This window comes from Kocuria marina (assembly GCA_014652975.1).
Taxonomy (GTDB): domain Bacteria; phylum Actinomycetota; class Actinomycetes; order Actinomycetales; family Micrococcaceae; genus Kocuria; species Kocuria marina.
Genome location: BMZV01000002.1, coordinates 228,927 through 344,269, shown reverse-complemented (window position 1 = coordinate 344,269; position 115,343 = coordinate 228,927). Strand labels below are relative to the sequence as shown.

The window sequence follows — 115,343 nt, the reverse complement described above, 5'->3', positions numbered from 1 at the left end:
ACGTGCGCCACGGACAGCATGCGGGTGAACTCGCCGTAGGCGAGCGGCTCGGTCACGACCACATTGGGCTTGTCCTCGATGGCCGGCAGCACCGCCTCGCGCACCACCGGGTTGCGGTGGGCGGGCAGCACAATGGTCAGCTCGGGTTCCGCGTCCGCGATCCGGGCCAGGGCGCGTCCGACGCCGCGCATCGCCTCGCCCTGGTTCTCACGACGGTGCGTGGTCACCAACAGCACGCGCTTGCCGGAGGACGCGATCTCCTCGAGCTGGGGGTCCGTGAAGGGCAGCTGCTGCTCCACGGTGTGCAGCAGAGCGTCGATCACGGTGTTGCCCGTGACCACGATGTCCTCCTCCGTGATGGCCTCGCGCAGGAGATTCTCCTTGGACGTGGCCGTGGGGGCCAGGTGCAGGGACGTGATCTGCGAGGTGATCTTGCGGTTGGCCTCCTCCGGGAACGGGGAGAACAGGTTGAAGGAGCGCAGCCCGGCCTCGGCGTGGATCACGGGGATCCCGCGGTAGAACGCGGCGATCGCCGCAGCGGTGGAGGTGGTGGTGTCACCCTGGACCACCACGGCGTCCGGGGGAGTGTCCTCGAAGATCCGGTCCAGACCCTCGACCGTGCGGGTCAGCACACCGTTGAGGGTTTGGCGGGGCTGGATGATGTTCAGATCGTGGTCCGGCGTGATCCCGAAGATCTCGTTGACCTGGTCCAGCATCTCGCGGTGCTGGCCGGTCACGGTGACCACGCACTCGAACTGATCGCTGTTCTGCAGGGCGGTGACGATGGGAGCCATCTTGATGGCTTCCGGACGGGTGCCGTAAATCGGCATGATCGTGAACACGCAATTCATCCTTACCTCGGCCAATGACGCGTTACGTGAGCCGCGGATCACCCAGCCCGGCCCCACACGCCCTGTACGGCCACAGTCTAAGGGAATACCAGGGTTCACGCGGACAGGCTCGGATGATTGTGTCCACCATAGTGGCTACAAAAGTACCGGGGAGTAGGGGCGATGGTTCTCCCCAGGGTGTCCTACACTGTGTGCATATGAATGCAGGTGTGACGTCGGCGAATACCCCCTAGGAAAACGGCGTTATTGCCGGGAAATGTTCCCCCGAACACCCGGACCTCGGTGACCTGCATTACGGAGAAATGTCTCTGCGAGCTCGATGAAAGGCACCGTGGCACGCAACTATCTGGGCACCGTCCCCCCCAAGGCCCGTGTGACCGTCGCCGTCACCTACCGGGATGGCGACGGGCGACAGCTGGCCTTGCCGCAGTCACCGTTGCGCGAGAGCTTCACGGGTTTGCAATTGCTGACCCAGCAGTTGCTCGGGGACGCCAGGGGGATCATCTCTGGGTGGGACCAGGACTTCTCTATCGGCCAGCTGGGCCCATCAGCGTTCGAGATTGAGGTTCGGGCCGAGGCCCCGAAGCGTGTCAGTCTGCGCAGGCCGGCAACCATGACGAAGCACGTCATGGTCCTGGGTCTGTTGGAGCACCTCACGGATGTCTTGATCGACCTCGGGGATGTTGCGTGTTTCATGGCTGGTCATCCGACGGCCCGCCTGCGGTACATAGACGGGTACCACGGGCCCTATTACGAGTTCATCCAGGACGGCCAGGCGGTCAAGACGATCGATGCACGCTTGCTGGAGCTGTTGGTGGCCCCGGGGTCCGTGGCCGGAATCCGCGCGGTGGTCGCGAACCTCAAACAACCTGGGGTCGCTTATGCGACAGTAGCCAAGCGCGTTCCTGGCCTGGACTACGTGAGCCACGTCCAAGTCCCTGCCAACGAGCACTTACGGGACTTCGCGAACGGAGGGTCGCTTCCGTTCAGTCAAGCGTGCCTGGATGCGGCGCGAGCCCAGGCCCTGTCGGAGCAAACGGCTGACTCATCCTCGTCGAGGGCATATGACGGGCGGGAGCAGGACTGACCGCCCGGTGGAGCCTCGTGGACCACGTCCGTGCTCAACGCACGGTGCGCTTGGACTTGTTCCCGCGCAGCACCCGCGCCACGTGGCGGACGCGTTCCGTGTTGGAGGACACGGCCAGGTAGCCGCCGAGCGCTGCCACCGTGGACATCCCACCCACGATCAACGGCGTGTGGTACTTCTTCCACCGCTCGGGGTCCGAGGCGATGATGTGTGCGGTGCCGTTGATGGTCGCGGCGATCACGCCGCCGGCCACGACCTGGTGGCCGATCTTGGCGCCGCTCTTGACCAGGGGATCCAGCTCGTCCGTGCGCAGGTGGACGTCGAAGCCGCCGCGTTCGAGCACCACCAGGAAGCGGCGCACGTACTCGGGCACGTCCACGCCCATCTGCACGGCTTCTTCGATCGTGGAACGCAACCGGTTGAACAGCATGTCCGGGGAGAGCCGGTTGATGATGAACCGCTCCGCGTAGGGCTGCACGGCCGAGACCAGGTCGAAGCCGGGGTCCAGGCCGGTACCCATGGACTCGGCGGTGACGAGCATGCGCAGCAGCAAGGCGGACTCGCGCGGGAGCTGCAGCTTGTGGTGGCGCAGTACGGAGATCAGATCCGCCATGAGCTCGCCCACCCGCACCTCTTCGAGCGGTTTGTTGGCGTAGCGGCGCATCATCACGGAGACGTCGCGTTCCAGGTCCCTCTTGGAGATGTCGTGCTGGCCGCTGTCGGTCAAGCCCAGCAGTCCGGTCGCGGCGCGGCGCGGGTTGTTCTGCACGACGCCGAGCAGCAGGGTGATCAGGTGGTCCCGGAACTCCTCACTGAGGTTGCCGACCATCCCGAAGTCGATGACCGCGATCCGCCCGTCCGGCTCCACGAACAAGTTGCCGGGGTGAGGATCCGCGTGGAAGAACCCGTCCTCGAACACCATCTTGCAGATCGCGTCCGTGGCCTCCTTGGCCAGCAGGTGACGGTTGACGCCCTCGGCCTCGAGAGCGTCGTAGTCGTTGATCTTGACCCCGAACATCCGCTCCATGGTCAGCACACGGGAGGTCGTGGCCTCCCAATAGATCTCGGGGATGTGGATCTGCGGGTGGCCGATGAAGTTCTCGGCCATGCGCTGGGAGTTGCGGGCCTCCTGGATGAAGTCCAGTTCGTCCCGCAGGGAGGCGCTGAACTCCTCCACGAGCCCCTCGAGGTCGTAGTCCTGGGCGGCGGTCCAGTAGCGGGCCACCCACGAGGACATGTCCTGCAGAATCTCCAGGTCGCGATTGACCTCGTCGGTCACGCCGGGGCGGCGGACCTTGACGATGACTTCATGTCCCCGGAACACGGCGGCGTGGGCCTGACCGATCGATCCGGTGGCCACGGGCTCGGGGTCCATGTGCGTGAGGATCTCCTCCGCCTGGGAATCCGGTTCGGCCTCGATCATGGCCCGGATCTGCTCCACGGGGATCGGTGGGGTGTCGTCCTGGAGCTTGAGCAGTTCGTCCGCGTAGCCGGAGGGCAGCACGTCCGGGCGGGTCGAGACGAGCTGGCCTAGCTTGATGAACGTGGGTCCCAGTTCCTCCAGGGCCATGCGCAGGTGTTCGGGCTGGGAGTGGATGGTCTGCGGATCGATGAGTTTCACGCGCGCCAGGGGGGCCCGCCACTGCGGTTTCAACCCACCGAGAGCGAAACCGAAACCGTGCTTGGTGAGCACTTCGATGATCTGGAGGAACCGTTCGCGGCGAGAAATCATACGGGTGAAAGAACCCCTTACAGCGTTCTGTGCAGGTAGAAGGCCATGAATCCGGTGGCCACGGCCACGATCAACACGAGCGTCGTGGCCAATGGTTCCACACCCAGCAGGATGATGCTCACGAGTACCAGGATCACGGTGAGCGCGGCGAGCGCGGCGACCAGGGGCTTCAGCCCGCTCGTGAGTCCGCCCACCAGCCGGGCCGCACTGGACCCGCCGGTCGCGCGGCGGGGTTCACGCGCGGGGGCGGGTGCCGCGGGTCGGGTCTGGGCGCCGGGGCGGTTGCGAGCGGCGTCGTCGTCGGTGTGGGCGGCGCTGAAACCGCGGCGCCATTTCTTGGCGTTGCGCCCGCGGTCCGATTCCACGGGCACGTAGGCCGGGGGCACCTCGAAATCCCCGGCGTCCGGCAGCAGCTCGGGGACGTCGTTGGGCAGGTCCGTGAACCACTGCTGGGGGACCTCGGAGGCGCGGGCGGCCTGCAAGGTCATGGACACCTCGAACGAGGAACCACGAATCGTCCCCCACACGGCGGTGAGCAGATCCTGTTCGAACGCGTAGTGGATGATCGGGATGAACTGCTGGGACATCTGGGTAGAGAGCCGACCCACCTGTTTGCGTTCGTAGAGCACGTCCACGGTGTCGACGGTGAGCCCGTGGGAGTTCTTGACCTTGTTGACCTCGAGGGTGAGGATCACGCGGCCCTCACCGGAGGCTGGCACGATCGAGTGCAGATACTCGGCGAACTCCTGTTCGTCCAAAACCTTGATCGAGGAGCCCTGGGGCAGCACGGCCGATTGCGCGGGCGCGGTGTTGAGGGGGAACAGCAGGTCCGGGGGAGCGATGCCGATCGTCGCGCGCGCGGCGACCTCCGCCTGCCCGTCCTGGCGCTGCAACTCGGCCTCCAGGTGCAGCGGGACCACGGGGGTGTAGCCGGAGGCGATCACGCGTGAGAGGGGGTGCCAGTAACGGTGTGCGTCCCCGGAACTGAGGTGGGCCACCTTGTTCCCGCCCACGCGCACGGACACGGTGCGCGGGTCGAAGGGGTTGTCCGGTTCCAGGACCAGCGCGGCCGTCCCGGTCCACGTCTGCGCCCGGCCCACGGAGAGGCCCCCGAACACCCGCATGATCTCGGTGTCGTAGAAGTTCTCGGTGACGACGTCCAAGGACCCTCGGTCGTTGAGCGCGTAATCCCTCATGGTCTCCCTCGCAATAGCGCCGACGCGTGCTCCGCCGCGGCATCACACCACATGCTAACCGTTGATCCCAACGCATCGATGTTCATCCGCTCGGTGGAAAGCGGACCCCCAGGGTTCACCGGGACAGGCACGCCACCTGCAGTTCCACGGCCCTTTCGGCGTCCGCCGCGAGTTCCATGATGATGCGTCGCAGGGCCCCCGGGGCGTCCCGGTGGGCGTCCAACCACGCGTGGGTCTCCCGCACCACGGGGTGTTCCTTCGGGTCAGACAACGCCGCCCGCACCTCGATCGCGCGCGGGTACAGCCCGCGCACCATGCGGGTCGCGATCTCCATGGAGTGGGTGTCCCACCATTCGGCGAAGTGGGCGAAGTACTCGGACTCGTAGCGATGCAGCACGGCAGGGGCCGCCAACTGGAAGCCGGAGATCGTGGCGCTCAGCTCATCGTTGGACAGCTCCCCGGCCACGATCCGCTGCCACGCCTCGTCCTTGGCCCGGTCCGAACGGATGGCGGCCACGGCCCGGGTGTAGCCCAGCCGGCCGTCGCGGGTGGGATCCTGCGCGTGTTCGGTCTCCAGCTCGGAGACCGTGGCGTGACCCGTGGCGGTGAGCGCGGTGAGAAGAGACCAGCGCAGCTCGGAGGACAGGAGCAGACCGGCCACCGTGCCCTCGTCCCCGAGCCACTCCTGCACCTGACGGGCGTAGCTGCCGTCCCGAGCCGCTTCGCGGGCGAAAGCGCGCGCGAGTACCAGCTGCTCACCGGAACCCGCCTCCGCGGCCAGCAGGGCATTGCGCAGGGCCTCGAGGAATTCACGCCGCGAGGCAGTGCGGTACTGGTAGGGCACGTACTCGCCCAGGGCCTGACCCGCGTGGTCAAGCACGGTCGTGAGGATCGCCGCGTGACGCTCCGCACCGCACTCACGCGCCGCCATGGACACGTACTCCCGAGGGGACAGCCGGGCGTCGCGCACCGCGGCCCACACCTGCGAGTGCGCCACCGCTCGCGCGAGCGGGTCCTCGATCGCCCCCACCAGGCGGGTGATGGCCGCAAGCGATTCCGGGTCCGGATGGGCCAGGCAGTACGTGAGGTCAGTGTCGTTGACCAGCAGGAACGACTCGCCGTCCTGGGCCTCGCTGCTCGGGGCGTCGCCTAGACCCGTGACGGGAACGGGCGTGTCCGAGGCCGGCACCCGTACCTCGGTGCGCGCCGTGTTCACCACGGCATCGCCATCCCGCGTGTACCGGCCCACGGTCAGCCCGTGCGGACGCAACCACGCCGCTCGCTGGGTCAGCGTGGCGCTCGCCGCCGCGGTGCCGTCCACTGCGGCGGGGTCGGCGGGGTCACCGGACCCCGCGCCGTCGTGCGTGGCGTGTGCACCCGGCGCCGCGGCGTCGTCGTCCACCGAGCCCGGGAGGCGGGCCTCCAGGACGGGGACACCCGTAGTGTGCAACCACTGCTGGGCCCACGCGCGGACGTCGTGATCGCTGGCCTCGTCCAGGACCTCCAGGAAGTCGTCCAGGCTCGTGTTCTCGAACGCGAACCGGCGGAAGTACGCACGGCACGCGTCCATGAACGCTTCCTCACCCACGAACGCCACGAGCTGCTTCAGTACGGAGGCGCCCTTGGCGTAGGTGATGCCGTCGAAGTTCTGCCGTGCGGCCTCCAGGTCCGGGATGTCCGCGACGATCGGATGCGTGGTGGGCAACTGGTCCTGGCGGTATGCCCACTCCTTACGGGCGAGCGCGAACGTGACCCACGCGTCCGTGTACTCGGTCGCGTGCACGGACGCGTACGCGCCCATGAACTCCGCGAAGGACTCCTTCAACCACAGGTCGTCCCACCACCGCATGGTCACCAGGTCCCCGAACCACATGTGGGACATCTCGTGCAACAGCGTGTTCGCCCGCCCCGCCAACTGCGCCCGCGTGGCACCCGACGGGAACAGGTACGCCTCCGTGAACGTCACGAGCCCCGGGTTCTCCATGGCCCCCAGGTTGTACTCCGGCACGAACGCCTGCTCGTACTTCCCGAACGGGTACGCGAACGCGAACAACCGCGGGAAGAAATCCAGACCCTGCTTGGTGAGCATGAACAGCTCCTGGGTGTCCATGTACTCAGCGAGCGCCCGCCGGCAGTACAGCGTGAGGGGGATCGTCACGGCCTCGCCCTGGGGGTCGGTGCCGGACCACTCGTCGGTGAACCGGGCGTAGGGCCCCGCCAGGATGGCGGTGATGTAGCTCGAGATCCGCTGGGTGGGGGCGAAGTCGTGGGCCACCGCACCGGGGACGTCGCAGTCGTCGGTGGTGTTCTGCCCCGTGGGGTCCCCGTTGGACGCCGCGAGCCACTCCGGGGGCGTGATCACGGTGAAGTGGTAGACGGCCTTGAGGTCAGGCTGCTCGAACACGGGGAACACCCGGCGGCAATCGGCGGGCTCGTACTGGGTGTAAAGGTAAACGGAGTCGTCCTGGGGGTCCACATAGCGGTGCATGCCCTCCCCGGAACGGGAGTACAGCGCGCGACCCACCACGTGCAGCTCATTGGCCGTGCCCAGCTCCGGCAACCGGATCCGCGAGCCCTCCACGACGTCGTCCACGTCCAACGACTCGCCGTTGAGTTCCACGGCGCTCACGGTGTCGTGGATGAAGTCGATGAACGTCTCCGCACCGGCCTCCGCGGTGAAGCGCACCGTGACCTCGGTACCGAATGTCGTGGCGCCCGGCTCCCGTGCTCCCGAGAGATCCACTGTGACCCGGTAGTCCTCCACCCGGATCTGCTCCGCGCGCGTCATGGCATCTTCTCTGGTCAGTGAGCTGGCTCCCATGACCCCAGTGTAGGCATCCGCCCGCCCGCGCCCGCTTGCGGCCCGCTGGGCGTGCCGGGCAGACGACGACGCTGCCGTCGGCAACGGCGCGGTGCGGCGTCGTCATCCCCGCCCGGGCTCCCGACCGCGCCCTCGTCCGCGCCTACGACGGCGGCCCCGCTCGCGTGAGCGGGGCCGCCGAGTGGGTGTCACGGAACGAGAACCGGACTCAGTTCTGGAAGCGGTAGTTCTTGGGCGCGATCGTCAACCCCGAATCCGTGACCGTGAGCCCGCGGGCGAGGTCGCGCTCGCGGTCCAGGCCCACCGTGAACCCGGGCGGGACGATCACGTTCTTGTCCAGGATGGTGCGGTGCACGGTGGCCCCGGCGCCGATCTGCACGTTCTGCATGAGCACCGATTCGGTCACGCGGGCGTCGTGCTCCACCTTGACCTTGGGGGAGAGCACCGAGGAGCCCACGTGCCCGCCGGTGATCAGCACACCGGGGGAGACGATCGAGTCGAAGGCCACGCCGGCCTGACCGTTGGGCCCGCGCACCGTCCTGGCCGGCGGGGCCATGATCTGGTGGGTGTAGATGGGCCAGTCGTAGTTGTAGAGGTTGAACACCGGCAGCGGACGGATCAGGTCCATGTGAGAGTCGTAGTAGGAATCCAGGGTGCCCACGTCCCGCCAGTACTGGCGGTCGCGGTCGGTGGAACCCGGGACGTCGTTGTGGGTGAAGTCGTAGACCATGGCCTCACCGCGGTCCGCGAAGTGGGGCATGATGTCCCCGCCCATGTCGTGGTTGGTGTCCCCGCGCTCGTTGTCCGCGCGCAGCGCCTCCACGAGGGCGTCCCGGTCGAAGACGTAGTTGCCCATAGACGCGAGGAACGCGTTCGGGTCGTCCGGCAGGGGAGCGGTGGAGTCCGGCTTCTCCACGAACCGGGAGATCCGGGTGGGGTCCTGCGGGTCGGTCTCGATCACACCGAAGGACTTGACCATGTCCATGGGCTGACGCACCCCGGCCACGGTCGCCTTGGCCCCGGACTCGATGTGCTTGCGCACCATGTCCGAGAAGTCCATCCGGTACACGTGGTCTGCGCCCACGACCACCACGATGTCCGGATCGGCGTCGTCGATCAGGTTCATGGACTGGAAGATCGCGTTGGCCGAGCCCAGGAACCATTCCTTGCCGCGGCGCTGCTGCGCGGGCACCGAGGTCACGTAGTTGCCCAGCTGCGTGGACAACCGCCACGTCTCGGACAGGTGCCGGTCCAGGGAGTGGGACTTGTACTGGGTGAGCACCACGATCTGCAGGTACCCCGAGTTCACCAGGTTGGACAGCGCGAAGTCGATCAACCGGTACCCGCCCGCGAACGGCACGGCGGGCTTGGCCCGGTCCTCCGTCAACGGCATCAGGCGCTTGCCCTCCCCACCGGCCAGAACGATGGCAAGGACTTTCTTGTGTCGTGACATTCGTACCCCTCACTTCCCGAGCCAGTCAGAGCCCTCGCGGACCACAACACGGCGTCGTCTTTGACTGGTCTTCCCCGTCATTGTGTCCCACTCGGCAAGGCGGAACACCGTGTCGCCGGAAGTTTCGCGAACTTTTGCGCACCTGTGTGCGAGCACCCCCGTGCAGTACGCTCGCAGTGTGCGAGTAGACATCCTGAGCAAAGAGTTCCCGCCGACCATCTACGGGGGAGCGGGGGTGCACGTGGCCGAGTTGTCCCGCGTGCTCGCACCGCTTGTGGACCTCAACATCCGCTGCTTCGGCGAACCCCGGGACCCGGACTTCCATGGCGCCCAGGTGCAAGCGTATCCCGTGCCGGGTGAACTGGCCGATGCCAACGCCGCCGTGCAGACCCTCGGGGTGGACCTCACCATGATCGGGGACATCCAGGGCGCGGATCTGGTGCACTCCCACACGTGGTACGCCAACATGGGTGGGCACCTGTCCTCCCTCATGTACGACATCCCCCACGTGCTCTCCGCCCACTCCCTGGAACCCCTGCGCCCGTGGAAGGCCGAACAGCTCGGCGGCGGGTACCGGGTGTCCAGCTTCGCGGAGAAGACCGCCTACGAGGCCGCTGCCGCGATCATCGCCGTGTCCGACGGCATGCGCCGCGACATCCTCGCCTCCTACCCGGACGTGGACCCCCAGCGTGTACGCACCGTGCACAACGGGATCGACGTCAGCCAGTGGGACCGAGACGAGAACACCGACGTCCTGGACGAGTACGGCATCGACCCCACCAAGCCCTCCGTGGTCTTCGTGGGCCGCGTGACCCGCCAGAAGGGCGTGCCCTACCTCCTGCGCGCCGCTCTGCAGCTGCCGCCCGAGGTGCAACTGGTCCTGTGCGCCGGCGCCGCTGACACACCCGAGCTCGGCGCCGAGGTCAACGCCCTCATCGACCAGCTCAAGACCGAGCGCGAGGGCGTGGTGCTCATCGAGAAGATGCTGCCCCGCCGCGCCGTGATCCAGATCCTCTCCCACGCCACCGCCTTCGCGTGCCCCTCCGTCTACGAACCGCTGGGCATCGTCAACCTCGAAGCCATGGCCTGCGGCGCCGCCGTGGTCGCCACTGCCACCGGGGGCATCCCCGAAGTCGTCGTCGACGGCGAGACCGGCCGCCTGGTCCCCATCGAACAGGTCACCGACGGCACCGGCACACCCTTGGACCCCCAGAAGTTCGTGGACGACTTCGCCACAGCCCTCACCGACGTGGTCTCCGACCCCGACCGCGCTCACCGCATGGGGCAGGCGGGACGCACGCGCGCGGAGGAACACTTCTCGTGGGAGTCCATCGCGCAGCAGACCCTGGAGGTCTACCGCTCGGTGCTGTGAGCTCTAGATGCCGTGAGCCCGGTTGATATGGTGGAAGCGGGGCGTTTGCATCATACATACCAATTGTGAGGGGAATCATGGCCTACGAGATCCAGACCGCTGCCGCTAAATACGAGACGATCGCCCGCTTCCCCGATTACGCCGAGGCCCAGGCCGTCGTGGACACGCTCTCCGACCGCGAGTTCGATGTCTCCACCGTCAAGATCGTGGGCGAGGGCCTGCGCTCCGAGGAATACGTCACCGGTCGCCTGACCAAGGGCCGCGCCGCGCTCGCCGGCCTGGGTTCCGGCGCGTGGCTGGGCCTGTTCATCGGCATCCTGTTCGGCCTGTTCGCCCCGGCGTTCGGCTGGCTGTCCATCATCCTGTGGTCCGTGGTGATCGGTGCCGTGTGGGGCGTGATCTTCGGTTTCGTGGCGCACCTGGCCACCGGCGGGAAGCGAGACTTCAAGTCCGTGCGCACCACGGCCGCGGACACCTACCTGGTGCAGGTCCGAGCCGAGCGCGCCCACGAGGCCATCACGGTCCTCAACCGCTGACTCCCTGCCGGTCCGCGCCCTCCGGCGCCCTCTCGACCGGTTTGAATAATTGACGACGACGGGCGGTCACCCTTCCGGGGTGGCCGCCCGTGGTCGTGCGCGTTCCGGCACGTCGACTCCGTCGCCGCGCGGGCGGGGCCGCTTCGGCTGCAGAGTATGCGGGTTCGGATCGTCGTTCGCGCAGCAGGGCCCCGGTACAACGGTCAGGCCCGGCCGTCGGAGACGGACCATGGTCCCCAGCCCGTGGTCAGCCGTCGGCCGGGGCCGCAAGCACCCCGGAGAGTAGCGACTCGACGGCGACTGCGAACGCGTCGTGTGTCTCCTGCAGGGAGCGCGAGCGCACGCGGGGGATGGGGGAGCGGGCGACGTGTGTGTCGTTCTTCTCGCTTTCGCATGGCCCACGGCCACGTCCCGGGTGGAGAACCTGCCCGGGGCGGTAGTCGGTTCGCAGGAGCAGGTCGATGCTGTTACCCAGAAGATGCCCGAGCACCTGCTCGAGCTGCACCCGATGGCCAACAGTGAGGACGCGGTCAACGGGATCACGTCGCGGGAGGTGTGCGGCGGGATCGTGCTGGGGGAGCAGCCCGAGATCCTCACGGCGAGTGCGGCCAGCCCGGTGGCGTCCCAGATGCTCACGGGCGTGGAGACGAACATGCAGCGCTGGATCGACCAGCAAGTGATCGCGGGGATGCAACAGGCGCCGCAGAAGATGGCGTCGGGCGGCGGCGCGGCCCCGGTGGCCCTGGGGCTCCGGGACAAAGTGGGGGCGCTGCCTCCGGGGGTTTCGTGCAGGCCCAGCGTGGCTCGGGTGCGGGGCAGACGCCGGGAGCCACGGGGGCGACTCCGCCCACCGTGAGGGTCACGGACGTGGTGCCCCTGTCCGACGACGACCCGCGGGGGAGATCTGGGCACCGATCGGATGGCCGGCGCTGGGAATCATCCTGACGGTGCTGGGGCACCACAAGAAGGAGTGGGCGCTGCGGTCGGCCGAGGGCTGAGGGTGCCGGCGGGAGAGGCCCAGGGACCGTTCCGGCCACTCCACTTTCGGACTACTTTACATAATGTACATTATCGGTCATGGGGGTACGTTAGTAACGACGCGATATGGGGCGAACCCGATTCAGCCTCTGGGAGGCCTCAGATGGCCGTGAGCTCAGGCGGCGACTCGGCCCCTCGTCCCATGGGTCACCGGCTGAGCGACTCCATGCAAAGCTACGGGACGGCGCGTTGCGTGACGCTTTTGCTCAACGCGTCTAGATACACATCTCGGGTTTCTGCTCGTGTATGTACTCAGTCCGGCGACCTGCGTCATGATGAGGGCACACGCGCTCTGCCAGTACCGACCGTTCGACGTCGCCGCGCGGCTCGAATCCCTCGGCAGGATGCTTCTGGTTCCACCATGACGCGATGTTTCGGACGCAACGAAGCCCATTCTTCTCAAGACTCCAGCGCGGAATAGATTCCACAATACGAAAAGATGCCACCATGGCACGGTTCATGATCTCCGTCTTCCACGATCCGGGCATCCAGTCGTCGGGTAAGGCGTGTCAGTCCGAGGACGACATGCAGCGCGCCTTCGAAGCGGTTGCCACCTTCAACCAGGATCTGCAGGACGCCGGGCAACTGGTCCTCGCCGGCGGCCTCACCCCGCCCGAGGCCACCCATACCGTCGATGCCACGGGTGCAGCTGGCGATCCCCCGCGGTGTTCCCCGGCCCGCGGGTGAGTTCGGGGCCCGCTCTGGGCGGCTGCTGGATCGTGGAGGTCGCCAGTGAGGCCGGCGCTCTGAAACTTGCAGCCAAAGCATCCGCGGCATGTGGGCAGCCCCTGGAGGTCCGTGCTCTCGCGGGGTGAAGACCCCCCGCTGCGGCGACCTCAGCTGGCCCAGTCCATGAGAGCGTCATAGCGCCTTGGGCCGGTTCTTAAAGTTATAGGTGGAACTCGAACTAAATCCTGCGATTCTCACTTTGAAATTCATCCGTTCGGAAGCTTCCAGAACCCGCCATAAACTGGAGACATGAGCTCACAACCCCGTCCCGGATCGGACTCCCGCACGTCAGTGGCCTCTCCCCCGCAATCGCCTCGATCAGCTCCTTCCGCCGAGCGAACCACGAGAGCCTGGCCCGTTTTCCTGGCCGTGGACCTGGGTCTGGTGATCGTCTTCGCCGCCATCGGGCGCTCAGCCCACGGTGAGGACGTCCTGGGCATGCTCACCACCGCGTGGCCCTTCCTAGCGGGGACGCTCATCGGGTGGCTCATGGCACGGGGAGCGCGTCGTCCGGCGGCTGTGGTGCCCACTGGCGTGGTCGTATGGCTGAGCACCGAACTCGTCGGGATGCTCCTACGTGTTCTCACAGGCGATGGCACGGCGTGGTCGTTCGTCCTGGTCAGCCTGGTGGTGCTGGGAGTCTTCCTGGTGGGCTACCGCCTCGTCCTGGCGGGCGTGGCCCGAGTTCGTCGTCGCTGATACGGCCACGACTCCCCTGCCACCGGCCGTTCCGAGACGCCCGCCGCGCCATCGACCCACCGATACAGTGGAGTGACACCGTGGAAAGGAACCCCATGTTCACCGCCATTGTTTTGATCAAGACCTCGTCGGACAGGATTCCCGAGGTCGCCCAGGAGGTCTCGGACATCCGCGGCGTGACCGAGGTCTATTCGGTGACTGGTGAGTGGGACCTGATCGCCGTGGTTCGGGTGCACCAGCACGAACGGCTCGCGGACGTGATCGCCGATCAGCTGTCCAAGGTTGAGGGCGTGGAGTCCACGAACACCAACATCGCCTTCCGCACGTACAGCACGCACGATCTGGATGCGGCCTTCTCCCTGGGGATCGACGACTGACTCCCCGGCCGTAGCACGAACGACGCCGCTCCTCCGGAAACCGGGCGAGCGGCGTCGTCGTCAGATTGTGCGGTACCGCACGGACGGGCCGAGCGGGAGCGACGACCGGGTGGTCACCGCGCGGCGAACTCGACCCACCGGGTGAGGACGTCTCGCGCCGCACCCGAGTCGATGGACTCGGCCGCACGCCCAACGGCGGCCTCGAAACGTTCGGCGAAGGGAGCATCGGCGCTCTCGTCGATGGCGACGAGCCCGGCGGCGGCATTGAGCAGCACCGCGTTACGCACGTGCCCCTGCAATCCGTCGAGGATGTCGCGCACCACGCCGGCGTTGTAGGCAGCGTCCTGGCCGCGCAGATCCTCGATCGTGGCGCGCCGCATGTCCAGGTCCAGGGGCTCGAGCGTGTGCTCGGTGGTCCGGCCATCCCGCACCTCCCAGATCCGGGACGGCGCCGTGACGGTCAACTCGTCGAGCCCGTCACCGCCGCGGAAGACGAGCGCGCGGTCGCCACGGTTCTGGAACACGCCGGCCATCAGCGGCGCCAGGGCCTCGTCCGCGACACCGATCGCCGATGCCTTGACCTTGGCCGGATTGGTGATCGGGCCCAGGAAGTTGAATGCAGTGGCGACCCCGAGGGCCTTGCGTGCGGCGGCCGCGAAGCGCATGGACGGGTGGAAGGTCTGCGCGAACAGGAAGGTGATCCCCACCTCGCGCGCGGCGCGCTGGACGCGCTCGACGGGCATGTCCAGCTGCACGCCCAGGGCCTCCAGGACGTCCGCCGATCCCGATTTGGACGACGACGCCCGGTTGCCGTGCTTCACGACCCGCACCCCCGCCCCCGCGCACACCAGGGCGGACATCGTGGAGATGTTGACGCTCGAGAGGCGGTCCCCGCCGGTGCCCACGATGTCCAGCGCCGGGGCGGGAACGGAGATGGGGCGGGCGTGAGCGACCATGGCGTCCGCGAGACCGTTGAGCTCGGCCACGCTCTCCCCCTTGGTGCGCAGTGCCATGAGGAAGCCCGCGACCACGGTGTCGGGGACCTCGCCCGCCATGATGTTGTCCATGGCCCAGTAGGACTGGTCCCATGACAGGTCCTCGCCGCGGGACAAGCTCGTCAACACGTCTGGCCAGTGGTTGTTCGTGCGGGAGGCGTTCGAGGTAGTCACGGCTTCGACTCTATCGCGCCGTCACTCCGCGTGACGCAGTGCGGTGGCAGGCGGGGGCCGGCGGACGGGAGGGTTGTCCAGATCACACCTCGAGGACGCGACACGATGCGCTGCGGAGGCCGTGGTGGTTGGTTCGCCAGGAGTTTTGGCGACATAATGTCTCTGTGACAACTGCGACTCATACCCCAGCCAAACCGGTGGGCGCGACCATCACTCGCCCCAACCTCACATCCGTGGGCACCATCGTGTGGTTGTCCTCCGAAGTGATGTTCTTCGCCGGACTTTTCGCCATGTACTTCACTCTGCGCGCCACCTCCCCGGAGGTCTGGCACGAGAACACACAGCTGCTCAACGTGCCCATGGCGTTGGCCAACACCATCGTCCTGGTGCTGAGCTCCGTCACGTGCCAGTTCGGCGTCTTCGCCGCCGAGCGGCTCCAGCCCCGGCGCACCGGCGGCATCCTCCAGTTCACCAAGTGGGGCATGACCGAGTGGTTCGCCCTGACCTTCCTCATGGGCGCCGTGTTCGTGTCCGTGCAGGTCTACGAGTACGTCGCTCTCGTTTCCGAAGGCGTCACGATCGCTGCGAACGCCTACGGCTCCGCCTTCTACATCACCACCGGTTTCCACGCCCTGCACGTGACCGGTGGCCTGATCGCATTCCTCTTCATCATGGGCCGCGCCTTCGTTGCCAAGCGCTTCGGTCACTACGAGGCCACCTCGGCCATCGTGGTGTCCTACTACTGGCACTTCGTCGACGTGGTCTGGATCGTCCTGTTCGTGCTGGTCTACTTCATCAAGTAGGCCCCCAGGACCGTTCGCCCATCCAAGTTCTAGAACCGAGTAAAAGGAACGTTTGACGTGAAGGCACTCTCACAAAAGCGCCGCCATCCCATGGCAGCCCTCGCGCTGTTGGTCATGGCTTTGCTTCTGACCGGTGGACTCTACGCAGTTGCCACAACCACCAATGAAGCCAAGGCCGACACCACCACGTACTCGGCTCAGGACGTCGAGGAGGGGCAGAAGCTCTTCATGTCCAACTGCTCCACGTGCCACGGCATGCAGGCCCAGGGCACCAACACCGGTCCCTCCCTGATCGGCGTGGGCGCTTCCTCCGTCGACTTCCAGGTGGGGACCGGCCGTATGCCCATGCAGATGCAGGGCCCCCAGGCGCAGGTCAAGCCGCAGCAGTTCAACGACGAACAGACCAAGCAGCTCTCCGCGTACGTGGCTTCCCTGGGTGCCGGCCCCGCCGTCCCCGAGGAGGAGTACCTCGACATCAGCGAGGGCAACTCCGCCAACGGCGCCAAGGTGTTCCTGGCCAACTGCGCCATGTGCCACAACGCCGCTGGCCAGGGCGGTGCCCTGACCCGCGGCAAGTTCGCCCCCTCCCTCATGGGCGTGAGCGAAAAGCACATCTACGAGGCCATGCAGACCGGCCCGCAGAACATGCCGGTGTTCAACGACGCCAACATCACCCCCGAGGAGAAGCGGGACGTCATCACGTATCTGAAGACCCTCGACAACAACACCAACGTGGGTGGCTTCAGCCTCGGCTCCCTGGGCCCCGTGGCCGAGGGCCTGTTCATCTGGACCATCGGCCTGGTGATCGTCATCGGCTTCACCGTGTGGCTGACCTCGCGCTCCGCCTGAGAGCGCCCCGCCGGTACCCACCGGCACCCGAAACAGTATTCACAGCACCAAGAGAAGAATGAGGGACCACATGGGCGACCATCGTGACGGCACTCCCCACAAGAGCGGGGCGGTTGTCACCTCGGACGGAACGGGCACGGAAAACTTCCCCAACCCGGGGCTTCCACCGCACCGCCCCCGCGTGACGGACGTAGATCCCAAGGCCGCGAAGCGAGCTGAACACCAGGTGGTCCTGCTGTTCCTGCTCTCCATCATTGGATCCATCCTGTTCTTCGTGGCGTACTTCGGTATCCGCGTGGACGGTCCTCTGTACGACGCCGTCAACACCGAGCCCACCGCGCAGCTGCGGCTGCAGAACCTGCTGTTGGGCCTCGGCATCGCCCTCGGCATGTTCGGCATCGGTATCGGGGTGGTCCACTGGGCCCGTACCCTCATGCCGGACCACGAGATCGTGGAGATGCGCCACGACCTGCGCCCGGAAGAGGACCGCGCCGAGGCGCAGGGCATCCTGAACACCATCTACGACGAGTCCGGTGTGCGGCGCCGCCCGCTGCTGCGCAACACGCTGATCGGCGCCGCAGTGCTCATGCCCCTCCCCTTCGTGGGTCTGCTCAAGGACCTCGGTCCCACCGACCTCAAGGTCCTGCGCCACACCATGTGGGACGAGGGCGTGCGCCTGGTACGCGACCCCTCCGGTACCCCCATCAAGGCGTCCGACGTGACTCTTGGTTCCGCGTTCCACGTGGTCCCGGAGAACCTCAGCAGCCTGAGCCACGAAGAGGGCTACCTGGACGAGAAGGCTAAGGCCGTGGTCCTGCTCATGCGACTGGCCCCGGAGGACGTCAACGTCTCCCCCGAGCGCAGTGACTGGAACGTGGACGGCATCTTCGCCTACTCCAAGGTCTGCACGCACGTGGGTTGCCCGATCGCCCTGTACGAGCAGCACACGCACCACCTGCTGTGCCCGTGCCACCAGTCCACGTTCGACCTCACGAACGAGTGCGAGGTCATCTTCGGCCCGGCATCCCGCCCCCTGCCGCAGCTGCCCATTACCGTTGATTCCGACGGCTACCTCGTTGCCCGTAGCGACTTCCACGAGCCCGTGGGACCGACCTACTCGCAGCGCGATCTCGCCGTCCAAGACATGCAGGATGAGGCGAACTAATGTCCACATCAACAGACTTCGAATACCGCCCCACGACCACCACGGGCCGGATCGCCAACTTCGTGGACACGCGCGTGGGCGCCTCCGCGATGGTCAAGGAGTTCGGCCGTAAGGTCTTCCCCGACCACTGGTCCTTCATGTTCGGTGAGGTCGCCCTCTACAGCTTCATCATCCTGTTGCTGTCCGGCACCTTCCTGGCGTTCTGGTTCGACCCCACCATGACGTCCTTGCCCTACAACGGCAGCTACGTCCCCATGCAGGGTGTCGAGATGTCCGGGGCGTACGCCTCCACCCTGCACATCTCGTTCGACATCCGCGGCGGCCTCTTCCTGCGGCAGCTGCACCACTGGTCCGCGCTGCTGTTCGTCATGGCGCTGTCCGTGCACATGCTGCGTGTGTTCTTCACCGGCGCGTTCCGCCGCCCGCGTGAGCTGAACTGGGTCGTGGGTTGCGTGCTCTTCATCTTGGCGATCGTGGCCGGCTTCTCCGGCTACTCGCTCCCCGACGACGTGCTCTCCGGTAACGGTCTGCGCATCGCGGACGCGATCGCCAAGGCCGTCCCGATCGTGGGTACCTACATCTCCATGTTCATGTTCGGTGGCGAGTTCCCCGGCCATGCGATCATCGGTCGCCTCTACATCGTGCACGTGCTGATCATCCCCGCGTTGATCCTCATGATGATCGTGATCCACCTGTTCATGGTCGTGGTCCACAAGCACACCCAGTTCCCCGGTCCGGGTCGCACCGAGGACAACGTGGTGGGCTTCCCCGTGGGTCCCATTTACGCCGCGAAAGCGGGTGGATTCTTCTTCATCGTGTTCGGCATCCTGGCCGCCATCGCCGCGACCACCACGATCAACGCGATCTGGAACTACGGTCCCTACGATCCCTCCCCCGTGCAGGCTGGCTCCCAGCCCGACTGGTATATGGGCTTCTCCGACGGCGGTCTGCGCCTGATGCCCGGTCACTGGCCCTTCTCGTGGGAGGTCAACATCTTCGGTCTGGCGGTTCCGCTGGCCATTCTGTTGCCGCTGATCCCCATGGCCCTGATGTTCGGTGTCATGTTCGCGTGGCCGTGGATCGAGCGTTGGGTGACCCGCGACAACCGCGTGCACAACATCCTGGACCGTCCGCGTAACGCGCCGTTCCGCACCGCCGTGGGCGCCGCCGGCGTCACCTTCTACGCCATCCAGATGATCGCGGCCAGCGGTGACCTCATCGCCACCCACTTCCACGTGGCCGTGAACGACGTCATCTACTGGCTGCGAGCCCTGTACTTCCTGGGCCCGATCCTGGCGTTCATCATCACCCGCCGCTTCTGCCTGTCCCTGCAGCGCAAGGACCGGGAGATCGTGCTCCACGGCCGCGAGTCGGGCCGCATCCAGGCCCTGCCGCACGGTGAGTTCGTGGAGGTCCACGAGCCCCTGGATGAATACCGTCGCTACAAGCTCGTGAACTTCGAGGACCGCGAGGTCCAACCCGCTCGTGCCAATGCCAAGGGCAAGGTCACGGCGAGTGAGAAGATGCGCGGCAGTCTGAGCCGGATCTTCTTCGAGGACCGTGTGGCCCCCGTGACGCCCGCCGAGCTGGAAGCGGCTCACGGTCATCACCACGCCGAGCCCGCCAGCGTCGGCGCCGGCTCGCACAGCGCACAGATCGAGAAGTAGGCCCCGGGCCCAGCTGACTCGATCGCTGATCGGGAGGGCCCGTTCGGATCACATAATCCGAACGGGCCCTTTCCTATGCCTCCAGCCCGGAGCCGGCTGGTCACTGTTCTATGCGCTGGGTTCTATGCGCTGGCCTCGGCCTCCGTACGCGGCGTTCCGGAGCTGACGGGCACGGCAAGGGTGACGCTCCCGTCCCCATGGATGGTCTGACGATACGGTCCCACGGCGGTGAGCCCCTTGCCTCGAAGTGCCGTGTCCACCATGAGCCATGCGTCCCCGGTATTGACCGGCCGCTCCCCGAACCGAATGACAGCTGCCGTTCCGGCCCCCGGTAAGGTCACGGGGCGAGTACCCGTCATCGGCTCTCCGACGGCCACTGTGACCCGAATCAGCGTCCTGTCGTTCGTTCCGTCATAGCAGAGATGCACATCCCGCGATTCGATGGCGCCCTGGCCGTTCAACCGCTCGAGAAGGCGAGCCACGGCCCCCGGGATCTCGGTTTCGTCCCGTACCGCTTCCGACATGCCGTGCAAGTCGAGATCCGGCAGGCCTACCAACGCGAGCCCGTGGTCCATCGGTGCCCCTTCCCCTGCAAGTTTCCACATGGGTTCCATGGAACCATTTAACCCATGACACGGTGTCAGCCGAAGCGTCAGCCTCATCCCCGCTCGATGGTGGCCGCCGCCACTGTGGGCAAGAGAGCCCCCGTGACCTTCTTCGCGGCCCTTTCGTCCAGCAGGATGGAGGGGTGCTGACCGGTCGGCCAGCATGCTCGTGCAGCAGCGGAGGAGAAGGGACCCCGCCCTCTCAGAGCAACCACAACCGGCGGTGTTCCTCGGCCTCGACGTCGGCGAGTCCGACCACCACGCCGTGACCGCGGCCGGGAAGACGGTCTACGTCAAGGCACTGCCCAACGACGAGGCCCGGCTGCGCGCGATCCTGGATGACCTGGCCGCCCAGATCACCGCCACCATCAACCGGCTGCGCGGGATGCTCCCCCAGATCCACCCGGCCCTGGAACGGGTCTTGGGGCCGCGGGTCACCCACCCGGCGGTAGCCGACCTGCTCAGCCACTACCCGACCCCGGCCAAACTGGCCGCGGGCACGTGCGGGCCAGGCTCAAGAAGCAGGCCCCCAGGCTGGCCGAGCCCCTCAGGATGAGATCTTCGATGCACTGAGCCGGCAGACCGCGGTGGTGGCCGGGACCGAGGCAGCTGCCCGCTCGGCCCGGCGCATCCACCGTCACCTGCTGGATCTCGGGCACCAGATGCACCTGCGCACCGTGGGTCGGTGGCTGGCCCGCCTGGGGATTCCCCGCCCGCGCGACCTCGCCCCGGACGGGGACGACCTGCGGCGGCCGCCGCGACGGATCCGTGCAGCATAGCCCGGGCACATGGCCCATCTCGATGTCGTCATGAATTCACCTCTGCTTCCGCGCGGTATCCAGCACATCGGCGTCACCGCGCCCGATCTCGACGCCGTTACCCGGTTCATCGTCGACAGACTCGGTGCCGGGGTCGTGTACGACGGCCTGACCGCGGACGACGAACCACGCCGAGGGCAAAGGGCCGATCCACGTCAAGGCACCGTGGGGAATGCTCGTCGAGCTCCAGAGCATCCCCGCCGGCCATTACTACCTTGAGGGCTCCACGACGCGCGTATCGATGCCGGACCCCCGCCCACAAAGCTCGGGGCTGATCACGAACCTTGCCCCGGTTGGGAGATATGACGAGGCCCGCACCATCCCATGATGGTGCGGGCCTCGTCGTATGGTCAGCGGATGCTGATCAGTGAGCGTGCTCCCCGCGGGAGTGCTCGAAGACCAGGCCCAGCAGGCCGAGAGCGGCCACCGGGACCGCCAGGCCGATGATCCACCAGCCGACCGCCAGCGCGGTCACGAACAGCGCGGAGCCGATGCCGAGCAGCAGGGGCCACCAGCTCCACGGGGAGAAGGCCCCGTAGTCACCGGACATCTCCACGATCTCACCGTCCTCCCGGTCCTCCGGGAGCGTGCCCCCGGTGGACCGCTGCACGAGCCAGAGGTAGACCACGAGCATGAAGCTCATCGCGGCCACGGCCAACAGTGCGGGGAACCCGGCGAGTTCCTGGAACTCGGTGACGAATCCGTAGACCAGGCCCACCACGGTGCAGAACACACCAAGCAGCAGGAACGTCTTGATAGTTGCGCTCATCGTCCGTTCCTTCCGGTGCCGCCCACCAGGGGGGTCTCGGCCTCATATTGCTGGCTGGAGAACGCCGAGAGCTCCGGGTGGTGGAGATCCAGCGCGGGGCGCTCGGAACGGATCCGAGGCAACGAGGTGAAGTTGTGACGCGGGGGCGGGCAGGAGGTGGCCCACTCGAGGGAACCACCGAAGCCCCACGGGTCGTCCACTTCCACCTTCTTGGCGTTGCGGTGGGTGGTGTACACGTTCCAGAAGAACGGGATCATGGACACGCCCAGCAGCATGGAGCCGATGGTCGAGAACTGGTTCATCCAGGTGAACCCGTCCTCGGGCAGGTAGTCGGCGTAACGACGCGGCATGCCGTCCACACCCAGCCAGTGCTGGATCAGGAACGTCATGTGGAAGCCCACGAACAGCAGCCAGAAGTGGATCTTGCCGATCCGCTCGTTGAGCATCTTGCCGGTGAACTTGGGCCACCAGAAGTAGAAGCCCGCGAACATGCCGAACACGATGGTTCCGAAGATCACGTAGTGGAAGTGCGCCACCACGAAGTAGGTGTCGGAGACGTGGAAGTCGAGCGGCGGCGTCGCCAGGATAATGCCCGTGAGACCACCGAACAGGAAGGTGAAGAGGAAGCCGAGCACCCACAGGATGGGCGTCTCGAACGTCAGCGACCCCTGCCACATGGTGCCAATCCAGTTGAAGAACTTCACGCCGGTGGGCACCGCGATCATCATGGTCATGAAGGAGAAAAAGCCCAGGGCCACCGCGCCGGTCACGTACATGTGGTGCGCCCACACGGTCACGGACAGCGCCGCGATTGCGATGGTCGCGAAGACGAGACCCTTGTACCCGAAGATCGGCTTGCGGGAGAACACCGGGACGATCTCCGAAACGATGCCGAAGAACGGCAGGGCCAACACGTAGACCTCGGGGTGACCGAAGAACCAGAACAGGTGCTGCCACAGGATCGCGCCACCGTTCTCGGCGTCGAACACGTGGCCGCCGAGTCGCCGGTCCATACCCAGCGCGAACAGGGCGGAGGCCAGCGGCGGGAAGATCATGATGATCAGCATGGAGGTGATCAGCGTGGTCCAGGTGAAGATGGACATGCGCCACATGGTCATACCCGGCGCACGCATGCACACGATGGTCGTGATGAAGTTCACGCCACCCATGATGGTGCCGAAGCCCTGCAGTCCCAGGCCGAAGACCCATAGGTCACCACCAACGCCCGGACTAAATGTCGTGCTGTTCAGTGGCGCGTAGGCGAACCATCCGAAGGAGGCCGCGCCCTGCGGGGAGATGAACCCGGATACCGCGATGAGCGAGCCGAAGAGGAAGAACCAGAACGCGAGGGCGTTCAGACGGGGGAAGGCCACGTCCGGCGCACCGAGCTGCAGGGGCACGATCACGTTGGCGAAACCGATGAACAGCGGGGTGCCGAACATCAGCAGCATGATGGTGCCGTGCATGGTGAACAGCTGGTTGTACTGTTCCTTGGTCTCGAGGATCTGCATGCCCGGCTGGAAGAGCTCGGCGCGGATCAGCAGAGCCATCACGCCACCGGCGCAGAAGAAGATGAAGGACGAGATCAGGTACATGTACCCGATGGTCTTGTGGTCGGTCGAGGTGAGCCAGTTGACGATCACCCGGCCCTTGGACCGTGGGACAACGCGGGGTGCGGTCGTGGCCGCGTCGTCCCGCGAATATTCGAGCGTAGACATTGCCTATCCCCTAGTTGTTGGACGTTTCGTTGAGGTTCGGGTTGCGGTTGTACTCGTCCCCGAGGATGCCCGTGTTGCCTTCGTCGCGCAGGCGCTGCATCTGGGCGTCGTACTCCTGCTGGCTCACGACGGCCACGTTGAAGAGCATCTCGGAGTGGTACTCACCGCACAGCTCGGCGCACTTGCCGGCGAAGGTACCCTCGCGGCCGGTGGTGAAGCTCATGTAGTTGGTGCGATCCGGGATCATGTCGATCTTCTCAAGGAAGGCGGGCACCCAGAACGAGTGGATGACGTCGCGGGACGTGATCTCCAGCTCGACCTTGCTGTCGGCCGGCAGGTACAGGGTGGGCAGGGTCTCCTCGACGCCGGGCTCCCCCGTGAGGTGCGCCTGGATGCCCTGGTAGTGGACGTTGTCGTCCAGGTAGTTGAAGTCCCACGCCCACTGCTTGCCGTACACCTGGATCTTGACGTCCGGGTTCTCGAAGCGGTCCGTGATGGCCGTTTGTGCGCGGAACGAGAAGAAGAAGAGGGTCACGATCAGGGCGATCGGGACGATCGTGTAGAAGATCTCCAGCGGGGCGTTGTACGCGAGCTGGCGGGGGTAGCCGGTCTCGTTCTTACGACGCCGGTAGGCGACCATGCACCAGAGCATCAGACCCCACACCACGAGACCCACGCCGAGCGCCGCGATCCACGATCCGATCCACAAGTCGATGACCTGATCGGCGTTGTCGGTGGTGCCCCGTTCGGTGGGCAAGAAGCCCAGCTTCGATTGCTCCGAGCAAGCGGTGAGCGAGATCGTCGCCAGGACTGCCACTGCCGAGGCCTTGAGCGCTCGGCCGCGGCGGCTGCCGGTTCGAGTTTGCGAACTCACAGACGGCCCTTCCTCTTTGTGTGTGTGGGTTCCGCATCGGTCCTGCGCGTGGGCACAATGGACGCGTTGCCCGTGGATGGTTCTCCCTAGGAAGCTTACCCCTCCGCCCCCGGATCCGCTGACACTGTGTCAGCACGCCGTGTCGCGAGCGGGGCCGTCCGCAGACCCCGCCGATCCCCTCCCCTACGTGCACCGATGAGCCCCTCGAGCGGGCACGGAAAAGGGGTGCGCACGGACCCTCTGAGGATCCGAACGCACCCCTGTTCGGTGCGGTCGATCAGTGGAAGGAGTCACCGCACGCGCAGGAGCCCTGCGCGTTGGGGTTGTCGATCGAGAAGCCCTGCTTAGAGATGGAGTCCTCGAAGTCCACGGTGGACCCGCTCAGGTACGGGACGCTCATCTTGTCCACGATGACCTCCACGCCGTCGAAGCTGCGGACGTGGTCGCCGTCGAGGACGCGCTCGTCGAAATACAGCTGGTAGATCAGCCCGGAGCAGCCGCCCGGCTGCACGGCGACGCGCAACCGCAGGTCGGTGCGCCCCTCCTGCTCGAGCAGGTCGCGGACCTTCTGGGCCGCGGTGTCCGTGAGCAGGACCTCGTGGGTGGGCGTGTCCTGGGTGGTCTCGTTGTCGGTGGTGACGCTCATGGTGCTCACTTTCTGTGCGACGCGGGGTTGCGACCCCGGGTTCGGTGGATCCCTTCTGCCTGGTGAAACGCGCCGGCGCGGGGAATCATTCCGCGCTGCGCTCTCCCTGTTGGGCCAGCGCCGCGAGCACGAGGGCCTCGGCGGTGACGGCGTGCAGGAAGTCACCGATGTGCAGGGATTCGTTGGCGCTGTGGGCCCGGGTGTCCGGGTCCTCAATACCGGTGATCAGGATCTGTGCCTCAGGATACGCCCGGGTGAGGGTCGCGGTGAAGGGGATGGATCCGCCCATCCCCGCCGTGACGGCCGGACGTCCCCACGCCTGTTCGAAAGCCCACAGGGCGATCTGCGAGCTCACGGCGCCGGTGTCCGCACGGAAGGCGGGGCCGGTCTCCTCGAGCGCGAAGCTCACGTGCGCGCCGAACGGGGCGTTGTCCTCCACGTGCTTGCGCAGTGCCTCCCCCGCTTCCCGTTCGTCCTGGCCAGGAGCGATCCGCAGGCTCAGCTTGGCGCGCGCGGTGGCCGCGATGGTATTGGAGGCGGTCGCGACATCGGTGACGTCGATCCCCGTAACGGACAGCGCCGGCTGGGTCCACAGCCGCGACGAGATCGAGCCGCGCCCGGCAAGTTGCACACTGTCCAACACGCCGGCGTCCTCGCGGAAGCGGTCCTCGTCGTAGTCCACGTCCGTGTCGTCCTCGCTCAGCAGCCCCGCGACGGCCACGGCGCCGTCGTCGTCGTGCAGGGTCGCGATCAGTCGCGACAGCAGCGTGGGTGCGTCCAGAACGGGCCCGCCGAACATGCCGGAGTGCACCGAGTGGTCCAGCACGCTGACCTCCACGATCCCTCCGACGACGCCGCGCAGGCTCGTCGTGAGTGCCGGGACGCCCACTTCCCAGTTCGCGGAGTCCGCGATCACGATGACGTCCGCGGCGAGCTTGTCCCGGTGCGCGGCCAGAAAGTCCTCGAAGCCGGGCGAACCGGCCTCCTCCTCGCCCTCGATAAACACGGTCACACCCAGGCCCGGATGCTCGCCGATGCGCTCGAAGAACGCGCGCAGCGCGCCCACGTGCACCATAACGCCGGCCTTGTCGTCGGCCGCGCCGCGACCCCAGAGCCGACCGTCCTTCTCCACGGCCTCGAACGGCTCGGTGTTCCACAGTTCGCGCTTGCCCGGGGGTTGGACGTCGTGATGGGCGTACAACAGGATCGTGGGGTACCCGGGTGCCGCGGCCTTGCGAGCGACGACGGCGGGGTGCCCCGGAGCGTCCCCGCGGGGCTCGCGCAGGATCTCCACGCTGTCGAAAGGCAGGCCCCGGAGCAGACCGGCCACGGCCTCGGCACTGCGCTCGAGGTCGGCGGCGTCGAACGAGTCCCACGCGATGCCGGGGATTGCCACGAGGGAGCCGAGTTCTTCCAGCAGGATGTCCCGGGAACCGTCCACGCTCGCCCGGAGGGCGTCGACGGTGTCGGAGCTGGGACGTGTGAAGTCAGTAGCCATGGGCCCAGCCTAACGGCGGGAGCTCGGCGCGCACCGTGGCAAGCCCGTTCGGTTGCCTCCTGTCACGCGCGCGGTGACGTCGTGGCACTCCGGTAGGCTTGTCGGGTGTTTCGACGCAAGAAGTCAGCTGAATCCTCGGGATCCACCGCCGTGGGCGCGCGCGCCACGGCCGATCCCGCCGTCCCCACCGACCGCGGTGGGCAGCCCGGTGGCGGGAGGACGCCCGAGGGCAAGAAGGGCCGCCCCACCCCCACCCGCAAGGAACAGGAGGCCGCGCGTCGCCGACCCCTGATCCCGGAGGACCGCAAGGCCGCCAAAGCCGAGTCCAGGATCGCGGAACGGGAACGGCGCGCCCAGGCACAGGCCGGCATGGCCGCCGGAGACGAACGCTACCTGGGCCCGCGGGACGCCGGGCCCCAGCGCCGTTTCGCCCGGGACTGGGTGGACTCCCGGTTCAACATCGGCGAGTACGTGCTGATCTTCCTGCTGCTGATCCTGGTCCTGATGTTCCTGCCGGTGCAGTCCGTGGCCATCACACTGATCTGGATCGTGTACGGCTACATCATCCTGTGCGTGATCGACGCGATCATCATGTCCAACCGACTGCACGCGGCACTGCGCCGCACGTTCGGCACCGTCCAGCCCGGCACCCGCTGGTACGCCGCGATGCGTACCTTTACGATGCGCCGCATGCGTCTGCCCAAGCCGCAGGTGCGCCGGGGCGAGCGTCCCGAGTAACACCCGCAGAACCCGCGAGGGGTCGGCCCACCATAGTGGGCCGGCCCCTCGTTCCATCACTTCCGTGGGTCCTCAGTGCGAGGTGCGCCGTGCGGCCCGGCGCAGGCCGCGGTTGATCCGCGCCGCCCAGAACGGCCCCTCGTACAGGAACGCGGTGTAGCCCTGCACCAGGGAAGCACCGGCGTCCAGTCGCTCGATCACGTCCCGGGCACTCGTGGCCCCTCCCACGGAGATGAGCACGAGGTCCTCCCCCACGTGACCTCGCAGCAGCTTGAGCACCTCGATGGAACGACGCCGCAGGGGCGCCCCCGAGAGTCCGCCGGCTCCACACGCGACCACGTCCTGTGCGTCGCTGCGCAGGCCGAGCCCCTCGCGGGCGATCGTGGTGTTTGTCGCGACGATGCCGTCCAGCCCCAGGTCCCGGGCCAGGTCCGCGACCGCGAGGACGTCCTGGTCCGCGAGGTCCGGAGCGATCTTGACGAGCAGCGGCACGTGCCACGACGTGACCCGGTCCGCTTCCTCCCGCACGGCTCGCAACAGCGGTCGCAGCGCGTCGAGCTCCTGGAGTTGGCGTAGTCCGGGGGTGTTCGGGGAGGAAACGTTGACCACGAGGTAGTCCGCATACGGGGCGAGCACGCGGGTGCTGCGCACGTAGTCGTCCGTGGCGTCCTCGAGACCCACGGCCTTGGTCTTGCCGATGTTGACGCCCACCACGGGGCGCGCACGATGCGTACGGGCGGCGTCCTGGGCGAGGCTCTGCAGTGCCGAGGCCACTCGCGGGGCCACGGCCTCCGCGCCGTCGTTGTTGAAGCCCATACGATTGATCACGGCGCGATCCTCGACCAGGCGGAACAGCCGCGGACGGGGATTGCCCGGCTGACCCTGGCCCGTGACCGTGCCGATCTCCACGTGGCCGAAGCCGAGGTTCGTCAACGCGTGGGTACCGGTAGCGCCCTTGTCGAAACCCGCGGCCAGACCGAATGGGGACGGGAAGGTGAGCCCCATGACATGGACCTCGTTGCCCGGATCCGGGCGTGTGAGGCGGTGCAGCACCCGCCCCAGGCCCACACGGCGGGCCAGCTTGATCCCCGCGAACCCCACGGTGTGGGCGAGTTCCGGGTCCATCCAGGAGAAAACGAGATTGAAGAAAGCGGGGTACACGCGCATGGGGCCAGTTTTTCACACGGGATGCCCGCTCCCGGACCACCTCGGGAGCTTTACCGGCGGGTACGCCAGGTGATCGCTGATACGACGCGAAGGCGAGTTCAGGTTAGATACAGTCTCAATATCAACTCGAATTATAGGTATCAATATTCAGTTGAAACTCTAGATACTGTGGACCCAATTCGGTGGTTACTCCCCCGTGGCCGGGGCCGTCTGATCCATCGCTCCGCCGTATCGTCGGTTGCGGTGAGCGTAATCCTCTACCGCGCGCCACAGCACACGGCGGTCCATGTCCGGCCACAGGATATCCAGGAACATCATTTCCGCGTATGCGGACTGCCACAGCATGAAATTGGACAGCCGCTGTTCTCCCGAGGACCGCAGGAACAGGTCCACGTCCGGTAACTGGGGCTCATCCAGGTACCGCTGGACCATGTCCTCGGTAATCGACCCGGGCGTGAGCCGCCCCTCCTGGACGTCCCGAGCCATCGCGACCGCGGCGTCGGCGATCTCCGCGCGACCGCCGTAGTTCACGCACATGGTCAGCGTGATGACATCGTTGTCCTGGGTCTCGCGCTCCGCGGTCTCCAGTCGGTTGATCACGGACTTCCACAGGCGGGGGCGCCGCCCTGCCCACCGCACCTTGATCCCCCATTCCTTGAACGTGGGCAGCTGGCGGGACATCACGTCCCCCGTGAAGTTCATGAGGAACGCGACCTCGGCCGGGGACCGTTTCCAGTTCTCCGTGGAGAACGCGTACGCGGACACGTACGGGATCCCCAGGTCGATGGCTCCCGCGACGACCTCCATGAGGGCTCGCTCACCCTCCCGATGCCCCTCGGTACGCGGCAGTCCGCGGTCGTTGGCCCAGCGCCCGTTGCCGTCCATCACGAGGGCCAGATGTCGGGGAATGGCATCGCGATCCAGGGCGGGCACCGTGGCGCCGCTGGGATGGGGCGGCGGCGGGGCGAAGCGGCTCATGCGGGGATCCTTTCGAGAAGCGACGGGGTGGTCCTCCCCCACCCTAGAACTTCCCACCGAGTAGCGGGCACTCCCCGCCTCAGCCGTCCCCGCGATCCACGAGGGCCAGGGAACGCACCGTGCGCTCCATGTGCCATTGGATGTACGCCGCCACGAACCCGGCAGCTGCGCGCGCGGTCTTGGTGTCGGCGGCGTCGATCGTGGACCAGTCCCCGCGCAGCAGCCCGTCCAGCAGCACGAACGTGGCCGCACTGGGCGCGGCGGATCCCGGCGGACGGCACTGAGGACACACCGCACCGCCGAGGGCCGCGGAGAACGAGCGATGGGGCCCGGGAGCCCCGCACCGTGCGCAGTCCACGAAACTGGGCGTCCAACCGGCCAGGGCGACGGCGCGTAGCAGGTAAGAGTCCAGGATGCGCCCCGGCTCGTGCAGACCACGCGCGAGGGCGGACAGCGCTCCCACGAGCAACTGGTAGTGCTGGACTGCGGTGTCGTAGTCGTCCGCGGTGAGTTTCTCCGCGGTCTCGACCATGGCCGCCGCGGCGGTGTATTTTTCGTAGTCGGCCACGATGCTCTGCCCGTATGCCCGTTTGCCGATGGCCTGCGACACGATGTCCAGGTTCCGTCCGTGCACGAGCTGCACCTGGGCCACGTGGAAGGGTTCCAGGCGCGCACCGAACCGCGACTTGGTGCGCCGCACCCCCTTGGCCACCGCCCGGACCTGGCCGTTCTCGGCCGTCAGCAGGATCACGATCCGGTCCGCTTCACCGAGGTCGTAGGTGCGCAGCACCACGGCGTCGTCCCGATAGCTGCGCGATGCGAAGGTTGAACCGGCCATCGGGTCATTGTGTCACCTACCCCGGACACGACTCCGCTGCGGGCACCCGGGTGCCCGCAGCGGAGTCGCCGGAGAAGGGAAGGAGCGCGCTCAATCCTGCTGGGCCAACTGCGCGTCACGCACGGCGCGGTTGACCGCGGAGATCACGGCCTTCAGGGACGCTCGCGTGGTGTTGTTGTCCATCCCCGCACCCCACAGCACGCGGTCACCCACGGCGAGCTCCACGTAGCTCGCGGCCTGCGCGTTCGCGGACGCGGACAGCGTGTGCTCGGTGTAGTCAAGCAGGCGCACGTCCACGCCCTCCGCGTTGAACAGCTGAATCAGCGCGTCGATGGGCCCGGTGCCGTGCGCGGTGCGCTCGTGGTGCTCGCCGCCCACGTCCAGGCCGATCTCCAGGACCGTGTTGCCCTCGTCCTCGGCATGGGTGGAGATGGACGTGATGCGGTAGTGACCCCACAGCTCGCCGCCGCCGTCCTTGGCGGGCAGGTACTCGTCGGTGAAGATCTTCCACAATTGCTGCGCGGTGACCTCCGAGCCCGAGGTTTCGGTGTACTTCTGCACGACCCCGGAGAACTCGATCTGGGCCCGGCGGGGCAGGTCGATGCCGTACTCGCTCTTGAGCAGATAGGCCACGCCACCCTTGCCGGACTGGGAGTTCACGCGGATCACGGCCTCGTAGCTGCGGCCCACGTCCTTGGGGTCGACCGGCAGGTACGGGACGGCCCATTCCATGTCATCGATGTCCACGCCCCGCTCCTGCGAGTCCCGCTGCATGGCCTCGAAGCCCTTCTTGATCGCGTCCTGGTGCGAACCGGAGAACGCGGTGAAGACCAGGTCACCGCCGTACGGGCTGCGCTCGGGCACGGGCAACTGGTTGCAGTACTCCACCGTGCGGCGGATCTCCTCGATGTCCGAGAAGTCGATCTGCGGGTCCACGCCCTGGGTCAACAGGTTCAACCCCAGGGTCACCAGGTCCACGTTGCCGGTGCGCTCGCCATTGCCGAACAGGCACCCCTCGATCCGGTCCGCCCCGGCCAGGTAGCCCAGCTCGGCGGCGGCCACACCGGTCCCGCGGTCGTTGTGGGGGTGCAGCGACAGGATGATGTCGTCGCGGTGGTACAGGTGCCGGCCCATCCACTCGATCGAGTCCGCGTAGATGTTGGGAGTGGCCATCTCCACGGTCGCGGGCAGGTTGATGATCATCTTGCGACCGTCACCCACCTCGAAGGTCTCGGCGACCTCGTTGCAGATCCGCGCGGCGAACTCGAGCTCGGTGCCCGTGTAGGACTCCGGGGAGTACTCGTACGTGACGTTGGTGTGCTTGAGCTGTTCCTCGTACTTGCGGCACAACCTGGCACCGGTCAGGGCGATGTCCACGATGCCGTCCATGTCGCGGTCGAAGACCACGCGTCGCTGCAGGGTGGACGTGGAGTTGTACAGGTGCACGATCGCGTGCGGTGCGCCCTCGATCGCCTCGTACGTGCGCTCGATCAGGTGCTCGCGGGACTGCGTGAGCACCTGGATGGAGACGTCCTCCGGGATCAGGTCGTCCTCGACCAGGGTGCGCACGAAGTCGAAATCGGTCTGCGAGGCGGACGGGAAGCCCACCTCGATCTCCTTGTAGCCCATCTTCACCAGCAACTGGAACATCTTCAGTTTGCGCTCGGAGTCCATGGGGTCGATCAACGCCTGGTTGCCGTCCCGCAGGTCCACGGCGCACCAGCGCGGGGCCGTGGTGGCCACCTTGTCCGGCCACGTGCGGTCGGACATGTCGAACGGGAAGTTGTGGTGGTACGGGGTGTACTTGTGGACGGGCATTCCGGAGGGACGCTGCAAATTCTTCATGGGAAGGGGGCCTTTCGATCAGAAGCTTGTGGGCCGGCACCACGGAACTCCGCAGCGGGTGGTCGGCCGTGAGGATCGGTTCAGGCCCCGCTGCGGCACGTAAGCAGGAGTAGCGTCATCCCTTGCCGCATGTGATCCAACGTACCACTAGGTCGCCGGCACACCGGATCGTTACCCCGCCGCGGTCTCCTGGCACGTGAACTGCTCCGCGGTCTGGCCCTGCAGGTCGTCGGGCAGGGCGGCGTTGCGGTCCATCGTGTCACCGCTACGGAAGTCCTGGCCCACCGCGACCTCGATCCCGGGCACGTCGTAGCTCGCCACGAGTTGGCTCGGTGAGACGTTCAGGACAGCGGCGACGTCGTCCGCGGCCAGCGCCCAGTTGGGGTTGTAGAACATCTGCGTGGCCGCAAGCTGCGTGCCGGAGGACGCGGTGCGCGCCTGGTCGTAGCCGGCGCGTTCGAGCACGCTCACGAGCTGGTGGTCCCGGCCCCCGGCGTCCGTGCGGTTGCTCACCGTGATCGGCACGAGCGACGGGTCCACGGCGGGGCCGGTCGCGGTGGGCGATGCCGCCGGCTCCGTGGGGTGCGCGGCACTCGGCGCGGGGGTGGCGGTCTCCCCCATCGCGTGGGAGGGCCCGGGGGACGCCGACGGCGCGTCGCGGGCCTCCGTGACGGAGACGTCCCGACGCAGGGTCTCGAAGAGCCGCTCGGCGGGCTTCTCGTCCAGCTGCAACCGGTTGGGGTCCTGCGGGTAGGGCTCGGACGGCGCGGTCACGAACGCGATCCGGCCGGGATCGATGCCGTTGAGCGCACCGGCCATGCCCACGAGGGTGGGGATGGAGGTCAACCCCTGGTCCACGTGCAGGTTTTGGGTCATCACCTCGGCGATGTGGTAGAGCTGCGGGAGGTTGGTGAGCGTCCCGTCCGCCTGGATCTTGCGCGTGAGGGACGCCAGGAACGACTGCTGCGAGCGGATGCGGGCCTCGTCCCCACCGTTGCCGAACGCTGCGCGGGAACGCAGGAACGCGAGTGCCTGTTCGCCCTCCACGGAGGAGATCCCGGCGGGCAGGCGCAGCCCGGACTTGGGGTCATCCACGGGTTCGTTGACGCACACCTGCACGCCGCCCACGGCGCTGGAGAGTTCCTTGACGGCGTTGAAGTCGGCGAGCATGAAGTGGTCGATGTTCACGCCGGTGAGTCGGTTGATCGCGGCCACAGTGCACCCAGGGCCGCCGTGTTCCACCGCACTGTTGAGCATCCCGGTCGTGGCCGGGTACACGGTGCCGCTCGTGGGGTCCGTGCACTGCGGGATCCTGACCATGAGGTCCCGGGGAAAGGAGACCACGGTGACGGCGTCGCGGTTCTCGGTCACGTGCATGAGCATCATGACGTCGGTGCGGCCCTCGGCGTCGTCCTCGCTGCCGTATTCGCTGTTGCCCTGACCGTGGCGAGTGTCCGAGCCCATGACGAGGATGTCCAGGGGGCCGTCGTCCACGTTCTCGGCACCGTCGGAGAGGTTCAGGGGGCTCGAGGTGAGGTTGCCGGTCAGGCGCAGCGCGGCGATCCCGCCGATGCCGAGTACGGCCAGCAGCCCGAACACGGCCAGGATCACGGCGATCCTGCGTACCGAGGGGCGGTGGACATGGGCGCGGTGATGACGTCCGGTCTGGCGCAGGTCGTACGCCTCGCCGTCGCGATCCGTGCGGCGGGCGGGGTGCGTACTCCACGGCGCGCTCGTACGCGAACTCCGGCGGCTCCGGCGTGGTGCTGAGCTGGGATCCACCGGTGACGTCTCCTGGGGTCTCGGATCGGGGGGGGGCGTGCGGCCCTGACTGGTGGGTCAGGCTACGGCACCGGGTTGGCGTGTGGTGTGTGTCCGGTCAGAACCCGAGCTTGGACAGCTGTCGGGGGTCCCGTTGCCATTCCTTGGCGACCTTGACGTGCAGGTCCAGGTAGATCCGGGTGCCCAGTAGAGACTCGATCTGGGCTCGCGCGCGCGTCCCGATCTCGCGCAGTCGCGCACCGCGCTTGCCGATCACGATGGCCTTCTGGGAGTCCCGTTCCACGTACAGGCTCGCGTGGACGTCCAGCATGGGGTTGTCCGGTGAGCGGCCTTCGCGTTCGGAGACCTCGTCCACGACCACGGCGAGCGAGTGGGGCAGTTCGTCTCGCACGCCCTCGAGCGCAGCCTCGCGGATGAGTTCGCCCATCATGGTGACCTCCGGCTCGTCGGTGAGGTCCCCTTCCGGGTACAGGGGCGGGGAGACGGGCATCAGCGACACGAGCAGCTCGGCGATCTCGTCCACCTGGAAGCCGTCCGCCGCGCTCACGGGGATCACGTGGGCCCATCCGGCCGGCGTGTCCTCGGTGCGCTGCGCGGCCGGGCGACCGCCGGTGCCCTTGGCGGACGACGCCGCGTCGCGACGTCGTCGTCGGGCCTCACGCTGGGCGCGCTCCTCGGTGACGACCTCGCGCCCGAGCTCGCTCACGGCCACGAGCTGTTCGGCGAGGCGCTGTTGGGGGACGAGGTCCGCCTTGGTCACGATCGCGACCACGGGGGTGCGTCCGACGGCGGCGACGACCTGCTGGGCGATGTACCGGTCCCCCGGGCCCACTTTCTGGTCCGCGGGCACGCAGAACCCGATCACGTCCACCTCACCCAGGGTCTGGGCCACGACGTCGTTGAGCCGCTGACCGAGCAGCGTGCGCGGACGGTGCAGGCCGGGGGTGTCCACGAGGATCAACTGACCGTCGGTGCGGTGCACGATCCCGCGGATAGTGTGCCGCGTGGTCTGCGGACGGTTGGACGTGATCGCGACCTTACGCCCCACGAGCGCATTGGTCAGCGTGGACTTGCCCACGTTGGGCCGGCCCACGAACACGGCGAAACCGGCGCGGAAGTCAGCGGGCTGTTCAGTGGGCTGGGTCATCGCGGGTCCTCGGTCGTTCAGTCGGTGCGGGGGTCGGAGGCTGTGCGGCGCCTCACGTCATGGTCTCCACGGGCGCGTCCCGGCCCAGGAACTCCTCGAGCAGCGAGCGCTGGGCGGTGAACATGCGGGCGCGTTCGTCCTCGTGGGCGTGGTCGTGGCCCAGCAGGTGCAGCAGGGAGTGGGTGGTGAGCAGGCACAGTTCGTCCTGGGTGCTGTGGCCGGCGGCCGCGGCCTGGCGTTCGGCCACGGGTGGGCACAGTACGACGTCCCCGAGGACGCCCAGGCTAGGGTCGTCGGGGGTGCCCTCGCGCAGTTCGTCCATGGGGAAGGACATGACGTCGGTGGCTCCGGGCAGGTCCAGCCACTGTTCGTGCAGTTCGGCCATGCGGGTCTCGTCCACCACGGCGATGCTGACCTCGGTGTCGGGGTGCAGGTGCCAGCGGGTGAAGGCGAGGTCCACGAGGGCCTCGAGCTGGTCGGTGTCCACGGCGCGGTAGGCGGTGGGCAGCTCGGCCTGTTCGGCGGGGGTGTCCCAGGGGAGGTCGAAGGCCACGCTCACGGGGTGTCTCCCCCGGTGCGCTCGGACGACGCCGCTCGGCGTTCGTCCTTGCGGCGGGCTCGTTCCACGCGGTGGCGGTTGGTGGTGTCGAACTGGTCGTAGGCGGCCACGATCTCGCCCACGAGTTCGTGGCGCACCACGTCCGCGGAGGTCAGTTCGCAGAACGCGATGTCGTCGATCTTCCCGAGCACGTGTTGGACTTGGCGCAGTCCGGACTTGGTGGTCCCGGGCAGGTCCACCTGGGTCACGTCACCGGTGACCACGATCCGTGAGCCGAAGCCTAGACGGGTGAGGAACATCTTCATTTGTTCCGGGGTGGTGTTCTGGGCCTCGTCGAGGATCACGAAGGCGTCGTTGAGGGTGCGCCCGCGCATGTAGGCCAGCGGGGCGACCTCGATGGTCCCGGCCTCCATGAGCCGCGGAATGGACTCGGGGTCCATCATGTCGTGCAGGGCGTCGTAGAGGGGACGCAGGTAGGGGTCGATCTTGTCGTTGAGCGAACCTGGGAGGAAGCCCAGTCGCTCGCCGGCCTCCACCGCGGGACGCGTGAGAATGATCCGGTTGACCTCCTTGGCCTGCAGGGCGCGCACGGCCTTGGCCATGGCCAGGTACGTCTTGCCGGTACCGGCGGGCCCGATCCCGAAGACCACGGTGTGCTCGTCGATCGCGTCCACGTAGGTCTTCTGGTTCACGGTCTTGGGCCGGATGGTCTTGCCCCGGGTGGAGAGGATGCTCGTGGACAGCGCGCTCGACGGGCGCAGGTCCTGGGCGTCACGCATCATGCGGGCCACGCGCAGCACCGTGCGTTCGGTGATCTCGGTGCCGCGCAGCGCCATCGCGAGAAGTTCCTCGAGCAGGGAGGCGGCCAGGCGGGTGTCGATCACGGGCCCCTCGAGGGCCACGTCCAGGTCCCGCACGGTCATCCGCACGGCCGGGAACTGCTGCTCGAGCAGACGTAAGGTCGCGTCTCCGTGACCCAAGGTCCGGACGGCGGTCTCCCGATCCGGTACGTGCACGGTGACGCGGGTTCGTTCGGTGGGCGGAGTGCTCAGTGCCTCGGTCCCTTCGGTTGGTTCGCTCATCGGGTCCAGCCTACCGGTGCGCGCGGACCTGGACCCGCCGGGACCGACGGGCTCGCACGCCGCAGGTTGCAATCCAATAACGGTCCGCCCGGATCCACGTGCGACGTTAGCGCCCGTGGCTCCCGGTGGGTAAGTTGTGTAGCCGTGAAAAATCCCGCAGGAACGACCGAGCCGCAGCGTCGTCGCGCCACCGCGCCCGGCGGACTTCGGCGCGCCGCGACGGGGGCGCTCGCCGTGTCGCTCGCCGCGGTCGTGGCCTCGTGCGGGACCGCCGCCGACCGACCGGACCACAACTCCGAAGCCGCCCCCGGGATCGCCTCCGCACCCATGAACACGGACACGGCGATGGAAGGCGTGGCCACCGAACAGGCCCCCGTGTACTGGGTGGGCACCGGGGACCAAGCGCGCTACCTGTTCCGCGAGTTCCGCACCCCGACCTCCCAGGACACGACCGACCCCGTGGCCCAGGCGGCACTCATGGTCACCTCGGCCACCCCCGCGGACCCGGACTACCGGTCCCTGTGGTCCGCCGTGGACACCGTGGGCACCTCCGTGTCCCCGGACGGAACCATCACCGTGGACCTGCCCGCCGCCGCGTTCGCCTCCCAACTCTCCCCGCAGGACGCCCGGGTCGCACTGCAGCAAATGGTGTACACGGTCTCCGCGGCGGCTGTGACCGCCGGGCTGTTGGACTCGTCCACGGCCAAGGAGGTGCGGGTCCTCGTGAACGGGCAGAGCGGGTACAAGGCCTTCGGAGCCGTGGAACTCAATGCCCCGCTCACGCGTGACTCCGCACTGGCCGCGCCCGTGTGGCTCGTCGACCCCCAGACCGGGGCGGAACCCAAGAGCCCCGTGACGGTCTTCGCCCGCGTGCTGCCCTCGGTGCGTGACGCCCACTGGGAGGTGCTCGAGGACGACCGCGTCGTGCACAGTGGGAACATCGCACCCGCTTCCCCCGGCTCGGATCCGACCACGGGCACGGAACTACGCACGAGTGTCACGCTCGACCCCGGGACGTACACCGTGCGCGTGAGCGGCACGGGCGATTCCGGCACCACCGTGTCCGACGATCACGCGATCACGGTGCGCGCCGGGGACTGAGCCCTCCCCGTTGGGTCCCGGGTCAGTCCCAGAGCCCGAGCACCGCGTGCAGCGCCGCCAGTGCCGCGGGTCCCGCGGTGGACGATCGCATGACAGTGGTCCCCAGGCGCATCGGCTGAGCACCGGCGGCGCACAACGCCTCGAGCTCTCCGTCACCGATCCCTCCCTCCGGGCCCACGATCACCGCGATCCGGGACCGATCACCCCACCGGGTCACGTCCGGGGTGGACCAACGTGTGCTCGCCGATTCATGCAGCACGAGCCACAGCATCTGGGGTTCCGCAGCGATCAGCCGGGCCAGACCCGCGGTGTCCACCCAGTCACCGCGTTCGGGCCAGCGGGCGCGCCGCGACTGCTTGGCCGCCGCGGCCAGGGTGGAGTCCCACTTGGCCATGAGCTTGGCCGCGCGGTCCGCGTGGACGCGCACGATGCTGCGCTCCGCCTGCCACGGGATCACCCGGGAGACCCCGAGTTCCGTGGCGGCCTCCGCGGCCTGCAGGTCCCGGTCCCCCTTGGCGAGTGCCTGCACCAGCGTGAACTCCGGCTGCTGCGCGGCGTCGTGGTGGATCTCCTGGACGGCCACGCTCATCCGGTCCTTGGCCCCGGAGTCGAACGTGCACACCGCACGGGTGCCGTGCCCGTCCACGAGGTCCAGGGCCTCCCCCGCGCGCAGGCGCCGCACGGTCACCGCGTGCTTGGCCTCGGGACCTGCGACGTCCAGGACCTCCCCCGGGTGCGCCCGGGAGAGGTCCTCGGCGGGGACGTGGAAGACGGGGTTGGTCACAGGTCGTTGAACCGGTCCCGCAACCGGGAGAAGAACCCACCAGAGTGGTTGGTGTTCACGGTCGTGCCGTCCGCTGCTTCCTCACCGCGCAGCTCGGCAAGTCGCTCGAGCAGTTCGCGCTGTTCGGAGGAGAGGTCCTTGGGGGTCTCCACCTCGAAGTGCACCTTGAGGTCACCGCGGCCCTTGCCCCGCAGGTGGGTGACACCCAGGTCGTCGAGCGTAACGGTCGCACCGGACTGGGTACCGGGATCGACGTCCACCGTGCGAGCGCCGTCGAACGTCTCGAGGCTCACGGTGGTGCCGAGCGCGGCGGCGGTCATGGGGATACGCAGGCGGGCGTGGAGGTCGTCGCCCTCGCGGAGGAAGGTGGGGTCCGGATCCACCTTGAGTTCCACGAAGAGGTCGCCGTTGGGTCCGCCGGCGGTGCCGGCCTCACCCTGGCCGCCCAGGCGGATGCGGTTGCCGGACTGGATGCCGGCGGGGATCTTCACGGTCAGGGGGCGGCGGTCGCGCACGCGGCCCTCGCCGTAGCACTCGTGGCACGGGCTCTCGATCACGGTGCCGAAGCCGTTGCACTGGGAGCACGGGGCCTGGGTGGTGACCATGCCCAGGATGGACTGGCGCTGGTACTGCATGTGCCCGGAGCCGCGGCACATGGTGCACGTCACGGGGCTCGTGCCGGGCTGGCAGCACGTGCCCTGGCACGTGGGGCACACGACGGCGGTGTCCACCGTGATGTCCTTCTCCATGCCGAACACGGCGTCCTTGAGGGAGATCCGCACGTTGATCAGGGCGTCCTGGCCCTGGCGGGTGCGGGACTGGGGGCCGCGCTGGCCACCGGCTCCCGCGCCCTGGAAGAACGTCTCGAAGATGTCGGAGAAGCCGAAGCCCGTACCGGGGAAGCCCCCGCCGAAGCCGGTGTCCGTGCCGTTCTCGTTGCCCGTGGCGTCGTAGACGCGGCGCTTGTCCGGGTCGGAGAGGACGTCATTGGCATGGGAGACGCGCTTGAACTCCTCGGCGGCCTCGGGTGAGGGGTTCACGTCCGGGTGAAGTTTGCGGGCCTTCTTGCGGTAGGCGCGCTTGATCTCTTCGGCGCTGGCGTCCCGGCTCACGCCGAGGGTTTCGTAGTGATCGCTCACGATGTCGTCGTTTCTTCTTTCGTCGGTTCTACGGTCGAGCGGGGCGGGCAGCGCTCACGTGCGCTCAGCCCCCAGGTTCTTGGACAGGTAGCGGGCCACCGCGCGCACGGAGGCCATGGTCGTGGGGTAGTCCATGCGTGTGGGCCCCACGACTCCCACCTTGGACGCGGCGTGCGGACCGTAACCCGTGGCCACCACGGACGCCTCCGCCAGGGGGTCGTCGCTGTGGTCGGAGCCGATGCGCACCGCGACCCCGCGTTCGTCCTGCTGCATCTCGGACAACAATCGCAGCATGGCCACTTGTTCCTCAAGCGCCTCGAGCACCGGGGAGATGCTCTGCGGGAAGTCCCCGCTGAAGCGCGCGAGGTTCGCGGTCCCGGCCATCACCAAGCGGTGTTCGTCCGACACCGCTGCGAGCACCGCGAGCGCCCCGGTCACCGCGGTCCCGGCGTCGCGCAGTTCCTCGGGCAGGACCGGGGGCAGGGTCACGGCGGCGTCGGAGACGTCTTCCACGGGCGTGCCGAGCAGGCGTGCGAGCACGTGGGCGCGCAGCTCCAGCAGCTGGGCCTCGGTCAGGGTGACGGGCAGTTCCACGGTGCGTTGGGCCACGCGTCCGGTGGTGGGGATCAGGATCACGAGCACGCGGGCGTCCCCCACGTCCACGAGTTCCACGTGGCGCACGGTGATCCCGGTGCGCACGGGATACTGGATCACGGCCACCTGGTGGGTGAGCTGGGCGAGCAGGCGCACGGTGCGCTCCATGATGTCGTCCAGGTCCTGGGCGCCGTCCATGAACACCTGGATCGCGCGGCGCTGGGCGGAGGTGAGGGGCTCCAGGGCTGCGATCTGATTGACGAACTCGCGATAACCTCGGTCCGTGGGGATCCGACCCGAGCTCGTGTGCGGTGCCACGATCAGCCCGTCCTCCTCGAGGGCGGCCATGTCGTTGCGCACCGTGGCGGAGGAGACGGGTAAACGGTGGCGTTCCACGAGCGCCTTGGACCCCACGGGTTCACGCGAATGGACGTAGTCCTCCACGATGGCGCGCAGGATCTGCGCTCGGCGCGGATGCTCCATGTGTCTCACCTCCCGTTGCTGGCAATTCTGGCACTCAAGAGTTCACAGTGCTAATCCTGGCAGTCAAGGGCCCGTGGGTCAGGGGCCGATTTTGATACGCTCGCGGCTGATTCGCCTGCCCGGCGGCGCGCTCGCGCCGCGGCACGACGTGGAGGAGTCGCCCGTGAACGCATCCGGCTGGTCCTGGGGTCCCCAGGACCTAGGCAGTCCCGACGTCGCCCGCACCGGTCCCGTCTCCCGGGACGTCCCCGTGGCCCGGGACATGGTGCTCGAGGACGTGGAGACCGGGTGGGTGGGGGCCGTCGTGGGCGTGGAGACCATCGGCGGGATGCGCGTGGTGGGTCTGGAGGACCGGCACGGGCGCGTGAAGTCCTTCCCCCTGGGCCCGGGCTTCCTCCTGGACGGCGAACCCGTGCGGCTGGGCCCGCCCGAGACCCGCAGTGCCCCGGCCAAGCCCCGGATCACGCGTTCGGGGTCGGTCGAGGTCGAGAACTTGCGCGCGTCCGTGGCCAAGGAGTCGCGTGTGTGGGTCGAGGGGTACCACGACGCCGAGCTCGTGGCCAAGGTGTGGGGCCACGACCTCGCGGTCGAGGGCACCGTGGTGGAACCCCTGCACGGGATCGACGACCTCCCCTCAGCCATCGCCGAGTTCCACCCCGGCCCGCAGCGCCGGCTCGGGATCCTCGTGGACCACCTGGTCGCGGGCTCCAAGGAGTCCAGGATCGCCCAGGAGGCGCTCGCGGTCCCGGGTGCCCGGGACAATGTGCTCATCCTCGGACACCCCTACGTGGACATCTGGCAGGCCGTGAAGCCCAGCGCCCTGGGGATCCGGGAGTGGCCCGTGATCCCGCGCGGGGTGGATTGGAAGACCGGGATGGCACGCGCGCTGGGCCTACCGCACCGCACACCCCAGGACGTGGGGCGGGCGTGGCAGGCGATCCTTGCACGAGTGAACACGTACGCAGACCTCGAACCGGCCCTGCTGGGCCGCGTGGAGGAGCTCATCGACTTCCTCACCGCCCCGGACGCCGCCGATTCCTGACCCGGGCTGCGCCTGACCTGCGGTGACCCACGACGTCGACGGCGCTCACAGCCGGTGGTCTACGGCTTCGGTGACCCGCGTTAGCGGTAACCCTCAGCGTCGGTGACGCCTGGTGTCGTCGTCCGGCGCGAGCCACGCGGGAACGACCGTAGGATGGGAGCACCGGCGTCCACCGACCCGGATGGCTACCGCCCGTGAAAGGCACACCCGCTCGTGACTGACGCTGCTCCCTCCCCCTCCACTCGCTCCGCCGAGACTCCGTTCGAGTCCGTGGCCCCCGTGGCGCAACCCCTGGACGTGTCCCAGGACCGGCAGTGGGCCACCCTCGCCCACCTGGGTGGCGTGGTGGGCGTACTGCCCAGCTACATGATCCACCGGGTGTTCAAGGACCGCGGTCCCTTCACCGCTCAGGAATCCCGGGAAGCCGCCAACTACACCATGCTGCCCACCCTGGTGATCCTCGCGGGCATCGTGCTCTCACTCATCCCGGTCATCGGATGGCTCTTCTCGGTCATCGCCGCCGTGACCTGGCTGTTCCTGGCCATCACCTCCGTGCGCGCGGGCGTGACGGTCAACCGCGGCGAACCGCACCAGTACCGGTTCAACACCCACCTCTACGACAAGTTCGCGGCCCGCAACTCCTGACACGGTCACCAGTCGAGCAAGCGGCGCGTCACGGCGTCGGCCATCAGACGCCCCGCGTCCGTGAGGACCGCGGACCCGCGGAGGGCGGCGGCGCCGTCCAGCCAGCCGTCGGCGATCAATCCGGCGACCGCGTGCCGCCCCTCCGGGCGCAGCCCCTCGAGCGGGATTCCCTCACGGATCCTGATCCCGAGCATCACGTGTTCCACGTACTGCGTCTCGCCATCCAAGGTCTCGCGGCCCACGGCCGGTGAGTCACCCCGGCGCACGGCGGCCGTGTAGGGCAACGGGTGCTTGAGATTCCACCAGCGCACGCCGTCACTGTGTGAGTGCGCCCCCGGGCCGATCCCCCACCAGTCCTGATTGCGCCAGTACGCGAGGTTGTGCACGCTGCGGTTCTGCACCGCGCTGCGCCCGTGGGCCGCGCGGGACCAGTTGGACACCTCGTACCACTCGAACCCGGCCTCGCGCAGCAGCGCGTCCGCGAGCGTGTACTTCTCCGCCTGGTCGTCCGGATCCACGTCCGGCACCTCACCGCGGCGGATCTGGGCGGCCAGCTTGGTGCCGTCCTCGATGATCAGGGAGTACGCGGAGACGTGGTCGGGGTCCATGGCCAGCGCGGCCTCCAACGAGGTGCGCCAGTCGGCCACGCTCTCCCCCGGTGTACCGTAGATCAGGTCCACGCTCGCGCCCAGTCCGCGGTCCTTGGCCCAGCCGACGGCGCGCGGGACGTTCGCCGGCGTGTGCGTGCGTTCCAGCACGCGCAGCACGTGGGGCACCGCGGACTGCATCCCGAAGGACACCCGGGTAACCCCGGCCGCGGCGAGCACGTCGAACGTCTCCTCGCTCACCGAGTCGGGGTTGGCCTCCACGGTGACCTCGGCGTCCGGGGCCAGCCCGAAGCTCTCCCTGGCCTGCTCGAGCATGTGCGCGAGCTCCCGGGCGGGCAGAAGGGTGGGCGTACCCCCGCCGAAGAACACGCTGTGCAGCGCGCGCGGCGGTGCCCCGGCGGCGTCGAGCACGGACCGGGCGAAGCGGACCTCCGCGGCGGCGTCGGCGTGGTAGTCGCGCTGGGAGACGCCGTCCCCGAGCTGGTCCATGGTGTAGGTGTTGAAGTCGCAGTACCCGCAGCGCACCGCGCAGAACGGGACGTGGACGTACAGGCTCAGGGTGCGATCGGTGGCACGGGCGACCGACGCCGCGGGGAGCGCGCCGTCCCGGGGTGCGGGATTACCCTCCGGTTGGGCGGGCATTACTTCTTCTTGTCCTTCCCGGTGTCCTCGTCCGAGGACAGCGCGGCCACGAAGGCCTCCTGGGGGACCTCCACGCGGCCCACCATCTTCATGCGCTTCTTGCCCTCCTTCTGTTTCTCGAGCAGCTTGCGCTTACGGGAGATGTCACCGCCGTAGCACTTGGAGAGCACGTCCTTACGGATCGCGCGGATGTTCTCGCGCGCGATGATCCGGGAACCGATCGCGGCCTGGATGGGGACCTCGTACTGCTGGCGCGGGATGAGCTTCTGCAGCTTGCCCGTCATGAGCACGCCGTACGAGTACGCCTTGTCCTTGTGGGTGATCGCGCTGAACGCGTCCACCTGCTCGCCCTGCAGGAGGATGTCCACCTTCACGAGATCCGCGGCCTGCTCGCCGTCCGCCTTCCAGTCCAGGGACGCGTAGCCCCGGGTCTTGGACTTGAGCTGGTCGAAGAAGTCGAAGACGATCTCCGCGAGCGGCAACCGGTAGCGCAGCTCCACGCGGTCCTCGGAGAGGTAGTCCATCCCCTTCATCTCACCGCGCTTGGACTGGCACAGTTCCATGACCGCGCCGATGAACTCGGACGGCACCAGGATGGTGGCCGAGACCATGGGTTCGCGGATCTCCAGGATCCGTCCCTCCGGGAACTCGGACGGGTTAGTAACCTGCTCCTCCGAGTTGTCCTCGAGCGTCACGTTGTAGGACACGGACGGCGCGGTGGAGATCAGGTCCAGGTTGAATTCGCGTTCGAGTCGGTCGCGGGTGATCTCCAGGTGCAGCAGCCCCAGGAAACCGCAACGGAAGCCGAAGCCCAACGCGGCGGAAGTCTCGGGTTCGTACACCAGGGCGGCATCGTTGAGCTGGAGCTTCTCGAGGGCGTCCCGCAGCACGGGGTAGTCCGAACCCTCCACGGGGAACAGTCCCGAGAACACCATGGGCTTGGGGTCCTCGTACCCACCCAGGGACTGCTGCGCGGGCTTGGTCTGGCTCGTGACCGTGTCACCCACGCGGGACTGGCGGACGTCCTTCACGCCCGTGATCAGATAGCCCACCTCCCCCACGCTCAGCCCCTGCGAGGGCACCGGCTCCGGGGAGATCACACCGAGTTCGAGCAGCTCATGGGTGGCCCCGGTGGACATCATCTGGATCCGCTCTCGCGGGGACAGCGTCCCGTCCACCACGCGCACATAGGTCACCACGCCGCGGTAGGTGTCGTACACCGAGTCGAAGATCATGGCACGCGACGGCGCGTCCTTGACCCCCTGGGGCGCCGGGACCTGGCGCACGATCGTGTCCAGCAGCTCCTCGACGCCCTCACCGGTCTTGCCCGAGACCTTGAGCACGTCCTCGGGTTCCACGCCGATCAGATTGGCGAGTTCAGTAGCGTACTTCTCCGGCTGCGCGGCCGGCAGGTCGATCTTGTTGAGCACCGGGATGATCGTGAGGTCGTTCTCGATCGCGAGGTACAGGTTGGCCAGCGTCTGCGCCTCGATCCCCTGGGCGGCGTCCACGAGCAGGATCGTGGCCTCGCACGCGGCCAGGGACCGGGAGACCTCGTACGTGAAGTCCACGTGCCCGGGCGTGTCGATCATGTTCAGCGCGTAGTCCGTGCCGTCCACGTTCCACGGCATCCGCACCGCCTGGGACTTGATGGTGATCCCGCGTTCGCGTTCGATGTCCATGCGGTCCAGGTACTGGGCCTTCATCTGCCGGGGCGTCACCACGCCCGTGGCCTGCAGCATCCGGTCCGCGAGGGTGGACTTGCCGTGGTCGATGTGGGCGATGATGCAGAAGTTCCTGATCACCGAGGGGTCGGTCGAGGCGGGAACCGGTGGATTGACGGCCAACGGTGACACGGGCGGTCCTTTCGATCGGATGACTCCCCAGTTTCCCACGTTCCGCGGCAACGGACGAACCGCTGCCCCTACGATGAGCACATGGCTGACTTCATGCGCCTCGCGCGCCAGGGCCTGCGGGCCTACCGGATGTACCAGCGGGTCTCGCGGACCCTGCGCGGGCGGCGGGACGCCGGCCGCGCGCCGTTGCCCCGGGACGCCTCCGGGCACGCGCGCCGCGATCGGGCCGCCGCGCCGGGGACGACGACGTCGCCCGCCGGCACCTCCCGGCTCTACCCCGGTGACTGGACGGGGCCGGTGACCCCGCACTACGACCCCCACCCGGATGGTCGCCCCGATCCGGGCGAGGTCGTGTGGACCTGGGTACCCTACGAGGAGGACCACTCACGCGGCAAGGACCGTCCCGTGCTGATCGTGGACCGCGCCGGGGAGTACGTGCTGTGCGTGATGCTCACCTCCAAGGACCACGACACCGCGGCCCACGACGATCCCGACTTCGTGGACGTGGGAACCGGCGACTGGGACCGCTCGGGTCGCCCGTCCGAGGCCCGGATCGACCGGATCATCCCCGTGCGCCCCGAGGACGTGCGCCGGGAGGGCGCGGTGCTCGCCCGCTCACGCTTCGACGCGGTGGCCGCGGAGCTCGCCGCCCGCGCCCGCCACTGACCGGCGCCGCGGCCGGTGATCTGCTAAAGTGGATCGCTGTGTGTCCGCGCTGGTCGTCGGGCACAGCGGATGGTTGCCACCGAGCATCCCCACTCTCACAACTCAGTCGATGATCATCCGTGAGCCCTCACTGACCTACTTCCGCAAACGTTCTAGGAGTTTTACGTGGCCAACATCAAGTCGCAGAAGAAGCGCATCCTCACCAACGAGAAGGCTCGCCTGCGCAACAACTCTTACAAGTCCGAGCTCAAGACCCTGATCCGCAAGGTGGACGCCGCGGTCGAGTCCGGCAACAAGGAAGCTGCGACCGAGACGCTGCGCAACGCGTCCCGCAAGCTCGATAAGGCCGTGTCCAAGGGTGTGCTGCACAAGAACACCGCGGCCAACAAGAAGTCCGGTCTGGCCAAGAAGGTCGCCAAGATCTGAATCGACTGACCCCGTCCGCACAGGACGCCTGCGGGCCCGGCACCGTTTCTCGGTGCCGGGCCCGCAGTCTTTCCCCGGGTCTTCCGGGATCGCACTGGTGGCCCTCAGAGATGGCCCCTCAGTGGTGGCCGGACGTCGCGATCACGGTGATCGCCCGCTCCACCGCGAAGTACGGGGACCGGGACGCACCCTTGACCTGGGCGTCGGCCTCGGCCACGGCCTGCAGGGCGGCGGCCACGTCCCCGGCGGTGAACCGGCGGGCCTCGTTCTGCGCGCGCTCCACTTGCCACGGTGCCGCGCCCACGTCCCGCGCAAGTGCTCCCGCTCCCCCGCGGGATCCTGCGGTCAGCGCGATCAACCGCATCTTGGAGCCCAGCGCGGCGACCATGGGGACCGGGTCCACTCCCACGTCCACGGCTTGCCGCCACAGCTTCAGGGCCTGATCCGCGTTACCGGCCACCGCGGCGTCCGCGACGCGGAACGCGGTGACCTCCACGCGCCCGCCGTAGTACTTCTCCACGAGGTCGTGATCCACCGTGAGCGGGCCGTCCGCAATCAACTGCGCGCACGCGGCGGCGAGCTCCGCGGTGCTCGTGCCCACGGCCGCGGCGAGGGCGCGGGCGGCGTCCGGCTCGATGCGTTTGCCGTGCGCGCGGAACTCGGCTAGGACGAAGGCCGTCTTGTCGCGGTCCGATTTGGGCGGCGTGCAATCGAGGACGAGCGCCGACTCCTTGAGAGCGTCCAGTAGTTTCTTGCCGCGGTTACCCCCGGAGTGCTCCCACAGCACGGTCACGTCCGGGTCCGGGTTGGCCACGTACGACAGGCCGTCCGCGAGGAGGTTCTCGTGCATGCTCGCGAGGTCGTGGACGCACACGAGTTTGGGATCGTCGAACAGGGAGGGGCTCGTGACCACGGCCAAGCTCCCGGTCTCGTAGTCGGCGGCGGAGACGTCCGTGACCTCGCACGACCCGCGCTGCTCCCGGGTCTGGTCCCGCAGGGAGTCCTTGATGCGCTGCAGGATGTACTCGTCGGAGCCGGAGGCCAGCACGAGCGGCTGCGGGGTGACGTCCCGCCACGAGGTCTGCGGCGGCGCGGCGGCCTTGCGACGGGCTGGGGGCATCGGAACTCCTCAGGTGCGCGCGGCATGGGAGGGCGCCGCTGTGGTCCTCATGCTAGCGCCGGGTGGGGACATGCCGTGGCCCGGTGTGGACGGGTGAGGCATTGGAACAAGAAACGTGAGCCACACGCGACGAACCCGGTGCACCCAGTGGCTTGACGCGCGGTCACCGTGTCGAGACCACGAGCTGATTCCCTTCCTTGCGGATCCACAACGAACCGCTGAGGTCCGTGCGCGCCACCGCCGCCCCGGTCTCCTGCAGGGCCGCCACGGTTGCGGGGTGGGGATGGCCGTAGCTGTTGCCCTCCCCCACCGAGATCACCGCCAGGGCGGGATCTGAGTCCCTGATGATGTCGGTCCCACCGTTGCGCGCGCCGTGGTGGGAGACCTTCAACACATCTGCGTGTGGGGCGGCTGCTGTTGGCAGGAGCCTGGTGGCCGCTCGGTACCCATCGGCTTCGAGGTCCCCCGCGGTCAACCAGGTGGTGGTCCCCTGGTCAGCGGTGCGGGTGATGAGCAGGACGAGGGACGCATTGTTCTCGTCCTCCGAACTCACCCGGCTGTGCACGGGAGCGCGCGGGGTTCCGCCCGTTGCAGTAGGAGTGACCCGCGGGGCGAGTACCTCGACCGTGAGCGGTCCGGCGGTTAGTCGTGCCCCGGGCGCAGGCTGCTCGGCCTTCTCCGCGAGCGGTGCCAGTTCGCGTGGTAGCTCCGTCCCGGCCGTGGAGTACCACACCCGCTCCACATCCACCGCATCGGAGAGCCCCTCCAGGCCGGCCACGTGGTCGTCGTGGTTGTGCGTGGCGATCACCGCGTCCAGGTGCGTGATGCCCGCCTGGTCGAGACAGCGACGCAGAGCCCTGGGGTCGGGCCCGCCATCCACGAGCACCGCGCTGTGCTCCCCGGTGCGGTGCAGCACGGCATCTCCCTGCCCGACGTCGCACACCACGGACTCCCACGCGGGCGCCGGTCGGAACCACCTCACCGCACCCAGGACGACCAACACGACCACCGCGAGGGACGCGATCATCGCGAGCGCGCGACGTCGTACCCGTAGCCTGCGCGCGCGAACGCGCCATACGGCATCGGGCTCGGGCGGCGGGGCCGATGAGGCGTCGACCGTGCCCGCGATGGGTGGTGCCTGACGCAGGCGGTGGTCCACCCCGTGCAGGATGCCGAGGAACAGCAGTGTGACCGCGGTGAGGATGACAATCCCCGGGACACCGCCCGGCCAGGGCAGCTGCGCGCCGGGCAGGGCGGCGAAACCGTCCGCGAGCCACGCAATGACCCGCGCGGGAACCGAGGCGGCGCCCACGGGCAGGGAGGCGGCGCGCTCCCAGCCGGCGAGCGCCGCGGCGTCGTGGGCGCCGGGGAGCAGCCAGCTCAGAGCGGGTGAGGCCAGGTGCCCCGCGAGCAGGACGCATACTGCAAGAAGACCGGCGACGGTGACCACGGGAACGAGAGGGGCGGCGGCCATGTTGGCGGGCAGCGAGTACAGGGGCAGAGCGGGGTTGAGCACGAGCAGGGCGGGCCCGCACCACAGTTGGGCGACGAGGGGCACGGCTATGCACGCGGCGAGCGCTGTGGGGATCCGGGAGGCGAGGACGCGGGTCACGGGGCGGGCGCTCACGACGATGCCGGCGGTCGCGAGGACGGAGAGGATGAAGCCGAAATCGATGGCGAGGGGCGGTTGCACGAGCACCAGGCCGGTGACGGCGGCGCACAAGGCATTGAGGCTGACGCCGGCGCGGCCGCTGAGCATGGCGGCCCCGCCGAGTGCACCCATGACGCCGGCGCGCAGGACGGAGGGATCGGGGCCCACGAGCAGCACGAACCCGGCGAGCGCGGCGAGCCCGATACCCACGCACAGTCGCCGCCCCGCGCCCAGGGTCAGGGCGGCGTACCCGGTCAGGGTCATCACCACGGTGCAATTGGACCCTGAGACGGCCGTGAGGTGGGTCAGTCCGGTGTCCTTCATGCTCTGCGCCAGCGCCTCGGGCAGCTGGGAGGTGTCTCCCACGGTCATGCCGGGGACCAACCCGGCGCTCACTGCACCGAACCGTCCGGACACCCGGGTCAGGTTCGCGCGCACGGTGTCCAGCAGTCCGTGCCGGGCTCCCCGGCAGCCGTGATCGCATCCGGTGGGTGGGGAGGTGGCCCGGGCAGTGAGCCGCGCCGGGTTCGCGGTGCGCGTCACGTTCACCACAGCGTTGACGGTGTCCCCGTCGCGCAGGCCGTCCCACCTGGGGTGGGCGGCGAACACCGTGAGTTCGGCGGTTGCGGCCTTCCCGTCCGCGGCGTGGACGGCCAGGGGTACGACGACGCCGCGCGATGCCTCCTGCTCCTCTGGCGCCGGTGAGCCCGTGTATTCGCGGGGCGTCCCGGTGACCGTGGCGTTGACGCGGACCACGGAACCGGGAGGATGCTCGGTCAGGAAGTCGCGGGACGGTGCGATGGCGGCGAGCGCCGTCGTGATGGCCGCGGCGGCACTCAGCGCCACGACCCCCGCCAGAACAGCCAGGCTGGGCGGGAGGGACCTCATCCGGGCGCGGGACTCACTGGATGATGGCCGCGGGCATCCATGGGAGGAGGAACCCCCGTGCGCGTCCGATGCATGCGTCCAGGATCGCGCGCGGCTCGGCTGCCCGGCCGGCGGACAGCTGCGTTGTGCCGAGGCGGGCGTCTTCCCTCGTGGCCCGCGGTTCGCCCGCTGGATGCGAGACCGGTCGAGAAGAGCGGGTGCGCACCACGCGAGGCCGAAGACCACCACGCAGCCGAGAGCCCCCACGGCCCCCACGGTCCACTCGGCAAGTAGTGTCAGCGATCCGCACACCCACGCGGTGATGGCAACCGGGACCAGGCGCAGGTCCCATCGCACGCTCACACCGTGACCAGTGGTAGCAGTGCCTCCAGCATGGCGGGACCCACCCCGCTGACGTCGTCGAGCTGTTCCGCGGAGGTGAACGGGCCGTGCTGGGTGCGGAACTCCACGATCCGCTGTGCGAGGACCGGTCCCACGCGAGGTAGGGTCTCGAGCTCCGCTTGCGAGGCCGTGTTGAGGTTGACCGGGGCGCCGCCGGGCAGGGCGGCCGCACCACCCGCCTTAGCCGCAGCGCCTGATCCGGACGATGAACCTCCCGTGGCCGCGCCACCCTCGGAAGCACTACCGCTCACTCCAGTCTTAATGCTGGCGCTGTTCGCTGCTCCTTCGGCCGGGGCACCGGTCCCGGTGCCATTCACGGAACCGCCCTGCGCGGCAGCCTCGGCCACCCGATCGACGTTCTCCGCATTGGGAATCGTGATCTGGGCGCCGTCACTCACGGGCTGCGCCAGGTTGATCCGGTCCTTCACCGCACCCTTCGTGAATCCACCGGCTGCCGCCACCGCATCCATGACGCGCGCACCCGGGGACAGCGTCACCACGGATGGGTCCTTGACCTCCCCGATCACGTGGACCGTGAGCACCCCGGCTTCTTCGGCGGAGGCGGTACCGCCGCCCGCTGAACCGGCTCCGGCTCCCCCGACGAGCCCTGAGGACGCCGCGGATCCGGACACCCCGTGAGGTGCTGTGTCGTCCCGGCCGGTGACTTCAGTGCCCTCACGGGCGGCGTCAGCGCGGTCGGAACCCTCATCTGCCCCCGCGCCATCCGTACCGGCGACGGCGCCCTGCGATTTCACGGAAGTGGACGTGACGACGTCGTCCCCCTGTCCATCGGGGAGCAGCTTCCAGCCCCCGATCCCGAGGGCCACCAACAGCACGGCGCACAGTGCTACCAGCGCGGGGCGAGCAATGTGCCGACGGACCACGACGTCCTCGCGATGCCGGGAGTGCTCGGACACCGGGTCTGCACTGAGCGATGGACCGGTGGCACCATCGGCGGCGTCGTCGGCCGGTTCAGCACCACCGTCCGGAGCGAGATCGGCGCCCTCTTCATCATGGCCAGCAGCACGGCGACCCGTCGCACCACGGCCAGCCACATCACCATTCCGATCGGGTCCTGGCTCCGCCCATGGCAGCCCCGCACCCGACTGCCGGTCTTCCCGCAAGAGCGCCGTCAACCGCTCCGTGGCCTCACTGTCCCGGAACCGGCGCCGTCCCCTGAAATCGATTCCGCTCATGCGCCCACCCCACCGCACGGGCGACAGGGCTCGTGGGTGCGCGACGCCACCGGTGGATTACTCGGCCGACACGCGGATCAGGGGTGCGGTTGTGCAGCCCGCCCGCCGTGCCACACGGGCCGGGACGTGGGGCCCTCGATCACCGCGGCCTTCGTCCCGAGCCCCACGTGCGCGCTGAGCACCGGGGGCAGGTCACTGATCACGAGCTCCGCGTCCGGGCGGTAGCGATCCATGAGCACCTCACCGATCTCGCGCGCCCCGTGCGGGTCCGCGACGTGGTGGATACACAACACCGGCCGGTCGGTCTCTGCGTGGGCCAGAGCCTCCCCCGCCAGCAGCATGAACCGCGCCTTAGCCCGCGACAAGGACACCGGCCGTTCCACGGTCACGATCTTGCCTTCGGCCATGCTCAGCAGTGGTTTGAGCTGGAACATGGAACCGACCATCGCCGTGGTCGGATTCACCCGTCCACCCCGGCGTATGGTTTCCAGCGAGCGCACCTGAATCAGTACCTGTGCCTGGGCGGCGGTCTCACAGGCGGCCGCAGCGACGTCGTCGATCCCCGCGCCCGACGCCACTGCCCGTAGTGCCGCGCGCACCCCCAGACCCTGCCCCAGACCGGCGCTCGCGGTGTCGACGATCCGCACGGGGATCCCGATGTCCTGGCGAGCAATCCGGGCGGCGCCCACCGTCCCGGACAGCTCCCCCGACAGGTGCACCGAGACGATGGCGTCGTACCCCTCCTCCTCGAACCGCCGGTACGCGGCACGCAGCTGCCCCGGGGCCGGCCGGGACGTGGTCACGGGTGTGCCCTCCGCGAGCGCAACGACGAGCGAGGACAGGGTGTCGGATTCACAGGCCGTGTAGAGCTGACCGGAGATCAGCACGGGCATGTCCACGAGCGCGAAGCCCGGTGCGTCCTCGAACGCGCGCAGCCAGGAGTCCGGCAGGGCGGCGGCGCTGTCGGTGACGACGGCGACGCGGGGCGGCGCGGCGTCGTCGTCCCCCGAGGACGCGGAAGCGGACGCAGACGGGGACGCTGACGGCGCGCCGACAGACATAGAGGCCGCATCTCCGCACGGGCGGAGCCCGCCCTCCCGCTCGGTGGAACGGGGGGACGGGCTCCGGGGCTCGCGGGGGAACATCAGACCACGATGTTCACGAGCTTGGGGGCGCGCACGATGACCTTGCGCACCGTGGCCTCGGACAGCAGGCGCTGGACGGCCTCCGATCCCATGGCCGCGGCCTCGAGGTCCTCGTCGGTGATGTCCGCGGGGACCTGCAACCGGTCACGGACCTTGCCCTTGATCTGCACGATCGCGGTGACGGTGTCCTCCACGAGCAGCGCGGGGTCCACGGTGGGCCACGGGGCGCGCACCACGGAGTCCTCGTGCCCGAGCAGGTGCCACATGTCCTCGGAGGTGTACGGCGCCACGAGGCTCAGCAGGATCGACACGGCCTCGGTGGCCTCGCGCACGGCGGGATCGGCCGGACCGCAGCCCGCGTCGATGGCCTTGCGCACGGTGTTCACGAGCTCCATGGTCCGGGCGATCACCACGTTGAACTTGTGCGCCTCGAGCAGCTGCTCGGCGTCCGCGACCGTCTTGTGGGTCGCACGGCGCAACGCCTGGTCCCCGGTGGTCACGTCCGCGTCCCGGGCGGCCGTGCTGTCCTTCGCGAGGCGCCACGCGCGGGCCAGGAACTTCTGGGCGCCCTGCGGGGACACGTCCGCCCAGTCCACGTCGTCCTCGGGCGGTGACGCGAAGACCATGATCAGGCGCACGGCGTCCACGCCGAACTCGTCCAGCTGCTCGCCCAGGTCCACGCCGTTGCCCAAGGACTTGGACATGGCCTTGCCCCCGTTGAGGACCTGACCCTGGTTCAGCAGCGCCTTGAACGGCTCGGTGAAGCCCACCAGCCCGAAGTCGTAGAGCGCCTTGGTGAAGAACCGCGAGTACAGCAGGTGCAGGATCGCGTGCTCCACACCGCCCACGTACTGGTCCACGGGTAGCCACCGGTCCACCTCGGCGCGGTCGAACGGCGCAGCGTCGTCGTGCGAGGACGCGTAGCGCAGGTAGTACCACGAGGAGTCCACGAACGTGTCCATGGTGTCGGTGTCGCGCGTGGCCTGCCCGCCGCACGCGGGGCACGCCACGGTGACCCAGTCCGACGCCGCTGCGAGCGGGCTCCTGCCCTTGGGCGCGAGTTGCTCACCGCGCAGGTCCTCGGGCAGCCGCACGGGCAGCTGGTCCTCGGGCACGGGCACTTCACCGCACGAGGGGCAGTGCACGATGGGAATGGGTGCACCCCAGAACCGCTGCCGGGACAGCAACCAGTCCCGCAGTCGGAAGTTCACGTGATGCTCGCCGGTCCCGGCCTCAGTGACGATCTCGATGGCCTTGGCCACCGCCTCCGCCTTGGACAGCCCGTTCAGCGGTCCGGAGTTGATCAGGGTGCCGTCACCGGTGGTGGCGACCCCCGTGCTCGCGGGGTCCTCCTCGCCGGTGTCCAGGACCGCGCGCACGGGCAGGTCGAAGGCCCGGGCGAAGTCCAGGTCCCGCTGGTCGTGGGCGGGCACCGCCATGATCACGCCGGTGCCGTAATCAGCCAGGACGTAGTCCGAGGCCCACACCGGCAGCTTCTCGCCCGTGAGGGGGTTGACCGCGTAGCGGCCCAGGAACACACCGGTCTTCTCCCGGTCGGAGGCCTGACGCTCGATGTCCGACAGTGCCTTGACGTCCTCCCGGTACGCGGCGAGCGCGTCGGCGTGTTCGGGGGCCACGATCTCCTGGGCGATCGCGGCGTCCGCGGCGACCACGCAGAACGTGGCGCCGTGGAGGGTGTCCGGGCGGGTCGTGAACACGGTGACGGTACGCCCGGAGGTGTCCTCGGGGTCCGCGCCCTCGGCGGGGGCGCCCTCGATCACGAACTTCACGTGCGCGCCCTCGGAACGCCCGATCCAGTTGCGCTGCATGGCCAGCACGCGCTCGGGCCAGTGGCCCTCCAGCTCACCCATGTCGTCCAGCAAGCGCTGGGCGTAGTCGGTGATCTTGAAATACCACTGGTTCAGGGACTTCTTGGTCACAGGGGTGTGGCAGCGCTCGCACGCACCGTTGACCACTTGCTCGTTGGCGAGCACCGTCTGGTCCTTGGGGCACCAGTTGACCGGGGAGTCCTTCCGGTACGCCAACCCGTGCTTGTAGAACTGCAGGAACAGCCACTGCGTCCAGCGGTAGTACTCGGGGTCGGACGTGTGGATCTCCCGGTCCCAGTCCACGCTGATCGCGTAGCGCTTGAACGAGGCGCGCTGGGTGTCGATGTTGCGGTAGGTCCACTCCGCGGGATGGGCGTCACGCTTGATGGCGGCGTTCTCCGCCGGCAGGCCGAAGGAGTCCCAGCCGATCGGGTGCATCACATCGTACCCGCGGTGCAGCCAGTAGCGGGAGACGACGTCCCCCATGGCGAACGCCTCCGCGTGGCCCATATGCAGGTCCCCCGAGGGATAGGGGAACATGTCCAGGACGTAACGCCGCGGAGCGGAACCGTCGTCCCGGGGCGCGAAGACCCGGTTGTCCTCCCAGTAGCCGGACCAGGTGGCCTCAATGCGCTGGACGTCGTAGTCCGTGCCCGCATCCGGGGTGCTGTGCTCGCTCACGTGCCTCGCCTTCAAAGTTCACGGGGATGGGCCGGGAATGCTCGCTCGCCCCGGTACCGGCGCGGTGACAGCCTGGTCCCCCGTTCTCGTGTGGGGATTTCTCCCAGTTTAGACCAGCCCGCCACCGCGCCTCTCCCGGCTAGCATGGATGCGCCGACGCCGCACGACTGGAGGACCCGTGGAGAACACCTACGCCGAACGCCGCAGCGTGCAATTGGACGGGTACCGCGTGCGCTACTGGTTCTACGACGCGGACAAGAAGCACAAACCGTTGCTCGTGATGCTCCACGGGTTCCGCGGGGACCACCACGGTCTGCAGCTGATCGCGACCGCCCTACGCGAGAAATACCACGTGGTGCTACCGGACCTGCCCGGTTTCGGACGCTCGGAACCCTTCCCTGACCGAGAACACTCGGTGCCCAGCTACGTGGAGTTCGTGCGCGAGTTCCTCGAGGCACTGACCGATAACGCCGTCCATCCGGGCTGCGAGACGGGCATCGTGCTCGCGGGGCACTCCTTCGGGTCCACCCTGGCCGCGCACTTCGCCGTGGAGTACCCCGCCATGGTGGAACGGTTGATCCTGCTCAACCCCATCTCAGAACCCGCCCTGGCCGGACAGCAGAAGCGGCTGACCAAGCTCACGGAGCTCTACTACTCCGCGGGCGCGTCCCTCCCCCGGCGGCTGGGCACCAAATTACTGACCTCAAACGCCGTCGTGAAACTCATGACGGACGTGATGGTCAAGTCCGAGGACCCGGGGATCCGCAACTACGCGCTGCGCCAGCACCAGGCCTACTTCAACACCTTCGCCAACCGGGACGTGCTCACCGAGGCCTATCAGGCGTCGATCTCCCACACCGTCGCGGAGGTCGCGATGAACCTGACCATGCCCACCCTGCTCATCGTGGGCGACCAGGACGAATTGGGCTCCGTGCACTCGCAGCGCACCATGGCCTCGTGGATCCGCAGCCACAGCCTCAAGATCATCCCCGGGGTGGGTCACCTGATCCACTACGAGACCCCGCAGCTCGCGGCGGAATACATCGAAGACTTCCTGGCGTCCCCCGCGCCGGAACCCCTCGAGGGCTACGACCAGTTACCCCACGCGGACACGACCGCCTCCACCCCGGACCAACTCACCGGGATGATCCCCGCGGTGGACCCCGGCTCCGGTGAGCACCAGCTCACCAAAGAGGCCACCGCGCGCGGACTCTACGGGACCCACGAACGGTGAAGCTGCTCTTCGACGCCCGCTACATCCGCACCGATCACCACGATGGGATCAGCCGCTACAGCGCCGAACTGCTCGCCGCCACGGCTCGGGCGGTTGCCTCCGATCCGCGCGTCCGCCTCGCCGCACTGATCAGCGATCCCGCCCAGGCTGCCCTGATCTCCGAGGGTCTGCCCACGCTGCTGGGCCCGTCCGTTACGTCCCCGGCCGAGGTGCTCACGGGCGCCCTGCTGAGCCGGTACGCACCCGACGTCGTGTTCTCCCCCATGCAGACCATGGGCTCGCTGGGGCGCCGCCACAAGCTGATCCTCACGCTGCACGACCTGATCTACTACGAGCACCCGCAGCCCCCGGGCGATCTTTCCTTGCCGGTGCAGTGGGGCTGGCGCGCGTACCACAAGGCCTGGTGGCCCCAGCGGCTCACGCTCAACCGCGCCGACGCCGTGGCCACGGTCTCCGAGACCTCCCGGCAGCAGATCCTTGCGCACCGCCTCACGAAACGGGACGTGCGCGTGATTGCCAACGCGGCGCCGTCAGCGGGGGTCCCCGAGGACGAGGCGCTCGCGCGGCTTTCACGCCGCGGCACGGACCTGGTGTACATGGGCTCGTTCCTGCCGTACAAGAACGTGGAGACCCTGCTGCGGGCGATGGCCCACCTCCCGGGGCGCACCCTGCACCTGCTCTCGCGCATCTCCCCCGCGCGCCGCGCCGAGCTTCAGGCCCAGGTGCCGGCCGGGGCCCGCGTGGTCTTCCACGGCGGAGTGGGCGAGGAGCAGTACCGCGAGCTGCTGTCCTCGTGCGCCGCGCTGATCACGGCCTCCCGCGCGGAGGGCTACGGCCTGCCGCTCGTGGAGGCCTTCGCCGAGGGTGCGCCTGTCGTCTGCTCCGACCTGCCGATCTTCCGCGAGGTCGCCGGCGATGCCGCCGGCTACGCTCCCGCGGACGACGACGCCGCGTTCGCCGCCCGGGTGCGCGAACTCACGAACCCCACCGTGGCCCACGAACGCGTGCTCGCGGGGTTGGAGCGGATCTGCGAGCACACCTGGGAGGACTCCGCGCGGGACCTGCTGGACCTGGCGTGGGAGCTGCACCAGCGCGGTTGAACCGCTGTGCACAGCTCCCCCGTACTCGCCCCCCCGGTTCTCGGCCCTGGGGTCTTCAGCCCGGAAGGTTTCAGCAGCCAGCGCTCCGGACGGTGACCGGGGGCGACGTCGCCGACCCCCTCAGGTGCGCACCACCCGTTCCCGCAGCAGCCACTGGGCGAGGGCGTCCAGCGCGATGCCGAGCAGCCCGATGACGAGGATCACCACGAGCATCTCGTCGTAGGCCAGACGGTCCCTCGCGTTGAGGATCTCGTAGCCCAGCCCGGTGCTGACCCCAAGCATTTCCGCGGGCACCAGCACGACCCACGAGATGCCCAGCGCTAGGCGCACCCCGGTCATGACGTAAGGACGGATGCTCGGAAACACCACCGTGAGCAGCCGCTCGAACGGTGTTGCGCCCAGGGTACGTGCCACCCGGAGGTGGGCCGGGTCCAGCGCGGCGACCCCCGCCGCGGTGTTCAGGGTGATCGGCCACACGGCGGCGGCCGCCACGAGGAAGACCACCGGCGCACTGCCCACTCCGAACAGGGCCACGGCCACCGGTGCCCACGACAGCGGCGAGACCATCCGCAGGAACTGCACCACGGGCGCGCTCGCCCACCGCACCCGTTGCCAGGAACCGATCACCAGTCCCAGCGGCACGCCGATCGCCGTCGCCAGCAACAGACCGCCGAGCAGGCGCCACAGACTCGTGACTGCGTCCTGGACCACAACTCCCCGTTCCAGGAGCGAACCGACGGCACCTGGCAGCTGCTCGGGGCGGAAAGCCGCGATCATCGTGGACCCGCCGGCGGCCGCGTGGGTGAACGCCCACCACGCCGCCACGGTCACGAGGACGCCGAATGTGCCCCAAGCCACGGCCGCACCTCGTCCGGCGCCCCCGCCCGCCCGTCTCCGGGACGTGGACGGCGATTTCGCTCGGTCACTGTGCGCACCCGCTCTGGAGTCTCGGACAGGGGCCGAGCCGGTGCCACCCGCTGACGGTGCGGCGGCGAGATCCGTGCCCGTGCTCTTGGGCGTGCTGCGGGATGTGGGACTCATGCCTGGATCTCCTCGGTGCGTGTGGTGCCGTGCATCCCGAACGCACCCCAGCCGCCTGCCCTTGCGATGCTCCGGGTCACCAATGCGTCGTCCACCAGCTCGCGGTGCGCGGTGGCAGGATCGAGCCCGGTGAGGAACCCGGCGGGGGCATCCACCACCGTGTCCTGCATCGCGCGCACCAGCTCCTGCGTGAAACTCGGGTACGGGTAGGGCCGGAAGTCCAGGGACTCGCCGTGCCAGTCAGGGTGGTGCAGCGCGTCGGCGTGCGCGGCCGCGGTGTAGGTCAGGGCCCGCTGGATCACGGGCTTCGGCTGCGGGAGGTAGCCGGAGGCCAACACCGCCGCGGTCTCGGGGCGGTTTGTCCGCGCCCACGCCTGCGCGCGGACCAGCGCGTCCATGAAACCCGCCGCCTGCTCGGGACGATCCCTCAGCAGCTCCCCGCGCAGCATGGTCACGCAGCAGGCGTGGTCCCGCCACACGTCCCCCAGGAACCGGTGGATCGTGCCCACGTGCTTCGCCTCCGCGGCCGCGTTGAACGGGTCCGCGACCACGTACCCGCCGATCACCCCGTTGTTCAGTGCGGGCAGCATGTCCGAGGGGGCCATCGGGACCAGCGCCACGGTCCGGGCGCTCGTGGACGGGCTCTCACGCATCACGGGTGTCAGCCCCTCGGCGCGGAGCATCTTCTGCACCACCACGTTGTGGATGGACCACCACGCGGGAATCGCCACGGTGCGGCCGGCAAGCCCCGCCAGGTCCGTGATCTCCGGGTGCACAGTGAGCGAAGAGCCGTTCGTGTGGTTCCACGCCGTGATCCTCACGTCCGCCTGCAGCTCGTAGCGCATGTACAGGGCCATGGGCATGAGCATGTGGATGGCCTCCACCTTGCCCGCCACGAAGGCCTCGGACAGCGAGGACCAGCTGCGGAACAGGACGGGCCGCGCGACAGCCACCCCGGCGTCGTCGTAGTAGCCGTTGGCGTGGGCCACCAGCAGGGGCGCGGCATCAGTGATCGGCAGGTACCCGATGCGCACGGGCCGTGAGCCGCCGTCACCACCGCTGCCGATGCGGGTTCCCGTGTAGAGGGAACCGGCGCCCCACGCCGCACCCGTCAGTGCCACCGCCGCGGTCCCGGCGCGCAGGACGGTCCGCCGTGTGGTGAGAGACCCGCTCATATCTCCCAGGTTCCCGCCTCGTCGTCCGTGCCGCGGTACGTCGCGAGAATCTGTCCGGCCGTGGTGCCGTCCTGGGACGGAACCCACTGCCGCCGAAAACCGCGCGGTCCGGCGAAGAAGCCGATGCGGTCCCCCAGCGCCATGGCCTCGGCGACGTCGTGCGTGACCAGGAAGACCGTCAGCCCGAGGTCAGTGGTCAGCTGCCGCAGCCACTGCTGCAGGTCCCCGCGGGTGGCGGGGTCCAGCGCGCTGAAGGGTTCGTCGAGCAGCAGCACGTCCGGGCGCACGGCGAGCGCCCTGCCCACGGAGACCCGCTGGGCCTGGCCGCCGGAGAGCTTCTGCACGGGGGTGTGGGCGAGGTGGGAGAGGCCGAGGATCTCGAGCAGCTCGCCCACGTGCTCGTCGTCGAAGCGGTCGCGGTTGCGCCGGTACCTGCCGCCGAGGGCGATGTTGCGCCGCACGGACAGCCAGGGGAACAGTGCCGGGGTCTGGAAGACCACGGCAAGGCGGGCGTCAGGGTCCGAGAACTCGATGCTGCCTCCGTCGAGGGTCTCGAGCCCGGCGATGGCACGCAGCAGGGTGGACTTCCCGGAACCGCTGGGGCCCAGCACGGCGAGGGTCTCGCCCCGGTGCAGGGTGAGGTCCACGCCGTCGAGGGCGGGGTCGGAGGCCCCCGGGTAGGTTTTGCTGACACCGAGCACCCGCAGCGCCGTGCCCGGGTCCGTGGTCACCGCGGTGCCGTCGCGCCCGTGCCCGGGCCTCACCCGATCCTGCGCAGTTCCCACCGCAGGTGGCCTTCCGTGGGCGACTGGACGGGCAGAAACGCTGCTTCCCGTGCGCGGCGCGCCGTGGGCGAGGACAGCGCGTAGCCACGGCCGCCCACGATCTTCGCCTCCAGGCGGGTGGCCTCGCCGGTGAGCAGGGCTGCGTCGAGGCGCAACTGCAGGAGCTCGCGGGGTGCGGCGGCACGCGGTTCCCGTGCCAGGCGCACGAGGTCCGCGCGCAGGCGCTGCTGCTCCGCCACGGCGTCGTCCAGGTCCTCGCGGAACATCTCGCCGACGCCGCCCAGGTTCTCCCGCGCGCTCGTCAGCGCCGCCGCGGAGAGACCGAGGCAGAACGAGGTCTGCAGCAGCAGGAACGGTCCGCGGACCGTGGCCAGGAACCCGGGGACGTCCTCGGTGAGGACGTCCTGCTCCGCGTCGATCTCCACACCCTCCAGGCGCAGGATGCCGGACGCCGTGGCGTTGAGCGCCATGAGGTTCTCCAGCGGCCGCACGCTGACCCCGCGGGCCGCCACCCGGGTGCGGACGATCGCGGGGCGTCCGTCCTCCCGGACGACCGGCAGGATCACGACGGCGTCCGGGTACAGGTTCGAGGCCCACGGCACGGTGCCGTCGAGCACCAGGTGGTCCCCCCGGCGGGTGAGCGTCACGGGGATCTCACCGATACCTGCCGCGGCCTTGAACGCCGGTGCCATGGCGGAGCACAGCGGCACGTCACCGGTGCGCAGCTCAGACGCGACGGGCGCCCCCACCGCGTCGAGGTACTCGAGGCCGGAGCGGTGGCCCCACAGTGAGAACGCCGTGGCCGTGCACTCGGCCGCGAGGTCGAAGACGACGGCTGCCTGTCCACGCAGGTCCCCGCCCCCGAGACCCAGGTCCAGCAGGCCCCGCTGCCCGAGCTCGCGCAGGGTCTCGAACGGGGTGGTGTCCGCCTCGTCGGTGGCCCTGGCACGCTCGGCCGCGCGTGCCCGGACCAGGCCGTGTTCCGGGTAGTCGGTCAGTGGGGCCAGGAGCTCCTGGTCGGAGGCAGTCTCGAAGGTTGCCGAAGCACTGGGCTGGGACATGGGTTCCGTTCTGACGAGGCGTGCGCCGGGCGCCGCGGCCCGTGGTGGGCTGCGGCACCCGGTGGTGGTGACGGGTGGACGCGGGACTCAGACCTCGAGCTTGAACATCCGGTCGAAGGGGGTGTCCACAGCCGCGCGGGCGCGCACCACGGCGTCCTCGTCCGGAGCGTTGTAGAAGCACAGGCACTTGGCGGTGTCCTCGCGGACGTAGGTGCGCAGGAACGACACCTCGGGAACCTCGGCGTACTTGGGCGAGTTCGCCTTCTTGCGGGTGAGGTACTGGTCCATGGTGATCTCGGCGGGGATGTCCCACTCCACGAGGTAGTCGGTCTGGCCACGGAGCTTCTTGATGTCCTCGAGCTCCGCGCCCACCAGGCGCACCTCGTCCGGGCCGGTGACCTCGGTGACGGAATCCCCCAGCGCCGTGCGCACGGTCTGCGCAAGACCCTCGGGCGTGTCCTGCTGCGTCTCCACGACGACGAACACGCGAGCGTGGTCCGCCGTCACCTGGGACTCGATGAGTTCGGCAGAGGCCTGCGTGACCGCGCTCGACGTCGCATCGATGATCGAGCGCACGGCCTCCTTCTCGGCCACGGCGGGAACAATTTCAATGAGCTGCAGCGACATGCGGATCCTTTCGGGAACGGGTCTGCGGTGATGACTCGCGCGCACGCCGGGACTCTTTGCCCCGGTGCGCGGTGCCACCCCGCGTGAACGTGCCCTCCACCGTAGGACTGCCACGTCCACCCCGTGCAAGAGGATTAACAATTCGACACATTTGACTGAGCAGGTCAGCCAGTCCTGGTGCACGCATGCGGTCCGGGTCCCGCCTCGCGATCCGCGGCACGTCAGGGTCCGTCGACGACGGCTGTGACGCGCCCTACAGCAGGTCGGCGACGTCGCAGCGCACCGTGACCGGCGCGTGTTCGCGCAGCGCGGAGGCGCGTGCCTTCTCCGCCCGCAGGGCACCGGTGACCCGCGGCGCGATCCCGAAGCCGAAGAACAGCAGCGCACGGTAGGGCCGGTTCCCGCCGCGCTCCCAGGAGCGGGCGGTGTCGGCACCGTCCAGAGTGGCGGCGTCATTGGTGACGGTCTCAGCAAGGTCGGCGCCATTGCCGGGAGTCTGCTCCACCGGTGCGGGGCCAACCACACGAACGCGCTCGGGCAGCGCGAGGTCCCGCAGGGTGGCGTCCACGGCATCCCGCGGGCCGGTCAGCGCCGCTGTCCGCACAGCCGGTGGCAGACCCAGCTCGTGGCGCTCCCGCAGCTCTCGCTCTGCGTGCCCAGCCGGGTCCCAGCGCACGAGCGCCGAGACGGCACGGTCCTGGTCCGCCGTGACCACCACGGTGCCCCCGTCGGAGGACGACCGCACCAGGGCGGCGGCGTTGAACCACCGGCGCAGGGTCTGCTCCTCCGCACGCAGCCACGGCCGGGCAAGCATCCGGTTGCCGTCCAGCAGCAGCGCGGCGGCGTAGCCGCCGTCCGCGACGGGCTCCGCTCCCGGCGTCGCCACCACGAGCGCCGGGGCGGACCCCACCCGGGGCCGCACGGTGCGCTCGCTCGACGAGATCACGGGCACCTGCGGGAACGAACGGCCCAGCTCCTCCGCGGTCCGGGACGCCCCCACGGTGCTCAATCGCACCCGGGTGAACCCACACTCCACGCACCGCCAGTCATGGGCGTGACGCCCGCACCACGTGCACACCGGCACGGCGTGGGCGGAATCCAGCGCGAGGGGCCCGTCGCATGCCTGGCAGCGCGCGGGCGTACGGCACCGCTGGCAGGCGAGCACGGGAGCATAGCCCTTGCGCGCCACCTGCACGAGCACGGGCCCGGACTTCAGGGCCTCGCGTGCCACCCGGAACGCCTCGTGCGGCAACCGGGCGCGCGCCGCGAGCGGGTCGAGGGCGGTGTTGTAGGAATCGGAGGTCGCTTCGATGCGCGGGGAGAACCGGCGCAGGTCCGCGCGATCTGGTGCCACGCGCGCCGCCCACCCTGTGGCCACGAGCCGCAGCACCTCGGGACTCACCGCGTACCCCGTGAACAGCGCGGCCATACCCTGTTGCTGGGTGCGCAGCAACAACACGTCCCGCGTGTGCTGGTAGGGGGCGCGCTGCTCCACGAAGTTCACGTCCCCGTCGTCATGACAACACACGAGCGCGAGGTCCTGCACCGGCGCGTACGCGGCCGAGCGCGTGCCCACAGCCAGGCGCTTCTTCCCGAGCGCGAGCTCGAGGAACCCCCGGTAGCGGGGCGTGGGTCCGTCGTCGGCGTGCAGGCGGACGACGGCGTCCTCCCCCACCAGCTCGCACAGCGCCCGTTCGAGCCGCTCCAGTGCCTTATGGTCCGCGACCACGCCCACAGCCCCACGACCAGCGGCGTACGCGGTGGCCATGGCGCTCGCGGTCAGCCCCGCCCAGTCATGGTCCTCGGCCGAGGGCAGTACCTCCACGACCGCGCGCGCCGGCTCACCACGCCCCACGGACGCCACGAACTCCAGGCCGCCCGTGTAGTGCTGCCAGCCGGTCGTCGCGGGCTCCCCGCGGGACGAGGGCGCTCGGCCGGGCTCGGGGGCCGCGGTCAGGTCCGCATCGGCGGCGCCGTCGGAAGCGGGGCCCGCTGATAGGTCGGCCGGCACCGCGGCGTCGTCGTCCGCATTCACGACGCCCGTCTCGGACGTCTCGGCGGCTTCGGGAGCCGCGAACTCCTTGTCCACCCGCGCGACCCGCGGGGCAATCGCGACCCGCAGGACGTCCGCGACCGTGCCCGCGCAGCGTTCGGCCACGGCCTGCGCGAGCTCGACGATCTCGGGGCGGGCCACCGGCAGCGGCGTGAGCACACGGCGGATGGGCAGCAATCGGTCCTCGGGGACGTCCGTGTGGGCCACGCGATCCACGACCCACCCGGACATCTTCCGTCCCGCGAAAACCACCGAGACCTTGGACCCCACGACCGCCTGGTCGTCGAGGGCAGCGGTCACGCGGTAGTCGAAGACCCGGTCCAGGTGCGGGACGTAGGCCTCGAGCAGGACCTTGGCCACGGGGTCGCGCGCCGCGCGACCCTCGGAGCCCAGGGCCTTTCGGGGCAAAGTACGCGGCTGGACCGGGGGTGCGGCCCCGGGCAGACCCGCGAGCGCGAGCTGCTCACCGGACGTGTCCCGCTCGGGGGTGTCCCGGTCCGCGGGGACGGAACCCGCAGTCGCGGAGTCCGGGCGCGCGGTGCCCGCCGACTCCAGCCTGGGAGACTCCGGCATGACGGGCTCCCTCCCGGCGGGGCCGGGGCTCACAGCCCCGCGGCGGAACGCAACTCCTGGACCCGGTCCGTGCGCTCCCACGTGAAGTCGGGGTCATGACGGCCGAAGTGACCGTGGGCGGCGGTCTTGGCGTAGATGGGGCGCTTGAGGTCCAGGTCCTCGATGATCGCCAACGGCCGCAGGTCGAACACCTCGGAGATCGCCTTCTCGATCCGCGCGGGGTCCACGGTCTCGGTGCCGAAGGTCTCTACATACAGGCCCACGGGACGGGCCTGACCGATCGCGTAGGCCACCTGGACCTCCGCACGGCGGGCCAGTCCGGCGGCCACGACGTTCTTGGCGACCCAGCGCATCGCGTACGCGGCGGAGCGGTCCACCTTGGAGGGGTCCTTGCCGGAGAACGCGCCGCCGCCGTGGCGGGCCATACCACCGTAGGTGTCCACGATGATCTTGCGTCCGGTCAACCCGGCGTCCCCCACGGGACCGCCGCGCACGAAGTTGCCCGCGGGGTTGACGATGATCTTGGTCGCGGACAGGTCCAGTCCGGAATCCTCCAGGACGGGGCTGATCACGCTGGTCGTGAGATCGCGCGTGAGCTGGTCCAGGTCGTAGTTCTCCGCGTGCTGGGAGGAGACGACCACGGTGTCCACGGAGACGGGGGTGTGCCCGTCGTAACCCAGGGTCACCTGGGTCTTGCCGTCCGGGCGCAGACCGGGCAGCACCGCGGTCTTGCGCACCCGGGTGAGCTGCTCGGACAGCCGGTGCGCCAACAGGATGGGGGCGGGCATGAGCGTGTCGGTCTCGTCCGAGGCGTACCCGAACATGATGCCCTGGTCCCCTGCGCCCTGCGCGTCCCGGGGGTCACGCGCGGCACCGGTGCGCTCCTCGAGGGACGTGAACACACCCTCGTAGATCTCGTTGGACTGCTCGCCCACACTGATGGACACACCGCAGAACTCGCCGTCGAAACCGTGCACGGAGGAGTTGTACCCGATGTCCAGCAGGGTCTTGCGCACGATGTGGGGGATCTCCACGTACGCGTCCGTCTTCACCTCGCCCGCCACGTGCACGAGGCCCGTGGTGACCATGGTCTCCACGGCCACCGAGGAATTGGGGTCCTCGGTCAGCAGGGCGTCCAGGATCGAGTCGGAGATCTGGTCACAGATCTTGTCCGGGTGCCCCTCGGTCACCGACTCGGACGTGAAGATTCTCAGGTGCTTGCTCGCTTCGTTCACGGGAGACCACATTACCCGTCGGTGCGGATGTCCTCGGCGAGGCGCTGCACCACGAACCTCGCCACCTCGTCCTTGGTCCCGCGCGCCCCGCGGTCCTCGCCCGAGCGGGCCGAGAGCACCGTGACCTCGGTGTCGTCGCGACCGAAGACCTTGTCCGTGCCCACCTCGTTGAGCACGAGCAGGTCGCAGCCCTTGCGTTCGAGCTTGGCGCGGGCGAAGTCGAGCACCGAGTGCTCGGCGTCCCCGGTCTCGGCGGCGAAGCCCACGATCAGCTGCTCGAGAGAGCGCTCGGCACGCTGGGCCACGACGGCGCGCAGGATGTCCGGGTTGCGCACCAGCCGGATCACGGGGTCCGTGCCGTCCTCGGACTTCTTCATCTTGTGCTCGCCCACGGTGCCCGGGCGGTAGTCCGCCACGGCGGCGGCCATGATCACGACGTCGGCCTCGCGCGCGGCAGCCAGGGTCGCGTCCTGCAGCTCACGCGCCGAGGACACGCGCGTGATGTCGACGCCGCTCGGCAGCTCGGTCTCCACGTGCGCGACGATCAGGTGCACGTGTGCGCCCGCGTCGCGCGCGGCACGGGCCAGGGCCACGCCCTGCTTGCCCGAGGACCGGTTGCCCAAGAAGCGCACGGGATCCAGGGCTTCGCGCGTTCCGCCCGCGGTGACCAGGACGCGGCGTCCGCGCAGAGCGTCGTCGCCGTCGGACGATGAGTGGGCGGAGCTGGAGGCGGGGTCCACGAGGGCGAGCGCGGCGTCGAAGATCTCCTGCGGCTCGGGTAACCGGCCCGGGCCGCTGTCCTTGCCCGTGAGCCGACCGCTGGCCGGGTCGAGGACCGCGTGGCCGTGCTCGCGCAACAGGGCGACGTTGCGCTGCGTGGCCGGGTTCTGCCACATCTCGGTGTGCATGGCCGGGGCCAGCAGCACGGGCGCGGCGGTCGCGAGCACCGTGGTGGTCAGCAGGTCGTCCGCGTGCCCGTGGGCCACCCGGGCCATGAGGTCCGCCGTGGCCGGGGCGATCACCACGAGGTCCGCGGCCTGGCCCTGGGCCACGTGGTTGACCGTGTCGATCCGGTCGAAGACCGACCCCGAGACGTGCTCGCCCGTGAGGGCCTCCCACGTGGGCGCACCCACGAACTGCAGGGCGGCCTCGGTGGGCATGGGCACCACGTGGTGGCCGGCCTCGGAGAACAACCGGGACAGCAGGGCGGCCTTGTATGCGGCGATGCCCCCGCCCACACCCAACACCACGCGCAACGGGGCGCGGGGCGGGGAGGGGACGGGGGCGTCGCGGCCGTGCGGGTCGGTCACTGCTCGGAGGACTCCGCGGAACCCTCGGCGGGGTCCTCGGTGTCCGTGGCCGGGGTCTCCTCGGAGGTCTCCCCCAGCTGGACGCCGTCGGAGAACACCGCGGTGCCGTCCTGCTCACCCTGGGCGAAGAAGTCGCCGGTGAACATGTCCGTGGCGGTGGGCTCGTCGCTGACCATCTGGCCGTTGGGGGTGAACCCGGCGTGGTCCACGTGCACGGCCTCGATCAGGCCCTCGTCGACCTCGCGGAACGCGATGGACAGGGGCTTCTCGTTGAGCTGGGTGTCCACGAGCGGACCCACGTACTCGAACAGACCCTCGTGCAACTGCGAGTAGTACGCGTTGATCTGGCGGGCGCGGCGGGCACCGAAGATCACGAGTCCGTACTTGGAATCCGTCTTGTCGAGCAACCGATCGACGGGCGGGTTGACGATGCCTTCGTTGTTCGTGCTCACGTGTTTCATGACTCCTGTGGTGGACGGAAAAGGTGGTGCTACTGGCCGTGGGGGTTGCGCGGATCCGGGGCGGGTGACCGCCTCAACGGTGCGATGCGCTCGGCAACCCCATGAGGGCCACGAGTTCGGCGGCGGCGCGTTCCACCGTGTCGTTGACGACGGTGTGATCGAACTCGGGTTGCGCCGCGAGTTCCAGTTTAGCCGTTTCCAGCCGACGCTGCTGTTGCTCGGGGGTCTCGGTGCCCCGGCCCACGAGCCGGTGCACCATTTCCTCCCAGCTCGGCGGGGCCAGGAACACGAACTGGGCGTCCGGCATGGCCTGGCGCACGCTGCGCGCTCCCTGCAGGTCGATCTCGAGCAGGACGCTGCGCCCGGCCGCGAGCGCTTCCTCCACTTTGTGGCGCGGTGTGCCGTACCGGTTGAGGTTGTGCACGACCGCCCATTCGAGCAGGTCGTGGCGATCGATCATGTCGTCGAACTCGGCGTCGCTGACGAAGAAGTAGTGCACGCCCTCCACCTCGCCGGGCCGCGGCGCACGCGTGGTGGCCGAGACGGACAACCACACCTGCGGGTAGTGGTCCCGGATATAGGTGGACACCGTTCCTTTGCCCACGGCCGTGGGGCCGGCCAGAACGGTCACGGTGGGTGTGGGACGCACGGATACCTCCGGGAGAAGACGGTGACGGGCGAGCGGTCAGCTCGCCCGTCACTGTATCAACCGCGGGTCCTAGTGGTTGCGCCCGGGATCGTGCGGATCGGGGACCAGGGTTCAGCGGTCCAGGTAGTCCACGAGCGCCTTGCGCTGGTGCTGACCCAGGCCACGCACCCGGCGGGTGGGTGCGATCCCGATCTGCTTCATGATCGCCGCCGAGCGCACCTTCCCGATCCCGGGGGTGGCCTCGAGCAGTTCGGTGACCTTGAGGCGGCTGACGGCTTCGTCCTCCTCGCCCCTGCGCAGCACTTGTGCCGCGGTGATCGACCCGTCCCGCAGTCCCTTCTTGATCTCCGCCCGCGCGGTCCGCGCCGCCGTGGCTTTCTCGCGCGCGCGTGCGCGCTCTTCGTCCGTCAGTGGCCGCAATGCCATGCCCAGCTCTCCTCCTCGTGTGACAGCGGCTCGGCCGTGCGCCTGATGGGGGGGGGACGCACGCAAGCCGTCCCCCTGAAAGTACCGGACACGTTTGCCGCCGTAAACACGATGAACGCCCCCCTGACGTGGCCTTTCGGGCCGCCGCCAGGGGCGTTCACGGGGGTCTCAGGAGAGCTGGAGGTGCGTGCGTAGTTCCTCGGTGCTGCGGTCGATGGCGTCCCGCAGCGCGGGGACGTCGGGACCGTGACGCAGCACACCTCGCGAGGAGTTCGCGAGCACTGTGGGCCTGACGTGCTCAAACACCGTGGCCACGGCCGCGGCGTCCGCGCCCTGGGCACCGTAACCGGGGGCCAGGATCGGCCCGTTCAGGGTGCTCAGATCGATGTCCAGGGACGCCAGGGCCTCCCCCACGGTCGCCCCGATCACCGCTCCACACGAGCCCAGGGTGGTCACCGACGGTGACGTCACGATTTCATCACGATTGTTCCCGGCCCCCGTATTGGCGCCGGTGACGCCGCGAACGGCCGCCGCGGTGGCGCCGTCCGACGGCGCCGTCGAACCGTCCGGGGACGACGACGCCGTGCCCGGCCGGGGCTGCGCCGTCGCGTTCTCCCGGGCGATCGCGGCCAGGACGGACCCGGCCACGGACCCGGTGCCGCCCACGTGCTGGACGGACGCGCCCTCCGGGTTGGAGGTCAGCGCGAGCACGAACGTCCCGCGCCCGGTCTCACGCGCGAGGTCCAGTGCCGGGCGCAGGGACTCGAAGCCGAGGTAGGGACTCAGCGTCACGGCGTCGGCCGCGAGGGGCGAGTCGTCGGAGAGCCACGCGCTCGCGTAGGCCGCCATGGTGGAACCGATGTCCCCGCGCTTGGCGTCCGCGATGCTCAGCAGCCCGGCCGCGCGGGACTCCCGCAGGACGCGCTCGAGCACCGCGAAGCCCGCGGAACCGTACGCCTCGAACAGGGCGACCTGCGGTTTCACGGCCGCACACCGCTCCGCCGCGGCCTCCAGGACGCCCAGCGCGAAGCGTTCGAGGCCGTTCGCCGTGGCGGGCAGCCCCCACGCGTCCAACAGGGACGGGTGGGGGTCGATGCCCACGCACAATGGACCCGCAACGGTCATCGCCCGTTCGAGGCGGGCCCCGAAGGGAACGCGCGCGAACTCAGCCACGGGTGTCCCCCGCGGCGACCTGCTCCCGCAGCTTCTGCTCGTGCTCCTGCAGGGACGTCACGGACCACGAGTACTGCCGCTGCGCGGTGATCGCCTGCAGCGCCGCACCGAGCTCCGAGACCGTCGTCATGGTGGGCACGCCCACGGACGTGGCCGCCGCACGGATCTGGTACCCGTCGCCGCGGGCCTGCTGACCGCCGGAGGGCGTGTTGAAGATCAGGTCGATCTTCCCGTCCGTGATCAGGTCCGCGACCGAGGGGGACCCGTCGTCGGCGTCGGCGATCTTGGCCACGACCGTGGACTCGATGCCGTTGCGCCGCAGCACCTGGGCCGTGCCGCCCGTGGAGACGATCTCGAAGCCCAGGTCCGCGAACATCTTCACGGGGATCACCGCGGAGCGCTTGTCCTTGTTGGCCACCGAGACGAACAACCGCCCGGACGTGGGCAGCGGCCCGCCCGCGGCGGCCTGCGCCTTGGCGAACGCGGTGTCGAAGTAGCGGTCGATGCCCATGACCTCACCCGTGGAGCGCATCTCGGGGCCCAGCAGGGAGTCCACCACGGTGCCCTCCGGGGTGCGGAAGCGCGCGAACGGCAGCACGACCTCCTTGACCGCGGTGGGGGTCTGCTCGGGCAGGGTCGTGCCGTCGTAGTCCGCGGGGAGCATCCCCTGCTCGCGCAGCTCGGCCACGGTGCGCCCGGTACCGATCAGCGCGGCGGCCTTGGCCATCTGCACGCCCGTGGCCTTGGACACGAACGGCACCGTGCGCGAGGCCCGCGGGTTGGCCTCGATCACGTAGAGCACATCTGAGGCGAGAGCGAACTGCAGGTTGATCAGACCCTTCACGCCCACGCCGCGCGCAATGGCTTCGGTGGCCTCGCGCACGCGGGAGATCACGTCCGGGCCCAGGGTGATGGGGGGCAGCACGCACGCGGAGTCACCGGAGTGGATCCCGGCCTCCTCGATGTGCTCCATGATCCCGCCCACGTAGCAGTCCTTGCCGTCGTAGAGCGCGTCCACGTCGATCTCGATCGCGTCCTCGAGGAACTTGTCGATCAGGGCCGGGCGGCTCGGGCTGACCTCGGTCGCGTTCTCGAGGTAGGACTTCAGGGACGCCTCGTCGTAGACGATCTCCATCCCGCGCCCCCCGAGCACGTAGGACGGGCGCACCAGCACGGGGTAGCCGATCTCGTGGGCGATCCGGCTGGCCTGCTCGAAGGTGTGGGCCGTGCCGTTCTTGGGCTGGCGCAACCCCGCCTCAGTGAGCACGCGCGCGAACTCCCCGCGGTCCTCGGCCAGGTCGATCGCCTCGGGGGTCGTCCCGAGGATCGGCACGCCCGCGGCCTTGAGGTCAGCCGCGAGCTTGAGCGGGGTCTGCCCGCCGAGCTGCACGAAGACACCGAGCAGCCCACCCGAGCGGCGCTCGGCCTCCACGACCTCCATGACGTCCTCGAACGTGAGCGGTTCGAAGTACAGCCTCGTGGAGATGTCGTAGTCGGTCGAAACGGTCTCCGGGTTGCAGTTGAGCATCACGGTCTCGTACCCGGCCTCGCGCAACACCATGGACGCGTGCACGCACGAGTAGTCGAATTCGATCCCCTGCCCGATCCGGTTGGGCCCGGAACCCAGGATCATGACCGAAGGCTTCTCGTGCGGGGCCACCTCCGTTTCGCGGTCGTAGCTCGAGTAGTGGTACGGGGTGAACGCCTCGAACTCGGCGGCGCACGTGTCCACGGTCTTGTAGACGGGGCGGATGTCCAGCGCGTGGCGCACCCCGCGCACCACCGATTCCTCGAGGTGGACCAGCTCACCGATCTGGGCATCGGAGAAGCCGTGGCGCTTGGCCTCCCGCAGCGTGACCGGGCGCAGGTCCGGGTCCGCGCGCACCAGGTCCGCGGTCTCGTTGAGCAACTGGATCTGGTCCAGGAACCACGGGTCGATCGCCGTGGCCTCGAAGACCTGTTCCACGCTCGCACCCGCGAGAAGGGCCTGCTGCACGTTGCGCAACCGGTGGGTGGTGGTCTCGCGGCACGTCTCCACGAGCCGGGCCACCGTGTTGGGCCCGGGCTCCACGGCCGGGCGGGCGAAGCTGAAGGACGAAGCCTTCTGCTCGAGCGAGCGCATGGCCTTCTGCAGCGCCTCGGTGAAGTTGCGCCCGATCGCCATGGCCTCACCCACCGACTTCATGGTCGTAGTCAGCGTGGGGTCCGCGGCCGGGAACTTCTCGAACGCGAAGCGCGGGACCTTCACGACCACGTAGTCCAGGGTGGGCTCGAAGCTCGCGGGGGTCTTCTGCGTGATGTCGTTGGGGATCTCGTCGAGCGTGTACCCCAGGGACAGCTTGGTCGCGATCTTGGCGATCGGGAAGCCCGTGGCCTTGGACGCGAGCGCCGAGGAACGGGAGACGCGCGGGTTCATCTCGATGACCACGATCCGCCCGGTTGCGGGTTCCACCGCGAACTGGATGTTGCACCCGCCTGTGTCCACGCCCACTTCACGGATCACGGCGATCGCGATGTCACGCATGCGCTGGTACTCGCGGTCGGTCAGGGTCAGGGCCGGGGCCACAGTGATCGAATCGCCCGTGTGCACGCCCACCGGGTCCACGTTCTCGATCGAGCACACGACCACCACGTTGTCGTTGGCGTCGCGCATCATCTCGAGCTCGTACTCCTTCCACCCCAGGATGGACTCCTCGAGGAGCACCTCCGAGGTGGGTGAGTACTGGATCCCGGCGCCGGCGATGCGGTGCAGATCGGTCTCGTCGTACGCGAGACCCGAGCCCAATCCGCCCATCGTGAAGGACGGGCGCACGACCATGGGGTAACCGAGCTTCTCGGCGGCGACGAGCGCCTCGTCCATGGAGTGCACGATGATCGAGCGCGCGGACTCCGCGCCGCAGCGTTCGACGACGCCCTTGAAGGCCTCGCGGTCCTCGCCCAGGTTGATCGCGTCCACGTCCGCGCCGATCAGCTCGACGTCGTACTTCTCGAGCACGCCGTTGGCGTCCAGGGCCAGGGCCGTGTTCAGCGCGGTCTGCCCGCCCAGGGTGGGCAGCACGGCGTCGGGACGTTCCTTCGCGATGATCTTCTCGACCGTCTCCGGGGTGATGGGTTCCACGTAGGTGGCGTCCGCGAACTCGGGATCGGTCATGATCGTGGCCGGGTTGGAGTTGACCAGGATCACGCGCAGCCCCTCATCCTTGAGCACGCGCAGGGCCTGGGTCCCGGAGTAGTCGAACTCGGCGGCCTGCCCGATCACGATGGGACCGGAGCCGATCACCAGGACGCTGTTGAGGTCTTGCCTGCGGGGCATTACTTGTCTCCTGCTTCCGGATCGGGGCTCTGACCGGCCCGGTCCATCATGTCGATAAAGCGGTCGAAGAGGTAGGCGGAGTCGTGCGGACCCGCGGCGGCCTCGGGGTGGTATTGCACCGAGAACGCGGGGATGTCCTCGCAGCGCAGTCCTTCCACGACGTCGTCGTTGAGCCCCACGTGGGACACGCTGACTCGCCCGTAGCGTGACTCGGGCGCGGTCACGGGCTCCCCCACGGGCGCGTCCACCGCGAAGCCGTGGTTCTGGGAGGTGATCTCCACCGTGCCCGTGGCGAGGTCCATGACCGGCTGGTTGATCCCGCGGTGGCCGAACGTGAGCTTGTACGTTCCGAAGCCCAGCGCGCGGCCGAGCAGCTGGTTACCGAAGCAGATCCCGAAGAACGGGATGCCCTCGTCCAGCACGCGGCGCAGCAGGGCCACCTGCTCGTCCGCGGTGGCCGGGTCCCCCGGGCCGTTCGAGAAGAACACGCCGTCCGGGTGCAGCGCCTGGACCTGCTCAAAGCTCACGTCCGCGGGCACCACGTGCACACGTACCCCGCGTTCGGCCAGGCGCTGCGGGGTCATGGACTTGATCCCCAGGTCCACCGCGACCACCTCGTGGCGCACCGGGGCGTCCCAGCCGTGCTCGCGCGGCTCCACCACGTAGGTCTCGTCCGTGCTCACGTGCTCGGCGAGCGCGCGGCCCGCCATCCCCGGCTGCTCGGAGACCCGCTGCACGAGCTGGGCCACGGGCTCACCGGCCTGATCGCCGGAGAAGATCCCGGCGCGCATCGCACCCTTGTCGCGCAGGTGGCGGGTCAGCGCGCGGGTGTCCACGCCCTGGATCCCGGTGATGCCCTGCTCGGCGAGCTCCTCGTCCAGGCTGCGCTCGCTGCGCCAGTTGGAGGGCCGGCGGGCGGGGTCACGCACCACGAAGCCGTTGACCCAGATCTTGCGGGATTCCATGTCGTCCAGGTTCACGCCCGTGTTGCCGATGTGCGGGGCGGTCTGGATCACGATCTGCCCCGCGTACGAGGGGTCGGTCAGGGTCTCCTGGTAGCCGGTCATCCCGGTCGCGAAGACCGCTTCGCCGAAGGCCGTCCCGGGGGCACCCCAGGCGCGGCCCTCGAACACCGTGCCGTCCTCGAGGACCATGACGGCCGGTTCGATGCGTGGTGAGTTCATGACGAACTCCTTTCGTTGAGCGTGCCGGGAGCGTGAGGGCTCCCGGGAATTCGGTTCTCAGGCGTCCAGCAGGGCCGACGCCGCGTCCTCCAGTTGTCGGGATCCCTCACCGGTGCGCGCGCGGAAGCCGGTGTCCACGCGGGTGTCCCCGAGGTCCCAGGTCAGCACCACGAGTCCGTCGCGTTCCACGAACTTGCCGACCATCCCGGACGCGGTGGACACCGCGCGCAGATCCGCCCGTGGAATGAACACGTCCGGGGCGCCCTGGCGGTTGAGGAACACGCCGTCCGGGGCCACGATCGCCTCCGCGTTCGTGCGCACCCCCAGGTCATGCCCCGCGATACGTTCGAGCGGTTGGGCGGTGTAGGTGGTGACCACGTACATCCCGTCCACGCGCGCGGTGGCCCGCTGCAGCAGGTCCCGGGGCGCCTGGGCCGGCGCGGCCAAGCCCGCCTGGCGTCGCACCCGACCCCGCCAACCCCACCGGATCAGGGCGAAGAGCACCACGACGATCAGGATGGTCAACAGGGTGGGTACGAGCTTGTCCGACATGGGCGGCCTTTCGTGGGGGTGGTCAGCGGGTCAGCGGCGTGGCGGGTTCGCCGTCGCGCACCACGGGGTGACCGCGGTAGAACGTGGCGCGCACACCGCCGGGCAGGGTCATCCCCCGGTACGGACTATTGCGGCCCTTGGACGCGTGGATCGTGGGATCCACGGGGGTCTGCCCGCTGGGGTCCCACAGCACGATGTTCGCGGTGGCCCCGGGGGCCAGTTCCTGGCCCTGGTCGGTCAGGCCCAGGATCCGGGCGGGGGTGCGGGACATGATCTGCGCCACGCGCTCCCACCCGATCAACCCGGTGTCCACGAGGGTCGACTGGACCACCGCGAGGGCGGTCTCCAGACCCGTCATGCCGTGGGCCGCGCAGCTCCACTCGCATTCCTTGTCCTCCGCGGTGTGCGGGGCGTGGTCCGTGCCGATCACGTCGATCGTGCCCTCGGCCACGGCACGGCGCAGGGCCTGGACGTCGTCGTCCGTGCGCAGCGGCGGGTTGACCTTGTAGACGGGGTCGAAGGTGCGCACGAGTTCGTCGGTGAGCAACAGGTGGTGCGGGGTGACCTCCGCGGTCACGGCCACGCCGCGCTCCTTGGCCCAGCGCACGATGTCCACGGACCCCTTGGTGGAGAGGTGGCAGATGTGCAGGCGGGAGTCCACGTGCTGGGTCAGCAGCACGTCCCGGGCGATGATCGCCTCCTCGGCCACCGCGGGCCAGCCCGTGAGACCGAGGTCCGCGGAGACCGCGCCCTCGTTCATCTGGGCGCCCTCGGTCAGGCGCGGTTCCTGGGCGTGCTGGGCGATGATCCCCCCGAAGGACTTGACGTACTCGAGGGCCCGGCGCATCAACACGGGGTCGTGGACGCACTTGCCGTCGTCGGAGAACATCCGTACACCCGCGCGGGACTCCGCCATCGCGCGGATCTCGGACAGCTGCGTGCCCTTGAGCCCCACCGTGACCGCGCCCACCGGGTGGACGTCCGCCCAGCCTGCGTCGCGGCCCAGCTGCCACACCTGCTCGACCACGCCGGCGGTGTCCGCCACGGGGTGGGAGTTGGCCATCGCGAACACCGCGGTGAACCCGCCGCGGGCCGCCGCACGCGTTCCGGTCTCCACGGTCTCGGCGTCCTCATGACCCGGTTCGCGCAGGTGGGTGTGCATGTCCACGAGACCCGGAAGGGCCACGGCGCCGGCAGCGTCGATCACGTCCGTGCCCTCGGGCACGTCCAGGGTGCCCACGGGCCCCACGGCGGCGATCACCCCGTCCGTGAGCAACAGGTCCGCGGGCTCACCGCCCTCGGGGCGGGCGTTGCTGATCAGGTAGGAGCTCATGCGGGCCACCTCAGTTCTCACTCGGGTACGGGGAGCTCTCGTCGCCGGAGAGCAATAGGAACAACACGGCCATCCGCACGGCCACACCGTTGGCCACCTGCTCCAACACGGTGGAGCGCGGGGAGTCGGCGGCCTCTGAGGAGATCTCCAGGCCGCGGTTCATGGGCCCGGGATGCATGAACACCGTGGGCGCACCCATGTGCTCGAGGCGCTGCACGCGCTGGGACGTGAGCCCCCAGCCGCGCGTGTACTCGGCCTCGCTCGGGAAGAACGCGGCGTTCATGCGCTCACGCTGCAACCGCAGCATCATCACGGCGTCCGGGGCCTCGGCCAGCACGGCGTCCAGGTCGTAGCCGACCTCGCACGGCCAGTCGTCCATGGCCACGGGGACCAGGGTGGGCGGGGCCACGAGCGTGACGCGTGCGCCCAGGGTCGTGAGCAACCACACGTTGGAGCGGGCCACGCGGGAGTGCAGCACGTCCCCCACGATCACCACGTGCATCCCCTCGAGGTCCATCCCGGTGCTCGCCATGCCCGTGGCCCGCGAGCGCACGCGGCGCAGGGTCATGGCGTCGAGCAGGGCCTGGGTGGGGTGCGCGTGCTTGCCGTCCCCGGCGTTGATCACCGCGGCGTCGATCCACCCGGAGTCCGCGAGCTGCTGCGGGGCGCCGGAGGACGCGTGACGGATCACCACGGCGTCCGCGCTCATGGCCATGAGCGTCTGTGCGGTGTCCTTGAGCGACTCGCCCTTGGACACCGAGGAGCCCTTGGCGGAGAAGTTGATCACGTCCGCGCTGAGCCGTTTGGCCGCGGTCTCGAACGAGATCCGCGTGCGCGTGGAGTCCTCGAAGAACAGGTTGACCACGGTGCGCCCACGCAGGGCGGGCAGTTTCTTGACCGAGCGCGAGGACACGGCGGCCATCTGGTCCGCGGTGTCCAGGATCCGCACTGCCTCGGGGTAGCTCAGCTCGTTGGTCGTCAGCAGGTGCTTCATACGCGCGGCCCCTTCCCGGCGGTACCGGGGGCGCGGGCGACGTCATCGTCGGAGACCACCGGCGAGTCGATGATCACGCAGTCCTCGTGACCCCTCGCGCGCGGCTGGGGATCGGACTCGCGCAGCAGCACGCGGACCTTCTCGTGGGAGGACGTGGGCAGGTTCTTGCCCACGTGATCCGCGCGGATGGGCAGCTCGCGGTGGCCACGGTCCACGAGCACGGCCAGGCGCACCGCGTTGGGGCGTCCCACGTCCACGAGGGCGTCCAGGGCCGCGCGGATCGTGCGCCCCGAGAACAGGACGTCGTCCACGAGCACCAGGGTGCGCCCGTCGATCCCGGAGCCCGGGATCACCGTGGGTTGCGGGGTGCGCGCGGGATGACGCCGCAGGTCGTCGCGGTACATCGTGATGTCGAGCTGACCCGTGCTCTGTTGCGCGTGGAAGTCGGGGTCGATCTGCTCGAGCTTGGCGGCCAACCGCTGGGCCAAGGGGTAGCCGCGACGGGCGATCCCCAGCAGCACGAGACCCCGGGAGCCCTTGTTGGACTCGAGGATCTCGTGGGCGATCCGGGACAGGGCCCGGTCGATGTCGGGTGTCGAGAGAATTACGCGGGACGTCATGCTCCGCGGTGACTGCTCGGCGTGTTCGGGCACGCTCACGTGCCGCCTCCTTCCCCGCCTCACCGGACGGACTTAAAGGGTGCGATCCGTAGTCGAAGCTACCACACGAAAAACCCCGGCCCGTGGCGAGCACGGACCGGGGTGGGTTCAGTCGTCGAGCAGGGAGGGCTTGACCTTCTGCAGCCGCCCCAGCAGCCCGTTGACGAAGCGAGGCGAATCGTCCGTGGACAGCTGCCGGGCCACGGCCACCGCCTCCGCGACGGCCACGCCGTCCGGGATCTCCGAGTTGTACAGCAGCTCCCATGCCCCCACGCGCAGCACGTTGCGGTCCACCGCCGGCATCCGGTCTAGCTCCCAGCCCTGGGAGTAGGTCTCCAGGAACTCGTCGATGTCCTCGCGCCGGTCGTGGACGCCCTCGAGGATGTCCACCGTGTACGGGTTGATGGGCGAGGAGGAGTTCTCCCGCCGCCGCACCAAGGCGTCCCGGACGGATTCGTTACGTTGTTCGGCCTCGAACAGGATCTCGACGGCGCGGATCCGGGCCTTGCTCCGGGCGCCGCTCACTCGTTGACGCGTCCCAGGTAGTCACCGGTGCGAGTGTCGACCTTGACCTTGGTGCCCTGCTCGAGGAACAGCGGGACCTGGATCTGGTAGCCGGTCTCGACCGTGGCGGGCTTGGTGCCGCCCGTGGAGCGGTCACCCTGCAGACCCGGCTCGGTGTAGGTGATCTCGAGCACGACCGACGGCGGCATCTCGATGTACAGGGGCGCGCCCTCGTGCATGGCCACGGTCACGTTCTGGTTCTCGAGCATGAAGTTCGCGGCGTCCCCCACGACGGCGGCCGGCACCGTGATCTGGTCGTACGTGGAGTTGTCCATGAAGACGTAGTCCTCGCCGTCCTGGTACAGGTACTGGTACTCGCTGCGATCCACCGTGGCGGTCTCGATCTTGGCACCGGCATTGAACGTCTTGTCCACCACCTTGCCGCTGGTCACGTTGCGCAGCTTGGTGCGCACGAACGCGCCACCCTTCCCGGGCTTGACGTGCTGGAACTCGATGGTCTGCCAGAGGTTGCCGTCGAGCTTGAGGATGGTGCCGTTCTTGATGTCGTTGCTGGTTGCCACGGTGTCACTTTCTCGTCGGGAACGTCGCCGCACGGCGGCGGGGCGCGTGGAGCCGGACCAGTCTACCGCGTGCGCCCGCTCGCCGTGCCAGCCGAGCAGTGCTCAGGGGCGCGGACGACGGCGCTCGCCGTGCCGTCCGCGCGGGCTCACTCCGCGATCTCCTGGTAGCACGCGAAGAGGATCGCGGGGTCCGGGACCTCCATGATCCGCGGGGCGGCGATCCGGTCCAGCACCACGAAGCGCAACAGGTTGCCGCGGGTCTTCTTGTCCCGCTTCATGACCTCGAGCAACCGGGGCCACTGGTCCGCGCGATACGTCACGGGCAGCCCCAGGGACGTGAGGATCTCGCGGTGCTCGTGCACCACGTCGTCGGACAACGACCCGGCCGCGCGCCCGAGTTCCGCCGCGAAGACCATGCCCACCGACACCGCCGCGCCGTGGCGCCACTGGTAACGCTCGTTGTGCTCGATCGCGTGCCCCAGCGTGTGGCCGTAGTTAAGGTATTCGCGCCGCCCGGATTCCTTCAGGTCCGAGGAGACGACCTCGGCCTTGACCCGGATCCCGCGCTCGATCAGCTCGCGCACCACGGGTGACGCCGCGTCCCGCACCTCCTGCGGGTTCTCCCGGATCAGCTCGAGGATGCGCGGGTCCGCGATGAACCCGCACTTGACCACCTCGGCCATGCCCGTGAGCAGCTCGTTCTGCGGCAGGGTCTGCAACGAGTCCAGATCGCACACGACCGCCGCCGGTGGGTGGAATGCTCCCACGAGGTTCTTGCCCTCGGCGGTGTTGATCCCGGTCTTCCCGCCCACGGCGGCGTCCACCATGCCCAGCAGCGTGGTGGGCAGGTGGATCACGCGCACCCCGCGCAACCACGTGGCGGCCACGAAACCGGCGAGGTCCGTCACGGCGCCGCCGCCCACGGAGACCACGGCGTCCGTGCGCGTGAAGTCCGACTGGCCCATGATCTGCCAGCAGAACGCCGCGACCTCCACGCGCTTGCCCTCCTCAGCGTCCGGGATCTCGGCCACGAAGCTCTGGATCCCGACGGCGGAGAGGTTCTGCTGCACCACGTCACCCGTGGCGCGCAGCGCGCGGGGGTGGATGATGAGCACCTTCTTGACGCGCTCGCCCAGCAGTTCGGGCACGCGGTCCAACAGGCCGTTGCCCACGAGGACGTCGTAGCGGTTGTCGGGACCGCCGTGGACGGGGATGCTGACGGGATCACTCATGCGGTGTGTTCCTTTCCGCGCGGCTGCGCGATCGGTTCGCCCAGCGCGAGGTAGAGCTCACGGGCGATCTGCGCCACGGTGCGCGGCGCGGCGCCGTCGAGCCGGATGGTCGCGAGGCGTTCGAAGGTCTCGCGGCGCTCGGCCATGATCTGGCTCCAGCGGGCCTCGGGATCCGGTTGGAGCATGGGGCGGGTCGTGTTGCCCTTGATCCGCGGACGGACGGTGTCCAGGTCCACCTCCAGGTATGCGACCGTGTGCCCGGCCAGCAGCGGCTGCACGAGCGGGGACATGGGTGCGCCCCCGCCCAGGGAGATCACGCACCCGGCAGTGTCGGGGTCATCGAGCAACTCGGCGACGACCTGCGCCTCGATCCGGCGGAACTCGGCCTCCCCGCGGGCGCGGAACAACCGAGGGATGGGTCCGTAGCGGGACTCGATCACGCGATCGGTGTCCACGTGGGGCAACCCGTAGTGCTCCGCGAGGTGCTGTGCCACGTGGGACTTGCCCGCCGCCATGGGCCCGATCAGCACCACGGGCAGGGCGGGGCGCGTCACGCCAGGTCCCCGCGCACCTCGTCCAGGGCGGCCAGCGCGGCGGGGTCCGCGAGCTCGGGGGACGTGCGCAGGTTGGCGGGGATCCCCGCGAGGTAGGCGTCCTTGTTGCGTACCGTCTCGGTGATCGAGTCGCCGCCGAACTTCTCGAGGGCGGCCTGGGCGAGCACGAGCGCGACCATGGCCTCGGCCACCACGCCGGCCGCGGGTACCGCACACACGTCCGAGCGTTGGTGGTGGGCGCGGGCGGGTTCACCCGTGGCTACGTCCACGGTGTGCAGCGAGCGCGGGACCGTGGCAATGGGCTTCATCGCGGCACGCACGCGCAACAGGTCACCGATCGACATGCCGCCCTCGATGCCGCCGGCGCGATTGGAGACCCGGTGCACGGTCTTGTCGGCAGCCAGCGTCTCGTCGTGGGCCGCGGAGCCCGGGCGCGCGGCGGTGCGGAACCCGTCCCCGACCTCCACGCCCTTGATGGCCTGGATGCCCATCAGGGCCCCGGCCAGGCGCGCGTCCAGGCGTCGGTCCCAGTGCACGTACGAGCCGAGTCCCGGGGGCAGGCCCTCGGCGAGGACCTCGACGACGCCGCCCAGGGTCTCCCCCGCCTTGTGCGCCTCGTCCACCGCGGCCACCATGGCCTCGGAGGTCCCGGCGTCGAAGCAGCGCAGCGGGTCGGCGTCCAGCGCGGCGACGTCGTCCGGGCCGGGCAGCGCGGCGCCCTCGGGCACCGACACTTCCGCGATCGCGGTCGTGTGGGACACGAGCCGCACCCCGAGGGCCGCGAGGACCTGGGAGGCCACGACACCGAGCGCCACGCGCGTGGCCGTCTCTCGGGCCGACGCCCGTTCGAGCACGGGGCGGGCCTCGGCGAAGTCATACTTCTGCATGCCGGTGAGGTCCGCGTGACCGGGGCGCGGGCGGGTCAGGGGCGCGTTGCGGGCCCGGCCCTCGAGCACCGCGGGATCCACCGGGTCGGAGCTCATGACGTCCTGCCACTTGGGCCACTCCGTGTTGGCGATCTCGATCGCGACCGGCCCGCCCTGCGTGAGCCCGTGGCGGACCCCGCCCAGGATGCGCACGCGGTCCTGTTCGAATTTCATGCGGGCGCCGCGGCCGTACCCGAGCCGGCGCCGGGCCAGCGCGTCCTGGATCATCCCGGTGGTCAGTTCCACACCGGCGGGGACACCTTCGATGATCCCCACGAGCGCCTCACCGTGTGATTCCCCGGCCGTGAGCCAACGCAACATCAAAACACTCCAGTTCTCGCCCGGGGTCCACGCCCCGCGGTCAATTCGTTTCGCTCGGTCGTGCGCCCCGGCCCGGGCGGCACGCGCGCCGGGTCACGGCGCGAGTCGTGTGGCCTGCGCGATGCGCACGCGCTGCGGGATGCCACGTTCGGGCCGTCCCACCGCGCGACACATGGCCGCGGTCACCCTGTCCTCGTGCGGTATCGCCGCGAGGGGATCGCCCTGCGTGAACCAGCGGACCTGATCCACGGCCTGGAAGATCAGCATATCGACACCGGGGGCGATCGCGCCCCCCGCGTCCTGCCATGCAGACGCCAGCCGTGAGGGCCACGGGTCGTACGCGGCGTCGAGCAGCACGCCGGACACCGACGGCGCCTGGGCGCGCCACTGCAACGCGAGCTCGTCCGCACCGCGCGGGGGCAAGGTCGCCACGACCACGTCCGCGGTGTGCAGTGCCTCGGCGGCGTACTCCCACGCCACGGTGCGCACCTCGGTGCCCACCGCCCGCGCCACGGCATCGAGGGTCCGTGCGCGCGAGGGTGTCCGCACGACGACGTCCACCGTCTCGGCCCCGAGCCCGTGCAGGGCCGCGACGGCCGCGCTGGCGGTGGCCCCTCCGCCGAGCACGACGGCGCGCGGGGTCTCCGGGATGGCGCCGGCCGCGCTCACGGCGGACATGATGCCCATGACATCTGTGTTGTCCGCGACCACGCGTCCGTCGTCCTCGAACGTGAGTGTGTTGGCCACGCCGAGCGCCCGCACGAGCGGGGTGACCCGGTCGGCGTCTCGGGCGGCGAGGGGTTTCAGGGGCATGGTGACCGAGAACCCGCCCCAGTCCCCCGCAGCCCGGGCGTCCGCCCAGAAGGTGTCCCATTCGCCCACGGGCACGTCCCGGCGCGTGTAGTGCGCCGTGAGCCCCAGGGCCTCGTAGGCGGCCGCGTGCAGCACCGGGGACAGAGAGTGGCCCACGGGGTGCCCCAGCACCGCGGCCCGCACAGAGGATCGCGTCATCGCGCGCCCCTCAGGAGCACTTACCGGGGTTGTCCGAGCACCACTGCTGGTACTCCTGCACGTAGCGCTGGTGCTCCTCGTACGTCTTGGAGAACTTGGTCTCACCGGAGTCGAGGTTCACCGTTACCCAGTAGTAGTAGTCGTTCTTCTCGGGGTTCGCCGCTGCGGCGATCGCGTCGTCGCTCGGGGACCCGATGGGACCCACGGGCAGGCCCGGGTTCGCGTACGTGTTGTACGGATTGGACTTGTCCCGCTTCTCCTCGTCAGTAAGGTGCACGGTGGTCTTGCCGAGCCCGTAGGTCACGGAGGCATCCGACTGGATGAAGCCGCTGGTCTCGCCGTTCGGGTTGTTGATCCGGTTCTCGATCGCCCCGGCCACGGAACGGTAGACCTGCGGCGTGCCCTCGAACTCCACGATGGAGCCGATCGTGAGCACCTCGAACCAGCGGTCCTCGGGGACGTTGTTCTTGGACAGCGTGTCCTTGGTGCGGTCCACCATTTCCTGCAGGATCTGCTCCGCAGTGGCGTCGAGCGGGAAGTGGTACTCCCCCGGGTGCAGCCAGCCCTCCAGGTCGGGGAAGCGGTCCGGGATGCCGAACTTGGCCTTGTCCGTGGCGAGCTTCTCGAACTCGGACTTGTCGATCCCGGTGGCCTGGCTCAGGGCCGCGAACGTGTCCCCCTTGCGCTGGGTCTTGGGGATGGCCGCATAGTGGGTGGCCTCCCCCCGTTCCATGAGGGCGTCGATGGCGGCGTCGGAGCTCATGCGGGTCTTGAGCTGGTACTCCCCGGGCTGGATGAACTGCTCTGGGTAGCGCTGCTGGAACGTGGAGACGAAGTGGGAGGCGTTGGCCACGATGTCCTGCGCCTGCAGGTCCTGGGCGATCTGTCCCGTGGAACTGCCGTCCGCCACGGAGAACGTGACGTCCTGGTCCCCGGAACCGTGGTAGTCCTTGCGTTCGAACAGACCGAACGCGGACCCCAGGACGGCCACGACCACGACCAGAGCCGCGATGAACAGCGCGATCGCCGTGGCCAGGGACGCGCGCGAACGGACCTTGCGGCGCTGCCGCTGTTCCGGGGTCACGTCGTGGTGCTCGAAGGCCCCCGCCAGGCGGGATTCCCCCGCGTCGTTCGAAGAGGTCAGCACGTCACCGTCGGACCGGTGGCCCTGTCCGTCACCGGTGCCGGTCTCCCGCGGCTCTCTGCTCACGAATTCTCTCCGCTCACGAATTCTCTCCGTCCGCCGTGCATGGTGCACATGTGGGGTGCTGCGGGCCAGGATCACCGCCCGCACGGTCAACTCTAATCAGCAGCCCGGTCCGGGACGGGTTCGCCCGGTTCCGTACCGGTCCGCCGCCCCTGGTCCACCGCCGTCTGCAGGAACGTCACCGCGGCGGCCTGATCGACCCTGTCCATGTGATGATGTCGTGACACACCCGAGTCCGACAGCGACCGGTGCGCGCTCACCGTGGACAACCGCTCGTCCACCAGGCGCACCGCTGTGGTGCACCCCCGTGAGCCTAACCGACGAACCAGTGAGGCCGCGTAATCACGAGCCATCCGCGTCGAGGCATTCTCACCGCCGTCGAGGCTGCGCGGCAGCCCCACGTAGACGGTCACCACGTCCCGTTCCTCGCACAACCGGGTGATGATCTTCACATCGAAGGCCTTACGGGGGTTGCTGTCCCGCCCGAGGGTGTCGTGCGGGGTCGCGAGCACGGCGTCGGGGTCGGTCAGGGCGATACCGACCCTGACCGTCCCCACGTCCACGCCCATGCGCACACCGCGTGCGAAGGGTTGCGGCATCAGCCCGCCGTGGCCAGGATCTGCTCGCGGATCCCGGCCAGCGCGTCGGGGATGCGGGCCGGGTCGGAACCGCCGCCCTGGGCCACGTCCGGCTTTCCGCCTCCGCCACCACCGAGCGCGGTCGCTGCGGTGCGCACGAGCTGGCCCGCGGCCAGGCCGGCGTCGCGAGCGGCGTCGTTGACGGCGACGACGACGAGCGGGCGCCCGTTCGCGACACCGGTCACCGCGGCCACGGCGGCGTCGGATCCCAGACGGGCGCGCAGGTCGAGAGCGAGGGTGCGCAGAGCATCCGCCGAGGCGATCTCACCGGCGTCGTGTAGGACGGCGCGCACGGAGCCCACGGTCTGCGCGTCCTGCGCGAGCTGGCCGGCCTGCGCCTGCAGCTGCTGCTGGCGCAGCCCCGCGAGCTGGCGCTCGGTCTCCTTGAGCTTCTCGAGCGTCGCCGCGAGGCGCTCGGGCAGTTCGGCGCTGGACTGGACCTTGAGCATGCCCGTGAGCTGGTTGACCAAGGTGCGCTCGGCGGCCAGGTGGTTGAACGAATTCAACCCCACGAGCGCCTCCACACGGCGGTTGCCCGAGCCCACGGACTGCTCCGAGACCAGGGACAGCGAGCCGAGCTGGGACGTGGAGCCCACGTGCGTGCCACCGCACAGTTCACGTGACCACGGGCCGTTCATCTCGACCACGCGCACCTCGTCCCCGTACTTCTCACCGAACAGGGACATCGCCCCGAGCTTTTTGGCCTCGGCGAGCGGCATCTCGCGGGTCACGACCTCGAAGTCGTCCCGGATCGCGGTGTTGGCGATCTGTTCGATCTCCTGCACCTGGGACGGCGTGAGGGCCTCCCCGTGGGAGAAGTCGAAGCGCAGGTAACCCTCCTTGTTGAACGACCCGCGCTGGACGGCGTCGGGACCCAACACGTCGTGCAGCGCCGCGTGGATCACGTGCGTGCCCGAGTGGGCGGCCTCGCCGTCGTGACGGCGCCGCGAGTCCACGCGCGCGGTGACCTCGTCACCCGTGACGACCTGGCCCGCGGCCACGGTGACCCGGTGCACGGACAGTCCCTTGACGGGTTGCTGGACGTCCTCCACGATCAGGCGCAGCCCGTCCGCGGAGTCGATCACGCCGGTGTCGGCGGCCTGGCCACCAGACTCGGCGTAGAACGGCGTGGCCTCGAGTACGACCTCCACGCGCGCGCCCTCGCTCGCCGCGGGCACCGGGACACCGTCGGCGAGGATCGCGCGCACGGTCGTGGGGGTCACGAGCTCGGTGTAGCCCGTGAACCGGCTGCCGTGGTCGTCCAACAGGCGGCGCAGTTCGGACAGGTCCGCCATGGCGCCCTTCTTGGCGCGCGCGTCCTGCTGGGCCCGCTCACGCTGCTCGGCCATGAGCTCACGGAAGGCCCGCTCGTCCACGGCCACGCCCGCCTCGCCGGCCATCTCCAGGGTCAGGTCGATGGGGAAACCGAACGTGTCGTGCAGCGCGAACGCGTCCGCGCCGCTTAGTGCGCGCTTCTCGCCCTTGGCGAGCTCCACGGCGTGCTCGAGGCGGGTGGTGCCCGACTCGATGGTCTTGAGGAACGCGCGTTCCTCGGCGTACGCGATCTTGGAGATCCGTTCGAAGTCATCCGCGACCACGGGGTAGACGCCCTTCATCGCGTCGCGAGAGCGCGGCAGCAGCACGGGCAGACAAGGGTCCGTCACCCCGAGCAGGCGCATCGCGCGCACCGCGCGGCGCAACAAGCGGCGCAGGATGTACCCGCGGCCCTCGTTGCCCGGCGTGACACCGTCCGCGATCAGCATGAGTGAGGAGCGCACGTGGTCGGCGACGACGCGCATGCGGACGTCGTCCTCGTAGCCCTGCTCCCCCGGCTTCTCCGCGCCGCGGTAGGCGCGACCGGACAGTTCGGCGGCGGCGTCGAGCACGGGGCGGACCTGGTCCGTCTCGTAGAAGTTCTCCACGCCCTGCAGCAGCATGGCCATTCGCTCCACGCCGAGACCGGTGTCGATGTTCTTCTGGGGCAGGTCCCCCAGGATCTCGTAGTCCTTGCCGTTGCCCTCGCCACGCTGGTACTGCATGAACACGAGGTTCCAGATCTCGATGAACCGCTCGTCGTCCACGGCCGGACCGCCGTCCTGGCCGTAGCGCGGACCGCGGTCGTAGAAGATCTCGGAGTCGGGACCCGCGGGGCCCGGCTGGCCGGTGTCCCAGTAGTTCTCGTCCCGGCCCATGCGCTGGATCCGCTCGGAGGGCAACCCCACGGTGTCGTGCCACAGGTCGTAGGACTCCTGGTCCCCCTCGTACACGGTGACCCACAACCGCTCCGGGTCCAGCCCAAAGCCGCCGTCCTCGAGCGAGGAGGTCAGCAGCTCCCACGCCATGGGGATCGCGCCGGACTTGAAGTAGTCACCGAAGGAGAAGTTCCCGGCCATCTGGAAGAACGTGCCGTGCCGGGCGGTCTTGCCGACCTCGTCGATGTCGAGGGTGCGGATGCACTTCTGCACCGAGGTGGCCCGCGAGTACGGGGGCGTCTCCTGGCCCAGGAAGTACGGGATGAACGGGACCATACCGGCAATGGTGAACATGGCTCCGGGCTGCTGCGACACCAGCGAGGCCGAGGGCACCACCTGGTGGCCCTTGCCCTCGAAGTAGCTTAGCCAGCGCTGTGTGATCTCATGGGAGAGCATTACCGGTCATTCCCTTCCGATGGGACGTGTGTGATGATCCGACCCCGGGGGTCGCCCGGTGCGGGGCCCGGTTCGTGGGCGGTGTCCGCCCGCCACGGGGCATCCAGCGGTGGTGCGGCGTGGTGCGGGGCGTCCGGGTGGTTCGCGGTGTGGTCCACGGGCGTGCGCACGCCGAACTTCTCGTGCAGCTCGGCCTCGCGTTCGTTCATTCCCGCGCGCACCCGGGCGGCGAAGTCCTGGAACCGCCGCGCGGCGGTGCGGAAGAGCTCCACGGCGCTCCCGCTCGCGCGGCGTTCGACGGCGCCGTCGGAGCCGCGGCGGGCCACCGCACCCTGGGTGCCGCGCTGCACCTGCCGCCCGATCGCCTCGCGTGCGGCGGGGTCGGAGGCCACGCGCGTGGCCGCTCCGCCCACCACGGCGCCCGCGGCGAGCAGTGCGAGTTTGGACCACAAACCCATGCTCAGCTCCTGGTGTCCGTGGGCCCGGGCGCACGGCCTGCGGCGTGCGCGTCCGTGGACCCGGTGGTCGTGCCGGTCGCTGCGCCACCGGACGCGGCACCGGGCTCGGTATGGGGGCCGGGCCGGGTCTGGGCACCGGCCTGGGGGCTGAACGCGCGGCGCAGCCCGTGGGAGAAGGACGCGACCTTGATCAGCGGCTGCCCCACCGTGGAGGCCACGAGGGAGGACAGTGCGGAGACATTGGCGGAGGCGTCCGAGACGTTGGACGTGATTCCGTCCACCTTCTCGAGCTGGGTGTTGGTGGTGGCCACGGTGCGCGTGACCTCGTCGATCAGCGGGGCGGTGCCGTCGTTGATGGAGCGGATGCTCAGGCGCAGTTCATCGAAGACACGACCTAGCTTGATGATGGGCACCGCGAGCAACCCCACGAGCACCGCGAAGACCAATGCCGCGAGCAATCCGGCGATATCCCCACCGTCCATGGGCGACCACAACTCCGTTCCTACTTCGAGATCAGGGTCGGACCCGCGCGCAAGACCGACCGAAGCGCAACTCTACCCAAGAACCCGGGTGCAACGGGGAATCCGGCGCCACCGGGCCCGGTGTGCCCGTGCGCCGTCGTCCCCGGGATGCGAACAGCCCGCAGCCGAGGGCCGCGGGCTGTTCGCTCGTCACCCGTGACACGGGCGACGGAGGGCACGGAGGATCAGACCATCCGTGCGTAGTACTCCACCACGAGCTGTTCCTCGCAGGTCACGGGGACCTCGGAACGCTGCGGCTTGCGCGTGAGCTTGGCCTGCAGACGGTCGATCGCGACGTCCAGGTAGGCCGGGGTGTCCGGGAGGACATCCTGGTTGGCGCCGGTCGCGGCGATCTGGAACGGGACCATCTTCTCGGAACGCGGGTGCACGTGGACCGTCTGGCCCGGGCGCACGCGGTACGAGGGGCGGTCCACGCGCTGACCGTCCACCATGATGTGGCGGTGCACCACGGCCTGGCGGGCGGCGGCCATCGTGCGGACGAAGCCGGCACGCAGGACAAGGGCGTCAAGACGGGTCTCGAGCAGGGCGATGAGGTTCTCACCGGTCTGACCCTCGACGCGCTTGGCCTCGACGTACGCGCGGTGCATCTGCTTCTCGCGGATGTTGTACTGCGCGCGCAGCCGCTGCTTCTCCATCAGCCGGACCTTGTAGTCGGAGTCCTGCTTGCGGCGGGCCCGGCCGTGCTCACCGGGAGCGTACGGGCGGCGCTCGAAGTACTTCTCGGCCTTCGGCGTCAGCGGGATGCCGAGGGCACGGGACTTGCGCACCTGACGGCGCACACGAACACTGTTGGAGCTGTTGGACACAACTTGCCTTTCATGCGGTTCGACGGCGTACGGGATGGACCCGCGTTCCGTTCTGGGTGGTACTGGCCTCCGGCGCGGGAATCGGTTCCCACGGGAGAGGTGCGGATCAGCCGCAATCCGACGGACCTAGCGTCCGCCGGGCACGCGCGGGATCGTGAGGGTGCCACGGGTCCCGGGAGTGCGCCGACGAGACGTGCCAGCCAACCGTCCACTATAGTCGATTCAGTCCACGTCCTCGTTCACCCAGTCGAACGACTTGGTCACGGCCTTGCCCCAGTTGCGGAACAGCTTCTCCTGCTGCTCACGGTCCCCCTGGGGGTCCCAGCGCTTCTCCTCGGCCCAGTTGCGGGAGATCTCCTCGAGGTCCGCCCAGAAGCCCACGGCGAGACCGGCCGCGTACGCCGCACCCAGGGCCGTGGTCTCAGTGATCTTCGGCCGGATCACGGGCACACCCAGCTGATCCGCCTGGAACTGCATGAGCAGCTCGTTGGCCGTCATGCCACCGTCCACGCGCAGCTCCGTGAGGTCCTGCTTGGAGTCCTTGTTCATGGCCTCGACCACCTCACGGGACTGGTACGCGGTGGCCTCGAGCACGGCACGGGCGATGTGCTCCTTGCGCACGTAACGCGTGAGCCCCACCAGGGCGCCGCGGGCGTCCGGACGCCAGTGCGGTGCGAACAGACCCGAGAACGCGGGGACGAAGTACGCCCCGCCGTTGTCCTCGACCGCGCGCGCGAGCGGCTCGATCTCCTTGGCGTCCTGGATCAGCCCCAGGTTGTCCCGCACCCACTGCACGAGCGAACCCGTGACCGCGATGGAACCCTCCAGCGCGTAGACCGGCTTCTCGCCCTCGATCTGGTAGCACACGGTGGTGATCAATCCGTGCTCGGAACGCACCGGGGTCTCCCCCACGTTCATGAGCAGGAAACTGCCGGTGCCGTAGGTGTTCTTGCCCATGCCGGGTTCGAAACACGTCTGGCCGAACATGGCCGCCTGCTGGTCACCCAGGATGCCAGCGATCGGGACCTGCTTGAGGAACCCGCGGGCGCGGCCCTTGCCGTAGACCTCGCTGCTGCACCGGATCTCCGGGAGCATGGACATGGGCACGCCCACGGTCTCGCACAACTCCTCGTTCCATTCGAGGGTGTCGATGTTCATGAGCAGGGTCCGGGACGCGTTCGTCACGTCCGTGACGTGCACCCCGTCCTCGGAGCCGCCGGTCAAGTTCCACACGAGCCAGCTGTCGGTCGTACCGAAGAGCAGGTCCCCGGCCTCGGCGCGCTCACGGGCGCCCTCCACGTTGTCCAAGATCCACTTGACCTTGGGACCGGCGAAGTAGCTGGCCAGGGGCAGACCCGTGAGCTCGCGGAAGCGTTCCTCCCCGCCGTCCTTGGCGAGTTCGTCTACGATCTCCTGCGTGCGAGTGTCCTGCCACACGATCGCGTTATACACGGGCTCGCCTGTGTTCTTGTCCCACACCACAGTGGTCTCGCGCTGGTTGGTGATACCCACCGCGGCGAGATCGTCCTTGGTCAGCTCGGTCTCTGCGAGCGCGTCCGCGACGCAACGGCGGGTGTTGCGCCAGATCTCCTGTGCATCGTGTTCGACCCACCCGGCGCGAGGGAAGATCTGCTGGTGCTCGTACTGGCCCACACCCATGATGGTGCCGGAATGGTCGAAGACAATGGCGCGGGTGCTCGTGGTGCCCTGATCGATGGCCATCACGTACTGGGGATCACCAGAACCTGTGGTCCTGGTACCTCGGGCGGTCTTGGTGGTGTTTGATTTGCTCATGGTGCTCACTCCTTGGGTCGAGGGGCGGAAATCGATGGGGATGCGTTCAGGGGATCAGAAAGCCGCACCCGGGAACAACTGGAAGACACCGCCGGCGAGCAGCGCGCCGAGGATGGGACCCACGATCGGGACCCACGCGTAGCCCCAGTCGCTATCACCCTTACCTCGGATCGGGAGGATCGCGTGGGCGACGCGAGGGCCCAGGTCACGCGCGGGGTTGATCGCGTAGCCGGTGGGGCCGCCGAGGCTCGCACCGATCCCGACCACGAGCAGCGCCACGGCCAGGGGGCCCAGGCCGGAGGGGGTCCCGCCGAACATGAGGATGACGAAGACCAGGACGAACGTGGCGATCACCTCGGTCAGCACGTTCCACCCCGCGGAGCGGATCTCCGGTCCGGTGGAGAACGTGCCCAGCTTGGCGGCCGGGTCCAGCGGCTCGTCGTAGTGCTGCTTGTACGCGATCCAGCAAACAACGGCACCCAGGAAGGCACCCAGGAACTCGGCGGCCAGGTAGACCACGGTCGACGCGGCGGTGATGGCCACCCCCGGCGCGTAGACATCGGCTCCGGAGGCCCAGATGCCGACCGTCACGGCGGGGTTGAGGTGGGCGCCCGATTGCCAGGCGACGTACACGCCGGCGAACACGGCGAGACCCCACCCGAAGCTGATGAGCAACCAGCCGCCGGCATTGCCCTTGGTCTTGCCCAGGAGGTGGTTGGCCACGACACCGACACCCAGAAGGGTCAGCAGTGCGGTGCCCAGGACTTCGGACCAGAACACCGTGCCCAGGGGCACCACTTCCGCCGCCTCCATGGGCAGCATCGCGTTCAAAGTGGTCATGGATTGACTCCTTGCAGATCGTGTCGTTGTTGGGTGATTTGGACACACCGCCTCCCCATGGCATGAGCCACCGGGAAGCGGTGTCGGCGGGAATGGGACGCCCGCCTACGTCACAGAGTGTTGAGCGAGGGGGCTGCGCTGCGCGCGGCCGCCGCGGAGGCGTCGTCCGTGGTCTGCGCGGCGGCGTCCTCGGCGGCGCACACGGCGCGGTAGGCCTGGATCTCCTGCTCCTTACGGGCGTCGTCCCAGCCCAGTTCGGCGGCGAGCAGATCGGCGACCTCCTCGACCGCGGCCAGACCGTGATCAGGCTGGTCGTAGGACATCCGGGTCCGGGTCTCGAAGACGTCCGAGACGTGCAGGACACCCTCGTGCCGCGCCGCCTGGACCACCTCGGCCCGCAGGTAGGCGGGCGCCGCCGCGAGCGGCCGGGCCAGATCTTCCTGCTCCGCCACGAGGTCCTCGATCTCCGTGATGGCCGATCCGTAGCGGTTCAACAGGTGGTCGACCATGTCGTCGCTCCAGCCGTGGCGTGCGCCGATCCGGTCCGCCTGCCGGGTCATGGGAACGTACCCGTTGGCACCGTGGAGCAGCGTCCGGTCGGTGACCGAGGGCAGGATCTTGGCGCGCTCCTTGCCGAGTGCGAAGTCCACGGCGTCCTGGGCCATGATGCGGTAGGTGGTCAACTTGCCGCCGGCGATCGAGATCAGCCCCGGCGTCGCCTCCGCGACCGTGTGCTCGCGGGAGATCTTGGTGGACGCGGTTTCCGTGCCCTCCTTGACGCCCGGCTGCAGCAACGGCCGCAGACCCGCGTAGGTGCCCATGACGTCGTCCCGGGTCAGGGGCTCGTCCAGGACCACGTTCGCGTGTTCGAGTACGTAGTCGATGTCCGCGGCCGTGGCCACGGGGGCCGAGATGTCCTGCTCGTAGGGGGTGTCCGTGGTGCCGATGATCCAGTAGTGCTCCCACGGGATCACGAACAGCACCGATTTCTCGGTCTGCAGGATCAGGCCCACCTCACCGCGGATCCTGTCCCGGGGCACCACGATGTGGATGCCCTTGGATGCGAGCACCTTGAGGCCCCCGTCCGTGTGGGCCATGTCCTGGGTCTCCTCGGTCCACACGCCGGTGGCCGCGATGACCTTGCGGGCGCGGATCTCGTGCTGCGTGCCGGCCTCCAGGTCCGTGACGCGCGCGCCCACGACGGCGCCGTCGTCGTTCTTGAGGAGTTCCGTGACTCGCGTGCGGGTCGCGGCCAGGGCGCCGTAGCCCACGGCCGTGCGGATGAGCGTCAGCACCAGACGGGCATCGTCCACGCGACCGTCCCAGTACTTGACGGCGCCCACCATGACGCCCGGCTTGATGCTGGGGAACGCCTCCTTCACGCCGCGCTGCGAGAGCTGACGGTGGAAGGGCATGGACGCGACCTTGGAGCCCACGTGGGCCAGGGTGTCGTAGAGACCGACGCCCGCCGTCACGTACGGGCGCTCCCAGAACCGGTGCAGGATCGGGTAGAGGAAGGGGACGGGCTTCACCAGGTGGGGAGCCAGCGTGTAGAGCAGGCGCTCCCGTTCGTGCAGCGCCTCCGTGACGAGCTTGAAGTCGAACTGTTGCAGGTAGCGCAGGCCACCGTGGACCAGCTTGGACGACCAGCGGGACGTCCCTCCCGCCCAGTCCTGGGCCTCCACGATGCCGGTGCGCAGCCCTCGCGTGGCCGCGTCCAGCGCGATGCCGGCGCCCGTGATGCCACCGCCGATCACCAGGACGTCCAACTCGGCCCCTTCGCTCATTTCACGGAGCGCGGCCTGACGGGTCTCGGAATTCAATTGGGTGGCAGTCACAGTATCTTCCTCACTCAATGTCGGTGTGGATGCGGTGTGGCCCGCAGTTCTTGCGGACCACGCTACGCACTGGGATGTGACGTACATCCCATTTCGTAGCGGTGCACACTACCATGTCGCGCCGATGCACGTATGCTCAACCTATTTGCACATGTGTGCACGGGAGGTGAGGGGCGATGCACGACGATTCACTGCTCTACCAAGCCGCGGAACTGTACTTCGTGCAGGACATGACCATGGGTGCCGTGGCCGAGCGGCTGGGGGTCTCACGGTCCACGGTCTCGCGCATGCTGGCGGATGCGAAAGCCAGGGGCATCGTGACGATCACCCTGCGCCCACCCGACACACCCACGGACCGGCTGTCCCGTCGCATCCACGACACGTTCCGGGTCACGGCGCACATCGCGGGGACCCAGCGGGCGTCGCATAGCGGCCAACGACTCGACGCGGTCTCGCGCTACACCGCACAACTACTCGCGTCGTGGGTCCAGGACGGGACGTCCCTGGGGGTCGCGTGGGGCACCACGACCTCCGCGATCGCCTCTCACGTGCGCCACACCAACACCCAGGACGTCTCGGTGGTGCAGCTCAACGGGGCCGCCGGGCCGCGGACGGCCGGCACGGATACGTCCGCCCCACTGCTCTCGACGTTGGCGCAGGCCTTTAACGCCGAGCTGTACCCGTTCCCGACCCCCGCTTTCTTCGACTGGGAACAGACCCGGACGCTGCTCTGGCAGGAATCCTCGGTCCGCCGCATCCTCGCGGCCCGGGCGAGTGTTGACCTGGCGGTGTTCAGCGTGGGGGCCTTCCACGGCCCGGTGCTGTCCCAGGTCTACACGGAGGGTCACCTCAGCTCGTCCGAGCTGCGCAGTCTGAACGCGCACCGCGTCGTCGGGGACATCTGCACCGTCTTCATCCGCGAGGACGGCAGTTACTCGGACATCGAGCTGAACCGGCGGGCCTCCGGACCCACCCCCGCGGATCTCGCCAGGATCCCCCGCCGTGTGTGCGTGGTGTCCGGGCGGCATAAGGTGCGCGGCATCGTGGGTGCGCTGCGGTCGGGGGCGGTGACGGACCTGGTGATCGACGACCTGACCGCCAAGGATGTGCTGGACCACGTGGACGGCGCGGGAGCACGGCCCTGACCACGCACCGTCGTAGCCGCGCCCTACGGCCGGGTGTCGCCGCGCACGATGTCGCGCAACCGGATCACGCGCTGCGCCAGGTCCCGTTCGTGGCCGTACCCCGTGGGCCGGTAGTAGTCCTTCCCCACGAGCTCGTCCGGCGGGTACTGCTGGGTGGCCACCGCGTTGGGCGTGTCGTGGGCGTAGACATAGCCCGCGCCGTGGCCGAGCTCGTTCGCGCCCGGGTAGTGCGAGTCCCGCAGGTGCGGGGGCACGGGCCCGGCACGTCCGGCGCGGACGTCCGCGATGGCCTCGTCGATGGCCAGGTACGCGGCGTTCGACTTGGGCGCGGTGGCCAGATGTGCGACGGCCTCGGCGAGCGGGATCCGCCCCTCGGGCATCCCGATCAACTGCACGGCCTGGGCGGCCGCGACCGCGGTCTGCAGCGCCGCGGGGTCAGCGAGACCGATGTCTTCCGACGCGCTGATGATCAACCGGCGCGCGATGAACCGGGGGTCCTCCCCGGCCTCGATCATCCGGGCCAGGTAATGCATCGCGGCGTCCACGTCCGAGCCGCGGATCGATTTGATAAACGCGCTCACGACGTCGTAGTGCTGATCGCCCTGCTTGTCGTAGCGCACCGCCGCGCGGTTGACGGCCTCCTGCGCGTGCTCCAGCGTCACGGTCACGACCGATGCATCGGGGGTTTCGCCCGCTGCCCCGGGCTCGGCCGCGCCGTCGTCCGATACCTCGGCTCCCGAACCCTCCGTGCCCGGGCCCTCGGCCCCGGAACGCGCGGCGCCATCGGCGTCGTCGTCCAACGCCGCCGCGTGGGAGAGCGCGACCGCCGCAGCCGCCTCGAGAGACGTGAGCGCCTTGCGCGCGTCTCCCCCGGAGACGTCCAGCAGGTGCTCGCGCGCCTCCGGACTCAGGACGACGGCACCGTCCAGCCCGCGCGGGTCGGTCACCGCGCGGTCGAGCAACTCCCCGATGTCCGGGCGCTCGAGCGGTTGCAGGGTCAGCAGCAGGGAGCGCGAGAGCAGCGGTGCGATCACGGAGAACGAGGGGTTCTCGGTCGTGGCGGCCACGAGGACCACCCACCCGTTCTCGACCCCGGGCAACAGCGCGTCCTGCTGCGCCTTGGTGAACCGGTGGATCTCGTCGAGGAACAGCACCGTGGTCCGCCCGTGCAGGTCGCGCGCGGTCAGCGCCTCGTCCATGACGCGCCGCACGTCCTTGACCCCGGCCGTGACGGCGGACAGCTCCACGAAGGTGGTGTCGTGGCCGCGCGCGATCACGTGCGCGATCGTCGTCTTGCCCGTGCCCGGCGGGCCCCACAGGATGACCGACGACGCCGCGGTCGGTCCCGAGCGCCCAGCGGTCAGTCCGCGCAGGGGCGAGCCGGTGCGCAACAGGTGCTTCTGGCCCACGACCTCGTCCAGGGTGCGGGGGCGCATGCGCACGGCGAGCGGTGCGCGGGAGCGCGCGCGGGACGGGGTCCGATCCCTCGCGTGGGCGGATGGGCCGGACCCGTCCTCGCTCAGGGGATCCGGGACGTCGAACAATGCATCGCTCACGCCTCGACCCTACTGCCCGCCTCGGACACGCACGGGCCGCCGCGGGTTCAGCCGCGACGCGGGCGCTGCAGCTCGTCGCTGTCCACCACGAGGGTCACGGGCCCGTCGTTGACGAGCGAGACCTCCATGTGCGCACCGAACTCCCCGGTTTCCACCGGCAGACCGCGCTCACGTAGCGCCGCCACGAAGGCGTCGAAGAGGGGTTCGCTCACGTCCCCGGGGGCGGCGCGGGACCACGACGGTCGGCGCCCCCTCCGCACGTCCCCGTACAGCGTGAACTGGCTGACCACGAGCACCGGGGCCGAGCGATCCTCGCACGAGGTCTCTCCCGGCAGGATGCGCAGCCCGGCGATCTTGGCCGCGAGCTGCGCGGCGATCTCCGGGGTGTCCGAGTGGGTGACCCCCACGAGTGCGACGAGCCCGGGGCCGGTGATCTCGCCCGTGCCCCGTTCCCCCACGGTGACACTGGCCCGCGACGCCACCTGTAGCACGATTCTCATGACGCCAGTCCATCACACTCGCACCCCGGCACCGTCCCACTGCTGACACGGCCCGTCCCATGGGGAAACGGGTTGCCCCGGGAGTGGAACCGGTCGTCCCGCGAGCGCGGCGGGTCACGCAACCGGACCGCGCACGAAGGCTGCGGGGCCGCCGACCTCGGGGTGACATCCCGGATCGGCGGCCCCGCAGCGAGTAGCAACGGTGTCACGTGTCGATGGCGTTACTTCGCGTCGCCGCCCTTGTCGGCGGAGGCTGCCTCGCGCGGCGCCTCGGCCTTCTTGGGCTCGGGCTTGGCGTCCACGCCGGCTTCCTTGCGCTGCTGCGCCGTGATAGGCGCAGGCGCGGCGGTCAGGGGGTCGTAGCCGTTGCCGGTCTTGGGGAACGCGATGACGTCCCGGATGGACTCGGTGCCCGCGAGCAGCGCGACCACGCGGTCCCAGCCGAAGGCGATGCCGCCGTGCGGGGGCGCGCCGAACTGGAAGGCGTCCAGCAGGAAGCCGAACTTCTCCCGGGCGTCCTCCTCACTGAGCCCCATCACGCGGAACACGCGGTCCTGCACGTCCCGGCGGTGGATGCGGATGGAACCGCCGCCGATCTCGTTGCCGTTGCACACGATGTCGTACGCGTAGGCCAGCGCGGAGCCGGGGTCCGTGTCGAAGGTGTCCATGAACTCGGGCTTGGGGGACGTGAACGCGTGGTGCACGGCCGTCCACGCACCGGAGCCCACGGCAACGTCGCCGGACTCGACCGCCTCGGACGCGGGCTCGAACAGCGGCGCGTCCACGATCCACACGAAGGCCCAGTCATTCTCGTCGATCAGGCCCACGCGGTGGCCGATCTCCACGCGCGCGGCACCGAGCAGCGCGCGGGAGGTCTTGGCCCCGCCCGCGGCGAAGAACACGCAGTCGCCGGGCTTCGCGCCCACGGCCTCCGCGAGTCCGGCCTTCTCCTCCTCCGAGATGTTCTTGGCCACCGGCCCGGCGATCTCGCCGTCCTCCTTGAACAGCACGTAGGCGAGGCCCTTGGCGCCGCGCTGCTTGGCCCACTCCTGCCACGCGTCGAGCTGGCGGCGGGGCTGGGATGCACCGCCTGGCATGACCACGGCACCCACGTACGGGGCCTGGAACACGCGGAACGGGGTGTCCTTGAAGTACTCGGTGAGCTCCGTGAGCTTCAGGTCGAAGCGCAGGTCCGGCTTGTCGGAGCCGTAGTCGGCCATGGCCTGGGCGTAGGTCATGCGCGGGATGGGGGTCGAGACGTCCACGCCGATCAGAGCCCACAGGGACTTCACGATCTGCTCGCCCAGGGCGATGACATCGTCCTCCTCCACGAAGGAGGCCTCAACGTCCAGCTGGGTGAACTCGGGTTGGCGGTCCGCGCGGAAGTCCTCGTCCCGGTAGCAGCGGGCGATCTGGAAGTACTTCTCGATCCCGCCCACCTGCAGCAGCTGTTTGAACAGCTGCGGGGACTGCGGCAGCGCATACCAGGAGCCCGGGGACAGCCGTGCCGGCACCACGAAGTCACGCGCACCCTCGGGAGTGGAACGGGTGAGGGTGGGGGTCTCCACCTCGGTGAAGCCCTGCTCGTGCAGCAGGGTGCGGGCCACCCGGTTGACCTCGGAACGCAGCCGCATGATGCGGGCGGGCTCCGGGCGGCGCAGGTCCAGGTAGCGGTACTTCAGGCGGGCTTCCTCGCCCACCTCCACGTGCTCGTCGATCTGGAACGGCAGGGGTGCCGCGGTGTTGAGCACGGTGAGCTCATCCACCATGACCTCGACCTCACCGGAGGGCAGGTTGGGGTTCTCGTTGCCCTCGGGGCGGCGCTCCACGGTGCCCGTGACCTGCAGGACGTACTCATTGCGCAGCTGGTGGAACTGCTCCTCGTCACGCACCACGACCTGCGCCACGCCGGAGGCGTCACGCAGGTCCACGAACGCCACGCCGCCGTGGTCGCGGCGCCGGCCGACCCAGCCCGCCAGCGTGACGGTCTGTCCAATGTTCTCGACGGTCAACGTGCCGAGTTCATGCGTTCGCAACAAGTGCATTCACCTTTTCAATCAATGGGATGGTCGGGATCGCGGGCCGGCGGAGCGCGTCGCACCGAGTGCCCGCGGAGCCGCACCGGATCGGGCGCCCCGGAGCAGGGCGTGCTCCCGTCCCCGCGAGTCTACAAGCCGACGCCGCGAGCGCACGGCCGTCGCGCGCGGGCACGCCTCTCGGAGGACAGAGCCGGCGTCAGTCGTCCGTGGTGGCCGCGCGCAGCACCGTGGCGTGCAGGTCCTCGGCGGGCGGCTGCCACGATGCGGGGTCCGCGGCCACCTGCTCGCCCGAGCGGATGTCCTTGACCTCGTGGGTCGGGCTCCCGTCCTCGGCCACCGAGGAGAACCACACGAACGGGATGCCGCGGCGCTCGGCGTAGCGGATCTGCTTGCCAAACTTCTGGGCCGTGGCGGCCACCTCGGTCGCGATCCCGCGAGCGCGCAACTGCCCGGCGACGTCCTGCGCGGCGGACCATGATGCGTCGTCGTTCAGGGCCACGAGCACCGCGGAGGGCACCGAACGGGAGGCCTGGGCCATGGAGCGGGACAGGATTCGGGTGACCAACCGGGTCACACCGATCGACAGGCCCACACCGGGGTAAGTCTTCTTCCCGGAGGACGCGAGGGACTCGTAGCGACCGCCCGAGCACACGGAACCGAGCTGTTCGTGACCCACGAGGACCGTCTCGTACACGGTGCCTGTGTAGTAGTCCAGACCGCGGGCGATGGACAGGTCCGCCACGACCTTGCCGGGGGCGCGGCGGGAGGCCTCCCCCACGACCTCGGCGAGTTCGTTCAGGCCTTCGTCCAGCAGGTTGTTGCTCACACCGAGTTCCCGCACGCGCTCCACGAAGGACGTGTCCTCGGTGCGGATCGCCGCGAGGGACAGCGCGGCCTCCGCCTGCTCGGGCGTGGCACCCACCGTGTCCTGGAGATTCCGGGAGACCTGCTCGGCGCCGATCTTCTCGAGCTTGTCGATCTCACGCAGCACCGCGGGGGCGTCCGTGAGACCCACACCGCGGTAGAAACCCTCGGCGAGCTTGCGGTTGTTGACCCGCAGCACGAACGGCGGGATGGGCAGCTCGGACAGCGCCTCGATCATCACGAGCGCGAGCTCCACGTCGTAGCGGAACGCGAGCGTGCCGTCCCCCACCACATCGATGTCCGCCTGGGTGAACTCGCGCGCCCGGCCCTCCTGGGGGCGCTCGCCGCGCCACACCTTCTGGATCTGGTAGCGGCGGAACGGGAACGTGAGGTAGCCACTGTTCTCCACGACGTAGCGGGCGAACGGCACGGTCAGGTCGAAGTGCAGCGCCAGCGCGTCCTCGCGCGAGGAGTCCTCGTCCTGTTGCAGCCGGGAGACCCCGTAGACCTCCTTGTCGATCTCACCCTTGCGCAGCAACTGCTCCACGGTCTCCACCGCGCGCGTCTCGATCGAGGAGAAGCCGTGGAGTTCGAAGGTCCTGCGCAGGGAGTCCAGCACGTGTTGCTCCACGATCCGTTCCTCCGGGAGCCATTCGGGGAAACCGGACAGAGACGTGGTGCGGGCCATGGGTGGGAACTCCTCGGTAGTGGGTCTCGGGCGGTCCGGGGCTCGGCCTGTGCGCCGTGGAAGCCCCGGGTCGCGAGGCGTCGTCGTACGAGCAACCCCCGGAACCGGGGCATGCGCGAGCGCGGACGGTGTCAGCTGCCAGTCTAAGCCGCGCGGCTCGATAGGATGGCCGGTGTCCACCATGGGAAACCCCACCGCGACGCCCGCAGCTGCGGGCAGCACCGGCGGGGTCGTGCAGAAAGAGTTGTAGCGGTGACAGAACGTCCTGAATCCGACGACCGCCGTCCCGTCCCGGGACCGGCCACCCCCGCGGCGTCCGCGCCCAAGCCCGCGGCGCCGTCGACCCCCAAACCCACCCCGAGCGCGGCACCCGCGCCCGCACCGGCGGCGGCTCAGCCACGTCCCGCGGAGGGCACCCACGCCGCGCTCGCCCCGGCCGATTCCGTGGAACGCGCTCGGGCCTTCGGCCGCGCGGACGAGAACGGCACCGTGTACGTGAGCGTGCAGGGCACCGAGTACGCGTGCGGGCAGTTCCCGGACGCCACGCCGGACGAGGCGCTCGCGTACTTCGCACGCAAGTTCGACGACGCCGAGGCGCAGGTCGCGCTGCTTGAACAGCGCATCGCCGCCAAGGCACCCGCCGGTGACATGCGCAAGACCGTGGACCATGTGCGCGAGCAGGTGGACGCGCACACCATGGTGGGCGATCTCACGGATCTCTCCACGCGCCTGGATACCCTCGAGGACGCGATCAAGGTGGCCCTGAACCGCGAACGCGAGGAGACCAAGGCCGCCAAGGCGCAGCAGCTCGCGCACCGCACCGCGATCGTGGAGGCCGCCGAGGAGGTCGCCGCGCAGGATCCCGCCAAGACGCAGTGGAAGCACTCGTCCGCGCGCATGGCGGAGCTGTTCTCGCAGTGGCAGGACCACCAGCGCTCGGGCGGACGCCTGCCCAAATCGGACGAGGACGCCCTGTGGAAACGCTTCCGCAAGGCCCGCACCACGTTCGACCGGCACCGTAAGGCCTTCTTCTCGTCTCTGGACGAGACCAACGCCAAGGCCAAGCGCGTCAAGGAGGGCCTGATCAAGGAGGCCGAGGCGCTGTCCTCGTCCACCGAGTGGGGTGAGACCGCCGGGAAGTACCGGGAGCTCATGGACCGGTGGAAGGAGGCCCCGCGCGCGTCCCGCAAGGAGGACGACGCCTTGTGGGCCCGGTTCCGCGCCGCCCAGGACGCGTTCTTCTCCGCGCGCACCGCCGCGAACGAGCGGATCGATCAGGAGTACGCGGGCAACCTCACGGTCAAGGAGCAACTGCTCGCCGAGGCCAAGCAGATCCTGCCCGTCAAGGACCTCGACGCCGCCAAGAAGCAGCTCGCGTCCGTCCAGCAGCGCTGGGAGGAGGCCGGTAAGGTCCCGCGCGCCCACATGCGCCGCGTGGAGAACGAACTGCGCGCCGTGGAGGACGCCGTGAAGAAGGCCGAGGACGACCGCTGGCGGCGCACCGACCCCGAGACCAAGGCGCGCTCCAACTCCATGCTGTCCCAGCTGGAGAACAAGATCGCCGATCAGCGCGCTGCCCTCGAGGCCGCCCGTGCGGGTGGCAACACCAAGAGGGCCGCGTCCCTCGAGAAGGACCTGGCCACGAGCGAGCAGTGGCTCGCCACGCTGCAGGCCTCGGCATCCGAACTGCGCTGATTTTCTGCCGCTGACTGCAGGAACGCCCCCGTCCCCGGTTTGCCCGGACGGGGGCGTTCCACTGGTTCCCAAGGGCGGGGGCGTTCCTCGCCTCGGCGCGCGATGCGTACGGCACCGGCCCGCGCACCGTGGCGTGGGAGCGCGCCGCAGGTCTCGGTCCACGGGCGTTTCTCCACAATCGGTGCGCTGCCCTGCCCTTCCGGTTCGCCGTGGGGTGGGATGGGTCCATGACCTCCGTGCTCACCGCTCGCGGCACCACCGCGCCCCTCGTCCTGCTCCCGGGCCACCCGTTCAGCCGCGCCGAACTGAGCGCGATGACCGAGGACGGTTTGTTGCGCCGCGAACTGCTCGACGCCTACGTACCCGCGACCACCGCCCCCACGCTCCAGTTGCGAGCCACGGTGGTGAGCAGGGTCGTGCCCGGGCACCTGCAACGGCGGGGTGTGCTGGGGCGGCTCGGAGCCGCGTGGTTCTACCGCTGCGCACCCGAGCCCTCGCCCGTGACGATCCTCGTGGACAAGTCCGCGCGCACGACCACCACGGTGCCGCCGGGCCTCGTGATCCACCAGACGGGGTTCGCGCCGCGGGACCTCGTGGTCCACCACGGCATCACACTGACCACTCCCCTGCGCACCGCCGTGGACCTCGCGATACACGTCACCGGCCCGGCCGGCGACGCCGCTCTGCTCGCCCTACTGAGCGCACCGCGCCTGCACTGCTCACCGCAGCACCTGCTCGCCGAACTCGAGGCCCTGGCAAAGCTGCCGGGGCGCCGGGTCGCGATCGCCCGCGTCCGCAAGCTCGCACGGGCGCTCGAGGCCGGACGCGCGGGCGGACCCGTCAGGAGTTGACCGGGCGGTGTCCCGAGGTGCGGTAGACGTCGTAGACGCCGTCGATCCGGCGCACCTGGTTGAGCACGTGGTCCAGGTAGCGGGTGTCCCCCATCTCGAACGAGAACCGGGAGATCGCCAACCGGGACCGCGAGGTGTGCACCTGGGCCGAGAGGATGTTCACGTGGTTCTCCGACAGCGCCTTGGTCACGTCGTAGAGCAGGGACTTGCGGTCGAGGGCCTCCACCTGGATCTCCACGAGGAACAGGGAGGACTGGGTGGGCGCCCACGAGACGTCCTTGATCCGGTCGTCGTCCTCCGGGATGACCCGCATGTTGGCGCAGTCCTTGCGGTGCACTGAGATCCCGGACCCGCGCGTGACGAAACCCACGATCTCGTCCGGGGGCACAGGGGTGCAGCACCGGGCGATCTTGACGTAGACGTCCGAGGCCCCCTGCACGAGCACACCCGCGTCCAAGACGCCGGGGCGCACGGGATGGGTCACCCGCGTGGTCTCGGCGAGGTCCTCCTCCGTGCCCTCGGCCCCGCCCAGGTGTTGCAACAACTTGTCGACGACCTGGTGGGCGCCCACAGCGTCCGAACCGATGGCTTCGTAGAGCGCCGCCACGTCGCCGCGGTTGAAGTCCTGGGCCACCGCGAGCAGCGCTTCGCTCGTGACCGTGCGCTGCAGCGGGAGCTGGTGTTTGCGCAGCGCCCGGGTGAGCTGGTCCTTGCCCCGCTCGATCGCTTCCTCGCGGCGTTCCTTGGAGAACCACTGCCGGATCTTGGTGCGCGCCCGCGGGGAGCCCACGAACTTGAGCCAGTCCTGGGACGGAGCGGCCTGCTCCGACTTGGACGTGAGGATCTCCACGCGGTCCCCGTGCTGCAGCCGGGAGGACAGCGGGGCGAGCTTGCCGTTGACGCGCGCGCCGATCGTGCGGTTGCCCACCTCGGTGTGCACCGCGTACGCGAAGTCCACCGGCGTGGACCCCGTGGGCAGGGCCATGACCTCGCCCTTGGGCGTGAACACGTACACCTCGGCGGTGTTGATCTGATAGCGCAGCGAGTCCAGGAAGTCCGAGGAGTCCTTGGCCTCCTCCTGCCACGACACCAGGGAGCTGAGCCAGTTCAGCTCACCCTCCTTGGCCTTGGGGGTCGCGGAGTTCGCCTGGTTGACCTTGTCCTTGTACTTCCAGTGCGCGGCCACGCCGTACTCGGCGCGGCGGTGCATCTCGTGGGTGCGGATCTGGATCTCCACGGGACGCCCCGCGGGCCCGATCACCGTGGTGTGCAAGGACTGGTACATATTGAACTTCGGCATGGCGATGTAGTCCTTGAATCGCCCGGGCAGCGGCCGCCACTTGGCATGCAGCACGCCCAACGCCGCGTAGCATTCGCGCACGGAGTTCACGAGCACGCGCGCGGCCTGCAGGTCGTGGATCTCGTCGAAGTCCTTACCCCGCACGATCATCTTCTGGTAGATCGAGTAGTAGTGCTTCGGCCGGCCCGTGATGGTGGCCTCGATGCCGGAGGCGCCCAGCGCCTCGGCGATCTGACCCCGGATCTCCGCGAGGTGACGCTCGCGCTCGGGGGTGCGTTCCCCCACCATGCGCACGATCTCCTCGTAGACCTTGGGGTGCAGGGCCGCGAAGGACAGGTCCTCGAGCTCCCACTTGATCGTGTTCATGCCCAGTCGGTGGGCCAGCGGCGCGAAGATCTCAAGGGTCTCGCGCGCCTTGCGCCCGGAGGACTCGGAGGACACGAAGCGCCACGTCCGGGCGTTGTGCAAACGGTCCGCGAGTTTGATGACCAACACGCGGATGTCCTTGGCCATGGCCACGATCATCTTGCGCACGGTCTCCGCCTGCGCGTTCTCCCCGTATTGGATCTTGTCCAGCTTGGTCACGCCGTCCACGAGCGCGGCGACCTCCTCGCCGAACTCCTCGCGCACCTGCTGGAGAGTGTAGGACGTGTCCTCCACGGTGTCGTGCAGTAGACCGGCCACGAGCGTGGCACCGGTCATCCCGAGTTCCGCGAGGATCGTGGTCACGGCCACCGGGTGGGTGATGTACGGGTCCCCGGACTTGCGCTTTTGTCCCTCGTGGTGGGTGTCCGCGACCGTGAAGGCCCGCTCCAGGACCGAGAGGTCCTCCTCGGGATGCGTGTTCTGCACCGTGCGCAGCAGGGGCACCAGGATGGGCGAGCTCGGGACCGATTCACCGCTGAGCACCGAGAGGGTCGAGCGGGTGCGTTCACTGCGCCCCGGGAAGACCGCCCGCCCGAACACGGGCCGAGAGGCGGGTAGGACGAAATGGGTGCCCCCGAAGTCACCGCGCGCGACACTCGGGCGAGCGGGCGGGGCGGCATTGGGGCGGGACGCCTCTTGAGCGGAGGGCGCGCCGGAGGACGTGACCGCGGAGCCCACGGGTGCCTGGGCACCACCGTTCTCGGACTGGCTGGACATGATCCGTGGCCTCCTCATCGTCGCCGCGACCGCGGGAAGCCGGACATGAGCCCCCGCGGGCTGATGTCCCAGTCTAAGCCCGCGCCGACACGCCGCGGACAACGGTGCGGATGTGCCGCGGACACGGTACGGACGCGCCGCGGACGCAGTGCTCACGTGCCGCGGACGGGGTCCTGAGTGACGTCGCCGCCCGCACCGTTCGGTCACAGCGCTCGTGGCCGGTCACGCCATGCGCGACCGGCCACGAGTGCGAGGTGTCGCGTCAGACCTCGACGGGATCCGCGCTCACCGGAGGGGCCTCGCCCGTGCGGTGCTCGAGCACCCGGCGGGTCTGCTCCCGCACGCCGGCTTCGCGCTCGCGCAACCACGAGTACAGGGGCGCGGCCACGAACAGCGTGGCGAGAGTGCCCACGATGATGCCCACGAACAGGGACAGCGAGAGGTCCTTCAACGTTCCGGCCCCGAGCAGGTACGCACCGATGAACAGGATGGACCCCACGGGGAGGATGCCCACCACGGACGTGTTGATCGAGCGCACGAGCGTCTGGTTCACGGCCAGGTTGACCTGTTCCCCGAACGTGCGTTTCCTGCGTTCCTCCGGGGCGCTGCCGCCCACGAGCCCCGCGGTGTTCTCACGCACCTTGTCGAAGACCACCACGGAGTCGTAGAGCGAGTAGGACAGCACCGTAAGGAAGCCGATCACCGCGGAGGGGGTGATCTCGAAGCCCACCAGGGAGTACACACCCGCGGTGATGACGATCGTGAAGAGCATGGCCGCGATCGCGGCCACGGACATCTTCCACGTGCGGAAGTACAGCGCCATGAGTGCGAGCGCGAGCACCACGAAGATCACGAGCCCCCACAGGGCCTGTCGGGTGACACCCTGGCCCCACGTGGGTCCCACGAAGTTGGAGGTCACCTGGTCCTCGCCCACGCCGTAGGCGTCCTGCAACTTGTTCTTCAGGGTCAGGGTCTGGTCGTCGTCGAGCTGCTGGGTCTGCACCCGCACGGTGCCCGGGGCGATGTTCGTCACGGTCGCCTCGTGGGCACCGGGGGTCTCGGCGACCGCCCGCTCGCCCAGGGAGACGTCCGTGGTGGACACGTCCGAGACCGTGAACTCGGAGCCGCCCGTGAAGTCGATCCCCAGGTTGAACCCGCCCTTGATCACGGGGATCAGCACGGAGATCACCACGAGGGCCAGGCTCACGGCGAGCCACGGTCCCCGCTTCTGGACGAAGGGGTAGGACCTGCGCCCGCTGTGCAGGTCATTGCCGAAACGCGCGAGTCGGTTGCTCATCGCTGGGTCTCCTCGGAATCGGGACGGGCGGTGGCCGCGGTGGAGCCGACGGACGCGTTCCCGTGGGCTCCGGCGGTGGACGACGGCGCTGCGCTCGCCTGCTGTGCTGCGCGGCGTCGGCGTTCGGCGATCGTGAGACCGTCACCGTCCTCGGGGCTGCGCAGCCGACCGGCGCCGCGGTAGAGCGGGACGGCGTCGAGCGCTTCGGGGTCCAGACCGGAGTGCCGCGCGCCGTTGCCGAAGTAGCGCGTGCGTGCGAGCAACACCATGATCGGGTGGGTGAACAGGAACACGACCAGCAGGTCCGCGATCGCGGTGAGACCGAGCGTGAACGCGAAGCCGCGCACATTGCCCACGGCCACGAAGTAGAGCACCACGGCGGCCAACAGGTTCACGGCCTTGGACGCGAGCACCGTCTGGCGCGCGCGTTGCCAGCCGTGGTCCACGGCGGCCGGGATCGTACGCCCGGCGCGGATCTCGTCACGGATGCGTTCGAAGTACACGATGAACGAGTCCGCGGTCTGACCGATCGCCACCACGAGACCCGCGACGCCGGCCAGGGACAGCCGGTAGTTCGCGCCCCACCCCAGCAGGGTGATGGCCAGGTAGGTCACGACACCGGCCACGACGAGCGAGGCGATGGTCACGAGACCCAACCAGCGGTACTGGAACAGCGAGTAGATGCACACGAGCGCCAGACCGATCAGCCCCGCGATGATGCCCATCCGCAACTGGTTACTGCCCAGGGTTGCGGAGATCTGCTGCTCGGAGTCGATCGAGAAGGACACCGGCAACGCACCGTACTTCAACTGCTCGGACAGGAACTTGGCCTCGTCCTCGGTGAAGCTGCCGGTGATCTGCGCACGACCGTCCGTGATCACGGCGTTCATGGTCGGCGCGGAGACCACGGAACCGTCCAGCACGATCGCGAACCGGTTGCGTGCACCGTTCTGTCCACCCTGGCCGAGTCCGTAGAGCCGTTCGGAAAGTTCCTTGAAGGTCTGCGTGCCCTCGTCGTTGAACTGCAGGTTCACGGCGAACCCGCCCGTCGCGTGGCCCTGGGAGTTGGACGCCTGGGCGTAGGACGCCGTGGCGATGTCCGTGCCGGGGATCTCGACGGGGCCCAGGATGAACTTGGCGTTGCTCTGCGGATCGCACGCCACGATCGCCTTGTCCTGCGGCTGGGAGGCGCGCTCCTCCTGGGGCCGCGGCGCGCTGCAGTCGAGCGCCTCGTACCTGACGAAGAGATCCCGCGTGACCCACTTGGGGTCGGACGAGTTCTCGGGCTCACCCTCCGGTTGGGGGATCGACGTGGGGTCGGTGCGCTGGTTCTCCGGGGTGGCCGCGCCGGGGCCCGAGACGATCACGGGACGGAACGCCATCTGCGCGGACGTCTGGATCAGCTCACGCGTCTCGGACGAGGGCACACCGGGCATCGACACCACGATGTTGCGCCCGGACTGCGTGGTGATCTCCGCCTCGGAGACACCCGCACCGTCCACGCGCTGGCGGATGATCTCGACCGCCTGGTCGAGCTGCTCCTGGGAGATGTCCTGACCGGATTTTTCCCCCTGCAGCGTGGGCGAGAGCACCATCTGCGTGCCACCCTCGAGATCCAGCGCCAGTTTGGGCGCCCACCCGGTGCGCTCGGTCGTCACACCGTAGACGAGGACCCCGGCGAGGATCGCGATCACCGCTGCAAGGGCCACCAGGGCCTTGCGCGCTGCCGACGCCCCCGCTCCGGAGCGGGGGCGTCGCTTCGCGGTGCCCGTCCCGTTCCGACCGGACGTGCCGTTCGCCGCTGCGGTCCCGTTCCCGGGGGTCCCCTCCGACGTGCTGGAGGCCCTGGTGCGCCGCCAACGGGACCCGCCACGCGATCCCGGGGTCTGCGCCTTCTTCTCTGCTGCCATTGGTGTCCTTCAACGTGTCCTCGACCGGGGCCGCGGCCCGGTCGACACATGAGAAACGGGCCGAGGTCCTCGGCCCGTGTCCCGGTGGGGGGGGAAAATCAGGTAGTGGGGTTACCGCGATCGTCGCGGTCGCGGGCGTCGCGCCAGGTCCGTTGCGAGGCATCCGGGGCCGCCGCGCCCGGTGTGGTGCCGGGCTGGGTGGCGCCGCGCTGGGTAGTGCCCTGCTCGCCGGCGGCCGTGGAACCGTCCACGGGGTCGACCGGATCCACGCGATGCGCCGAACCGGCCGCCTCGGGGGTACCGGCCTGCACGGACTCCGCCTCGACCACGCCGGGGGCGGCGGTGGCCGCGGACTCGGCGGGCAGCTCGTCCACCACGGTGGTCACGGTCTGGGAGTGCACCGTGACGAGCTGGCCCGGGGAGACCTCCAGGACTGCCTTGTTGTTCTCCCGGTCCATGTCCCGCAGGGTGCCGTAGAGACCGAAGCTCGTCATCACGCGCGTGCCCGGCTCCATGGTGGCCTGCTTGGCCTTCATCTGGGCCTGGGCCTTCTTCTGTCGGCGCATGGGCAGCCACAGCAGCAGGACCATGACCACGAGCATCACGGGCAGGAACCATGCGGTTCCGGCGCCGCCACCGGCAGCGTCCTGGGTCTGAGCGAGGATGGTCACGAAGGATCCGTTCTGTCGAGGTGCACGTACAGCGCGACCGGGCACGACTGCGCAGGGGTGCGAAGGTCCCGGCCGATCCTCCCCAGCTTAGGGGATGGATCTGGTCACGTGCTGGACGGATCCTCCGAGTCCGGTTCGGTGGCGAGCGCGGTTTTCAGCGCCGGGTCCTTGAACGCAGCGTGCTCGGGGACGTCGAGTCCCAGGTGCTCCCACGCCGCGGCCATGGCGATCCGCCCGCGCGGGGTGCGACCGAGCAGGCCCTCGCGGACCAGGAATGGTTCCGCGACGGTCTCGACCGTCTCGGTCTCCTCCCCCACGGCGATCGCCAGGGTGGACAGCCCCACGGGGCCGCCGTTGAACTTGTTCACCAGGGCCGAGAGCACGTTGCGGTCCAGGCGGTCCAGACCCCGGGCGTCCACCTCGTACATGTCGAGTGCGGATCCGGCGGCCCGCGCGTCGATGCGCTCCACGCCGTGCACGAGCGCCCAGTCCCGCACGCGCCGCAGCAGTCGGTTGGCGATACGAGGGGTGCCGCGTGAGCGCGATGCGACCTCCGTGAACGCCTCGCTCGTCATGGTGAGGTCGAGCAGCCCTGCCGAACGGCGCAGCACGAGCTCGAGTTCCTCGACGGAGTAGAACTCCAGGTGACCCGTGAAGCCAAACCGGTCGCGCAGTGGCCCGGGCAGCAGCCCCGCGCGGGTGGTGGCACCCACGAGCGTGAACGGGGGCAGGTCCAGTGGGATGGACGTGGCACCGGCGCCCTTGCCCACCACGATGTCCACGCGGAAGTCCTCCATGGCCATGTACAGCATTTCCTCCGCGGGCCGGGACATCCGGTGGATCTCGTCCAGGAACAGCACCTCCCCGTGGGTCAGGGAGGACAGGATGGCCGCGAGGTCACCGGCGTGCTGGATCGCGGGACCGGACGAGATCCGCAGGGGGACATCCAGCTCCTGCGCGATGATCATGGCCAGGGTCGTCTTGCCGAGGCCCGGGGGCCCGGACAGCAGCACGTGGTCCGCGGTGCGCCCGCGCAGCTTGGAGGCCTCGAGCACGAGGGACAGCTGTGCCCGCACCCGTTTCTGCCCCACGAAGTCGTGCAGGGTCCCCGGGCGCAGGGACGCCTCGAGCTGCTGGTCGTCGTAGTCGCCCTCGGCGCCCACGAGACGTTGTTGGCCCACCGATCCACGTTCCTCCACGGCCATGCTCACCGCCCCCTGGTCCGCGTGTGGGACGTGGCCTTGGCGGTGCCAAGCCAGGACAGCACGGCGCGCAGGATCTCGGCCACGTTGGCGGACTCCGCCAGTTCCGGCTGGGTCTCGAGGGCGTCGTCGATCCCGCGGGCCGCGTCCTTCTCGCTCCAGCCCAGACCCGTGAGAGCGTCCACGACCTGCTCACGCCACACCTGCATGCCGGGCTGTGCGCTCTGCTGCGGCGCGGGGTCCGGCAGGACGAGCTTGTCCGCAAGTTCCAGGACGATGCGCCGCGCGGACTTCGGTCCGATCCCGGGGACGGCCGTGAAGGCCTTGTCGTCGCCGGCGGCGATCGCGCGCCGGGCGTCGTCGGGCCCGAGGACAGAGACCGCGGCGAGCGCGGTGCGCGGGCCCACCCCGGAGACCCCGAGCATGACGGAGAAGATCTCCTTCTCGTCCGCCTGGGCGAAACCGAACAGCACCGGCGCCTCGTCCTTGCGGGCGATGTACGCGGTGTGCAGGTGCGCGGTGGCACCGACCCGCAGCCCGGCGAGCGTGCGGGGGCTCGCGTTGACCTCGATGCCGAAGCCCGAGACCTCCACCACGGCGAGCGTGGCCCCCACGAAGCGCACCTCACCGGTTATCGAGGCGATCACGGTGCCCCTCCCCTCCCACGGCCGCCGGCCGAGAACATCGGTGTGTCCGAACGCGCCGCGACCTGGGGGCAGGACGTGGTGCGCCGTTCGAACACGTGTACGAATTCCTGCCCGTCACTGTACCAAGCGTCGGGGACACCCAGAACGTGTGCTCCTGCTCGTGAGGCGGGCCCGCAACGGGAGGCTCAGGACACCCGGCCGCGCCGCCCGCGGGTACCGGTCGCTGCGCCCGGCGCGCGGGACGCGGCCGTACCGGATGCGCGGGGCGCAGTGGCACCGGGGGCTCGCGACGCGGTCTCGGCGCGTCGCCACGCCTGCTGCGCCGGAGTCAGTGCGGCACCCCGGCGGGTCTGCATCGGGCGCGAACCCGAGTGGGTGGACGTGCGCTCGGCCGCGTTGACACCGGCCATCCCACCGCGCCACCCGTGGCACACGGCCAGGGCCAGCGCGTCGGCGGCGTCCGCGGGCCGCGGCGGGGCGTCCAGGCGCAGGATGCGCACGACCATGCGGTTCACCGATTCCTTGTCCGCGGAGCCGTCCCCGGTGACCGCGGCCTTGACCTCGGACGGGGTGTGCCACGCGACCGGGATGCCCCGCACCGCGGCCGCGGCGATCACGACGCCCGTGGCCTGGGCCGTGCCCACGACCGTGGGAGCGTTGTTCTGCGCGAACACGCGTTCCACGGCCACGACGTCCGGGCGGAAGCGGTCCATGAGTTCCTCGGCGGCCCGCATGATCGACAGCACGCGGTGTTCGAGGGCCTCGTGCGCGCGCGTCCCGCTCACCTGGACGTGCACGAACGTTCCGGTTCGCTGCGCGGACATGTCCACCACGGCGAAACCGCACCGGGTGAGACCGGGGTCCACCGCGAGCACGCGCTGTTGGGACTGCCGGGCCACCACGGGACTCACGGAATTACTCGTCGTCCTCGAGCACGGCCATGACCTCGGCCGGGATGTTGGCGTTCGAGTAGACGTTCTGCACGTCGTCGAGCTCCTCGACCGCGTCCGCGAGCTTGAGGAACTTGCGAGCGCCCTCGGCGTCCAGGTCCACCTTCATGGTGGGGCGGAACTGGGGGTCGTCGTTGTTGTACTCGAGACCGGCCTCGTCCAGGGCGGTGCGGATCGCGGGCAGGTCGGTCGCCTCGCTGACCACCTCGAAGTCGTCGGACTCGTCGAGCACTTCCTCGGCGCCGGCGTCGAGCACGGCCATCAGGACGTCGTCCTCGGTGAGACCGTCCGTCTTGGCGACCTCCACCACGCCCTTGCGCTCGAACAGGTACGCCACGGAACCGGAGTCCGCCATGGTGCCGCCGTGGCGGGTCACGGCCACGCGCACCTCGGAGGCCGCGCGGTTCTTGTTGTCCGTGAGGCACTCGATGTACAGCGCGGTGCCTTGCGGGCCGCGGGCCTCATAGAGGATCTCGGTGTAGTCGATCGTCTCGCCCGTGAGCCCGGCGCCGCGCTTGATCGCGCGGTCGATGTTGTCGTTGGGCACCGAGTTCTTCTTGGCCTTGGAGACCGCGAGTTCGAGTGCGGGGTTACCCGAGGTGTCCGCGCCGCCCATGCGGGCCGCGACCTCGATCCCCTTGATGTACTTGGCGAACGCCTTGGCGCGCTTGGCGTCAATCGCCGCCTTCTTGTGCTTGGTCGTGGCCCACTTGGAGTGACCTGACATGAATGACCTCCTCGAAAGAATGCGTCCGGCCCCTGCGGACCGGACACGGATCGACCTCCATGATAACGAGCGCGGGGCGGGGCCCGTCAGCGCGGGCGCGACGCGGCGACGTCGCGGGCGCGCTGGGCGAGCGTGTCGTCGAGTTCCCCCTCCGGCAGGGTCTCGCCGCGCAGCTCGAGCGCCGCCGCGAGCAGGAAGTCCGCGACGCGCGGGTTCTTGGGCAGCAGCGACCCATGCAGGTAGCTGCCCAGCACGTTCGCGGTGCGCGCACCCTCCGTGGCGTCCTGCCCGTTGTTGCCGGCCCCCGAGACGACACTCGCGAGGGGCTGTTGCCCGGCGCCCAGGTGGGTGAGCCCCGAGTGGTTCTCGTAGCCGACGATCGTGCCCAGGTCCGCGGACTCGGTCACGATGTTGCCGATCAGCCGTTCCGGACCGGCCACCGTCTCGAGGTCGAAGATCCCGATCCCGGACAGTGTCTCCCCGGTCCCCGTGCGGAAACTGTGCCCGAAGAGCTGGTAGAGCCCGCAGATCGCGAGCATGGGCACGCCTCGGGCCACGGCCTCGTGCAGTCGCGGTGCCACCACGGCGAGGTCGTCGGCCACGCGGAACTGTCCCGAGTCCTGTCCTCCGCCGCCCACGAAGAGGTCGGCGTTCTCGGGCCACGGGTCGCCGGGGTTGTAGTCCACGATCTCGGTCTCGAGGCCGCGGCGTTCGGCGCGGCGCTTGAGCGTGAGTGTGTTGCCCCAGTCGCCGTAGATGTTCATGTCCCGGGGGTAGAGCTGCACGATGCGCAGCGCCCCGGCGGTGTCGTGTGCCACGGTGTCCTCCTAGATGGCCGCCACGTGCGTCATGTCGCCCAGGATCCTGCGCAGGGAGAGCATGGCCGTGTACGTGCAGAAGATTCTCATGGGGCGCTCCCCCGAGTCCGCGATGAACCGGCGTAACGCGTCCTCGAGGTCCGGTTCCACCGTGGCCACGCGCACGAGGTCGTAGTCCAGGCGCAGCGCCATGTCCCACGCGCGCACGCCCGAGACCATGTCCACGCCGCCGTCGCGCAGCGCGTCGAAGTCCACGTCCCACAGCCACGAGACGTCCCGGCCGTCCGCGTACTGGTCGTTGATCGCGATCATCGTGGCGTAGTCCTGCGCGGAGGCCGAGGCCAGGGAGAGCCGGAAGCCCGCGGGGTTCTTCACGAGCAGCAACTGCAGGGGCTTGTCCTGGACCGTGATGGTCTCCCCGCGACCGAACGCCGGGGTGACCTCCCCCAGTTCGGCCACCAGGGAGGGGACGTCCGCGGCGTCGCCGAGCACCTGCAAGCTCGTGGCGAGGGCGGCCGCGGCGTTGTACTGGTTGTAGACGCCGTACAGGTCCACCGTGGCGTCGTGCTTGCGCCCGCGCACGTCGAGTTCCACGCTGCGCGCGTTCACGGCCTCGAGCACGACGTCGGCGTCGGGCCGACGCGCGGACGGCACGTCCGAGTCCTGGGCGCCGGGGTCCACCTGCCGTAGCCCGTCACGCATGTCGTCGTCGGACGGGAACATGGGGCGCAGTGCGTCCGAGAGCCCGAACCAGCTCACGGCGGTGTCCTCGGTCACGTCCTGGGCGAGGCTCGCGATCCGAGGGTCCTCGCGGTTGAGCACGATCGTGCCCGTGGTGGCGCGCGCGACCTGGCTCAGCATCCGGCGCGTGGTGTCGATCTCCCCGAACCGGTCGAGCTGGTCCCGCATCACATTGAGCAACAGCGAGATCCGGGGCCGGACTTGCTTCACGAAGTGCACCGCGTGGGCCTCGTCCAGCTCAAGCACCGCGACGTCCGCCACGAGCCGACCGAACGC

Annotated in this window: 102 protein-coding genes (2 of these 102 cut by a window edge); 25 read left to right on the top strand and 77 right to left on the bottom strand. The window is 69.2% G+C overall.

What is annotated here, in order from left to right:
- On the bottom strand, nucleotides 1-851 hold the 5' portion of the coding sequence (gene wecB, locus IE157_RS06700) for a non-hydrolyzing UDP-N-acetylglucosamine 2-epimerase (protein WP_404820601.1). 307 nt of this gene lie to the left of the window's left edge; 851 of the gene's 1,158 nt are visible here — the first part of the coding sequence; the start codon lies at nucleotides 849-851; its stop codon lies beyond the left edge, outside the window.
- Nucleotides 852-1,182: 331 nt separating this feature from the next.
- Here wecB and IE157_RS06695 point away from each other — a divergent pair, with 331 nt between their 5' ends.
- Nucleotides 1,183-1,938, top strand: coding sequence for a hypothetical protein (locus IE157_RS06695; RefSeq protein ID WP_193519493.1), 756 nt, complete (start codon nucleotides 1,183-1,185; stop codon nucleotides 1,936-1,938).
- 34 nt (nucleotides 1,939-1,972) lie between these two features.
- On the opposite strand, the gene IE157_RS06690 is transcribed toward IE157_RS06695, so the two are convergent.
- The 4 genes from IE157_RS06690 to glgC form a co-directional block, all read right to left on the bottom strand.
- Complete coding sequence (locus tag IE157_RS06690; protein ID WP_193519492.1) at nucleotides 1,973-3,670, bottom strand: ABC1 kinase family protein; 1,698 nt, start codon at nucleotides 3,668-3,670, stop codon at nucleotides 1,973-1,975.
- Between the two features lie 17 nt (nucleotides 3,671-3,687).
- Nucleotides 3,688-4,866, bottom strand: a complete 1,179-nt coding sequence (locus IE157_RS06685; protein WP_193519491.1) for a hypothetical protein — start codon at nucleotides 4,864-4,866, stop codon at nucleotides 3,688-3,690.
- A gap of 115 nt (nucleotides 4,867-4,981) precedes the next feature.
- Nucleotides 4,982-7,687, bottom strand: a complete 2,706-nt coding sequence (gene pepN / locus IE157_RS06680) for an aminopeptidase N (RefSeq protein WP_193519490.1) — start codon at nucleotides 7,685-7,687, stop codon at nucleotides 4,982-4,984.
- A 208-nt stretch (nucleotides 7,688-7,895) separates the two neighbouring features.
- Nucleotides 7,896-9,140 carry a glucose-1-phosphate adenylyltransferase gene (gene glgC, locus IE157_RS06675; RefSeq protein ID WP_144931875.1) on the bottom strand — a complete coding sequence of 415 codons (1,245 nt, stop codon included), beginning with the start codon at nucleotides 9,138-9,140 and terminating at the stop codon, nucleotides 7,896-7,898.
- Between the two features lie 178 nt (nucleotides 9,141-9,318).
- Between glgC and glgA the strand changes: the two genes are divergently transcribed.
- The 6 genes from glgA to IE157_RS06645 all read left to right on the top strand — a co-directional run bounded on the left by glgA (nucleotide 9,319) and on the right by IE157_RS06645 (nucleotide 13,891).
- Nucleotides 9,319-10,512 carry a glycogen synthase gene (gene glgA / locus IE157_RS06670; RefSeq protein WP_193519489.1) on the top strand — a complete coding sequence of 398 codons (1,194 nt, stop codon included), beginning with the start codon at nucleotides 9,319-9,321 and terminating at the stop codon, nucleotides 10,510-10,512.
- A 77-nt stretch (nucleotides 10,513-10,589) separates the two neighbouring features.
- Nucleotides 10,590-11,048, top strand: a complete 459-nt coding sequence (locus IE157_RS06665) for a general stress protein (RefSeq protein WP_064845191.1) — start codon at nucleotides 10,590-10,592, stop codon at nucleotides 11,046-11,048.
- 367 nt (nucleotides 11,049-11,415) lie between these two features.
- Nucleotides 11,416-11,904 (top strand): hypothetical protein, encoded by a 489-nt coding sequence (locus IE157_RS06660; protein WP_085106052.1) that lies wholly within the window; start codon nucleotides 11,416-11,418, stop codon nucleotides 11,902-11,904.
- A 629-nt stretch (nucleotides 11,905-12,533) separates the two neighbouring features.
- Nucleotides 12,534-12,773: a hypothetical protein gene (locus IE157_RS06655; protein WP_082943118.1), complete on the top strand. Its 240-nt coding sequence runs from the start codon at nucleotides 12,534-12,536 to the stop codon at nucleotides 12,771-12,773.
- Between the two features lie 291 nt (nucleotides 12,774-13,064).
- Nucleotides 13,065-13,514, top strand: a complete 450-nt coding sequence (locus IE157_RS06650) for a DUF3054 domain-containing protein (RefSeq protein ID WP_082943119.1) — start codon at nucleotides 13,065-13,067, stop codon at nucleotides 13,512-13,514.
- Nucleotides 13,515-13,609: 95 nt separating this feature from the next.
- A complete protein-coding gene (locus IE157_RS06645; protein WP_155384267.1) occupies nucleotides 13,610-13,891 on the top strand; it encodes an Lrp/AsnC family transcriptional regulator in 282 nt (93 codons plus the stop codon).
- 113 nt (nucleotides 13,892-14,004) lie between these two features.
- Here the strand turns inward: IE157_RS06645 and trpD are convergent, their stop codons facing one another.
- Nucleotides 14,005-15,060: an anthranilate phosphoribosyltransferase gene (gene trpD, locus IE157_RS06640; RefSeq protein WP_193519488.1), complete on the bottom strand. Its 1,056-nt coding sequence runs from the start codon at nucleotides 15,058-15,060 to the stop codon at nucleotides 14,005-14,007.
- 164 nt (nucleotides 15,061-15,224) lie between these two features.
- Between trpD and ctaE the strand changes: the two genes are divergently transcribed.
- From ctaE to qcrB, 4 genes are all read left to right on the top strand, one after another.
- Nucleotides 15,225-15,863 carry an aa3-type cytochrome oxidase subunit III gene (gene ctaE / locus IE157_RS06635; RefSeq protein WP_064845194.1) on the top strand — a complete coding sequence of 213 codons (639 nt, stop codon included), beginning with the start codon at nucleotides 15,225-15,227 and terminating at the stop codon, nucleotides 15,861-15,863.
- A gap of 57 nt (nucleotides 15,864-15,920) precedes the next feature.
- Nucleotides 15,921-16,712 carry a cytochrome bc1 complex diheme cytochrome c subunit gene (qcrC, locus tag IE157_RS06630; RefSeq protein WP_064845195.1) on the top strand — a complete coding sequence of 264 codons (792 nt, stop codon included), beginning with the start codon at nucleotides 15,921-15,923 and terminating at the stop codon, nucleotides 16,710-16,712.
- Nucleotides 16,713-16,782: 70 nt separating this feature from the next.
- A complete protein-coding gene (gene qcrA, locus IE157_RS06625) occupies nucleotides 16,783-17,877 on the top strand; it encodes a cytochrome bc1 complex Rieske iron-sulfur subunit (protein ID WP_035961968.1) in 1,095 nt (364 codons plus the stop codon).
- Nucleotides 17,877-19,544 carry a cytochrome bc1 complex cytochrome b subunit gene (gene qcrB, locus IE157_RS06620; protein ID WP_064845196.1) on the top strand — a complete coding sequence of 556 codons (1,668 nt, stop codon included), beginning with the start codon at nucleotides 17,877-17,879 and terminating at the stop codon, nucleotides 19,542-19,544. Before qcrA ends, qcrB begins: the two co-directional genes overlap by 1 nt.
- A 122-nt stretch (nucleotides 19,545-19,666) precedes the next feature.
- Here qcrB and IE157_RS06615 read toward each other — a convergent pair whose 3' ends face one another.
- Entirely contained in the window at nucleotides 19,667-20,158 is a 492-nt protein-coding gene (locus IE157_RS06615; RefSeq protein ID WP_193519487.1) for a hypothetical protein, read from the bottom strand.
- A 214-nt stretch (nucleotides 20,159-20,372) separates the two neighbouring features.
- On the opposite strand from IE157_RS06615, the gene IE157_RS06610 reads away from it, so the two are divergent.
- The 3 genes from IE157_RS06610 to IE157_RS06600 are packed head-to-tail and all read left to right on the top strand — an operon-like array spanning nucleotide 20,373 to nucleotide 21,186.
- Nucleotides 20,373-20,705, top strand: coding sequence for a hypothetical protein (locus tag IE157_RS06610; RefSeq protein ID WP_404820600.1), 333 nt, complete (start codon nucleotides 20,373-20,375; stop codon nucleotides 20,703-20,705).
- Between the two features lie 34 nt (nucleotides 20,706-20,739).
- Nucleotides 20,740-20,928 (top strand): hypothetical protein, encoded by a 189-nt coding sequence (locus tag IE157_RS06605; RefSeq protein WP_404820599.1) that lies wholly within the window; start codon nucleotides 20,740-20,742, stop codon nucleotides 20,926-20,928.
- Between the two features lie 9 nt (nucleotides 20,929-20,937).
- A complete protein-coding gene (locus IE157_RS06600; RefSeq protein WP_318281360.1) occupies nucleotides 20,938-21,186 on the top strand; it encodes a VOC family protein in 249 nt (82 codons plus the stop codon).
- A 145-nt stretch (nucleotides 21,187-21,331) separates the two neighbouring features.
- Here IE157_RS06600 and IE157_RS06595 read toward each other — a convergent pair whose 3' ends face one another.
- The 5 genes from IE157_RS06595 to IE157_RS06575 form a co-directional block, all read right to left on the bottom strand.
- Nucleotides 21,332-21,736, bottom strand: coding sequence for a cytochrome c oxidase subunit 4 (locus tag IE157_RS06595; protein WP_064845200.1), 405 nt, complete (start codon nucleotides 21,734-21,736; stop codon nucleotides 21,332-21,334).
- A complete protein-coding gene (ctaD, locus tag IE157_RS06590; RefSeq protein WP_064845201.1) occupies nucleotides 21,733-23,454 on the bottom strand; it encodes an aa3-type cytochrome oxidase subunit I in 1,722 nt (573 codons plus the stop codon). Before ctaD ends, IE157_RS06595 begins: the two co-directional genes overlap by 4 nt.
- Before the next feature lie 10 nt (nucleotides 23,455-23,464).
- Complete coding sequence (gene ctaC / locus IE157_RS06585; protein ID WP_186368796.1) at nucleotides 23,465-24,328, bottom strand: aa3-type cytochrome oxidase subunit II; 864 nt, start codon at nucleotides 24,326-24,328, stop codon at nucleotides 23,465-23,467.
- 277 nt (nucleotides 24,329-24,605) lie between these two features.
- On the bottom strand, nucleotides 24,606-24,974 hold the full coding sequence (erpA, locus tag IE157_RS06580) for an iron-sulfur cluster insertion protein ErpA (protein WP_193519486.1): 369 nt from the start codon (nucleotides 24,972-24,974) through the stop codon (nucleotides 24,606-24,608).
- A gap of 85 nt (nucleotides 24,975-25,059) precedes the next feature.
- On the bottom strand, nucleotides 25,060-26,472 hold the full coding sequence (locus IE157_RS06575) for a dipeptidase (RefSeq protein WP_193519485.1): 1,413 nt from the start codon (nucleotides 26,470-26,472) through the stop codon (nucleotides 25,060-25,062).
- A gap of 105 nt (nucleotides 26,473-26,577) precedes the next feature.
- Between IE157_RS06575 and IE157_RS06570 the strand changes: the two genes are divergently transcribed.
- Nucleotides 26,578-27,210 (top strand): DUF3043 domain-containing protein, encoded by a 633-nt coding sequence (locus tag IE157_RS06570; protein WP_144996682.1) that lies wholly within the window; start codon nucleotides 26,578-26,580, stop codon nucleotides 27,208-27,210.
- A gap of 72 nt (nucleotides 27,211-27,282) precedes the next feature.
- Here IE157_RS06570 and IE157_RS06565 read toward each other — a convergent pair whose 3' ends face one another.
- From IE157_RS06565 to IE157_RS06530, 8 genes are all read right to left on the bottom strand, one after another.
- Nucleotides 27,283-28,377, bottom strand: a complete 1,095-nt coding sequence (locus IE157_RS06565) for a quinone-dependent dihydroorotate dehydrogenase (protein ID WP_193519484.1) — start codon at nucleotides 28,375-28,377, stop codon at nucleotides 27,283-27,285.
- Between the two features lie 186 nt (nucleotides 28,378-28,563).
- Nucleotides 28,564-29,355 (bottom strand): isoprenyl transferase, encoded by a 792-nt coding sequence (locus IE157_RS06560; RefSeq protein ID WP_144931864.1) that lies wholly within the window; start codon nucleotides 29,353-29,355, stop codon nucleotides 28,564-28,566.
- 79 nt (nucleotides 29,356-29,434) lie between these two features.
- Nucleotides 29,435-30,193 carry a DNA repair protein RecO gene (recO, locus tag IE157_RS06555; RefSeq protein ID WP_193519483.1) on the bottom strand — a complete coding sequence of 253 codons (759 nt, stop codon included), beginning with the start codon at nucleotides 30,191-30,193 and terminating at the stop codon, nucleotides 29,435-29,437.
- A 90-nt stretch (nucleotides 30,194-30,283) separates the two neighbouring features.
- Nucleotides 30,284-32,038, bottom strand: coding sequence for a 2-isopropylmalate synthase (gene leuA, locus IE157_RS06550; RefSeq protein WP_193519482.1), 1,755 nt, complete (start codon nucleotides 32,036-32,038; stop codon nucleotides 30,284-30,286).
- A gap of 171 nt (nucleotides 32,039-32,209) precedes the next feature.
- The gene (locus tag IE157_RS06545; RefSeq protein WP_240918819.1) at nucleotides 32,210-33,649 is read right to left on the bottom strand and encodes an LCP family protein; all 1,440 of its coding nucleotides are present in this window, start codon (nucleotides 33,647-33,649) and stop codon (nucleotides 32,210-32,212) included.
- 268 nt (nucleotides 33,650-33,917) lie between these two features.
- Nucleotides 33,918-34,967, bottom strand: a complete 1,050-nt coding sequence (locus IE157_RS06540; RefSeq protein ID WP_193519481.1) for a GTPase Era — start codon at nucleotides 34,965-34,967, stop codon at nucleotides 33,918-33,920.
- A gap of 52 nt (nucleotides 34,968-35,019) precedes the next feature.
- Nucleotides 35,020-35,475 carry an rRNA maturation RNase YbeY gene (ybeY, locus tag IE157_RS06535; protein WP_231885507.1) on the bottom strand — a complete coding sequence of 152 codons (456 nt, stop codon included), beginning with the start codon at nucleotides 35,473-35,475 and terminating at the stop codon, nucleotides 35,020-35,022.
- Nucleotides 35,476-35,522: 47 nt separating this feature from the next.
- Nucleotides 35,523-36,608 (bottom strand): PhoH family protein, encoded by a 1,086-nt coding sequence (locus IE157_RS06530; RefSeq protein WP_085106037.1) that lies wholly within the window; start codon nucleotides 36,606-36,608, stop codon nucleotides 35,523-35,525.
- Between the two features lie 144 nt (nucleotides 36,609-36,752).
- Between IE157_RS06530 and IE157_RS06525 the strand changes: the two genes are divergently transcribed.
- Nucleotides 36,753-37,709, top strand: a complete 957-nt coding sequence (locus IE157_RS06525) for a GerMN domain-containing protein (RefSeq protein WP_193519480.1) — start codon at nucleotides 36,753-36,755, stop codon at nucleotides 37,707-37,709.
- 22 nt (nucleotides 37,710-37,731) lie between these two features.
- Here the strand turns inward: IE157_RS06525 and IE157_RS06520 are convergent, their stop codons facing one another.
- Genes IE157_RS06520 through hrcA form a run of 3 tightly spaced genes read right to left on the bottom strand, consistent with a single transcriptional unit; the run spans nucleotide 37,732 to nucleotide 40,709 of the window.
- Nucleotides 37,732-38,493 carry a 16S rRNA (uracil(1498)-N(3))-methyltransferase gene (locus tag IE157_RS06520; protein ID WP_193519479.1) on the bottom strand — a complete coding sequence of 254 codons (762 nt, stop codon included), beginning with the start codon at nucleotides 38,491-38,493 and terminating at the stop codon, nucleotides 37,732-37,734.
- Nucleotides 38,490-39,632, bottom strand: a complete 1,143-nt coding sequence (gene dnaJ / locus IE157_RS06515; RefSeq protein WP_144996703.1) for a molecular chaperone DnaJ — start codon at nucleotides 39,630-39,632, stop codon at nucleotides 38,490-38,492. The genes IE157_RS06520 and dnaJ overlap by 4 nt, the downstream gene beginning before the upstream one ends.
- 54 nt (nucleotides 39,633-39,686) lie before the next feature.
- Complete coding sequence (hrcA, locus tag IE157_RS06510; protein WP_193519478.1) at nucleotides 39,687-40,709, bottom strand: heat-inducible transcriptional repressor HrcA; 1,023 nt, start codon at nucleotides 40,707-40,709, stop codon at nucleotides 39,687-39,689.
- 163 nt (nucleotides 40,710-40,872) lie between these two features.
- Between hrcA and IE157_RS06505 the strand changes: the two genes are divergently transcribed.
- On the top strand, nucleotides 40,873-41,751 hold the full coding sequence (locus IE157_RS06505) for a DUF3097 domain-containing protein (RefSeq protein ID WP_064845856.1): 879 nt from the start codon (nucleotides 40,873-40,875) through the stop codon (nucleotides 41,749-41,751).
- A 213-nt stretch (nucleotides 41,752-41,964) separates the two neighbouring features.
- On the top strand, nucleotides 41,965-42,396 hold the full coding sequence (locus tag IE157_RS06500; protein WP_318281359.1) for a DUF4870 domain-containing protein: 432 nt from the start codon (nucleotides 41,965-41,967) through the stop codon (nucleotides 42,394-42,396).
- A 5-nt stretch (nucleotides 42,397-42,401) separates the two neighbouring features.
- Here IE157_RS06500 and hemW read toward each other — a convergent pair whose 3' ends face one another.
- Together hemW and lepA are read right to left on the bottom strand one after the other, a co-directional pair.
- The gene (hemW, locus tag IE157_RS06495; protein WP_193519477.1) at nucleotides 42,402-43,646 is read right to left on the bottom strand and encodes a radical SAM family heme chaperone HemW; all 1,245 of its coding nucleotides are present in this window, start codon (nucleotides 43,644-43,646) and stop codon (nucleotides 42,402-42,404) included.
- A complete protein-coding gene (gene lepA, locus IE157_RS06490; RefSeq protein WP_064845859.1) occupies nucleotides 43,646-45,502 on the bottom strand; it encodes a translation elongation factor 4 in 1,857 nt (618 codons plus the stop codon). The genes hemW and lepA overlap by 1 nt, the downstream gene beginning before the upstream one ends.
- 81 nt (nucleotides 45,503-45,583) lie before the next feature.
- Between lepA and IE157_RS06485 the strand changes: the two genes are divergently transcribed.
- On the top strand, nucleotides 45,584-46,168 hold the full coding sequence (locus tag IE157_RS06485; RefSeq protein WP_064845860.1) for a type II toxin-antitoxin system PemK/MazF family toxin: 585 nt from the start codon (nucleotides 45,584-45,586) through the stop codon (nucleotides 46,166-46,168).
- Between the two features lie 165 nt (nucleotides 46,169-46,333).
- Nucleotides 46,334-46,594 (top strand): 30S ribosomal protein S20, encoded by a 261-nt coding sequence (gene rpsT / locus IE157_RS06480; RefSeq protein ID WP_035961892.1) that lies wholly within the window; start codon nucleotides 46,334-46,336, stop codon nucleotides 46,592-46,594.
- 118 nt (nucleotides 46,595-46,712) lie between these two features.
- Here the strand turns inward: rpsT and holA are convergent, their stop codons facing one another.
- The 5 genes from holA to leuS all read right to left on the bottom strand — a co-directional run bounded on the left by holA (nucleotide 46,713) and on the right by leuS (nucleotide 55,485).
- Nucleotides 46,713-47,714: a DNA polymerase III subunit delta gene (gene holA, locus IE157_RS06475; RefSeq protein WP_064845861.1), complete on the bottom strand. Its 1,002-nt coding sequence runs from the start codon at nucleotides 47,712-47,714 to the stop codon at nucleotides 46,713-46,715.
- A gap of 163 nt (nucleotides 47,715-47,877) precedes the next feature.
- Nucleotides 47,878-50,253, bottom strand: a complete 2,376-nt coding sequence (locus IE157_RS06470) for a ComEC/Rec2 family competence protein (protein ID WP_193519476.1) — start codon at nucleotides 50,251-50,253, stop codon at nucleotides 47,878-47,880.
- 338 nt (nucleotides 50,254-50,591) lie between these two features.
- Nucleotides 50,592-51,551 carry a ComEA family DNA-binding protein gene (locus IE157_RS06465; RefSeq protein ID WP_318281358.1) on the bottom strand — a complete coding sequence of 320 codons (960 nt, stop codon included), beginning with the start codon at nucleotides 51,549-51,551 and terminating at the stop codon, nucleotides 50,592-50,594.
- Between the two features lie 356 nt (nucleotides 51,552-51,907).
- Nucleotides 51,908-52,891: a DegV family protein gene (locus tag IE157_RS06460; protein ID WP_318281357.1), complete on the bottom strand. Its 984-nt coding sequence runs from the start codon at nucleotides 52,889-52,891 to the stop codon at nucleotides 51,908-51,910.
- Nucleotides 52,892-52,974: 83 nt separating this feature from the next.
- Nucleotides 52,975-55,485 (bottom strand): leucine--tRNA ligase, encoded by a 2,511-nt coding sequence (gene leuS / locus IE157_RS06455; protein WP_193519473.1) that lies wholly within the window; start codon nucleotides 55,483-55,485, stop codon nucleotides 52,975-52,977.
- 178 nt (nucleotides 55,486-55,663) lie between these two features.
- Here leuS and IE157_RS06450 point away from each other — a divergent pair, with 178 nt between their 5' ends.
- Entirely contained in the window at nucleotides 55,664-56,719 is a 1,056-nt protein-coding gene (locus IE157_RS06450) for an alpha/beta fold hydrolase (protein WP_098053468.1), read from the top strand.
- Nucleotides 56,716-57,819 (top strand): glycosyltransferase family 4 protein, encoded by a 1,104-nt coding sequence (locus tag IE157_RS06445; RefSeq protein ID WP_098053469.1) that lies wholly within the window; start codon nucleotides 56,716-56,718, stop codon nucleotides 57,817-57,819. Before IE157_RS06450 ends, IE157_RS06445 begins: the two co-directional genes overlap by 4 nt.
- 120 nt (nucleotides 57,820-57,939) lie before the next feature.
- Here IE157_RS06445 and IE157_RS06440 read toward each other — a convergent pair whose 3' ends face one another.
- The 33 genes from IE157_RS06440 to IE157_RS06280 all read right to left on the bottom strand — a co-directional run bounded on the left by IE157_RS06440 (nucleotide 57,940) and on the right by IE157_RS06280 (nucleotide 94,323).
- Nucleotides 57,940-58,677 carry an ABC transporter permease gene (locus IE157_RS06440; RefSeq protein ID WP_229566321.1) on the bottom strand — a complete coding sequence of 246 codons (738 nt, stop codon included), beginning with the start codon at nucleotides 58,675-58,677 and terminating at the stop codon, nucleotides 57,940-57,942.
- Nucleotides 58,678-58,856: 179 nt separating this feature from the next.
- Nucleotides 58,857-60,035: an ABC transporter substrate-binding protein gene (locus IE157_RS06435; RefSeq protein ID WP_098053471.1), complete on the bottom strand. Its 1,179-nt coding sequence runs from the start codon at nucleotides 60,033-60,035 to the stop codon at nucleotides 58,857-58,859.
- Nucleotides 60,032-60,799, bottom strand: a complete 768-nt coding sequence (locus tag IE157_RS06430) for an ABC transporter ATP-binding protein (RefSeq protein WP_318281356.1) — start codon at nucleotides 60,797-60,799, stop codon at nucleotides 60,032-60,034. Before IE157_RS06430 ends, IE157_RS06435 begins: the two co-directional genes overlap by 4 nt.
- Nucleotides 60,796-61,881, bottom strand: coding sequence for an acyl-CoA dehydrogenase family protein (locus tag IE157_RS06425; protein ID WP_193519471.1), 1,086 nt, complete (start codon nucleotides 61,879-61,881; stop codon nucleotides 60,796-60,798). The genes IE157_RS06430 and IE157_RS06425 overlap by 4 nt, the downstream gene beginning before the upstream one ends.
- A gap of 87 nt (nucleotides 61,882-61,968) precedes the next feature.
- Nucleotides 61,969-62,508: a DUF4242 domain-containing protein gene (locus IE157_RS06420; RefSeq protein WP_098053472.1), complete on the bottom strand. Its 540-nt coding sequence runs from the start codon at nucleotides 62,506-62,508 to the stop codon at nucleotides 61,969-61,971.
- Between the two features lie 253 nt (nucleotides 62,509-62,761).
- On the bottom strand, nucleotides 62,762-65,134 hold the full coding sequence (locus tag IE157_RS06415; protein ID WP_305142840.1) for a primosomal protein N' family DNA-binding protein: 2,373 nt from the start codon (nucleotides 65,132-65,134) through the stop codon (nucleotides 62,762-62,764).
- 29 nt (nucleotides 65,135-65,163) lie between these two features.
- Nucleotides 65,164-66,369 (bottom strand): methionine adenosyltransferase, encoded by a 1,206-nt coding sequence (gene metK, locus IE157_RS06410; protein ID WP_143470041.1) that lies wholly within the window; start codon nucleotides 66,367-66,369, stop codon nucleotides 65,164-65,166.
- Between the two features lie 11 nt (nucleotides 66,370-66,380).
- Nucleotides 66,381-67,679, bottom strand: a complete 1,299-nt coding sequence (gene coaBC / locus IE157_RS06405; RefSeq protein WP_318281355.1) for a bifunctional phosphopantothenoylcysteine decarboxylase/phosphopantothenate--cysteine ligase CoaBC — start codon at nucleotides 67,677-67,679, stop codon at nucleotides 66,381-66,383.
- Entirely contained in the window at nucleotides 67,676-68,140 is a 465-nt protein-coding gene (rpoZ, locus tag IE157_RS06400; protein WP_131332972.1) for a DNA-directed RNA polymerase subunit omega, read from the bottom strand. The genes coaBC and rpoZ overlap by 4 nt, the downstream gene beginning before the upstream one ends.
- Nucleotides 68,141-68,213: 73 nt before the next feature.
- Nucleotides 68,214-68,789, bottom strand: a complete 576-nt coding sequence (gene gmk, locus IE157_RS06395; RefSeq protein ID WP_131332973.1) for a guanylate kinase — start codon at nucleotides 68,787-68,789, stop codon at nucleotides 68,214-68,216.
- 111 nt (nucleotides 68,790-68,900) lie between these two features.
- Entirely contained in the window at nucleotides 68,901-69,215 is a 315-nt protein-coding gene (gene mihF / locus IE157_RS06390) for an integration host factor, actinobacterial type (protein ID WP_193519470.1), read from the bottom strand.
- Nucleotides 69,216-69,383: 168 nt separating this feature from the next.
- Nucleotides 69,384-70,340, bottom strand: coding sequence for an orotidine-5'-phosphate decarboxylase (gene pyrF / locus IE157_RS06385; protein ID WP_404820613.1), 957 nt, complete (start codon nucleotides 70,338-70,340; stop codon nucleotides 69,384-69,386).
- 40 nt (nucleotides 70,341-70,380) lie between these two features.
- Nucleotides 70,381-73,701 (bottom strand): carbamoyl-phosphate synthase large subunit, encoded by a 3,321-nt coding sequence (gene carB, locus IE157_RS06380; RefSeq protein WP_193519468.1) that lies wholly within the window; start codon nucleotides 73,699-73,701, stop codon nucleotides 70,381-70,383.
- The gene (carA, locus tag IE157_RS06375) at nucleotides 73,701-74,885 is read right to left on the bottom strand and encodes a glutamine-hydrolyzing carbamoyl-phosphate synthase small subunit (RefSeq protein WP_193519467.1); all 1,185 of its coding nucleotides are present in this window, start codon (nucleotides 74,883-74,885) and stop codon (nucleotides 73,701-73,703) included. The genes carB and carA overlap by 1 nt, the downstream gene beginning before the upstream one ends.
- A 57-nt stretch (nucleotides 74,886-74,942) precedes the next feature.
- The gene (locus IE157_RS06370; protein WP_064845878.1) at nucleotides 74,943-75,437 is read right to left on the bottom strand and encodes a PH-like domain-containing protein; all 495 of its coding nucleotides are present in this window, start codon (nucleotides 75,435-75,437) and stop codon (nucleotides 74,943-74,945) included.
- A 22-nt stretch (nucleotides 75,438-75,459) separates the two neighbouring features.
- Entirely contained in the window at nucleotides 75,460-76,770 is a 1,311-nt protein-coding gene (locus IE157_RS06365) for a dihydroorotase (RefSeq protein WP_193519466.1), read from the bottom strand.
- Between the two features lie 10 nt (nucleotides 76,771-76,780).
- Nucleotides 76,781-77,764: an aspartate carbamoyltransferase catalytic subunit gene (locus IE157_RS06360; RefSeq protein ID WP_064845879.1), complete on the bottom strand. Its 984-nt coding sequence runs from the start codon at nucleotides 77,762-77,764 to the stop codon at nucleotides 76,781-76,783.
- The gene (pyrR, locus tag IE157_RS06355) at nucleotides 77,761-78,423 is read right to left on the bottom strand and encodes a bifunctional pyr operon transcriptional regulator/uracil phosphoribosyltransferase PyrR (RefSeq protein WP_064845880.1); all 663 of its coding nucleotides are present in this window, start codon (nucleotides 78,421-78,423) and stop codon (nucleotides 77,761-77,763) included. Before pyrR ends, IE157_RS06360 begins: the two co-directional genes overlap by 4 nt.
- Nucleotides 78,424-78,531: 108 nt before the next feature.
- Complete coding sequence (gene nusB, locus IE157_RS06350; protein ID WP_064845881.1) at nucleotides 78,532-78,948, bottom strand: transcription antitermination factor NusB; 417 nt, start codon at nucleotides 78,946-78,948, stop codon at nucleotides 78,532-78,534.
- Nucleotides 78,945-79,508, bottom strand: coding sequence for an elongation factor P (gene efp, locus IE157_RS06345; protein WP_064845882.1), 564 nt, complete (start codon nucleotides 79,506-79,508; stop codon nucleotides 78,945-78,947). The genes nusB and efp overlap by 4 nt, the downstream gene beginning before the upstream one ends.
- Before the next feature lie 146 nt (nucleotides 79,509-79,654).
- A complete protein-coding gene (gene aroB / locus IE157_RS06340; RefSeq protein WP_064845883.1) occupies nucleotides 79,655-80,740 on the bottom strand; it encodes a 3-dehydroquinate synthase in 1,086 nt (361 codons plus the stop codon).
- The gene (locus IE157_RS06335; RefSeq protein ID WP_064845884.1) at nucleotides 80,737-81,294 is read right to left on the bottom strand and encodes a shikimate kinase; all 558 of its coding nucleotides are present in this window, start codon (nucleotides 81,292-81,294) and stop codon (nucleotides 80,737-80,739) included. Before IE157_RS06335 ends, aroB begins: the two co-directional genes overlap by 4 nt.
- Nucleotides 81,291-82,541: a chorismate synthase gene (aroC, locus tag IE157_RS06330; protein WP_193519465.1), complete on the bottom strand. Its 1,251-nt coding sequence runs from the start codon at nucleotides 82,539-82,541 to the stop codon at nucleotides 81,291-81,293. Before aroC ends, IE157_RS06335 begins: the two co-directional genes overlap by 4 nt.
- A gap of 93 nt (nucleotides 82,542-82,634) precedes the next feature.
- Nucleotides 82,635-83,552: a shikimate dehydrogenase family protein gene (locus IE157_RS06325; protein WP_098053480.1), complete on the bottom strand. Its 918-nt coding sequence runs from the start codon at nucleotides 83,550-83,552 to the stop codon at nucleotides 82,635-82,637.
- Nucleotides 83,553-83,562: 10 nt separating this feature from the next.
- On the bottom strand, nucleotides 83,563-84,762 hold the full coding sequence (mltG, locus tag IE157_RS06320; protein ID WP_193519464.1) for an endolytic transglycosylase MltG: 1,200 nt from the start codon (nucleotides 84,760-84,762) through the stop codon (nucleotides 83,563-83,565).
- 92 nt (nucleotides 84,763-84,854) lie between these two features.
- Nucleotides 84,855-85,358 carry a Holliday junction resolvase RuvX gene (ruvX, locus tag IE157_RS06315; RefSeq protein WP_098053481.1) on the bottom strand — a complete coding sequence of 168 codons (504 nt, stop codon included), beginning with the start codon at nucleotides 85,356-85,358 and terminating at the stop codon, nucleotides 84,855-84,857.
- Nucleotides 85,358-88,045 carry an alanine--tRNA ligase gene (gene alaS / locus IE157_RS06310; RefSeq protein ID WP_193519463.1) on the bottom strand — a complete coding sequence of 896 codons (2,688 nt, stop codon included), beginning with the start codon at nucleotides 88,043-88,045 and terminating at the stop codon, nucleotides 85,358-85,360. The genes ruvX and alaS overlap by 1 nt, the downstream gene beginning before the upstream one ends.
- Entirely contained in the window at nucleotides 88,045-88,503 is a 459-nt protein-coding gene (locus tag IE157_RS06305; protein WP_193519462.1) for a hypothetical protein, read from the bottom strand. Before IE157_RS06305 ends, alaS begins: the two co-directional genes overlap by 1 nt.
- A 2-nt stretch (nucleotides 88,504-88,505) precedes the next feature.
- Nucleotides 88,506-88,985: a DUF948 domain-containing protein gene (locus tag IE157_RS06300; protein ID WP_064845891.1), complete on the bottom strand. Its 480-nt coding sequence runs from the start codon at nucleotides 88,983-88,985 to the stop codon at nucleotides 88,506-88,508.
- Between the two features lie 224 nt (nucleotides 88,986-89,209).
- Nucleotides 89,210-89,851, bottom strand: coding sequence for a 30S ribosomal protein S4 (rpsD, locus tag IE157_RS06295; protein ID WP_064845892.1), 642 nt, complete (start codon nucleotides 89,849-89,851; stop codon nucleotides 89,210-89,212).
- A 222-nt stretch (nucleotides 89,852-90,073) separates the two neighbouring features.
- The gene (gene glpK / locus IE157_RS06290) at nucleotides 90,074-91,573 is read right to left on the bottom strand and encodes a glycerol kinase GlpK (RefSeq protein ID WP_193519638.1); all 1,500 of its coding nucleotides are present in this window, start codon (nucleotides 91,571-91,573) and stop codon (nucleotides 90,074-90,076) included.
- 126 nt (nucleotides 91,574-91,699) lie between these two features.
- On the bottom strand, nucleotides 91,700-92,485 hold the full coding sequence (locus IE157_RS06285; RefSeq protein ID WP_193519461.1) for an MIP/aquaporin family protein: 786 nt from the start codon (nucleotides 92,483-92,485) through the stop codon (nucleotides 91,700-91,702).
- A 110-nt stretch (nucleotides 92,486-92,595) separates the two neighbouring features.
- Nucleotides 92,596-94,323, bottom strand: a complete 1,728-nt coding sequence (locus IE157_RS06280; RefSeq protein WP_064845894.1) for a glycerol-3-phosphate dehydrogenase/oxidase — start codon at nucleotides 94,321-94,323, stop codon at nucleotides 92,596-92,598.
- Nucleotides 94,324-94,499: 176 nt separating this feature from the next.
- On the opposite strand from IE157_RS06280, the gene IE157_RS06275 reads away from it, so the two are divergent.
- Nucleotides 94,500-95,468, top strand: coding sequence for a sugar-binding transcriptional regulator (locus IE157_RS06275; protein WP_098055910.1), 969 nt, complete (start codon nucleotides 94,500-94,502; stop codon nucleotides 95,466-95,468).
- A gap of 23 nt (nucleotides 95,469-95,491) precedes the next feature.
- On the opposite strand, the gene IE157_RS06270 is transcribed toward IE157_RS06275, so the two are convergent.
- The 4 genes from IE157_RS06270 to hisS form a co-directional block, all read right to left on the bottom strand.
- Nucleotides 95,492-97,024: a replication-associated recombination protein A gene (locus IE157_RS06270; RefSeq protein WP_207387827.1), complete on the bottom strand. Its 1,533-nt coding sequence runs from the start codon at nucleotides 97,022-97,024 to the stop codon at nucleotides 95,492-95,494.
- A 47-nt stretch (nucleotides 97,025-97,071) separates the two neighbouring features.
- Nucleotides 97,072-97,524, bottom strand: coding sequence for a D-aminoacyl-tRNA deacylase (dtd, locus tag IE157_RS06265; RefSeq protein WP_098055907.1), 453 nt, complete (start codon nucleotides 97,522-97,524; stop codon nucleotides 97,072-97,074).
- 221 nt (nucleotides 97,525-97,745) lie between these two features.
- Nucleotides 97,746-99,563, bottom strand: coding sequence for an aspartate--tRNA ligase (gene aspS / locus IE157_RS06260; protein ID WP_064845913.1), 1,818 nt, complete (start codon nucleotides 99,561-99,563; stop codon nucleotides 97,746-97,748).
- A 196-nt stretch (nucleotides 99,564-99,759) separates the two neighbouring features.
- Nucleotides 99,760-101,115, bottom strand: a complete 1,356-nt coding sequence (hisS, locus tag IE157_RS06255; protein ID WP_064845898.1) for a histidine--tRNA ligase — start codon at nucleotides 101,113-101,115, stop codon at nucleotides 99,760-99,762.
- A 444-nt stretch (nucleotides 101,116-101,559) separates the two neighbouring features.
- Here hisS and IE157_RS06250 point away from each other — a divergent pair, with 444 nt between their 5' ends.
- Together IE157_RS06250 and IE157_RS06245 are read left to right on the top strand one after the other, a co-directional pair.
- Entirely contained in the window at nucleotides 101,560-102,810 is a 1,251-nt protein-coding gene (locus IE157_RS06250; RefSeq protein ID WP_064845899.1) for a DUF349 domain-containing protein, read from the top strand.
- Between the two features lie 227 nt (nucleotides 102,811-103,037).
- Nucleotides 103,038-103,661, top strand: coding sequence for a type IV toxin-antitoxin system AbiEi family antitoxin (locus IE157_RS06245; RefSeq protein WP_064845900.1), 624 nt, complete (start codon nucleotides 103,038-103,040; stop codon nucleotides 103,659-103,661).
- Here the strand turns inward: IE157_RS06245 and IE157_RS06240 are convergent.
- From IE157_RS06240 to IE157_RS06195, 10 genes are all read right to left on the bottom strand, one after another.
- Nucleotides 103,651-106,104: a RelA/SpoT family protein gene (locus IE157_RS06240; protein WP_318281354.1), complete on the bottom strand. Its 2,454-nt coding sequence runs from the start codon at nucleotides 106,102-106,104 to the stop codon at nucleotides 103,651-103,653. The two genes, IE157_RS06245 and IE157_RS06240, sit on opposite strands and share 11 nt — an antisense overlap.
- Before the next feature lie 262 nt (nucleotides 106,105-106,366).
- Nucleotides 106,367-107,401 carry a protein translocase subunit SecF gene (secF, locus tag IE157_RS06235; protein WP_193519460.1) on the bottom strand — a complete coding sequence of 345 codons (1,035 nt, stop codon included), beginning with the start codon at nucleotides 107,399-107,401 and terminating at the stop codon, nucleotides 106,367-106,369.
- On the bottom strand, nucleotides 107,398-109,311 hold the full coding sequence (gene secD / locus IE157_RS06230; RefSeq protein ID WP_193519459.1) for a protein translocase subunit SecD: 1,914 nt from the start codon (nucleotides 109,309-109,311) through the stop codon (nucleotides 107,398-107,400). Before secD ends, secF begins: the two co-directional genes overlap by 4 nt.
- Nucleotides 109,312-109,409: 98 nt before the next feature.
- Complete coding sequence (locus tag IE157_RS06225; protein ID WP_312917086.1) at nucleotides 109,410-109,982, bottom strand: preprotein translocase subunit YajC; 573 nt, start codon at nucleotides 109,980-109,982, stop codon at nucleotides 109,410-109,412.
- Nucleotides 109,983-110,086: 104 nt separating this feature from the next.
- Nucleotides 110,087-111,187, bottom strand: coding sequence for a Holliday junction branch migration DNA helicase RuvB (gene ruvB / locus IE157_RS06220; RefSeq protein ID WP_193519635.1), 1,101 nt, complete (start codon nucleotides 111,185-111,187; stop codon nucleotides 110,087-110,089).
- Between the two features lie 2 nt (nucleotides 111,188-111,189).
- Nucleotides 111,190-111,831 carry a Holliday junction branch migration protein RuvA gene (ruvA, locus tag IE157_RS06215; RefSeq protein WP_064845905.1) on the bottom strand — a complete coding sequence of 214 codons (642 nt, stop codon included), beginning with the start codon at nucleotides 111,829-111,831 and terminating at the stop codon, nucleotides 111,190-111,192.
- 185 nt (nucleotides 111,832-112,016) lie between these two features.
- Nucleotides 112,017-112,742, bottom strand: coding sequence for a crossover junction endodeoxyribonuclease RuvC (gene ruvC, locus IE157_RS06210; protein WP_286737729.1), 726 nt, complete (start codon nucleotides 112,740-112,742; stop codon nucleotides 112,017-112,019).
- 4 nt (nucleotides 112,743-112,746) lie between these two features.
- The gene (locus tag IE157_RS06205; RefSeq protein WP_064846326.1) at nucleotides 112,747-113,508 is read right to left on the bottom strand and encodes a YebC/PmpR family DNA-binding transcriptional regulator; all 762 of its coding nucleotides are present in this window, start codon (nucleotides 113,506-113,508) and stop codon (nucleotides 112,747-112,749) included.
- Between the two features lie 86 nt (nucleotides 113,509-113,594).
- On the bottom strand, nucleotides 113,595-114,326 hold the full coding sequence (locus IE157_RS06200; protein ID WP_064846327.1) for a type 1 glutamine amidotransferase: 732 nt from the start codon (nucleotides 114,324-114,326) through the stop codon (nucleotides 113,595-113,597).
- A 9-nt stretch (nucleotides 114,327-114,335) separates the two neighbouring features.
- A protein-coding gene (locus IE157_RS06195; protein ID WP_064846328.1) for a Mur ligase family protein crosses the window boundary here: on the bottom strand, nucleotides 114,336-115,343 show its 3' portion. Its footprint extends 306 nt past the window's final position; only the last 1,008 of its 1,314 coding nucleotides appear in the window; its start codon lies beyond the right edge, outside the window; it ends in the stop codon at nucleotides 114,336-114,338.

Bases quoted from the DNA above. Each gene is read 5' to 3' on its own strand.
- ctaD (WP_064845201.1), bottom strand. From the start codon at position 23,454: ATGTCTACGCTCGAATATTCGCGGGACGACGCGGCCACGACCGCACCC.
- leuA (WP_193519482.1), bottom strand. From the start codon at position 32,038: ATGAAGAATTTGCAGCGTCCCTCCGGAATGCCCGTCCACAAGTACACC.
- qcrB (WP_064845196.1), top strand. From the start codon at position 17,877: ATGTCCACATCAACAGACTTCGAATACCGCCCCACGACCACCACGGGC.
- pyrF (WP_404820613.1), bottom strand. From the start codon at position 70,340: ATGACCGTTGCGGGTCCATTGTGCGTGGGCATCGACCCCCACCCGTCC.
- IE157_RS06365 (WP_193519466.1), bottom strand. From the start codon at position 76,770: ATGAGCTCCTACCTGATCAGCAACGCCCGCCCCGAGGGCGGTGAGCCC.
- carA (WP_193519467.1), bottom strand. From the start codon at position 74,885: ATGAACTCACCACGCATCGAACCGGCCGTCATGGTCCTCGAGGACGGC.
- ruvX (WP_098053481.1), bottom strand. From the start codon at position 85,358: ATGCCGCAACCCTTCGCACGCGGTGTGCGCATGGGCGTGGACGTGGGG.
- ruvB (WP_193519635.1), bottom strand. From the start codon at position 111,187: ATGGCCGTGGAGGAACGTGGATCGGTGGGCCAACAACGTCTCGTGGGC.
- IE157_RS06690 (WP_193519492.1), bottom strand. From the start codon at position 3,670: ATGATTTCTCGCCGCGAACGGTTCCTCCAGATCATCGAAGTGCTCACC.
- glgC (WP_144931875.1), bottom strand. From the start codon at position 9,140: ATGTCACGACACAAGAAAGTCCTTGCCATCGTTCTGGCCGGTGGGGAG.
- aroC (WP_193519465.1), bottom strand. From the start codon at position 82,541: ATGTTGCGTTGGCTCACGGCCGGGGAATCACACGGTGAGGCGCTCGTG.
- IE157_RS06485 (WP_064845860.1), top strand. From the start codon at position 45,584: ATGGCTGACTTCATGCGCCTCGCGCGCCAGGGCCTGCGGGCCTACCGG.
- hemW (WP_193519477.1), bottom strand. From the start codon at position 43,646: ATGCCCGCCCAACCGGAGGGTAATCCCGCACCCCGGGACGGCGCGCTC.
- hisS (WP_064845898.1), bottom strand. From the start codon at position 101,115: ATGGCCCGCACCACGTCTCTGTCCGGTTTCCCCGAATGGCTCCCGGAG.
- IE157_RS06685 (WP_193519491.1), bottom strand. From the start codon at position 4,866: ATGAGGGATTACGCGCTCAACGACCGAGGGTCCTTGGACGTCGTCACC.
- IE157_RS06600 (WP_318281360.1), top strand. From the start codon at position 20,938: ATGGCCCATCTCGATGTCGTCATGAATTCACCTCTGCTTCCGCGCGGT.
- IE157_RS06540 (WP_193519481.1), bottom strand. From the start codon at position 34,967: ATGACCCAGCCCACTGAACAGCCCGCTGACTTCCGCGCCGGTTTCGCC.
- IE157_RS06415 (WP_305142840.1), bottom strand. From the start codon at position 65,134: ATGCCGGAGTCTCCCAGGCTGGAGTCGGCGGGCACCGCGCGCCCGGAC.
- IE157_RS06245 (WP_064845900.1), top strand. From the start codon at position 103,038: ATGACCTCCGTGCTCACCGCTCGCGGCACCACCGCGCCCCTCGTCCTG.
- IE157_RS06285 (WP_193519461.1), bottom strand. From the start codon at position 92,485: ATGACCACTTTGAACGCGATGCTGCCCATGGAGGCGGCGGAAGTGGTG.
- IE157_RS06275 (WP_098055910.1), top strand. From the start codon at position 94,500: ATGCACGACGATTCACTGCTCTACCAAGCCGCGGAACTGTACTTCGTG.
- IE157_RS06300 (WP_064845891.1), bottom strand. From the start codon at position 88,985: ATGGACGGTGGGGATATCGCCGGATTGCTCGCGGCATTGGTCTTCGCG.
- aroB (WP_064845883.1), bottom strand. From the start codon at position 80,740: ATGAGTGATCCCGTCAGCATCCCCGTCCACGGCGGTCCCGACAACCGC.
- recO (WP_193519483.1), bottom strand. From the start codon at position 30,193: ATGGCCGGTTCAACCTTCGCATCGCGCAGCTATCGGGACGACGCCGTG.
- dtd (WP_098055907.1), bottom strand. From the start codon at position 97,524: ATGAGAATCGTGCTACAGGTGGCGTCGCGGGCCAGTGTCACCGTGGGG.
- IE157_RS06460 (WP_318281357.1), bottom strand. From the start codon at position 52,891: ATGTCTGTCGGCGCGCCGTCAGCGTCCCCGTCTGCGTCCGCTTCCGCG.
- IE157_RS06435 (WP_098053471.1), bottom strand. From the start codon at position 60,035: ATGAGCGGGTCTCTCACCACACGGCGGACCGTCCTGCGCGCCGGGACC.
- IE157_RS06560 (WP_144931864.1), bottom strand. From the start codon at position 29,355: ATGAGCCGCTTCGCCCCGCCGCCGCCCCATCCCAGCGGCGCCACGGTG.
- hrcA (WP_193519478.1), bottom strand. From the start codon at position 40,709: ATGGAGCATCCGCGCCGAGCGCAGATCCTGCGCGCCATCGTGGAGGAC.
- IE157_RS06305 (WP_193519462.1), bottom strand. From the start codon at position 88,503: ATGGGTTTGTGGTCCAAACTCGCACTGCTCGCCGCGGGCGCCGTGGTG.
- secD (WP_193519459.1), bottom strand. From the start codon at position 109,311: ATGGCAGCAGAGAAGAAGGCGCAGACCCCGGGATCGCGTGGCGGGTCC.
- rpoZ (WP_131332972.1), bottom strand. From the start codon at position 68,140: ATGAAACACGTGAGCACGAACAACGAAGGCATCGTCAACCCGCCCGTC.
- IE157_RS06370 (WP_064845878.1), bottom strand. From the start codon at position 75,437: ATGTCGGACAAGCTCGTACCCACCCTGTTGACCATCCTGATCGTCGTG.
- IE157_RS06615 (WP_193519487.1), bottom strand. From the start codon at position 20,158: ATGGAACCCATGTGGAAACTTGCAGGGGAAGGGGCACCGATGGACCAC.
- secF (WP_193519460.1), bottom strand. From the start codon at position 107,401: ATGAGCAACCGACTCGCGCGTTTCGGCAATGACCTGCACAGCGGGCGC.
- IE157_RS06655 (WP_082943118.1), top strand. From the start codon at position 12,534: ATGGCACGGTTCATGATCTCCGTCTTCCACGATCCGGGCATCCAGTCG.
- mihF (WP_193519470.1), bottom strand. From the start codon at position 69,215: ATGGCATTGCGGCCACTGACGGACGAAGAGCGCGCACGCGCGCGCGAG.
- IE157_RS06575 (WP_193519485.1), bottom strand. From the start codon at position 26,472: ATGGCTACTGACTTCACACGTCCCAGCTCCGACACCGTCGACGCCCTC.
- IE157_RS06420 (WP_098053472.1), bottom strand. From the start codon at position 62,508: ATGTCGCTGCAGCTCATTGAAATTGTTCCCGCCGTGGCCGAGAAGGAG.
- IE157_RS06595 (WP_064845200.1), bottom strand. From the start codon at position 21,736: ATGAGCGCAACTATCAAGACGTTCCTGCTGCTTGGTGTGTTCTGCACC.
- IE157_RS06665 (WP_064845191.1), top strand. From the start codon at position 10,590: ATGGCCTACGAGATCCAGACCGCTGCCGCTAAATACGAGACGATCGCC.
- IE157_RS06425 (WP_193519471.1), bottom strand. From the start codon at position 61,881: ATGTCCCAGCCCAGTGCTTCGGCAACCTTCGAGACTGCCTCCGACCAG.
- IE157_RS06240 (WP_318281354.1), bottom strand. From the start codon at position 106,104: ATGTCCAGCCAGTCCGAGAACGGTGGTGCCCAGGCACCCGTGGGCTCC.
- IE157_RS06205 (WP_064846326.1), bottom strand. From the start codon at position 113,508: ATGTCAGGTCACTCCAAGTGGGCCACGACCAAGCACAAGAAGGCGGCG.
- carB (WP_193519468.1), bottom strand. From the start codon at position 73,701: ATGCCCCGCAGGCAAGACCTCAACAGCGTCCTGGTGATCGGCTCCGGT.
- glpK (WP_193519638.1), bottom strand. From the start codon at position 91,573: ATGGCCATCGATCAGGGCACCACGAGCACCCGCGCCATTGTCTTCGAC.
- pepN (WP_193519490.1), bottom strand. From the start codon at position 7,687: ATGGGAGCCAGCTCACTGACCAGAGAAGATGCCATGACGCGCGCGGAG.
- IE157_RS06650 (WP_082943119.1), top strand. From the start codon at position 13,065: ATGAGCTCACAACCCCGTCCCGGATCGGACTCCCGCACGTCAGTGGCC.
- qcrA (WP_035961968.1), top strand. From the start codon at position 16,783: ATGGGCGACCATCGTGACGGCACTCCCCACAAGAGCGGGGCGGTTGTC.
- IE157_RS06565 (WP_193519484.1), bottom strand. From the start codon at position 28,377: ATGCGCGTGTACCCCGCTTTCTTCAATCTCGTTTTCTCCTGGATGGAC.
- IE157_RS06470 (WP_193519476.1), bottom strand. From the start codon at position 50,253: ATGAGGTCCCTCCCGCCCAGCCTGGCTGTTCTGGCGGGGGTCGTGGCG.
- IE157_RS06645 (WP_155384267.1), top strand. From the start codon at position 13,610: ATGTTCACCGCCATTGTTTTGATCAAGACCTCGTCGGACAGGATTCCC.
- holA (WP_064845861.1), bottom strand. From the start codon at position 47,714: ATGCCCCCAGCCCGTCGCAAGGCCGCCGCGCCGCCGCAGACCTCGTGG.
- IE157_RS06360 (WP_064845879.1), bottom strand. From the start codon at position 77,764: ATGAAGCACCTGCTGACGACCAACGAGCTGAGCTACCCCGAGGCAGTG.
- IE157_RS06530 (WP_085106037.1), bottom strand. From the start codon at position 36,608: ATGAGCGAACCAACCGAAGGGACCGAGGCACTGAGCACTCCGCCCACC.
- erpA (WP_193519486.1), bottom strand. From the start codon at position 24,974: ATGAGCGTCACCACCGACAACGAGACCACCCAGGACACGCCCACCCAC.
- alaS (WP_193519463.1), bottom strand. From the start codon at position 88,045: ATGCTCTCCCATGAGATCACACAGCGCTGGCTAAGCTACTTCGAGGGC.
- IE157_RS06325 (WP_098053480.1), bottom strand. From the start codon at position 83,552: ATGACGCGATCCTCTGTGCGGGCCGCGGTGCTGGGGCACCCCGTGGGC.